Below are 113,378 nucleotides of genomic sequence, written 5' to 3'. Positions count from 1 at the left end.
AAGAAAAGTAAAAAATACCAAAAGCACCGCGACTGATCACAATCAAGTCCACGATGCTTCAAAAAGCGGGTGACGGGCTTCTAGATAAAGTCTGACAAAAAATAAATAACTCATAATCACTTACAGTGCCTTTTTTATAAGCTACTATACTTTTGCGAGCAGATTATTTTTTGCGTAATTCATGCGTAATCCCTATTTTCGATTAAAAAAACACATCTTGAAAATACTTCAAACCACATACTCAAAAATATTTCCAATCGCTACCATTCCATCAAGCTTACCTGTTGTGATCCAATCATCTTCCGCACCCACATTATATCAGAATTCTTAATAAATTGTTCGCTTTACAAATCAGAACATACGTTTGTATAATGTCCGTGAGGTGATCGGTATGATGGAAGATTTTATAAGAAGAAATATTGGAGCTGAATATGCTGGTTTTTATAAAAATTGTAGCAAACAGACAAAAACAAATATTGATATAGAAATGCTAGCCTATCTTACTCATGCAGATTCGGAGCAGCCTGTTTCTCTCAGAGAAGAAACGGTTATCAAAAATGGAAAAATAAAGAAACGATATATCATTGAAGCTGATTTAAAAAGAAATTAAGTTGAGGTGATCCATATGCAAACTAGAAGTGGTATTGTGAGTAGTATCAAGATAATCAAGTATTCTGAGCGTCCCCTCGTCTATTTTAAGCTTGATGATAGCAGCTGCTTGATTGCTGGTCACTCGTTGAATTTTCTTGCTGATGTCGAGGACGGCATGCGAATTGCAGTTGCTGGTGAGTACAATAGTAGGAAACAGTTTGTGGTGAAGAAGTATGCGGTTATTAGCAAGACGAAGATCATGATGGAGTTTGAAATGATGAGAATATAAAAATAAACCCTCCACAACCAACTAAGGCTGTAGAGGGTGTTTTAGTTTTAAGTAAATAAAGATATTGCTAAACTCAAAAGACCGATAACTATTGTACCTATAATATATCGGCGTGTTTCGACAGCATCTTTTCTATCTTCTTTACTTTGTTCATTTAATGCGATTTGCAATTTGTCAGGAATAGTTTCTGATATGGAGTCTATTTTATTATTAACAGATTCGAACTTAGATAAAAGTGTTACTTGATTTAATTCGATTTGATGAGTTAAATCCTTAATCACTTCATTGAATTCTTCTTTAGTTACATAGTTTGACATATCTCCTCCACCTCCGTCATCATTGCTTTTAGAACGTGCCATAGGAAATTCTACATCTATTTTTTCGTTTGTTGGGAATGGATAAATTTTTTCTCGATTACTCATTGGCCTGATCAATCCTTAAATATGTTTTCGCCACATCTAATTGCTCATCTTGCTCATTAGAAATCCATATCTTGAATTCAATTTCATCTGGTTCAAAAATAGTAAAATCAGGCAGAGTAAAATACATGCTGGAAATTCCATATTTTTTCCCATCTACAACTTTTGCATTTTGTTCAGTTTCTTGTATTGGACGCGCAAAATCGAAAGGACCATAGGATTCAGGCGCTAGAAGTTTGCCTTCGCCATCTCTTACAGAAATACCTAACTTATATATTTTCCCAATCACTAAATTAAAGAAAATAGCCTTAGCAACAGGGCCATCAGGAACTTTGCCTTTATCTTTGGGGCGAATCGAACTTTCATATAATGGCAATCCAGAAAATTCTTTAACAGCTCCTCTGGCTAAAGGTGTATCGTTTTTTAGCTCTTGAACTAGAAAAAAAGCTGATATTTTTTCTTTAATCATTGATGATCCCCATTTCTTCTAATATTCAAGAGTATTATAGCATATTTTAAAAGTAAACTATTTAAATTTTTGCGTGATTCTAAAAGTGATTTTAGTTTATTTAATATCGTGATACCAGCGAGTTTCATAGAAATCTTGGAAGCCTCCAGCTGTATTCCCCTTCGGATCATTTGTTGCACGAAGTAGAACGATTACAGAATGGCCCTTGAATTGCGCTAAATCAAATTCTGTTTTAAATCCAACCTGGTCATAAGATAATCCAAATGCTTTTTTAACATCTGGACGGGCAATTGGTTTGACTTCTTTTCTGGCAAGCTCCTTATTTTTTACTCGATCCATAACGATAATAAACTCATGCTTTGAAGCAGTTGTATGCCAACCTTCCACTACTAATTTGTTACCTACTGGACCAAAACGATCCAGATGAGCTTTGTTTTGCGGGAATTTAGGATCTTGCATAATTGGGAAGTGTTGCCCCGCGGTTGTTGGATCAACTGTTTTGTTTGGCTTAACTGGCTGAGGTGCTGGACTAGGCTTATTTGTTTGAGAAGGATTTGCGTACTTATTCCATTGTTCTTTAGTAATATAGAACTTACTACGATCTACGTCAGCAGCACTATACTGCCATCCAATCATACTTTTCCACGGTGAAATATTATAGATAAATTCTGGAGCGTTCCAATCCCGTTGAGTGTTTGTCGGATAACCTGCAAACCATAAAGCACAATCATTCACTAGGTTTAAGCAACGATCAATATCTTGACGATTGCCGTAAAGCACACACCAGACACCCGTTTTTTCATGTACGCGATTGACGAATTGACGTGCCCAATTCGTATTATTGTAAGATGCGTTTTGATATTCTTCCCAGTCTAAAATCAAAATGGCTTCACCAATATATCCTTTAATATTTGCTAGAAAATAATCGGCTTCTGAAATGGGGCTTCCACCTCCGGCGTAATGATATACCCCGAGTAATAATCCATGCTGTTTTGCTAATTGATACTGAGCATCACACTTAGGATTAATATACCCCGTTCCCTGTGTAGCTTTAACAATACAAGCATCGGCCCCAGCAGTGATTGCTTGTTGAACTGTTTGATGTGAAGCCACGTCTACTACGTTTAATACCATACTATTTGCCCTCCTTCTTCGGTTTCGAATAGGCCAATGCCTGATCGCTATCAGATAACCCATGCGTTGTAGGGTCGGCAGTAATTCCCAAGAAAGCCAGTAAAGCAAACAGCGCGTTGATTACAGCTAATGCTTTATCTCCGTATGAAGAGAGATCTAATGTATAGCCAAATGCAGCAGCGACCGCCTGAACTAATAGAATGACTAGTGGAACAACACCCACCCAAAATGCTTTCGATTTGATTCTTAATTTCCAATTGATTTTCATTTTAATTATTCCTTTCTTTGTATAGGGTTTTAATCTGTTGTGTGTGTTCAATCAAACGATCGTTATGAGAATCCAACCGTTCATCGTGTCGTTGTAATTCGTCATGGATACTTGTTCGATCTTCTTTGCTTGCTTGTAAATCACGATTCAATAAATCTAAACTGTGAGTCATTTTGGTCAAGTTCTCACTTATCTTGTTGAAGCTATTCATAATGGGTCGAATAACTGTTAGCACAGCCACGCCGATTACCGTTAGCCATTCAATCCACCTTGTAACTAATTCAATGTTCAACACATGCCTTTCCACCTTCCAATCAAAATAAAAAGCACACTCGAAAGTGTGCTACTCTGCTAATTCTGGTAAATCCATATCCAGTAAGATTTCTCTCACTTGTTCGCGGATCAGACCAGGTACTTGTTCGATCGTTTTCTTACCTTTGATAATCAACGTCGCATAGACTACTGCCATTGTATTCACCTCTTTTCTGAGCAAATAAAAAGCAATCTTAATCCGCAATGTCTGCATCCAAGATCGCTTGTACTTCTTTTCTAATTGTCTTTGGTACTTCCTCAATAGTTTTCAGACCTTTCTGAATCAAATTGACGTAGATATTTGCCATTTATTTAGCCTCCTTGTTTGCAGGAACCAGCATTTCATAAACTTCGGCTATCGCTAGTTGCGTATCCGTCATTTGGATTGCTTGCTCTTCAGCCGCCTTCTTAAGCTCCTCGTTTTCTCTTTGAACTGCTTCTGTTAAGGTTTCAAGCATTTCTATTTGTTCAGAGTAATTTTGAGTGACGACTTCTTCCCATTTATTTTTAGAGAAATTATAGAACTGAGATTGCGGATTTTTCAAATTCTGAAGCGGCACATCTTCCACAAACGGAATAGAAGTTGGAAAATCATCTGCGACCTCGTGTTCCTCGTAACCTACTGGATATAGGACCTTATAAATAGTTTTCATTTCTTTCCTCCTATAATTTATTTTTTGCAAAATACACAGCCGATCCAGCATAATAACTATTCGTATTAAGCCCCCACAGTGCAGTTACTTTACCCGAAGCATCTATAGTCAATGCTTTGTCATAAGTAATATCTACTTGAATTGAACCAGAGGGGATAATATCAGCTTCTAAAACGTCAATGAGGTTCCCACCAGAGGCAATATTTGTACTTCTACACTGGAAATTAAAATTGACTAAAATCCAATCTCCGTATCGTTTAAATCTAACTATTCCAGATTGAATAGAGGAATCTGTTTCGCTAGTATGATCAAATACAATTTCTCCCTTTTGAGAAAGAACATTTCTTCCCCCAACTTGAAGACCATTCGCAAAATTCTTGATCCCCAATACTGTTTCATTTTCAGTCATAGATACGAACTTGTCTTTTGTCCACTTAACGATTGCCTGAAAGACTCGCAGAGGAGTCATGAGTTTCTGGTCACTATCGCCAGTTTCAGCTTCTTCTTCAGTCGCCAAATCTGCGTCGCCGAAAAAAAGCTCATCTGCTTCAGGTTTAGGATAAAAGTTTCCTTTTTCGAATTCAGTTAATGCATCAGTTAAAGCTGTATTAACTTCAGTAAATTTTCTATGAAATTCTTGAACGATGTCATTCTTTTCGTCTCCAAAATCAATGATAGCCTTGTCCAGCTTCTTCTTCATGTCGACAAATTCTTTGTTAATCTCACTGAATCCTTGCCAATAATAATCTTCCAATTCAGGAACATCCTCATCGATAGGGCTTCGTTTAATGTCAAAAGTAAACCGGCCGGCAGTATCAAGTGATCGTGAATCAGGCAACTCAATATAAACCGAACCATCTACACGTCCAACGTAACCCAAAATATTGTCTTCTAAAACAATAGAAACGATTCCTTCTAAAGCATTCTCAATTACCGCATGGTAAATATGACGTCCTTTTCCCTTAGCTGCTGTGTCTGAATTGAACTCTAAAAGGATCGGAACGATTGTGCCTTGAGATAAAGTCTGATTTATATGACCTTTTTTCAACTGAATGATCAGTTTAGCAGTACCTTTGTCATGGGACCAAAAAACCACTCCAGTAGGTATAGGAGTGGTTGCTTCGGCTTGGATCACAATTATTTCTTCACTTGTTTTGAACAATTAGATCACCGACCCCTTTGTTAAAATCAATCCTCTTTCGATCGTTCTAGTATTTGTTGTAGCGATATTTAAATCACTTGGGATTCTTCCAGTGCCGTTCCAAACCACTAACAGTTCGCTATTTGAAGACCCTTTAATACCTGATACATTTACCTCAGCCATCCCTACTGCATACAAGCACATCAGTTGATTGATAAAAGCAGTATCTGACCCAACCGTGGCTTTTGAGCTTCCTCCAACATAAATAGATTTGTGATTGGCAATTGACTTTGTATTCTCTGCAAACTTACATTTTGCCAAACTCATGTATCCGCCTTGTTCTTGATACAGCGAATACCTTGTATTACCTATAGACGGTGCATTTCCTTGATCTATAAATTGGATTCCTCGTAATTGAAGGTACCCAGTGCAATACATAAACGACATTGACCGAACTTTAACTGGACAATCAGTTGTTGATGGATCAAGATTCGTCGTATCTTGGACCGATCTGATATAAATACCGCCCGAATAGATGTTTCTAAAACGAACATCTTCAAGAAACGTGCCATCTTCAACGAGAATAACGACTTGACTCGACGTTAATAGTGGAATCGTGTTCACTGCAGCTTGGAGTGTCTTAAACGGCATCGCTTGCGACCCATCCGCCGTACTGTTATTACCCCTCTCCGTTGAAACATAGATAGTTAGTGTACCACCGTATTCCCCAAGTATTTTATCGAGCTTTTTATCCATCTTTAAGATAATTACATTCTGATTTTCCAATTCTGATCGTATTTCCGCCATGTCTTCATCATGTGTGAACTCCCCAGCGAGTAGTCTTCCCTGAAGTGTATCGAATTGTTGTGCTCGGTTATTTACCCGTGCATCCACTACTTCATTCGGGGACTCACCGCCCGAATGTAGGACTAAATTGTCAATTCTTTTGTCAACGACGTCAATTTTTTGATTTTGGTCACGTGTAATACCGTTCAAAATATCCACATTATCGTTGAATGTTTTTTTCCATTCTGTTGAAATCCGATTTTTAATGAGTTTTAGTAGTTCCACTAAATCACTCCTTTCCTAGCTAAGTTCGCTAGTATTGATGTCATTGTTTTCTTTGTATTCGATAACGTGATCTCAGGCGGTTTATTAGGCAATGCAGGGTAACAAGTTATACCTACCACTCGTATAAGCGAATTAATATTTAAAGGCTCATAGATAAATGGAACTCTATCGCCTTTTTCCAATTCAATAACCCACTTTAGTGAGATTGAGCCAGAAATATCAGGAAAGTCATGTATTTCTTGCTTTAGCCGAGCAGACATATTTCCCGGTATTGTATATCTTTGATCTTCAACCGGATCTTGAACTCTAATACCATATTTCTCAGCCAAAGGACTTGTATAAGTTATTGGACTAAAAATATAGTTATCTTTATCATCCGTTTTACCAAAACCGCGGATTTGAGTCTTTAAAGCAAATGTGTCAATATCAAACTTCACTTCATCAGTATTAAATTTATATCGGATTTGTTTTTCTGTAGTTTGTCCATATTCCTCTCTAGGATAGAACCTAAGGTGTTTATTGTCAGGAATAACTACACATTTGTAATCATCTATAACCTCATTTATAAGATCCAAATAGTTCCCATTTCCGAAGTTTTCTTGCTCAACTTTACTAAATACACCGATCGGATCTATAACCTCCCAGGTAAAACCATTGTTTCCCGATTTGAAAATATGTGATAAAACTTGATTAATTGTCAAATTCCCAGTAAGTGAACCATTATATTGTCTACAATCCTGAATCGTATAGTAAATATGAGTAGCTGTCACATCCTTATATATTTTTGAGCCGGAAGCATAACTGGTCATTTGCTTGATTACAAAGCGTTGTCCATTCCAAATCAAAATGTTTTCGTAACCAATCAAATCAAAACTAACTCCGTTAAAATTTGTTCTTTGTATAGTAAAACTGACTTCCCACGTTTCATTTTCTTGCCAAGATTCATAGAAAGAATCCTTATCATAACCGATAAGGATTTCTTCTTTACTCTCCTCTAAATTTCTAACTAACAAATCAGTCATGATATCACCTACTTGTATAAATAACGAAAATCCCAGAAAGATTTAACGTTAGCTACATTTTGAATTTCAATTTCGTTGATCCCTTCGACTAGGGTGATTAATCCATGATTTGTATCAATGCCTCGACTAACACCATTTAGTTTCGGGTATACACGATCTAAAGTGACTGTTTGGCCTAAGTTAGTAGAGAACTCAGGGAAATAGATGAATCTTTCCCCAGTAGTTCTGTTAAAGATGGTCGCATTTCCTCCAGACTCACCTTGTAAAGTGATTTTTAAATACACTTCTCTAGGATCTACAGGAAAACTCCCAGCGTTAAAGATAGTAAAACGACTAGTTTCATGAGTATATTTATAATCTCCATCCACAAGTCCCTGACTGAATTGCCATTCATTATTCAGACTAAAATCAGATAGCGTTGAGGTAATCGATTCAGCGTACCCTTTAAACACATTAAAAGATACAGTGAAATGAGACATGAAAAACGCTTTTTTTGTAACCGATATACTGTCTAAAGACACCGGATAACGTTTTCCCGGCTCTTTCGAATAGATGAAATAGTATTCAGCTTCTCGAGAAAACAATTCTCTCAACTCAGTTTCTCTTAAAACGAGATCGTCTAAAGTGCTGACCTTTAAATCAAAATCAAGCATGATTGGAAATGAATCAAATGAATGATTAACTAATCTTTGGCCGACAGATCCTTGGAATGATGTAAATTCATTTTTGGGGACTGGCATTCCAATGACAATTGAAGCAACTTTAATATCATGATCATTCGTCAAACAGTAATCACAATCGCTAAATTTTAATAAGACATCTGTTTTTACCATCTAAGCCCTCCTTGCCGTATATAGTTTACGTTTTAAAGTTCCCGCATTTGTTTGATCAACTGAATGTCCAACTTGTTTTCCATCCAAAATACTGTTCACTTTAACTGGTCGTTCGTTAATCTTATTTATTAACTGATTTAAATCAGATTGAGTCACAAAGCGACCGGTTGAGTTGTCGCTTGAAGAATAGTTTTGAGTAGAAGGTGTTGGCTTATACTGCTCTCTAGCCGCTATTGCTTTTTGGATAAGTAAATCAGCGCTGTCCTTAGCAGGGTTGATAATAAATTCCTTAGCATAACTAGGGTCTTCACCGATCCAAGCGAGCGTAGGACTGTTTACTTCGCCTCCTTCGGCGAATCTCCTAGGGCCATTTGGACTCCATCCACCCATTGGATTGAATTCAGAACGCCATCGAGCATTATTGAAAAATGCTAATAGCTGATCATATCCACTAAAGATATTTCCGTGACCTGGCATAGCATATCTTGCGAATGTTTGCGGAATAAATTGAAGCAATCCCTTCGCTGGATTTCCCGATGCGGTATTTACATCCCATACGGCAGAGCTCTGAATTACTTTCTCATTTCCAGTTGATTCATGTTGAATCAGACTAAGAATATTTCTTATATCAGAGGCTGTTACGGATACCTTCATTTGTGCCGCAGCTGTACTGATAGCTTGATCCCACTTACCTTGAAAACTTTTGCCTGGTGCTCCGCCACCATCGCTCAGTTGCTTTATTCTTGCAAATCCTAATAAATCAGGTGCAGCATATGGACTATAACCGATACCATTTCCAGGACCATAAGCATTAGGAGAAGAAGCATTAAACATTTCTCCAGGTTTTGTATACATTCCAACATGTCGACTTGCTCCAGGCCCGAAGAAAACCAAGTCGCCAGGACGCGCTTCTTTTTCGTTGATATGGTCTGTCGCTCCCCATTGATCTCCTGTGTAATGTGGGAATTGGATTCCGACTTGTTTTAACGCCCACATAATTAATCCAGAGCAGTCAAATGTGTCTGGGCCTTCAGCTCCCCAAACATATTGTTTACCTTGTTGAGCCAACACGTATTTAATGAATTCGCCCCTGCTACCTGAACCACCTATTTCGCTCTGATACTTATCAAAAAGTTCTTGGACGTATTTGACAACATTGTCTTCAACATAATTCAGTCCGCCTTTAGCTGTTTGAAACTCTGCGTTTCCTTCTCCTCCCAGTGAACCTAAGAATTTTGAAACGCCTAATTTATCTGTTATTGTTTCATACAATTTGTCAGCACCATCGCTAACGAAGTCAGCAGCATTTTCGGCTTTCTCTTTTACCCAGTCAGCAATGTTATTAATGGTCCCCCACACGCCATCCGCATGGGCAGGAAGTCCTTTTGTCATAGATAAGAACTGTTTCGATGCTTCGTGAGGTAAAATAGACGTACCTGCTTGTAAAGGTCTAATTTCGGGACCATTTACACCGACCGCGAAAATTCCCTTAGATGGATGATGCGCCATTTCAAACCCTTCTTCACCAACTAGCGCAATTTCATCTTCCGTTAATCCGCTAGTACCTTTTGCATGGGCTCCAAATTTGAAATTTTTGAGACCTTTGCCCCAATCCTTGTTCAGTCCATTTATCAAACTACCTATACCGTGTGCGATCGCTTCAACAATACTTGACAGATTTCTTTTTAAGCCTTCCCAAGACCCCTGAACAGTTCTTGATTCATTTTGTGATGCACCAATATGTTCTCTAGCTTGCTCTTGAGCGTTTCTTACAACTGAATTTTTTTGCGCATTAATTTCTGAACTAACCCTATTTTTTTGATCACGTGCTTTTGAGGTTACTTTGCTGAATTGGTCATTCGCAGCATCTCTAGTCCCATCACGTTGCCTTCTTGCTTCTTTTACAACTTTCTCATACTGTTCTTGAGAAAGAGTACCCGTCTCGTCTCGTTGACGTTTAGCTGCTTTAACAGTCTCTTTGTACTTTTTGTCAGCCGCATTGATAATATCGTCCCGAGCTTTTCTTGCTGGTTTAACAGAGGCGTCGTATAGTTTGTCCGCTTCTTCTTGAGTGGCTTCTAAATCTTTAGCGTTTAATTTACCTTTTTGTTTACGTAGATGTTTAAGCAAATCTTCTTGTTCTTTAGCTCCGCTTTCAATTGCTTCGACCGCTTTTCCATTCATGGCAAATTGATCAGCGACATACTCCTTAACAAACTGTTTTCTTAGCTTGTTTAGTTCTTTATTTTTTTGCTTTTCACTCTTACTAGAATCGTTTTGAATTTCTTCAACCTTCTTGTAGTACTCGTTGACGGTCGTCTGCATTTTTATGAGCGCATCTTTTTTACTTTTTTTGGAAGCATCATTGTTTTCTTGTTCTTTTTTTAGGAGTTTGTCAGCTTCTTTACGTGTCATAACCCCTTGTTTAACAAGTAAATCTAGATCCTTTTTGGATCTTTTTTGTTTGCTGTCATAGTAATCATCGATGTCTTTGCCCATCTCTTCAAAAAGTTTGTCGGATTCTTTTTTTGCTTTTTGAGCACTCTTAGTATCAATTCCCATCTTAATAAGAAGTTCTTTGTTTAACTTGTTAATTGCAGGGGTAATCTTTTTGCTGATTTTCTTTTCGTCTATTTCGACCTCGATCTCAGCTTTTGTTTTTTCTACTTTAGGCTTCAATGGTTTTCCATTCAGAGACTTTTGAATGCTGTCTCCAAATCCCTCACCAAACTTGCTGCCAGCCCAAGCGCCTGCTGCGGCTCCAAGAGCTGTTCCGATACCGGGCAATATAGCTGTCCCTATTGCTGCACCTGCAGCAGTCCCTCCAACTGATCCAGCAAACCCGCCTACTTTCTGTCCTGTTGATCCTTCTTTAAAAAGTTCAGGGAGACTACCCAAAATACCAATAAATGGAACTAATTTTGATAACCCAGCAGTTAAGTTGGACAATTTAGCTAAACCGCTAAATCGCCCTAATAATCCAGCCGTAACAGCAGTTTCAGCTCCACCTATAGCAGCAGGCGCTACTGTTGTAGCCGTTTGAGCGACCGTTTCCGTCACTCCTGCTTTAGTGGCGTTTCCAAATCCTCCGCTTAAAAAGCTAGTTGCTTTTTCGACTGCAGTAAATTCAAGTAAAGATTTACGAGCTTGATTGATCATCGAAATGAATTCAAAACCTTTTTTTACTGCGAACATAGTCACAAGTGCTTTACCCAGTAATTCAACTTTATCTTTATTGTCAGCTAGATTTTCAATGATTTTATCCACCTGTTTAAGAGGATCTTTGATTTTTTTTGTATTATCATCGATCAAGCCGAACATATCAGCAACGCCGAATAAAATATCTTTTACTTGCTCCCATGCTCCTGAGAGTAACGCTTTTGCTAAATCTTTAACGTTCCCTGTGATATTTCCGATTGTCGACTTGTTTTTGTCCAAGTATGAAAATAGATTGCCGATATATTCAACGGCACTCCCAAAGGTGTCTTTTGCTGTTTTTTTCATGTCAGGCAGATATTTTTCAACAATATCCATTAATTTTTCGCCTATTGGATTTAAAGAACTTGTAACTTCACGAATTGATTTTCTAATTCGTACACCGAATGATTCTTCCATTTCATCACGTGTGTCCTTAGCTGCGCCCCCTACATCACTGAACGTATCGTTAACATCGCCAAGGCTTTCGATGACTTTCATCGCGTTGTCTTCCCCAAGGGCTGACCAAACAGTCGAAGCTAGGGCAAGTTTTTCCTGCTCATTTGTAGTTCCTTTTAAATCGGAAATAACGCTTTTGAATACGTCATTTGAGGTGGCTTGCCCATTTTTAAAAGCATGGAAAATCTCTTGTGTTTTTCCTGAGAATTTGTCTAAATTATCCTCAATACGTCCATCATTTAAGGATATTGAAAACTCTTTAACAAAATCATTCACTTTATCCAGATTGTAAGCACCTGACTTTAACCCGTTATCAAGAATCGCAAACATTTCATCGGCCTTGAATCCTGCCTGAGACCACAACTGGCCATATTCTGCAAGATTATCTCCCAACTCATCCGTTTTATTTAGTCCTGATTGAGCACCTTTAACCATATAGTCAAATGAAGCTTCTGCAGTTAAACCAAAATTTGTCATAAGTGAGTTTATACCACGCAAAGATTCGTTTAAGTCCATACCAAATTGAGATTGTAAGATAGCGGAATATTCAGAGACTTTTTTGAGTTGATCTGCTGGCAAATCACCTAGTTGAGTATTGATAGTTTTTAGTATCTCTTTGCCTTCGTCCATCGTCTCAATCAATCCGCTGTTGAATAAATCGTTTAATGCTGTTTTGTATTTCTTGCTTTGATCTTGTGAAATACCCATTGTGTTCGTAAATTCAACACTTGCATCGTTTAACTCGATTACTCGTCCAAACGTTTCTTTAAAAGCCGATCCAACAGACTCAACACCCTTAGAAAATGCATTGCCTATGAATGTTCCAGCAATGATTTCTTTTAGGCCCACAAATTTAGCGCCAGTTTTTTCAACGGTATCTCCCAGTTCTTTGGTCTCCGCCTTAGCCTGATTAGCATCAGCTTTTAGAGTAGTCTCTTTTTGATTAGGAATAGCTGAAATATCACTTTTGAGTGCCTTTATTTTCAGACTAGCGCCATCATTTTCCGCTTTCAATTCTGTAATCTTGCTTTTGGGAATGTCCTTCAAGAACGCTTTGGTTTCTTTGACGCCCTTTTCAGCTTCTGAGTTATCCGCTTTAATGGTAAACTTTACTGGCTTGTCTAACGATTGATCAATGTCTTTTTTCGTTGACTTAGCAATAGATTCAATCTTTGTTGTTTCGGATTTAAATGATTCATCCATTTTCGAACCGGCATTTATTCCTAGCTTAGCTAAAAGCTCGTCTACTAGAGAAACATCGTTCTTGAATTTAGGTAAATTAGCCAGCATGACATCAATGTTAATCGTTGCATCTGCTCCCATGTATGTACCTCCTTTCCTTATTTATTTGATTGTGCTTGGGCAGCTAACATATCGAACATGCTGCCTAATTGATTATCTAAGTTATCCACAGTTTTTTCGGACTCCAAAGCATAATACTGTTGCAACTCCAAAAGATTTGTCAGTGATTCTCCTTCTAATCCGCTAACTGTTCTAGATCGAATAGATAGAATTCGTTGAAATTGTGTTTTATCACTTAATCCGGCCAGCAGTGATTTGAACGTAATGTAATGCATCTTTCCTCGTTCTTTCAGCAAATCAATTCCGTAATCAGAAAAAAAAGAGGAGTAAATTGCCCCTGCATCTTGCGTATAGGAGTACAATTTTTCAGGTTCAACACCTTCGAATCCAGCATCGCCATTATCTTCGTTTCCGTATGGATTTCTCTGAATATAATTGCTGATATCTTCAACAGCCTTACTCTTTTGCTCGAACGTAAAGTTTTTGGACAGCGTTTCGTCTCCAAAATAAAATAGATCAAAAGCTTTATATATTTTCTCGAAGGATTGTAAACGATCGTCCTCCAATAGTTCGTAAAATTTCAGTACTGTATCAAAAGACAAATCCAAAGGGATTTCGTGATCTTCAATCAAAATGGTTGTTTCAAGATCATCAATTAAATCAAACAATTAAATCACTTCTTTTTGTTGTTTTTATGCCGATTGCTGTAGTGCTTGTCGGCAGCTTTTTTGCGTTCGACCATTACTTTATCCAATTCTGTTCGAAGGAGGCCAATAACGGTATTAACTGCTTTTGTACTTTGCCCATAATGATCGTAAATACGTTGGCCTTCTCCTTGTCCTAAAACAACGTCAAGCGTCGCTAAAGCACCATTCCTCATTGAGATCAATTCTTCTTGAGTAAATGATTTATACTGATCAGCTGTAGTAGTTTCCACACCATCTAACTTCTCAAGTTTGGATGCCATATCTCTCAATTGAACTGTTACATCAATATACGCGTAATCAGAAAGCGCACAATCAATTTCGTCGGAAATTGAAATATCATAATTCTTACCAGCGATTTTCACTGTTTTAGTGAGTGCTAATTTTGCATCTAAGTCGATAATGTTATTAATAGCCATTTATGTTCCTCCTAAATTCAAATAAAAAGGCTAACCGATTGGTTAACCTTCTTCTGTTTTAACTGTAAAAGCCGGGATATCAGTCGGAATTGACTTTGTGCCATTCTCAACTGCTACCGCAACATAATCACCTTTCTTAACTGCTGTTTCAGCAGCCAATCCAGTGATAGTCAATGGACTTGCTCCTGCTGGAACCACATTTGTTCCATCTTTTTTATTAATTTCAAAAGTTCGCGCCATTTTAAGCTTCCTTTCTATGTTAGTTCGATTACTGCCCCATCGGCTGTTGGTGTTATGTTCCCTACAACAGCCGGGCTAACTACTCCCCCGCTTTCACCAATGTAGGTTTGCCGTTGAAAGCTAACGTAAAGCTGAATGTTTGCTTAGCATTCGCAGCTCCACCAAAAGGTACGATAGCCGTCAATGTAACCACAGCTTGAACTTTGTTGCCTTTGGCATCCGTCCATTGAGCTAGTGTACGTAACTCATCCCCAATAGCTAAGAATTTGGCAGCAACAAAATCTTGCGCTTTATCGCCAAACACTCGATGCCCAGCAATTGCAAAGGTAATATTTTTACCTGTTACTGTTGAGTCAGTAAAACCTTCTCCATCGTAATATGGGGAAGCATCCGTTGTATCGGCTGCCGCAGGAGTGATGGTAGTAATACCTGCTGCTAAGAGTGCAAAATCCGCATTAGCAATTTCTGCGAGGTCTGTTTTCCCCGAAACGTCGATCTCTACTTTGTTTTTAAAATTTAGTAAAAATTCTTTTTTTGGTTCCTCGGCAAATTTCTGTAAATCCATTTTCATGTGTAATTCCTCCTAATTTTTAAATTGATGAATTGTGATTTTGATGCCTAGTAAATAAGTTGATATCCCTTGCACGTCCTGTTCGCTAACAAATGGCGTCTCACTTATTTCGATGCCTAAAAAGACAAAACTCCCATCCTCTGAATTCAGAGTTGAGAGCTCGTCTAAATGATTTGATATAAGCCATAATGTTTTGTTGGCTTTTTCTTGATCTTTTGTATTAAATCCTACTTCGTAAAGCATTTCTCGTTCTTTCGTGCCGTCAAAGTATTCTTCGACTGTTCGGCTACCCGGCATTGAATAAACGCAGAGTGTATCCTCTCCATCGAGAAACCCCATTGAGCACGGCATCGGAAGGCCCTGTATAGAATCTATCGAATCGGACAGTCTTTCCCATAAATCCATTACAGGTTTCCTCCTTTGATAAATGCTTTACGCCAAGCATTCATATGATTTGCTTTTGCCCTAAGGTCCCAACGCCGGCTTGTCCCTGGCGTTGTATAATTCTTAATCCTACTGCCGTTAACCATCCCTCTAAATTGAGGCTTAGCGTAAGGAACTGTATATGTGATTCGGTTCTTATTAACAAATGATTTGTCTCTTAAATTACCTTGTCTTTTCGGAGCGTAGAGGTTCATATCTGGATGCATTTGTGCGGTCATATAGTAAAGCGCTGAATTGATGTTCACCACGGATAACTTACGATCTACACTGCCCTTTTCAACCTTCACATGAAGCATTACAACACCTCCAGTTCATAGGAGTAAACTTCATTGCTGAAAGGGTTACGATTATCTACGATCGTTGTGATGGTGTAGCTTTCGCCTTCAAAATCAAGTTCTGACCCAACATGGTTCTTATTGATCACTGGCATTGGATCAGAAACACCACCAAATAGAAAAGCGATAGCATTCGCTACCACTTGCCTATTGTTATTCGTACCACTATATACTGTCTGCGGTTGAAAGATCATGTTTTTAATCGTAATTGGATCGGAAAAAATAGGCTTCTGCCATTTGTCTTTCCCTTGTATTAGACGCAGCACAATGGATTGATTGCAGTACTCCTTTGGCATTAATGGAATCATCTATAATCAACTCCTTTGTAAAGAAGCCCTGTATAAATCAATTCGTTATACGCCTCTGTAGCGACCATCGTTCTACCGACCGTTGCTGCATTAGTATTTCCTGATTCAATACGCATACGACCGACACTAACACTGGCAGGCGAAGCACTTAAAATCTCTGATAATGATGTAACTCCAACGGAATTAAGGTATTCAATTTGAACAGCCATTGCGATTTTGAACTTGTCTACACGGTACTTGAAAGTATCATCTGACAAAGAGTTTTTCATGTAAAAATCACCGGTAACACGATTTAGTTGGCGCTCAGCGTATTGTTCTAATTTGTCGAATACTTTTGCTTCAGCTATCTTGCTAAAGCCTAGGGACGTATACTCGTCGTGAGTAAGGTACATAGAATCAATCCCTTCTAAGAAAGCGTGATTTTAGCCCCATCAGTTGTAGCTTCTACTTTTCCAACTTTCGCTGGGGCTATGCTTTTGGGGTTAAAGATACAGAAACTCCGTCTTTTTGTTTTTCTTTAATAAAGCAATCGTGGTACAGACGGTTTTGGTACAAGTACCCGTCGCCTTGAGAATGTTCGCCTGGAGCAAACAAGAAAACAGTGTTTTCTTTAACGATTGGAATAACTGATTGCTTAGCTACAACCAAGATATTAATGTCTTGCGCGTCAGCTGTAGCAGCATATCCATCTGAAAAATTGTATTTCGTTTTAAAACGAGTATCGTCCCAAACCTCGACTAACAAAACACCATCCAACGAAGTTACTCGGGATTCTAAGGCGGTTTGACCAACGTTTTGATTGGTAATGTTACGAGTGAACTCAGTAGATCGTTCTAGTGCATCCATTACCGTTGTTGATACAAACGCTACTAGGTTTTGCGGGCCGAATTTACGCGCTGGTAAAATAGCAGCTTTAATTGCAGAGTAAGCATTTTTCTCAGTAATTGTTTCTTCCTTAGTCTTGCCTGCGCCTACAGCTAAAGTAGAGAAACGGTAAGCATCAATTTCAGGCTGGACGTGTTCTGTAATAAATACATTCGAGATATTAGCTACTGCCAAATCTTGATTTGTTTCATCAACATCTTGTTTATCGATGTAAAACTCAACGTCACGGTCTTGACCCATTGTGTACACTTTCTTGTCGTTTCCATAGGTACCGCTGTTAAATCCTTTGTTACGCGTGTGATCTTTCAAACCTGATGTTGAAATAGTAGTAAGAGTGAATGATTTACCACCGTTTACTAATTCTACTTGTGGTACACCTAAGATAGTAGTTAACAGCCCTTGGGTGATTTTTTGATCGAAAATTCCATTGTCTTTTGTGATGTAATTAATTGCCATGTTTTATTCCCTCCAATTTAATTTTTGTTTGGCATGATTCCTAATGCTTTAGCAAAAGCATCTTCTTCAACGTTTTGCACAGAACTAGCATTTCCGTTGAAAGTGGCTTTTTTGTTACCGGGCTTGGGAGGCGCAGGCTCATTTGAGTCAAACAAATAGCCGTCGCTTTCTTTAAGCGCGGCCAATTGATCATCTAATCCTTTTAATCCACCCTCTGCTAGTTCCAGTGACTCGCCATCTAGTAAAGCTTTAGCAGCCTTGATATTCTTAGCCCCTGCTTGTGTTAGGGCTAAGTCGATTGCTGATGATTTCTTAATATCTGCAATCTGTTGTTCAGAATCGGTTTTGTTTTGGTCAAGACGCGTTTGTAAATCAGTCACTTGCTGTTCCAAATCTTCGTTCCCTTTAGACTTTGCTTTAAAGTCATCAAGCTCACTTTGATTTTTTTCTAGCTGTTCTTGATACTGAGTCGCTTGCTGTTCCGCGGTAGACACCTTGCTATTCAGTTCGTTTACAGTTACGCCGTGCAAGGCCATTACTGACCCAATCTGTTCGTCTGTTAAACCTAATTCTTTTAATTCTTCTCGTTTCATTTCATTCATCCTTTCGTTGTTTAACGAGGCTACGCCCTCGATGGATTGAACAGTTTAACGCCGTATTCGGGGCAAAATAAAAAGCCCAGCAATTGCTAAGCTTAAAATTATTAACTTTGTATTTGCTCTCTACTGTAATCACGGACCAAGAACTCATTGTCATTAATAAGTTCTCTTAATTGTTTCTGCTTGTCAGAAATCACTTGCTTACACATTTGTACAGTTTCGGGATCTTCCAATTCTAACGCCGCATTCATACGTTTCTTTTGATAGCGAATATCACGCTCAAGCTTACGCTGTTTTTGTTGTATTTCAGCATTTTCTTGAGCTTCGTCAGCGTCATATTGAGGTTGGTTGTTTGTATTGATGTCTGGCCTTCCGGGATAAAGGATATGCTTACAATTAATTCCCTGGGTGCCATCTGGATCGCCATAACCATGATCATAGATAGAAGGCAAATGTTTAAATTCATCCGGTGCTTTGTTCTTCGGCACAACTAATACCCAATCCCCTTGTATCGTTGCACATGCTTTTCTAGCAGATGGATGACTACTCATTAATGCAGTGACACAATCGAAGTCCTCCATTCGTTTCAAACGAAGATCGTTAAACGTTCTATGCGAGGTGGATTGAATCACTGTTCTCGAGTAAGCTTCCATCGACCATTCACGTCCGGCCTTATCAACGAACCCTGATTTGATTCCCATATCAACCATTTTGTAGACATTATCTCTAATGGCTTTCTCGTGCGTTTTAAGACCCGTCATGGATTCTAAGGTAGATTGTTTAAGAATTGCTTGATAGGCTCGCATTACTGCGTTCTCGTTGAAATTCGTGGTGATTAACGTTTGATTGACATTGTTGTTTAAATCTTTGAACGTTTGACGAACCAAAGAGTCTAGAATTTTGTTTACGTCGTCAGATACAGGAACACTTTTATGGACCATTCGTTCTAACTCTCGATCAATTTCATTAACTACTTTTACGCCGTTACCTTTGATTAATTGTTCGATTGCTTCTTGTGTCTCTCCTGTGTAACTAGCCAAAAGATCAATAACATTCTCGTTAAGCACGCCCATTTTAGATAGCTGCTTAGCTTGCCATAGTAGTACGTCTTCTTTTTCAACATTTTCAAAGCGAGATTGTTTTAACGCTTTAATGATTATGGTAAAAATTCGGTCTTCCAGTTCTGAATAAATATTAGTGATTGAATCCGCATCACGCTGCATTTTATCTTGTGTAATCATGATTAATCACCTAAATCAAAAAGTGCATCCTGGCTGCGACGCTCACTTGATCCTGCTTCCGGCAGTTCCTCTTTCAGCGAAGACAACCAGTCTTCCAATTCATCTTCGTTTAGATTGTAGTTGCGAATGAGAAACTGTTTCTTAGGCATTACACCAGCTGTAACAGCTTTTAGGTCATTCTCCAACTGTTTATCGCGATCGACAAATATACCATCCTCAAAACTAACTGTTACTAAATAACTATCATATTCAATAGAGAATAGCGGTTTCTCGCTTTCAAACATTTCTCCGTATCCTGCAAGTTCAAATATAGAATGAATAAGCTCATTGATAACTTTTTCAACCATAGTCAAATAACTTGAACGTGTCTGATAAGTCATGGAATTGTTAGAAACAATCTCAGTGGCCGTTTTAATGCCGTCATCAGCATAGTTCATCGAACCCACTGACAAACCAACCTGCACCTCGAACTCTTTAATCAAATGGCTGATAGCGTCCTTATATTGAACTGTACGAATAGGTGTTGTAATATCTTTGACCCCGATATTCTCAGCACCGTATACACCAGCGAATACGTTTTGGTCCGTGCCGAACATTGGCGGGTGTGCCTCATCCGTTTTGAGGAATTCTGCCGGCACAACAACACGCCGCTGCCCTAACTGAATTTCCCAAGCGAACTGATCATGTGTTGTATTGATCGTATCTAAAATCTCTTTTGAGTTATCCACAATGCCGGCACCTAATGGGCTCTCTAACGATTTATTATTAGCTCCAGGCGTTCTGAAGTATGCAAAAAGCGGTCTCTGCAAGCCTTCTAGTGTGACTGTTTCAGCTAAGTCAGGATATAGAATCGACAGTGGAACTTGCTTTCCAACAACGTTACTGTTGTCAGATTTGTAAAGCTCATTACTGATAACGTACTTTTCGTCTTGCCACTCATGAAATTCGAGGAGCGTGTAGTAGTAATTTGTGTCACCTTCAGTTTGAATTGATTTAGTAGCAATAGCACACTCACTAACTTCGTTTGTATTTGAACGTAACGGGTAAAACTGATCTGCACGAATCCACGAGATTTTAATCTTATCTCCATCAATGTAAGGCCGCATAGCAAATCCTCCTGCAGCGATACCTTTCTCAAGATTCAATTCGAATAAATTATAGAAATTGTTGTCGTATAATGTTTGTTCCAAAAATTCAGATGCTTCTTTAATCTCTTTAGAAACATCCTTTCTATCATTTGGATCGTTCAGCGTAACTTTACATTTTTCATTGAAAATAATACTAGCCAATCGTCTCGCAGCAGTCTTAGTCACGTTCAATGATTTAAATTCTCGTTTTTTATCGTTGCCAAATGAACTTTTATAGTTGATATCCGGAAATAAATTAGCGTAATATTTGAAGTTCTCCGCTATTCGAACGTACTCTCGCGAATCAATCCCGATTTTTGGGTGATCAGTGATCTTCGCTATATCTTTTCCGTTAACGCTCATATTCACACTATCAACTCCTCTCTTGAACATACTTTTGATCGTTTGAATTACTCCCATGATTTCACCTACCATTTCAGACCTAGATCACTGAGATTATCTTTTACAAAGTATTGAAACTGGTCACATGTATGATCATCAATTTTGATAACTTTTGGGTCATCGGACTGCAACGTATCTTCATCCCATCGATAATCTCTGTGCTCTTTAATAAATATTTTGTTGGCTTCTGTATCCAAATAAAAAAACCTACCCTGAGCGAGTAAGTTTTGTACATAATCAATCATGTCAACTTTCTTTGCTTTTGCAACGGGGTGGAAAGCTACCCCAAAGTCTTTGTAATATTGATTTTTTAATGCGCCTTCCGCAGAATCAATCGTGATTTTATAAGCGAACTTATTGTATTCCGCCTGGCACTTTTCAATAAAATCATGTAGATCTTTTGCTAATTCATCGGGTGCCTTTTTGTTTATCTTCCCATCTGGTGAATAGTAATACGTGTCCAATAGAATCACATTGTTCTTTTTAGTGATAGCATAACAGCCGCACGTTGTAGCTGATATTTGGTGCCCACTATCAATGGAAAAACAAATTTGAGTAATATAGTCATCCTCAGGCAACTCATCCAAAGAGTTAAAATGAGTCATATTGTATATGAGAGTACCAAGGCCGATTACTTCGCCTAAATAAAGCCACTTGTAATAGTCCTCGTCATTGTCACGATAAGTTTGAATGAGTTTTAATTGTTGTGATTCGGTAAAACCCAATTCATCATCTAAGTAAGTTGAATGGTCTACTAAATGATCATCCAATTCTTTGCATTTCTCTACCCATTCGTTTACCCAGTCATAAGGATTCTTAGGAGGATTCCATGAATAGTAAACTTTTACTTGATCTACCCATTCAGAACGCTGACGAATAAATGTAGCGTTGGTTTGGTCAAATACTTCACTGCTCTGAAAATTAGCAGCTTCTTCATACCACAATGAGATAATATCGCCGATCGCATTAGATTTAAGCTTCAAAGGATCATCGACGCCATAGAAGTAAAACGCTGATCCGGTCCTCTTATGAATAATAGTTAACGGTGACATTCGGTATCTGAACTCATTTGCAACGCCCAGCATATTTAAAGCCCACTTGATTTGTAAATATACAGCATCACGCAAATATTTATGCTGACTCATCATGCAAACAACATTGACTTTATGCTTTGCTTGCGTATGTTTCTTCATTTCAGTCGCGAGCTTTAAGCTGATTACTGACGACTTAAATGATCCACGTCCGCCTTTCATTAAGATGTACGGGCACTGTGTGTGCCACATCTTATAAAAATGAGGGTTAATCATTCCAGTTAGTTTAATCTGAGGCTTCGTCTTGGCTTGCATCGCCATTTGAATCAACCTCACTTTCGACTAACGGTATGTCGTCAACAATCACCGTCTGTTCTTCTGACGGATCGTAATCATCATCTAACTGTTTCAATTGAGCTTTCGCTAAATCGACTTGAGTATTCATTAATTCAAGTTTCTTACGTCGCTCATCTTGTTCGTCAGCAATTGCTACGAACTGTTTAATAAGATTGGCCAGCGTACTCATTGCACGTGATTGAGCATTCATAAAGTTTGCTTGTTTATCCCAAGCGTATTGAATAGCATATTCTTCTGAACTACCGCTTTCGCTTGAAGACCATTTAGATACTTCTTTCGAAAGATCGCCATCATAAACATACATAATTTTTTGCGCCCTAATGATCGCTGTGTATTGAATCATAATATTGCTCCAAAGGATATCCTCTGGTTTAGAGGTTGCAACCTCATTCATGATCTCTAAGGTTTCTTCCGGCAGCCAATTAGCAAATAGCCCATGTGTAACAGCATTCTTATTGCTTTCTGGTGCTCCTTTATTGTTTGGAATAGTTGCATCCTTGGTTGCAACCTTTTCTTTAGACCAATGTCGAGACTTCCAAGTTTTTACTGTGCTGATTGATACATTGTATTTCTCGGCAATCTCTCGATATTTCAGCCCTTTTTGATAATCCTCAAAAGCTTGCTCGTATTTCTTCACATGTGACACCACCTCGCTAACGCAACATTTGTTTTGTAAAAGAAAAAAGACCGCCTAAGCGATCTTGATTATGTATTGGATAGACAGGGTTACTGATTCTATCCCAGTCATCGTGGAATTAGATTAATTACTAACTCCGACCATCTAACCAAATATGTATTAAGCAACCTACTCCATTATGGAACCCACTGTTTATCCATGCCTGGCAGATAGGAATGCTCGGTTGCTAATTGTGGGCGCTTATGTCCCGGTGTTTCTTGGGCACCTTCGTCCCTATTGACGTGACCGGGATCGAACCGACCTCATTTCCAACTCTAACAGTCAGACGCATCACCATGATGCTACACGTCCACCGGAGGAGCTACCTCCTAGCATATGCTTTCGGGTCAGATGCTTAGCGTTGGCCAGTTTACTAAGTCCTCCCTAAGTCACTGGAGTGGCACCGCCCCACTCATGGTTGCCTAAGCATTAACCTCGCACGCATGCAACACGTCTTCTACTTCCGCCACAGTGACATAAAGACGGCATGCTCAATGTAGAAATCATTATTTCATGCCGCCAATTGTTTGCCTACTCTGTTTCCGCAAAGTGGCAGTGTAGTCAAAAAGAGAATAATCCACCAAGCTAGACGTTTGTATGTTAAGAGGTATAAGGAGAAACTTCATGCCAATAAAGTTAATTTGAGTCGTCTGCTTGATGGATTAATCACATTTATTTCACGCTATCATAGTAACACTTTTAATGTACACTCGTGGCGCCACAAATGCGCCCTATAACCAATCAATTACAACATCCACTCCAAAGATAAATACCGATAACTGCTCAACAGCTTTTTTTATCCACTTCCCTATCGTCCTTCGATCAACAGCATATCTCGATGCAATGTATTCATCAGCAAAACACTTAGGCAGCAGGTACTTCATGTTTAAAATATCATAGGCTCGTTCATCTTCTGCTTTTAGTTCAACTAAAGCCTTATCAACATGTTTCATTAATTTAGCCGTTTTCGCCTTATGTTCTAGTAGACTATCTACATCGAAGCGCCAGTCATTCCACATCGAAGCAAAATCTTCTTCGACTTGTTCCTCTACAATTTTGCAGTGAGTTTTTAGTCTGTAGTAATTCCTCAAGAGTGTCCTTGTATTATGGTATGAATTGGACCTTAGCTCTTTTCGCCTTTGCTTAGTTGCTTCTACTAACCCAGCAACTACTTTCTCAGCAATCATATCTAACTGAGATTCTGGTAGTTCATGTACCTGAATTTCCAAATCGTTTCCTCCCAATCAAATTATTCCCCAAAGTATTTGTTATGCACAAATTAACAGCTTTATCCACAATATATCGTAGGAACGTATTTTCGCATACAATATATAGTGTTATTAGTTATTCAATCACTTTTTTACTAATTCGTCACCGATACTAAATATCCTTGAAAATGCAAGTCCAAATAGAAGAAGAAACGAGAAGAATACACATTCCTTGAAGCTTGTACCTGAAAATCTCAACGCATAATACATTACTAATGCCATGAAATAAGGAATCATTTGTCATCCTCCTTGTATAGTCTTTTGCTTTTTCGCAATATCCCTGGCAATCCGAGGCTCATAAAATTACCGACTTGCCAAAGACCACCATATAATAAGAAAGATCCAAACCAAAACACAGCAGCAATATTCGTTAAAAAATTTAAAACATTGAAAATAATTTTGATAACACTCATTTTTAAACCTCCTTCATTGGCGACGATCCCGGATCTACTCAAAGTCTTGACTGCGAATCAATTCTCGTGCAAATGAACAGTTGACAATCTCATTAATGGACTTTAAGTAATCACCAAGTTCTTTTTCAGCTTTTTCTTTTGCATCAAACATCGTGGCAGCATATACGACTATCGTGCAGCCTAAACCGTGTTTATTTGTGTACCTAACCATAAATTCATCTTTCACTTCGGCACCCCCAACAACTCTGGCTTAACTTCTAAAATAGTCGACTCATGAATTGGTGGATAAGCGAGATTATGATCTGTAATCAAATCATATTTGCGCTCTCCACATTCGCAGTGACCGCACAAAACAACTTTTAACGTATGCTGCTCGATTAGTTCTTTTAGTTTCATTCTATCGCCTCCAACAACTCCGGATTCTCATAGATGTTGCCGATAACATCTATATCAGCATTAACTTCACAGAGATCGTCGCAGATATTTTCCCATTCATAAATGAATTTTCCTTCATCGTAAATTACTTTTCCATTTACTTCTAAGTGGTCATCCCATCCTACATCCCCTTCAAATATCTCCACGCCGTTCTTGTCTTTCAGTCCTGTTGATTGCATGAGTTCGATGTCTTCAAAATCAAATATTTCAGTAAAGCACTTTTTACCTTTTAAATCGTCTCTCTTTACTAAGCATTCCATTCCTAAAAAGTCGGGTTTTGCATCCGCAACTACTCCGTCGGGATGGTTTGATAAAACTCCTGGTTTTACCCAAGCTCTAAACTTCGGTATCATTGTTTTCCTCCGATCGATATTTTCTAACTTTATCTTCGTAAATGGCAATTTCTTCTTTGGTTGCCGGAACCAGCCTATACGTGTCGAATCCAGCTCCAAAATGGCAGTAGATATTTTTATTGGCCCATTGATACCAATCTCCCCATGCAAGCTGCGTTAATTCGTCATCTTCTAAGATATCGTTCCAAATATCATGATTAGAAATTTTTGTGATTTTGGCAAACGCTGGCGGGCTTGCATCGGATATTTTATAAATTTTACCGATTTCGATATCCGGTATCATATGTTTCACTTCCACTTCTTATTTGATGTACAATACATATGAGCTGGTACTCCTTTTTTATTGATCCTCAATGTCCAGCTCACTGACCGCAGCCACCTCATAGGTTGCGGTCTTTTTCTATGCAGTTGGGTCGGTTACCGGATCTATTTAAATAAGCAGATCGATAACTTTATGAGCAAATTCAATTTCTTTTTCAGCCGATAACTCATCACTGCACCAAGACTGAACATAATCATTTAGAATCTCGATGATATTGTCTTCATCGATCAGCTCTTCACGTTTCTCTGCGATTTCTGCTGCGCGAAATATGCCACACCAATAACCAATTTCTTGTGGTTTATCCATTATTAAATCAGGATTGGGACCTGCTTCTTCTCTAATGGCTTTTGCTATACCACTCATTCAGCCACCTCTTTCAAAATTTGAATTGCCTTTTCAATACCTGGTCGTTCATGCCCCGTTGCTCTGAACGCGAGATAGCTTTCGAGTATTCTAATCGCTTTTTTCATTTGAAAGACCCCATTCCGCGAAGGCTGCTAGGACTTGGAACATTTCAATATCAAACAATTCAAAATACTCTTTAGGGTATTGCATTCTTTCCGGATTAGATGCTCTATTGATCAGTAGAAAGATTGTTTGAAATGGATCTTGATATGGACTCTCATTCTGAACTTTAAGCCACTCTAATACACGTTGTTGTTGCTTATTCATAATTACCTCCTTGATATGCTGAGTTAGTTTATCTCTTCATTTAACCTTACCCGCTTCTTTCTCTCCGGCCTCTAGCTTCATAGCTAATCCATGAATAATACCCAAAGCTTTCATAGCGTCCACACGGTCAGCTGCTTTTAAACCGCCTTTGCCATCCTTAATTTTTCGTAATTCGATTGATGCTTCTCTCAATAAATCAATATTTATAGTTTCCATATTCCTTCCTCCATCTTTTTATGCCGTTCAACTTCCGCCTCATACTCTTTATCCGCATAGTGAAATCCCTTTTTTTCTAACGCGTTCCATGCACGAGTTACCATTTGATTTGTCGGCGGATAATGCCAGACATCCTCGTGACGAAAATAAACTTGAATTCGAACATTGTTTTCAGAGGTTTCAGAATGCTCTAATTTTAAGAAAGTCAAATCTTTCCCGTTAATTCGAAATGGTCTTTCAATTTCTGGTAATTCGCTGTTATTCATAAATAAACCTCCCTAATTGGCGTGAATCATTTACCTTTTATCTCCAATAAATCGAAATAGGAAACAAGGTATTGATCACCGTCGGCAAATGTTACCTTAAACAAATGAAGATAACAGTGCCGAGCTTCTCCTATTTCTTGAAAACGATCATGTTGCGGATCAGTCACGATTATTTTCATATGGCACACAAATATTTTCTTGCTTTTTATACACATCTAAATACATTTCGCTCTTATCACCGTTATAAGTGACCTCAAAATAAAGACCGTCACCACTTCGAGATGTAGATATCAACGCTTTATTATTTTGTAACGCTTTGACTAACCACACTACATAGAGCTCTTCCTCTTTCAATGCCGAATACAACGATCCTTTGCAATCATTAAAAGCCCTCACGATTGCGCCTTTTGCCGCTTTAATAAATTCTTTATCTCCCATATTCTTTTCCTACTTTCTGTATTTCTCTCCGTTGTACCCGTCGTTAACGGAACTATACTCGCCCGTATCCGCCATACTCCTTAATATCTCCGTGGGTATCAAAACCACATCTCGTACAATGCCCGGCTTCTTCTATGTCTAGTGGATAGGGACCAGTTCTAAACTCATAGCTTTCAAAATTATGACCTTTCAATTTGCACATCCACCGTTTGATAAACATTGGTATCATTTAAATAGACTCCTTTTTATCTTCGTAAAGAATTAATGCCGAGTATTGGACAGGTTCATCATCCTCATTTTCCGTTTTTAGCGCTGTTGTCGAATACTTAACATCGATAACATTTTTTTTATGAGCTAAAACCCGAACCAATCTTTTGTAAAAACAAGATGAGGATGAACTTGCTATGTGTTCAACTTTCATTCGTCGTCCTCCAATGCAAAACCAACAATCGTTTTAAAATTAAACACTGCATGCCTTTTTACTTGCGACCTAACACCAAAATAATCAAATGAAATCATGTCAGTGTTTATCCATTCATGTTCAAAATTTTCAACTCTTTCAAAATATGAAGTTGAACCATTTTTAAACCAAATTACTAGCGTTTTATTCATTACTTTTCCTCCTTTGTTTCCTCCGTTAGCTGACTTCTTTTAAGAAAACTGTCCAACGTGTTTTACTACGTTTATCACCAAATAAAGGCTTGTGATCGATATAGGATAATACTTCTCTGAAACTAATTTGATCAGTATTCCATTTGAAAACTAGCGTTCCATTAGGTTTTAAAACTCTCATACACTCATTGAATCCATCGTGAATCATTTTTGGCCAGTTGCCGTCAAGCTTGCCGTACTTTTTGGCCAACCATGAATTTTCACCAGCATTGACCATATGCGGCGGATCAAATACGACTAAATCAAACTCATTATCAGAAAAGGGCATTTCTGTAAAATCGGCCAGAACGTCTGGATCAACATTGATTATGTGCCCTGTATCTAACTCCTCGTAATATTGCCTTTTGTCCATATATGTTGTGATTGGATTGTCCTTATCAAACCAAAACATCCGACTACCACAACAGGCATCTAATACTTTTGCCAAACGATCACTCCTTTCCTATGCTAATGCCCCAGTTATCCGCCAATTGTCGCAAACGGGACTTCCCAAAAATAATCATTAAACTTCTCTTGTTCTTTATTTTTTGTCAGCTCACCATTGATGATCTCGATTTCTTGTGTGAATTCCATTCCCATTTCAAAGGTAAAAATCTTTATATCAAGTTCATACTGTTTTGATAGTTCAATGAAATTTTCTGGACTAGCTGCCCATGCTTGCTTAAATCCAAGAATTTCCAATTTATAAATATCTGCTTCGTAATCGTGATAAAACTGAATACACTCTTCTTCAATAAATGCTCTTCGAGTTTTATCAATATAGAATCCGCCTTTACAATGAATATCTGTCTCCCAGTCTTCATCATGTGTGATATCTACTTCTCGATGAGAATAAACAATCTTTGGCAAACCATGTTCATCCACACCGTCATAACCACGTTCTGGATACCCAAGTAGGCCTTCTCTCAGAAATTTGATAATATTTTCTTTCTTGCCTCTTACCTTCAATGTTCCCTCGGCCCAATTCGGCATATCATTCATCCTTCTTTCTCAATTCATCTACTGTGATATCAAGTGCATCTGCTATTTTGCAGACAAGTTCAAATCTCGGGTCTTTTATGTCTCCAGTCATAAGTCGTGACATGTGCGCTGTTGATGTGCCGATATTTTTAGCTAGGCGGTACTCTGTCAATTGTTTTTCGCTTAACCGTTGTTTTATACGTTCTACATCTAACATTGCTCTCAGACCTTTCTATTCACTTTTAAAGTAGCTTACTTAAGTAAGCTATTGCCCCAGTTTTAGGAGCTTTTACTTTTTGCTAAGAACTTTAGCTTTTGAAAAATCAAAGTACAGTCCACCATCATCCAACTTTTCAGGGTATAATCCGTAACTATTCATTTCCAAATCCCATCCGTTTAACTTTTCCAATAAATGAATAAAACGTTGATTGGACCAAATCGGATTTTTGCATTTGGTATTCTCTTTCTTGTAGAATTTAGTAGCTCCTGGAGAGTTCTTAGTGCATGGCATAATTGCTAATAGTTTCTCTTCACTGTTCAAGTAAATTTTCACATGATCGACATAATCCATTCGAGCTGATAACGGTTTATTGAATCTCATGTTATGTTTTGAAACGAGCAAACGTGGTTCCCTTTCAATATTCCCGATTTCAATTAATTGAAACTTTCCATTTAATTTCATGCTTTTAGTCTCCTTGTTTGTCTTATGCGACATATTTCTCGTGTTCTAACTTCAGATCCGATCCGCTAGTATCAATATATTGCAGCGTCGTATCAACATCCGTGTGTCCAAGAAAGCGCCTTACATCGTTTAGGCTCATTCCTCTCTTCAGAGCAAACGTTGCTGCAGTTCTTCGAAACTTATGCGGATGTGCGTGAGCTACATGAGCACGCTTTGCAATCTCTTTGACCATTTTTTGAATGCCATTCGAAGTCATCTGTGTTCCAACTCCATGAAGTCCGCATATGATCGAACCTTCAAAATGTGGTTTAATCATTAAGTAATTATCAATTGCCACTTTAGCGCGAGCGTTGACGAAGACCGTGCGCTCCTTATTGCCTTTTCCAATCACTGTAATGGTCCCTCTTTGTTGGTCGTAATTTTCCATTGCTAGCATGGTTAACTCAGTGACTCGACACCCCGTGCTAAGCAATAGTTCAAATACTGCTTTTTCTTTTGGTTTCCTACAGGCGTTCCGCATTAGTTCCACTTCAATCGGTGTGAAGGCTTTTTTTAGTCGCTTCTCCACCTTAATAGGTTCAACACGTTTTGCTGGGTTCTTGGGGATATATTCTTCCTCGAACAGCCATGTATAGAACCTGCAGATGCACCCGCGTTCACGATTCAAAGTGGCACTTGATAAATGATCCTTCATGTCGCGGTACGCGATATACAACCGAATGTCTTGAGTTGATACGTCCTTGTATTGTTTCTTCACTGATCTTTGGAAGGCGTCGATTGTCCTCATAGCGAGTTCTATCGTTCCATTGGATAAATTGCGCAGTTTCATTGACACAAAATATTGTTTATATGCAGCAATGTCACCCGATTCATCGTATATGACCAGATCAGTATTCTCTTTTTCAACACGTATATGATTTAAATTGATTGTTAGTACAATTTTCAATTTCTTAAGTTGATTAACTTCAAGTTCAGGCTCCATGTTACGAATGACAGAATTTATAAACTGCTCTTTCATTTCCACGTGTATCATCCTTTCAAGGTCATCTCACGTAAATATTAAATTGTTTTTCTACCTCTTCACGAATAATCTCCATTGGTTTCGAAATATTTATAAACCAGTCATTTGCTGCTAAAATCTCGCTGATTATTTGGTCTTTCGGAGTATTGATTTTATAGTCTTTAGGCATAGTAAGAACGAAAACCCTAACTTTCTTATCAATCCAGCGACGCTCCCACATTTTCATAGCGACCCCTCCAGATACCTATACGTTTTTCCAAAACTATCCGTTCCGTTTTGTCTAGCCAAGTTCTTGATATGTGTTTCAGACAGATTTGACCGTTTCGCTATTTCAACACAAGTTCCAGTTAAAACGACCTTATCTCCAAGACTCACTTGAATCATTTTTCTCGGTCTTTTTGATGATTGGTTCCAGATTTTCTTACCTAGCGCATTAGCCTCTTTCTGGATTGTCTCGTCTTTCCAATAATTCGGATGGGCCATCAGGTGTCTAAAACGCTCTTTATCTGTCATTTTCATGAACACTTCAACTCCTTGACGCGATCTCTTCCGCTTTCGGTCATTCGGATAGTTCTGAAAGCTCCTGGTTCAATTTTTAATAGGTTCATAGCTTTCAATTGCCAGAGATAGGCGCTGACAGTTGAAGTGGAAGGGATTCCTGTGTTTTTTGATATTTGCCGAATTGTTGGTGGATAATCATGTTCTTTTATAAAGTTGTCGATATAGAGTAGGACCGTCTCTAAACGTTGGCTATTCATTTTACTCATAAGCGAACCTCTTTTCTCTTGCTTGTTGGCATATTGAAAGGGTAGTGAACAAATCCATATCGGGTCTTTTTTGCTAAGACAATTACTATGCCTAGCTCTCTAGCGATCATCTTGGCTTTCAAGCGGAAATCCTTTGTCTCAACGCCTTTTACATCCACAAGACGAACGATTTCCCCTCGGTGATAAAAGGAGTAATCAGCGACGTACTGCGTCTTTTTAATCGCCCACTCGTTTAGCTTTAAAGTCGGCATAATATCAATGCGATCCTGAAGTTTCAGCTCATAGCCATACTCTTTCGCGTAGGCAACGGCGATAGGATAATAGTCAGCCTCAGCGATTGAATCGAACCAATGACCGTACCGATAAACTTTTTTGTTGCCGTATTTGGTTCGTTTACGAATAGTCATGCGCTCACTCCCTGTTTAAACTGAAGCTCATAGAGCCTATCTATGCCCTTGCCTCTCCAAAACTTGTAGGAATTATCCTTCAAGCTCCAAAACTCGTTTTGGCCTGGATATAAAGCCAAATAGAGCATGATCATAAATTTTTTAAATTGCCAAGTTTCGTCAGCGTTGTTTGGTATTTTTTTCAATGAGTCCAAACAGCCTGCCATAATCTTTTGGTATTTCGCTGGTAGGTAATCAACAATTTTCGTTGCTAATTCAACATCACTAACATCCGTATCAATCATTTGGTGTCACTCCCAAGTCAATTAGTTTTTGTCTTGCTAGCGCAGATGCCTCTGCTTCTGTTTTCGGGTTTGCTATGTGATCTGGCAATTGTTCGACACGTCCTTTAGCTTGCTTTTGAGTCTTCTTGCTGTACTTGCCTACTAAGTGATTTTTGACTTTTTCCGGCGTATCAAGCTTCAACTCTTCCCAATTTTTCAATATCTTGTTGAGATAGTTATAATTGCGAGCATCGTGTTCAAGCATATCGTTGATAGCTAGAATCACAATCTCGTCTTGTCCTCCAAAGTCATTGACCCAGTATTCAATTGATTGTCGAACGAAAGGTGCTTCTGCTGGGTTCACTTGATTCAGCCAGTAAGTCACCGCGCTATTTTTTGAATTTTTAGACTTATTTGATTCAGAAGCATCAGTCAAGTTAGTGTCTAGTTTAGGTATGGTACTAGTAAGATCTTTATGTTCTACCGTTTGTGATACAGGTTGCACAACCTTCTGTGATACTTCTTGTAAACCAGCTGTGTTACTGTTGGTAAACCGTTTGTTATACAAGCAGGTAATTTTGTACTGTGGTTTATCGGAATTCTTCTTCCCTTGTCTGTATTCTATGAGGTTCAATTGAGTCAGACTATTACGAGCTTTAGCTAATCCTGGAATAGAAAGCCCTGTAAGATCGGTGAGCGCCGAATTTTTCAAAGGAAACCAGTCATCTAATTTGTCTTCATCGTTCGCGTAGTCTAATAACTCGCGATACAGATTATTTTGACCAATTGAGATATCGATTTCGTTTTGTTTCAATTTACGGTACTCTCGTCTTTGTTTAAAATAGTCCAAAATGCAACCTCCTTTCTATCTAATAGTCAAGAGGGAGAAAACTCCCTCTATTAAAATGGGTATTCATCGTCTTTCAATGGTGGCTGCTTATCGTTAAATAGAGCAGTTTGATTTTCATTGGTCGGTTTTTCATCAACCTTTTCTGCTTCTTTTCTATCAGTTTCGATTGGCTCAGCTTCATTCAATGCGGTCTCTTCAATCAAGTCGTCATTATCATCAAGTCGAAATACTTTTTCATCGGAAGTCACTGCTGTCTGCATTTCTACCGACAAGATTCCCCATTTAGCAAGAAGGTTACGTAGTACTGTTTTTATGGCCATCGAATCATAGTTATCTTTCCAAGCGCCTGTTAATTTTTCTTTGTCGTAACCTTTAGCATTTTTAATTCGATGAGCTTCGATTTCTTGTTTCGTCCAATAAACTGTTTTTTTAAATCCATTCAATAATTCGAAGAAACCTACATAACCGATGACTTTATCTGAAGCCTTGGCTGAATAATCAAAAATAAACTCTTCTGTGAGGGGATTCCATTCAATCAGTTGACCTTCATACACTTCTAAAGCGTTCAATGCTTTGTACTGACCAGAACGTTGGGCTAGTTGAATATATCCCTTGTATCCTAGTATGAATTGCGCTTCATTATGCGTGACCCAGTCTTTTCCAACTTTTTCTTTTCTATTAAATGGAACGACATATGCATAACCTAAATTCTTATCAATGGGTAAATCCATGGTCGCAGCTTTTAATGCAGAAGCAATAATCGTCATTGGTTCTGCATTTGAAAGATAGTTATCTCCTCCAACTAAAGTCATCAATGATCCCATGAAGGAATCTGACTTCTCATGGAGAATATCCTGAAACTTCTTTTTCATAGTTGGTGTATTCATTAATGCTTTGAACCCTAATGATTGAGCGCTGACTTCTTGCGATTTCTGTTCGCTTAACTGATTTTTTAAAGTATCATTTGTGGCCATTTATTTGATCTCCTTTTCAGCTAGTCGTTTAAAACTAGACGTTTTGTAAATACTAGAATCTTTTACTACTTCTGGATATTTCTCAGCTAACAGCTTTTTATCAAGTGAAGTCCGTTCTTGTGACTTCCACGAAACAATGAATTTAGGGCTTATACCGACCACTGCATCATTTTTTCCAAGTTCCGATTTTATTTGGTTATCGATCTTCTTAATCTGAGTCTGAATTTCCTTTTCTGATTTCTTTAGGTCCCGTTTACTTTCGATCAATTCGTCATATTCGCTAGATAAACTGATTTCTTCGGTTCCCTCTGTTGAATAGTGATTCTTTATAAACTCGGCGGTAGCGTCGCTACCATCGATAGGTGGTTCCATTCCTGTAATAACATTGATTTCCCAAAATTCGACTAGTCGCTCAGTTATTATGTCAATCAATTCTTGATCCCGTTCTACCTTTTTCCAAATGAACTTTTGTCCACCAATTAAGACAGCGACGTACGCAAATTCTCTATTTAAAACGTTCATATAATGTTGTATTTGACAAAGATAGCTCATTGGGATCTCTTCGCCATCCCATTCTTTTGATAAGAAGCTATTCGCTGTTTTACATTCCAATATGGCATTTTCACCGACAACATCTCGATCAATATTGGCTCTCAAAAATGGATGCAACGCGTGCTCAAATACTTGATTACGACGGCGAACTTTTTTTCCAGTTCGTTCGGTAAATTCTTTTGCGACTATTTCTTCTAAAACATTGCCCCAATAGGCTGGTTCGCTATTTGAATCATCCAGTTCCACTTGTCCTGTTTTCTCTAGCCATAGTTGATAAGGTGATTTCCACTTATTTAATCCAAGAATAGTTCCAACATCAGATCCGCCAATACCTTTTCTTCTGTCTTCAAGCCATTCGTTGTGAGTCATTTCGATTGTTGATTTTTTCACCATCATCACCCCACCCTTCTAAATTATCAGGAGAGTCTTTGTCAGTATTTTGTGATACATTTACAAAAATATGACTCTCTGTATCAGCCATTGCGGTATCATAATCAAACATGTTATAATCCTCCTAGATATTAATTCGTTAGTGACTTACTTTTGCTTGCCGGCTAGTAAGTCTCTTTTTTTGTGCGTTGTTCGTACTCTTTTTCGTCATAAACCATTGTTGTTGGGACTAATACGCCTGCTAAAATAATGCAGATAATCATCATCAGGATATTTAATGACTGCATAGCACTAAGTTTTAGCATCAGAAGAAGCCCAGCAACAAAAGCTATTCCTAAGCCACGAATGATTTTTATTTTCCTCATGCTGTCCCCTCCAATTTTTGATAAATTGAATTTTTACTTAATAAATCAACTGCCTCTACATTAAGAGCTGCAGCAAGTTTAACCACTGTTTCCAACTGAACCCTTTCTTTGCCTTGCCAGTCATTTTTGATCCGAGTGATCACTGCCAGTGAAACGCCACTTTTTTTAGATAGTTCATTATTTTTAATGGGTTTTCCGTAACACATACATAAAACTAAATTTCTAGAAAGGCATATCGCTAAATCCTTCATTTCTTTTTCTGAATCAATCATCTAATCACCTCCGAAATAACCTTCTTCAATCCAGCGCGGCATGAACATCTCTGTCAGATCCATCACACTCATTTCAAGCCGTTCACATAGTGCAAATAGATACTGATTATTTACAATGCACGCTTCCGCTTGTTCTCTAGCCAAATCTAGTAGTTTGTCATATGAAGATTCATCAAATTCAACTTTTTTACATAAAATACGTCGCAGGTCTCGATCCTTTTGCTTCTCATCTCGCTCGTCTTCTTCAAGTTCTCTTAGGTCATCCAATTTTGAAATATCTAAGCTGTATGCTCCGTCCATTGACTTTGGTAGTCCTAAATAGTAATAACTAATTGATTGGGCTAAAGTAGAATCATTTGCAATTTGACTTAATAACACGGCATTGTCTGGTGTAACTGGCCCTGCCTTTTCTTTTGTCCAATCTGTTATAGATTGAGCGGTAACATGTATTTCCTTTGCCACTTGTCGTTTTGTAATACCGGTTCTCCCAAGCCATTCATTCAACGGCTTATCCAACTTTCTTGATGTTGTTTTCAAAAAGAACACCCCTTTCTTACTTTCCTAAGTTTTAATCAACTTCGTTTTACTTCATAATCAATTTAAAGCTTCATCCAAACCTATGAAGCTAAAACTGGAACGCTTTCGAACTGCCATTTTGAGTTAATAAAGTCGATAATTTCTTGTGCAGTTTCGTCGTTCGATAAAAATCGTATTAGCATTTCATCAGTGCCACCCGGCTCCATAAAAAACGAGCCTTCTATTCCGGGTTTGACATCGAATTTTCTTTTGAGCGCCGGAACTAGCATTTCAATATATTGATCTAGGAATCCAGACGCTATTGTTGCTTTGATTGTTTGTGGTTTGTCTTTCATTTCGAAGCCTCCTCGGAATTATTACTATTAGTATTATTACTAGTACGCAAAATATCATCAACGGTTACGTCTAAAGCGTCTGCAATACGAAGAAGTGTTTCGATTGATCCTTTTCGCCTGCCGGATTCAATGGAAACTATCATTGAAACTGACATTCCTATTTTTCTTGCAAGCTGCTCTTGAGTTAAATTTGCTTTTTCTCTACAATGTTGCAAATTCATTTCATCACCACCTTATGTACACATTGTAATATTACATTAAGTACAAGTCAACTCTTTTTGTACATATTTTTTTGTTTTTATTTCGTTTACTAATAGTACAAGTTATAATACTAATTGTGGAGGTGTATATATGACCACTGGAGAAAGAATATCTCAACTCAGAAAAGAACATTCAATGACGCAACCGATGCTCGCTGACAAATTATCAGTAAGTCAAAGTACTGTGACTAGCTGGGAAAATGATAGACGAAGTGTAAGTAATGAAGACTTGCTCAAATTATCCTCACTGTTTAATGTTTCAACAGACTATTTATTAGGTAACACTAATAAAAGGCACTATTACGATTTAACAGAAAAAGACGAAAATTCTATTCAAAATCAACTTGAAGAGATGATTGATGACCTGTCTCAAGGCGGGCCACTTGCATTCTCTAAAGATGACTCTGAAATAGATAAAGAAACTAGAGAACTTTTAATAGCTTCTTTAGAGAATTCGTTGCGAATAGCTAAGATAGAAGCTAAGAAGAAATTTACTCCTAAAAAGTATCGTGATAAGTAGGTGGTCTTATGGAATTACCGAGTGTCGATAGTAAAATAAGTGAGCTTGTTTCAAATTACGAGACCAGAGACCCTTTTCAATTAGCCAAATTATTGGGGATTTCTGTAATAGAAGAAGATTTGGGAGAAATTTACGGCTACTATAATCGGGCTAATCGCATAAAGATGATTCATATAAATAGTAGATTAAGCGAGGCAGAACAACGATCCACAGCCGCACATGAGCTTGGGCATGCGGTTCTTCACCCAAGCGAAAATACGCCGATGCTGTCCAAAGTTACTATCGTGTCCGAATTAAAAATTGAAAAAGAAGCAAACTATTTCGCTACAAATTTGATTATTGATAAAGAAAGTTACTTTGATGAAAGTGAATTTCAGGATGTTTGTGTTTACGGATTGTTAGAGAGTCATGGATTACCGGAACATTTTGCTCGATATATTTAACTATTTATTTGGCGACGCTTACTACCTGCCATTAAGTGGGAGTAAAAAATTAATTATTTAGGGGGAAAAAGAATGAAAAACAGAAAGTTTATAGGGGTTCTAGTTCTTTCATTGATATCAATAGGAGTTCTAGGTGGTTGTAGTTCCAACAGTAACGACGCATCTTCCGATAGTGCGAAAGAAGTAAAGAGTGCTGAAAATACTTCTAAAGAAGCTGTTAAAGAGAAAAAGAATTCAAAACTTTTAGTCAATGATAGTGATTTTGGCAAAGTTGCCGATAACGCTTCTGATGGTGAGAATATTGAAATTCAAAGCAAACAAGACTATACTACGAATTTCTCAGATAATTCTTGGTCTGGAGTTAATTTATCAATAGATAAAGTTTCAGTCGTCAAAACTACGGATATTGTTGATTATTCAGATGATACTTATACCGGATTTGTTGCTGTTCATTTTAATGTTGAGACTCCCCAACAGGATGTTTCTATTTATCCGACACAAGCAAAAATAGTAACAGATTACGGCGAACAAGTTGATGATGGCGGTGTATTTAACTTCGATACTTGGGATGGAGACTTGATGAAAGGCACAAAAGAAGATGGATGGGGAATTTATCCATTGTCTAAACTAACGGATGCAAACTCAATTAAGACATTAAGATTAACTATCGATAGTAGTTACGACACAGATAATTACGATGATGATAATGCTTATCATACTTATGACATTTCGCTCCAACTTCAATAGAAAGATTAGCCTTCGGGCTTTTCTTTTAACACCTAAAACGAACGTACGTTTGATTATTCGATATAAAATCAGAAAATATTTATGCATAAACAAATGAACGAACGACTTTTTCAGCTATAAATTGATTAATGAATCTAAAATCAGAAAGGAATGTTTTTTATGTATAGTGCAAAACAAATGAAAGAAAAATTAGATTTACGATTTCCTGAGTCAAAAAAGGATTGGAAGCTTGATTCTAATAAGCTTTATAGCGAGCAAGAATTCCAAATCATGAAATTCGATCATAAAAAGGAAATTTACAGACCCATTAGAAATGGTAAAACAGTAAAAATACCAATATTAGCAACTATTGATCTAGATAACAATAAATTATGGAGTGAGTGATTATGGCTGAACCTAAACGCCTTGAAAATGGTAACTGGCGGCTTCGCTTTCGATACAAAGACCCCATTACCAGTGAATGGAAAGATAAAATGATCACTGATGTAACAAAAAAAGCTGTGAATGCAAAAAAGGTCGATTTTTTAGCTAAGGTTTCAAGTGGAGAAATGGTCAAACAAACTAATCTAATTAATTTTTTTAACGAATATGTAGAGACCTTTAAAAAAGGCAATGTATCAAATCGAACACTTCGCCGCTACGTCCTTACTGGTAAAAATCTTGAACAGTTTTTCGGCACAAAACAGACATTGGCCGGTATAACGAAGTTAAATTATCAGAAATTTTTGAACTGGCTTGGTAGTGAAGGAGGACAAAAAGGCGATCCCTTATCGAAAAATACGGTAAAGAACCGGCACGAAATTTGTAAAGCAGTTTTTCTCGAAGCAATGGATATGAGAATTATTTCCTCTAATCCAGCAAGAAACGCAAAGCTTACGGGTGTAGATCCAATCCACAATAAAGAAATAACGATAAGTTATGAAGATACTAAGAAATTTAGAAGTACCCTTCTCGCTCGTCCTGATACCATTAGTAAATATTTTGTATTGACCCAACTTTACACCGGGTGTCGTTATCAAGAAGTAGCGGCACTATATTGGACTGATCTAGATGAACAGCATGGTTTAATCAACATTGAACGAGCCTATCAATATGATGAAGAAGATCGAGGTCTAGGAGATACTAAGACTCCTGACGGCGTTAGAGGTGTCGATGTTCCCTATTCCCTTTTCATGGAATTAAAGAAACATAAAAAGATTCAAAATGAACGAATTGTTTTAGGCAAAGTAAAAAATCCTAGAAATTTAGTTTTCGTAAATGAAAGAAACACTTGGCCAATCACTAATGATGCTGTAAACGATTATATAGAAGAAACTTGTAAATTAGCCGGCGTCCCTCGCATCACCTCTCATGGTTTTAGACATGCTCGAGCAGACGCTTTAATACTTGCTGAAGCTGATCCGATTTATATCAAATCTCAACTTGGGCATAAGAACATTTCACAGTCATATGAGTATGCTTCAGTTACACAAGAGAACCGCAAAAAAAACAAAGAGAAAGTATTTAATTACATGAAAGACCTCTTATAATTGTCTTTTTACGCTGTTTTGTGGATTTTTTGTGGAATCACTAAAAAAAGAGTGCTATAAATCCCTTGATACCAAAGGTTTAGCACTCTTTCACGAAGCGGGTGACGAGAATCGAACTCGCGACGGAAGCTTGGGAAGCTTCTGTTTTACCACTAAACTACACCCGCAGTACATTAGAGAGTATAACGCTTTTTATGAAATCAAACAACTATTTTTCTCAAACAACTAAATTGACAATTTGACCAAATCTGATTATCTTACAGATAGTAAGTATTTTTTAGGAAAGGATGTTTGCCATGGAAAAATTGAGCATGGTTCAAGAGTCTTTATCTAATGAAGCAAATAATGTCGTGTTCATCTCTTCTGAAACTTGCAGCATCTGTCATGTAGATGAACCGAAAGTAAGAAAGCTTGCCAAAGAGGCATCTATTCCTTTTCATCATTTAGACATTCTGCACGAACCAGAATTGGCAGGCTTTTTTGAAGTTCTGACTGTCCCCGCCGTTTTGGTCTACCACGACGGAAAAGAAATTGCGCGTCAAGCCCGTTTTATTGATTTCACCACTTTAAACGAGTTGTTGCAGCAATTGCCAAAAGATTCGGAAACCACGGATTATCAAACGTTATTCGGTGAGCAGTAAGCGAAACATTTGAGTTTCAACACCTCTATAAGTAGACAGCAAAAAAACTGAGCAAAGGCTCAGTTTTTTTTATTTGTCGTTGTTGTTGTGGTGCAAGAAATAAATCAAGGTCTGCAATTCATTGGTCAGATCCACGCTTTGGATAATAACATCCTCTGGTGCAGTAAGACGAGCGGCTGTAAAGTTTAAGATTCCTTTGATTCCAGCTGCCGCTAATTGATCCACCACTTGTTGCGCTTGTTGTGCTGGTAAAGTCAGAATAGCGATTTCGATTTGTTGCAATTTGATCTGTTCGACCATGCTGTCTAATGGGTACACAGGGATGCCATCAACGATACGTCCTACGATATCTTCTTTAACATCAAAGGCGCAGCTTACACGGATGCTGTTGCTTTGATGGAACTTGAATTTTAACAACGCGCTTCCCAAATTACCGACACCGACTAATGCGACGTTGGTCAACTGGTCGTCATTTAAGATTTTACCGAAGAAATGCATCAAATCTTCGACATCGTATCCATATCCACGTTTCCCTAATTCACCAAAGTAAGAAAAGTCCCGACGAATCGTTGCGCTATCGACCTGGATCGCCTCACTTAGTTCTGTAGATGATACTTTTGTTTTTCCAGCATTATTTAAAATACGCAAATACCGATAATATAACGGCAATCGTTTAACAGTCGCTTTTGGAATTGAATGTTCTTTCACAATAACTCTCCTCTATCAAAAATTTTCGTAAATGTTGACTACTGCACTATAATAGCAAGAATCTTAGTGAAAATGCAACGCACTTGCTCGAAATTTTGTGAAAAAATCACGATTAACTGAAATGACCGCTTCCAATCGCAAGGTCTGCGAAAATATGATAGACTTAATCCATTCGGAAAAATAAATTTAAGGAAGATATCCAATGATTTTATTACAAGCAAATCAAATTGCTCGCTATTTTGGCGCAGACACGCTATTTGAAAATATCCATCTTGAAGTCGCAAGCAAAGCACGGATCGGTCTCGTTGGACGAAACGGTGCGGGCAAATCGACACTACTAAAAATTATTGCCAGTATCGAAGCACCTGATGCGGGGCAAGTCATCAAAAATAAACAAGCCACGCTGGGCTACCTCGCTCAAGATACGGGGTTGGACTCAACAGAAACGATCTGGAACGAAATGCTGAAGGCTTTTGAAAAAGTCCGTCAAATGGAAGCACGAATGCGGGAAGTCGAAATCGCTATCGGTGATACCCCAGAAACTGAGGCTCGCTACGCTTCTTTATTGAAGGAATACGATCAACTGCAGCATGATTTCAATGAACAGAACGGGTACGGCTATGAAAATGAGATTCGAAGCGTCCTTCACGGGTTTAAATTCGATGACAGTTTTTACGATAAAGAAATCAGCACTCTTTCGGGTGGTCAAAAAACGCGTCTTGCTTTGGCTCGTATGCTGTTAGTAAAACCAGACATCTTGATTCTTGATGAACCCACCAACCACTTAGACATCGAAACACTGGCCTGGCTGGAAGATTATTTACAAGGCTATGCGGGTGCTCTCTTAATTGTCTCCCATGACCGTTATTTTTTGGATCGCGTCGTAAATGAGATTTATGAAATTTCTCGCCATAAAATTCGCCATTATAAAGGAAATTACTCTCGTTATTTAGACTTAAAAGCCGCGCAGCTTGCTAGTGACTGGAAGGCGTATGAAAAACAACAGGAAGAAATCGGAAAGCTTGAAGATTTCGTCGCCCGCAATTTAGTCCGCGCTTCAACGACAAAACGCGCCCAAAGCCGCCGCAAAACATTAGAGAAAATGGATCGGCTAGACCGGCCGGATGGCAAGGAAAAATCAGCAAGATTCATGTTCGATATTGATAAAATTTCAGGCAACGTGGTCCTGCAAGTTGAAGAAGCAGCAATCGGCTATGAGGAAACGTTGTCCGAGCCAGTGGATCTAGATATCCGTCGTGAGGATGCCATCGCCCTTGTCGGACCAAACGGGATCGGAAAATCTACGTTATTAAAATCCTTGATCGGACAGCTGCCCTTCATCAAAGGGACTCCCCATTTTGGAACCAATGTGACGATCGGATATTACGATCAAGGGCAGGCGGATCTCCATGGAAATAAAACGATTTTAGCTGAGCTTTGGGATGAACATCCGACGACCCCCGAAAAAGAGATTCGAAGTGTTTTAGGTGGCTTCCTATTCAGTGGTGAGGATGTCGAAAAGACAATTCCGCTACTGAGTGGTGGGGAAAAAGCTCGTGTCGCTTTAGCAAAACTATCAATGAACAGAGAGAACTTTTTGATACTGGATGAACCTACCAACCATTTGGACATCGACAACAAAGAAGTGTTAGAAAACGCGCTGATCGATTATCAGGGCACCCTGCTCTTTGTTTCTCATGACCGTTATTTTATCAATCGCATCGCAAACAAAGTGATTGAATTATCTCCAGAGGGCAGCAAATTATACCTTGGTGATTATGACTATTATTTAGAGAAAAAAAGAGAAGAAGAAGAAATTGCTGAATTGCAAGCGAAAGAAAATGACCCTGTTGAAGTGCCTAAAAAGAAATTTCATCAGGACAAAGAACAGCAAAAGCTGATTCGCAGCTTACGTCGTAAAATCGAGTCGATCGAGGAAAGCCTCTCTTCTTTGGATGAAAAAATTGATGCACTTGAAACACAAATGAGTCATCCGGATATTTTGAATGATCATGTTCAATTATTAGAATTGACGAATGAATTGGAAACGGCTAAAGCATTTCAAGAAGAACAGCTCACAAGCTGGGAAGAACTCAGCTTGGAATTAGAAGAATTTGAATAAGTACAACTTTTGCCCGATGGCACCTCTCTCCTTTTTTGTTTTACTATAGGAGTGGAGGTGTTTTTTATGAAAAGACGATCTCGTCCCTTTTCTATTTTATTAGGCATCGTTTTAGTGTGCGCAAGTTTAGGCGCCCTCTCGTTGAAATTTTTTCCATTTAGCAATAAAGCAAATAGTCAGCAGAGTTTTTCTGCTTCCGCCAATCAATACCTGCAAGAACATGGTCAGGATTTTTCATTGATTTTACAGACAGATCCGCGATGGTCCGGAAAAGCATATGGCAGCGGTTCTGATAGGAATGATTTAGCCACAAACGGCTGTGCGATCACTTCTTTAGCCATGATTCTTTCCTTTCAAGAAAAGCGAACAGTCTATCCAACAGAGATTCTGCAATGGAGCGGTGATCGCTATTATGAAAATGGACAAGGAACTGCATGGTCTATATTTCCTGCTTTTGCTGAACATTACGGTCTGACTGTTCAGAACCTTGGGAAGGATCAAGGAAAGATCCAGCAGTATTTGAATCAGAACCAGCCATTGGTGGTATCAGTCACCCCTGGTGAGTTTACAGAAGTCGGGCACATCATGGTGATCAAAAAGGATGTCCAGAGTGATCAGCTTATCGTTTATGACCCGAATGACAGCCCGGAAAAAAATCACTACATGCAAAAATATTCACTCGATTCCCTTTTGCCGCAACTCGCAAACGTATGGGTATATACAAAATAAAGCTGGTGCTTACGCACCAGCTTTATTTTTGGGGGTTCCTGCTTTCACAGGGGAAAAGAATTACTTTAGGGTTACACTTATCTTACGTCAAAGATTTGAAAAAGCTATGAGCTTTTTGATGCAAAGTAAGAAAAAAATGTGGCGTATTTATGAATGTCCGTCAATTTACCTCTCCTTCTTTTTTTACACGGTGCCTCTAATTCCTCTTCATTAATGAACGCTTATTTCTCTTTCTTAACAAAATAATAAGCGATTTTTTCAGTATGAGAAATTGTTATTAAAAAGTTTGTTTAATATATCACAAAAGCTTTTCTTTTATCCCTCCCGTTATGTTAATTTGTGATAATAAATAATTAATGTAAAAAACACCAAAAAAAGGTTTACAAGCGATTTGAATACGGGTATATTGTGTGTGTAAACATTAAAGTATTTTATACTTAAAAAGGAGTTTTATCTATGTCAAACAACTTAGATTCTCAAGAGTACCTGAATAAAGTCGATGCATGGTGGCGCGCGGCCAACTATATCTCCGTCGCTCAAATGTATTTAAAGGACAACCCCTTATTAAAGCAACCGATAAAAAAAGAAGACGTTAAAACCCACCCGATCGGTCACTGGGGAACTATCGCTGGGCAAAATTTCGTTTATGCACATTTAAACCGTGTGATTAATAAATATGATTTGAATATGTTTTACATTGAAGGGCCTGGACATGGCGGACAAGTGATGGTCTCAAACTCTTATATCGATGGCAGCTACACAGAAATATATCCTGAAATCACTGAAGACGCTGAAGGGATGAAAAAACTATTCAAAATGTTCTCCTTCCCTGGCGGTATTGCTTCTCACGCAGCACCAGAAACACCAGGTTCCATTCACGAAGGCGGCGAATTAGGGTATTCCCTTTCTCATGCGACGGGGGCTATTTTAGACAATCCTGATGTTATCGCAGCAACTGTTGTTGGAGATGGCGAAGCGGAAACTGGCCCTCTATCTAGCGGCTGGTTCTCAAATGTCTTTATCAATCCGGTCAATGACGGAGCGGTATTACCGATCCTTTACTTGAATGGCGGAAAAATCTCGAATCCAACGATCCTTTCACGTAAAAGTGATGAAGATTTGGCAAAATATTTTGAAGGCCTGGGCTGGAAACCTTACTTTGTAGAAGGTACAGACCCTGAAAAAGTGCATCCGATCATGGCAAACGTACTTGATGAAGTCATTGAAGAAATCAAATCGATCCAATCTGAAGCGCGTAAAGGAACTGCGGAAGATGCTGAAATGCCTCATTGGCCAGTGATCATCTTTAGAACCCCTAAAGGCTGGACTGGTCCAGAAACTTGGAACGGGGAACAATTGGCCGGCACTTTCCGTGCGCACCAAGTACCGATCCCTGTAAATTCTGAAGATATGGAACATGCGGATAAGTTGGTGGATTGGTTAAAATCGTACCGTCCAGAAGAATTATTCGACGAAAACGGAAAAATTGTGGCTGACATCCGAGCGCTCTCTCCTAAAGGCGACAAGCGTATGGCAACAAATCCAATCACGAATGGCGGAATCGATCCTAAACCAATGGTGATGCCTGATTGGAAACAACACGCGATCGATACGACTGTTCCAGGTGCAGTGACTGCACAAGATATGATCGTCTTCGGCGAACAAGCACGGGATATGATTACAGAAAACCCAACAAACTTCCGCATTTTTGGTCCTGATGAAACAAAATCGAACCGCTTGAACAAAGTTTTCGATGTTACGAATCGCCAATGGTTAGAACCAAAAAACAGTACGGATGAATGGCAATCCTCAGTGGGTCGTGTAATCGATGGCCAGTTATCGGAACATCAAGCAGAAGGTTTCTTGGAAGGCTATGTACTGACTGGTCGTCACGGTTTCTTCGCCAGCTACGAATCTTTCTTGCGTGTCGTAGATTCTATGTTGACACAGCACTTCAAATGGATGCGTAAAGCCAGCGCACATTCTTGGCGTAAAGAATACCCAGCATTGAACTTGATCGCGACTTCGACGGTCTTCCAACAAGACCATAACGGCTACACCCATCAAGATCCTGGTGTATTGACTCATTTAGCTGAGAAAAAACCGGAATTTATTCGTGAATATTTGCCCGCTGATGCCAACAGCTTAATGGCGGTAATGGACAAAGCGATGCAAGACAAGCAAGTGATCAATTTGATCGTCTCAAGCAAACATCCACGTCCGCAATTTTATTCTGCGGATGAAGCCGAAGAGTTGGTGGAAAAAGGACTCAAAGTCATTGATTGGGCAAGTACTGACAACGGGGCAGAACCTGATTTAGTCATCGCCGCAGCTGGTACAGAACCTAACTTAGAATCATTAGCTGCTGTCTCTATTTTGAACAAACAATTTCCTGAATTAAAAATTCGCTTTGTCAACGTTGTAGACATCTTGAAATTGCGTCATCCGGATATTGATCCGCGTGGTCTGACAGACGATGAATTTGATGCGATCTTTACAACCGACAAACCAATCATTTTTGCTTTCCACGGTTATGAAGGTATGGTACGTGACATCTTCTTTGACCGTCACAATCACAATATCCATATCCATGGCTACCGTGAAAATGGGGATATTACAACACCATTTGACATGCGCGTCTTCAGTGAAATGGATCGCTTCCACTTAGCACAAGATGGTGCTAATGCCGTTTACGGTGAACAGGCTGCGAACTTCTCACAACAAATGGACGACACGCTGCAAAAACACCATGACTTTATTCGTTCAGAAGGAAAAGACTTAGTTGAAGTAGAAGATTGGAAATGGGCACCTCTAAAATAAAAAAAATAAAGCATCAGGAGCCGATCATTTGATCACTCCTGATGCTTTTTACATTTGTTCTACTAATGATTGTAGGATTCGGTCCATTTTCTCTCCATTGTCTTCCATGATGACCTTTTCCGAAAGAATGAAGGAGCCGCCTACACCGATCACGTGAGGATTATCCAAATACGAAACAAAGTTGTCTTTAGTGATTCCGCCAGTCGGCAAGAATTTCATATCGTAGAAAGGGCCGCTTAATGCATTGATAGCATCCAGTCCCCCGTAAATATCCGCCGGGAAGAATTTCACAACTGTAAGGCCATAATCTGCCGCAATTTGAATGTCCCGCGGTGTTGCTGTTCCTGGAAAAACTGGGATTTCTTGCTCTAAACAAAATTCGATCACTTCAGGTACCACCGCTGGAGACACCACGAACTTCGCACCATTTTCAACAGCGATTTTTGCTTCTTTCAACGTACGGACAGTTCCTGCCCCTACCGTTAATTTTCCTGATTCTGACAGTTTCTTGATGGCTTCTGCCGCACGGTCGCTGCGAAACGTCACTTCGATCAGCGGAACTCCGTTTTTCAACAAAATCTCTTCCACCTTATCTAAATAATCAAGATTCGTTGCGGTATAGAGCGGCAACAGCTTTGTTTGTACTAACTGTTCATACACTTCATGCTTCATCGTTACTGACATGTTTTCCTCGCTTTCTATCCAACTGCTAGCTTTTACTTTTTACGATCGCCTCGTGCAGTCCTTGCATATACGTGATCCCCATTGCTCGGTCATATAGTCCGTATCCTGGACGTGCGACTTCACCAAAGAGCGTCCGTCCGTGATCCGGGCGAATCACGCCATCAAAACCAACTTCAATTAGCGCTTCCATGATCGCGTACATATCCAATGACCCTTCCGCAGATGGATGGGCGGTTTCTTTGAACTTCCGGTAACCAAGAAATTCCACGTTGCGGAAATGAACAAAGTTGATTCGATCCCCGATTTCGTGAACGATCTTCACCATGTCGTTTTCAGGATCTGCACCTAGGGCACCCGTACACAACGTAATGCCATTGTAAGGAGAATCCACCATGCTGATGATTCGTTTTAAATCAGCTAAATTTTTCGTAATACGTGGGAACCCGAAAATTTCCCATGGCGGATCATCCGGATGAATCCCCATTCTCACGTCTGCCTCTTCACAGACAGGAATGATTTTTTCAAGAAAATACTTCAAATTCTCGAATAGATCCTCTTCCGTCACGCCATCATACATCTCAACTAATGAATTAAATTTGTTCAAACGTTCTTCTTCCCAACCGGAAAGCTGGAAGCCTTTTGATTGGCTGCTGATCAGCTTGTACATATCTCCCGGCTCCATATTGTCTACAACCTCTTGATCATAGAGCAAAGCCAAGCTGCCATCTTCATTTTCATAATTAAGGGTTGTTTTTGCCCAGCCGAAAATCGGTTTGAAGCTGTAGCAAATCAAATCCACCCCACACTCAGAAAGGTTTCGGATCGTTTGAATGTAGTTATCAATGTAATGGTCCCGTTCATCGGTGCCGGCCTTGATCGCATCATGGATCGCGACACTTTCAATGCCTAGCAACGCCAATTCTTCTTTTTCAATTGATTCTTTCAGTTCCTGAATTTCTGCAACTTCCCATACATCTCCGGGCATCTTATTCAACAATGTGCCAACGACACCATTGATACCGGAAATCTGCCTTACATGATTTAAAGGAATGGAGTCACCTTTCTCTCCATACCATCTAAAGCCCCATTTCATAAGTTTTAGTCCCCTATCCTAATTAAAAGTCGTCTTCTTCGTCTGTTTCTTCCACTGATGAGATATGCCAAATAGCCAAGCTGTCTGCCCCTTGTGCCATCACTGCTGGCGCAGCTTCTTCTATAGGTGTACTTAGAATTTGATGATTGATCGTTTCAAGCAGCATCGGTAAATTAACACCGCCGATGACATAAACGTTCGCTTGAAGCGCAGCCTCTAATTCGTTGGTGATCAAGACTGACTGATTGTACGGGCTGGCGCTTACTAAGTCCGTTAAGACAACGACTCCTTCGCCGTTATCAACTTCCTTTATAGCAGCCTCGATTTTTCCGCCTAATTCCTGAACATCGTCCCCGGGATTCAAATTCACGGTCGCGATGTTGTTCATAGTTCCAATGATCACTTCCGCAGCATCTTTTAAGCCATCACTTAAGGTGCCATGTGTGGCGATTACGATTCCTAGCATAATTTCCTCCATTTCTCTCACTGAAACAAACTTGTTACAGCAGCAATATTTTTCATATTCAGCTTTTTCTCTTTTAAATCTGCGGCCTCTAAGTAAAAAGCTGCCTTGTCTTCATCTCTTCGTGCACTGAAAAGATAACTTACTTTTTGATTTGCCGCCTGATAATCAATGTCTTCTATTGCTTTTTTGCTACTGGGTGTCTCACCGATCAAATGTAACGGGGCTGAAGCCCCTACGCTGTCTAAGTAATAAATCTGACACTGACGGCTGACCTGCTTTTGTAATTCGTCTAATCCTTTGCTGCCGTAGCTGCCTTCATCTAAAAAGGCATAGGCGACTTTTTCTTGTCGCTCATCGGCGATCATCTTCAACATCGCTAAAATCGACGAGGTGTTGCGAACCAATGTTTTCCGCTTAGACAATCCTTTCGTGACTTTTCCTAAGAGAACAAAATAGGCGCCGTAAGCAGCCACTATCATCAGTGTGCCGAGTGAATTCAATTGAAAGGAATGAGGCGACAGGCCCATGTAGACCAGCGTGCCTATGATCCCTAAAAGAATTGCCAAAATCGTGCTCACTAAAATGTAGGTCGTCGTCTTTTTCGCTTGGTCCTTACGATCAAACAACTGGTAGGAGCCAAAGCTCTCAGGAGGAGTATCATAGAATGTACAGATCACACGTTCTGCTTTTTCGACATCGCCGACATAGACGTTCCGAGATGCGTATTTCTTTTGCTGATCGTACTCGATCACTCGAATATCTTCGCGCATCTTTGCGATATCCGTAACTAAAGCGCTAAGAAATCTTTTTTTGCTTTTCTCTGTTCGACGTAACCGATAAACATATTGGTATCGAAATAGCCAATCGTTGAAGATCTCTGTTTGCTCCATGTTTACTCTCTCCTGTCTTTCATTTTCTCTATAATCCCAATTGTTTTAAGACATCCTTCAAGCTTGATTTAGGTGCAGAGGGTGTCGCTTGGAAATAGATATCTTCCACACCATAATTTTCATTCATGTCCTTTAAGCGTTCTGCGTCCTCTTTGTTTAAGTACACTGATTTTGTGACCAACAAATCCTTCTCAGGATCTTTTTGAGCGATCCCGCCAATGTTCAACTCTTTCATCGGTACACCATGCTTTACCAGATCATAAATGACACTGACTGTCTTGGTGATCAAAATACAGTTGTATTCTTTAAAAGTAAATTCATCCCAATAAAACTTCGCTTTTTCCGGTGTGATCACAATCGTTTTCTGACCTGTCCGACTGCCGGCATTCTTGTAAAGATCCCGCATAAATTTGTCTTTCGCTACCACTTCATCTACAACAAAAATTGAATTGACCCCACTTTTTTGTGATAAAGTCATCATTACTTGTCCATGGATCAATCGTTCGTCTACTCGAGCTAAATTCACTACGCCCATTTCATACACATCCTTTTTCTATTTATAAGATTCCGATTCCAGCTAAAATGATCAAGATCAAGGTCAGCCAAAGCAATGCTTGTGTTACTTTCAGACCCTTCTTCGTATAGAACCAGTACACCCCCATCACGACAACTAAAGGCAAGATGCCCGGAACGATCTGATCAAGAATCTCTTGAATAACGAATTTCCGTCCAGAGATGGCAAATTTCAATGTGGACTCGACTTTTACGTAGTTCCCGGCAAGAATCCCCATCATGAACAGCCCTAGTACCGAAAGTGCTTCGATCGCTGTTTGGACACCTGTACTTTGCATCAAGCCTGTCGCATTACGCCCCATAGTGAAGGACTGTCTAGCAAAGAATACGCCCAGTGCGGCTTGGTAAAGTGCGAAGCAAATAAATGGGAACAACGCACCTAGCGCACTTCCTTGTTGTGCCCAAGGAACGGCGATGGCGATGAAGATGTATTGGACCGTACCTGAATCGATCGCATCCCCGATTCCGGCTAACGCCCCCATCAACCCTGCCTTCGTGTTGTACATCAAATCATCTTGCATCAAAATTTCTTTATTCTCATATTCCTCTTGTGCCCGTTGCTGCTCCATCGAAGACATCAAGCCAGTGATGACCCCACCACCCCAGCTTAGCTGCGTATTAAAGAAGAGTAATTGGCGTTTGTACGCTGCTTTTAATGCATCATCGTCTTTATACAACTTTTTTAAGATCGGCATCATGGCATACAGCAGTGACGGCGCCAAATAACGTTCGAATGAATGCGGGATCTCATTGGCAAAATGCCATCTCAAGTAAGCTTTTGTAACGTCTTTACTGGTGATTTCTTCTGGTGCTAAACTTTTATTTGTAGATACTTCAGTCATCGTCTTTTCCTCCTAATTAGAATCCATCATCATAGTCGTCGTCATCGTCAAAGGTCGCAGAGGAACTTTGTCCACCAGCATCCGCTGCTGGCGCGATTCCCTTGCCTTTTTGCGATTGAACGAAGATCAACGCGATCAGAATACCGAAGATTGCGTAAGTAACCATCGTGATCTCAAGTGACTTGAACACTACACTCATGAAGTAAGCAAGGAAGAAAAAGACCATATAATCTTTCCGACCAATAACATAAACGGTTGTGGCGATCCCTATTGCAGCTAATCCGCCCCCAACTACTTCAAGAATATGAATGACAACTGTTCCTTCCAATGCATTGATGACATCAGCAATGATCGGTGCTCCTAAGTAAAGAGCAATAAATACTAGTGGTACGAAAAGCAAGAATGACGCAATCGTCGGATAAAGGATGATCGACCGCTTCATTGCTTTGGCGTTCAAATCTTCCACTGCTTTATCCGTGTATTTCCCTAAGAATGTGTTGATAAAGAAACGGAATTGGTACAAATAACTTCCTAATAATCCAACCGGTACGGCCACTGCGATCGCAGCTTCCGGTTTCAAGTTTCCCAACAAAGCGACGGGAACTGCAATTGCCGCAGCAATCGAAGGTTCCGCTGGCATGGAGCCTCCTGGCGAGAACACACCCATATAAATCATTTGCAAAGCAGCCGTAACGATCATCGCCTGAGCGACATTTCCCATGATGATACCGACAACCAGTCCAGTCATCAACGGGGAGAAACGCAGCGTGAGTGTCGCGCCCCCTCCTAGCCATCTTGACATTACCGCAGCGACCCACAAAGCAATCAACAGACTCTGCATTACACTTAAAGTATCCATATGATCCTCCTTCTTTTAACTCTTATTGATATAATTTTCTAATTCTATGATTGATTCCTTCAATAATTCACTAGTCATTGGTATTGGCACTAAGTGAACTTTTTCCTTTGAATCTACAAAGGCAACGATCTTATCGATTACTTCGTCTGCTGGAAAAAGCCCCATTTGTGTTAGCGACATCGGCAACTGCAATTCCTGATAAAAAGGGATCAGTTCATCGATTTGGTCCCATTTTTTCTCGACTGCCAATTGATAAAATATTCCGTAGGCTACTTTCTCTCCGTGCAGGAAATCATGACTTTCTGGAATAAATTTACTCATGCCGTCATGCATAGCATGAGCAATCGCATTTCTCGCATACTTGTCACCTAAACCGCCAACTAACCCCGCGACACCAAAAACGATTTCTGATAAATGAATGAATTCTTCGGTTGCCTCTCCCGCCTCCATGTCCTTGATGGCTTTGGACGAATCCTTCATGATCGCTGTTTTACAAAGTTTTGCCGTGTATCCAGCAACCTGCAAAAAGGGCTCATTTAGAAGATGCTCCTGCTCCAAAATTGCTTCTGATTCGTACCATTTGGCGATCGTATCTGCCAATCCAGCAATGAAATATTTCGTAGGCGCAGTTACTACTAGCTCGGGATCTGTGATAAAGAACGATGCCTGTCGCAAAAAGTGTTCGCTTTTCCCTTCTGATTCTCCATTTTCCTTGTACATGACAGAAAGCGGCGTCCAAGGGGCACAGTTACTAGCAAGTGTTGGGATCACCCCAAAGTTCACATTTAGGGTATGTGCTGCATAGCCAACCAAATCCGTCAGCTTTCCGCCTCCCACGCCAATAATGAAATCGATTTGCGCTTCTTTGACTACGTTGCTGATTCGTTCGGCTCCGTAATAGCTGCATTCACCTGTGTACCGCAAAAAACGGAAGTGATACGCGGAGTCATTAAGGAAGCGCAAGAAATGTTTCGCCTTCTCAAAAGAGATCCCCCCATGGACGATCAATACATTTTTTGCAGAAAATTCCGTTAGCAATTCTGGTACGAAGTCAATCGCTCCAACGTGGTAACGATAAAATTGCGGACCGACCTTGACCTTTAAATCCGTTAACATCCATACCCTCCTTTTTAACTCGCTCCTATTCTTTTTCCCTGAACAGAACGTTCAGGAATTTTCCCTGCGACAACATCTTCGACATCTCGAAGGCATTTCGCACCCATTTCTTGTAAACACTCCATCGTATAGGCTGAGGTATGTGGTGTCATGACGACATTACTAAAAGCGAGATAAGGATGATCCTTGCGGCCCGGCTCTTCTTCTAGCACATCGGTAGCGACCCCAGCGATTTTCCCGGATCGTAAAGCGCTGACAATTGCTTCTTCATCTAATAACGCGCCGCGTGCGCTGTTTGAGAGGTAAACATTGTCTTTCATCTGAGCGATCTCTTTTGTAGAGATCATGTGGTAATTGTCCTCATTCAAGCTGGCGCAAAGACAGATGATATCGGATTCCTTCAGCAAGTGCGGCAAATCCACTTTCTTCGCTCCATAGCTTTCGATGTGTAAAGCAGACTTGTACGGATCATATGCTAAAACATTGCAACGGAAGCCATTTCGAAGGGTTTCGACGACACAGCTCCCAGTATTGCCGACACCAATGACACCCACTGTTTTATTAAACAAGGTACGACCCACGAAACTCGCACGATCCTCCCAGCTATCATTTTTAACACTCGAATCTGCTTCCACGGTCTTTCTCAACAATGCTAATAAATTGGTGATATTGTTCTCCGCCACTGCATCTCTTTCGACCAAAGCGGGAATGATCGAGACGAGGGTGTCATGCTCTCTTGCTGCTTCAATGTCAATATTGTTATACCCAATGCCATGCCTTGTAATTAAAATAAGTTCATCTTTGTGATCAAAAAATTCTTTCGTAAAAAATGGTGTGACACTCGCAATAATGATATTGTAGCCCTGCAACAACTCCGCTAATTCACGTCCGCCGATTTCTCCATCTACTGTAAATGCTTCGACTTGACCGATTTTTTCAAGACGTTCTAATTGATCATGAAAAATCTTTCCGAAACTGCTTGAATTAACGATCGCTATTTTGTATTTTCCCATTTTTAAAATCCCTTCTAGTTTTGCTTGACCTTGTTACGCCTGACAAACGAACCACATCTTCTTTCTTTTTTGTCGGTTGATCGCTCCTTTCGTCATTTCCGCGATGGACATTCAGTTGAACTTTTTCGGGAATCGGTTTCTGATAACGCATTCAACTTTATACTTTTATTATACAAAAAAATATTTTTTTGTAAACAATAAAAATAAAAAATATTTTTGTTGATTTTTTTCGTCATTCTTAGTATCTTATGAGTAAACAATTATTAGATGAAGGAGGGATATTCATGTCTAGCCCTATTCACTTACAGATCAAGTCTATGTACAAAGACTTTAGTCCTAAAGAGCAAGCGATCGCTGACTATATAGTAGAAAATCCTATTAAAGTCAGCCACAGTTCGATCAGTGATCTTGCTGCCGAGCTAGGTATTGCAGACTCAACATTCTTTCAATTCACAAAAACATTGGGATTTAATGGTTTTAAGGATTTTAAATTGGCTTTATTAAAGCAGGAAAATGATCTGACTGCAGTCACGATTCATGAAAATGTTCAAGAGGATGATTCCGAGTTGGTGATGGCACAAAAAGTGTTTGACTCGAATATGAAGACCTTAACGGATACAAGAAAGCTGCTGAAGGAAGAGGAGTTGCAAAGAGCGGTTTCGATGATCTCTGATTCAAGAAGACTCTATTTCTTCGGCGTTGGCGGATCAGAAATCGTCGCGACAGATGCGTACCATAAATTTCTGCGTTCCCCTATTCCTGTCGGTCATAGTACGGATTACCACATTCAACTGATGGAAGCTTCTTTACTTACAGAGGAAGATTGTGCACTGTTTATTTCTCATTCAGGAAAATCGAAAGAAACAATCCACATTGCGGAGGCCGCTAAGAAAAATGGTGCCAAAGTGATCGTTGTAACGAGCCAAGTGAATTCGCCGCTGGCAAAATTGGGCGATGTCGTATTCATTTCGATCTCTGAAGAAATCGAATTTCGTTCCGAAGCTCTGGCTTCACGTATTGCGCAGCTAAGTATTATTGATTCACTCTATGTCATACTGATGTTCTACTATCGTGAGAACGCGCAAGATACGATCTCAAAAGTTAGAAAAGTCATCTTAAGCATCAAAGAAAACAAGGGCGATTGATCCAAACGCTCTATGCCTCCCTTCTGTCAGCTAGTTGCTGCACAGGAGGGAGGTTCTTTTTATACAATAACTTGCTATACTATTAGTTTACCTGCTTTTTCTCTGTATATTCCTTTATAGAGCGCCTTTTTATTTATCGACTGTAAAAAAAAAGAACCTTAAGCTTTTTGCTTAACGTTCAATGAATATCTTCTATTTAAGATGAAATCCGTACCTCAACGCATCCTCGGGATCAATGAAGTAGGTCGCCTGACTCGTGATATAGGCACTTCCGGTAATTTTCGGAACCACAGCCCGATAACTGCCGACCGGCTTCTCTTCTAGAAGTTCCCCGACGAAACGACTCCCTATGATACTCTCATTGATAAATGACTCATGCAGTGAAAGCTTCCCTCGAGCGTACATCGCAGCCATCATGGTACTGGTTCCCGCTCCGCAAGGTGAACGATCCACTTGATAATCGCCAAACACGACGACATTGCGATTCTTTAGTTCATCAGTATCGATCGTTTCATAAAATTCGCAAGTAACGACTTCCGTGATGTCGAGATTCGGATGCTGGATGTCGATGTCTCGATTAATCTTCTCCAGCAGTTTGATTCCAATTGCCGTCAACTCAGCCAAATCAGACGAACTCACCTGCAATCCTAATTGACTGGCTTCCACCAAAGCCATAAAATTTCCGCCAAAAACAAGATCGTATTGAAACAAATGATCGTCAATCTCAATCGTTTGCTTTTCTTTATACAAGAAAGATGGGACATTGATAATACTTACTTCTTTTGCCTTTCCTTCTTCAACCGCTACCTTGGCTTCGATCAGACCCGCAGGTGCTTCGAGAGTAATCGCTGTATACGGCTCCGACACTTCAACGAGGCCCGCCTCCACCAAGGCTGTCGCCGCTCCCATTGACCCGTGCCCGCACATCGGCATATAGCCCGTCCCCTCCATAAAAATCACTCCAAAATCCACTTTTAGATCGATCGGTTTTGTCAACAATGCACCGAACATGTCCTTATGCCCTCGAGGCTCATCCATCAATGCGCTGCGGTAATGGTCATGATTTTTCGCCACATCCTGCATTTTCTCCAACATTGTATCGCCTTTGGGCTCAGGAAATCCATCCAGAATGATTCGAGTAGGTTCCCCTTGCGTATGCGTGTCGATTGCTGTGATCTTTCGTTCAAAGTGCGCCTCGTTGATTTTCGGCTGTTTCTTTTTACTCATTTCCCTTTCGCCTCCGTATCCGAATCCTTCGTAACGTTTTTATACTTCTATTATAGAAGATACGCGATCCGTTGTGATCGGGGAATTATAAAAAGAGCTGGACTATCTCCAGTCCAGCTCTTAAAACACTTCTTTAGTTATACAACTCGTGCATTTCTGACGCTTGACGTTTCAACCGAATCCATTTATCGATTTCAGTAATCACTAAAATCATCAATCCGGCCAACAGCGTAATGCCCCACTCGACCACACTCATAGAGGCGGTATGGAAGACGTGCTGCATAAACGGTACATAGGTAAGAATCACTTGCAGCAGGAGCATGACCCCGATAATCAAGAAGGCCGGCTTATTGCTGAAGAATTCTTTTGATAAAGCAAATTTAGAGGTACGAATATTGAATAGGTAGAAAATTTTGCTGATGACAATGATATTGACCATCATCGTGCTGGCCGTGACTTGATCGACGCCTTGGGCCAACAGCCAGTCATGGGCGATGATACTGATGAGCGCCATCAAAATCGAAACGTAGCCCATTTGAAAAATATCGTGTTTGTCCATTAAACGGCTCCCCGTTTTTTGCGGCGGACGTTCCATGATTTGGTCTTCTGCCGGCTCAAAAATAAAGGCGAATTGGATCGTGATGGCTGAGACCATGTTGATCCATAAAAGCTGTGTCGCCTGAAGCGGCATTTCCTGCTGCATTAGGATCGTGAAGGCAATGATCAGGCCTTCTGCAAAGGACGTGGGCAATAAGAATAAGATACTCTTCTTGATATTGTCATAGATCCGGCGCCCTTCATGGATCGCCAAGGACATCGTCGCAAAATGATCATTGGTCAGAATCATGTCCGCGGAATCTTTCGCTACGTCCGTCCCTTGAATTCCCATCGCTACACCGATATCTGCTCGCTTCAAGGCGGGGGCATCATTGACCCCATCCCCAGTCATTGCGGTCACTTTGTCTTTTGCCTGCAAAGCTTCGATGATCTCCAGCTTATTTTTCGGTGTCGTTCGTGCGAATACTTGGTGGGAAACGGCGGTTTCTTCTTTCTCATGCTGAGAGAGTTGATCCCACTCTTGACCAGTGATGACTCGTATCCTTGGTGCCAATCCGAGCTTCTCACCAATCGTCTTGGCAGTCAGCGGATGGTCTCCGGTGATCATTTTGACCTCTACTCCGGCTTTACGCATGTCCTTTAATGATTCAATCACTTCTTCACGGGGCGGATCAATGATCCCGGCCAAACCAAGTAATGTGATTCCTTCATACAAAAGCTCATGACTGATTTCGTCTAATTCAGGCGAAACTTCTTTATACCCAACTGCGACCACCCGTTTTCCAGTCTCTGAAAGGTCGCGCACGATCTTAGACCACGAATCGTCCTGCAGTTGCGCCATTGGAAAAAGCTTATCGGGCGATCCTTTGATGAAAATCAGTTGTTTGCCCTTCGCATCTTTGACTAATTTCGCAATGTAGCGATATTCTGAATCAAAAGGCAGCATATCGACTTCCTGATAGCTGGATTCCTGTTCTTCACCAAAATACTTATGGTACAACGTTAGGAAGGACCCGTCTGTCGGTTCTCCATTGATTGTCCAACGATCTCTTTCTTTGTTCAGCAACGTGTCGTTGGCTTCATACCCTGCCTCTAGGAACAATTCAAGTGTCTCATCCTTCTGAACTTCACGACCTTCTTCCGTGATCCTTCCCTTTGGTTCATAGCCATTCCCGCTCACCTGATAGTGATGACCCGCCAGAAAAACATCTTTAACAGTCATTTCGTTTTTCGTCAATGTCCCTGTTTTATCAGTGGCGATAACGTCCACGGAACCTAGCGTCTCAACCGCAGGCAATGTCTTAACGATCGTATGCTTGTTTTTCGCCATGTCGCTGACACCCATCGCCAATATCACGGAAGTCGTAGCCGGCAACCCTTCTGGGATCGAACCTACGATCATTGTAACGATTGCCAATGATAAGACCGATAATGAATACGTCTCTAGTAACAGACCAAAAATGAACAGCAACACCGCCGCACCGATCACGACATAAGAAACACCTTTTCCAAGTCCGTCGATCTGCTGCATCAATGGAGATTTACGCGTCTTCACCTGACCAACTTCCATCGAGATCTGACCAATTTGTGTATTTTCGGCGGTTGCCGTGACTACGCCCAATCCGCTTCCGTTCGTTACGGAAGTGGAGGCAAACGCTCGATTGAGTTGTTCGGCTAGCGGAACGTCTTCAGTCGGCAGATCCTCTGCTGTTTTCTCGATCGAATCGGCTTCACCGGTCAGTGAGGCTTCTTGAATCCGCAAATTGTCGCTATCAACGATTCGTAAATCTGCAGGCACCCGGTCTCCTGCTTCTAAGAAAACGACGTCTCCAACGACCAGCTCCTCCGTCGGGATATCCATTCGTTGCCCTTCACGATAGACCGTTGCTTCTGCAGCAAGCATTTCCTTGATTTTTTCTAACGCGTCCGAGGCATTTGCTTCTTGATAATACCCAATCAACGCATTGATCACGATAACAAATCCAATGATTACAGCATCAGAAGAATGCCCCATCAAGACCGTTAATAACGCTGCTACGATCAGGATATAAATGATCATATTATGGAACTGGCGGACAAACAGCCGCCACTTTGGTGTTTTCTTCGTTTCCAGCTTGTTCGGTCCATCTGCCAGCAACCGCTTCTCTGCTTCACTGACTGTCAGTCCTTGTTCAAAATCCTCATTCAAATAATCTTTTTTTAATTTGTGAATACTCTGGTGATAGTCTTCCTTCATTCGTTCTCTTCTCCTTATTATTGAATACGACAAAAAAGCACCTTGATTTATACAACGCACTGAAATAAGCCTGCCTATTCTTTTTGAAAATAAGGAATTTTTTGTTTTAACAACGACGTCTGTTCGGCGTCAGGGTCCATGTACCGCTCACCTCCACTTGTTTTAGTAAGTTAAATCTAACAAAAGTAAAAATTTTCGTCAAATTTATTGAATGAATTTAATAAAAAGGCAAAATATAAATAGATAAAGAAAGGCGATCCTTCTCGTTCAAAGGATCGCCTTTCCTACACTAGATCGTTGCTAAGTAATCAGAAAATTTATCGAGACCCGCAATCAGCTGTTCTGTCTTACAGCCATAGCCGATTCGAACACACCCTTCAAACTCGAAGCATTCTCCCGGCGTAAACAACAAGCCATGGTTATTAATCAAATCAAGACAGAGCTCTCTGCTTGATCGATCAAAGTCATAATACAGCAGTGTTACCGTTCCAGCCTGAGGTTTGACATAAGAAATATGCGGTTCCTTCGATACCCACTCGTCCAAAATTTTCAAGTTGTCTCGAATGATCTTTTGATTACGAGCCAACACTTTCTCTTTGTTTGCTAAAGCGATCGCCGCCAATTCCTCATCAATAAGTCCGCAGCTGATCGTGTTGTGGTCCCGATGAAGGATGCATTGCTCTAGTGCTTCTTTGTCCTTCGTCGCGATCCAGCCTAAACGCAGACCGGCCAGCGACCAGACCTTAGACATGCTGCTGACGCTGATTCCTTTTTCGTACATGTCCGCGATCGAGGGACTTTCAATATCTGCCTGTGTCAACCCACGGTACGTTTCATCAGAGAGGATGTACGCACCTGCTTCTCTAGCAATCGCGATGATTTCTTCCAGCATCTCTCGATCCATCAACGAACCGGAGGGATTGTTTGGATTGTTGAGAATGATCAGCTTAGTTTTTTTGCTGACCATCTCCTTTAATTCTGCGATGTCTGGCAGAAAATGATTTTCAGGTGTCAGCATGTGCTGCTTCACAGTCGCTCTAAACGATGCAGGGATCGAGTATAGCTGCTGATAAGTTGGCAATACGGCGACTACTTCGTCCTCAGGTTCAACCAGTGAATACAGCACCAAATGATTCGCGCCGATCGCCCCATGAGTGGTCGTGAGCTCTTCTTCTTTGATTGTTTCATAAAGAGAGGCGATTCCCTTTTTAAACACCGGATTGCCGAAAATATGCCCATAAGTCAAACGCTTTTGCGTAAGTTCACTCAACGCTTTTTCCTTGTCCAACCCAGCGATCTCAAATAACTCGTCCATACTGATCGAATCAACACAGGTCTCCCCTGTATTGTAAATAGCTTTCTCTTCATGCTCATTCATCCATAATTCCACTTTAAACGGCTCTATTTTCATTTTTTGCTCCTCTCCTTGATGAAAATACTGTTATCAAACTTTCATCGTCCTTTTATTATAGAGGATAGGCTTCCATCTAGCCAACAGGATTTTACTTATACGTCACAAAAAAAGCAGCTCTCGGCTGCTTAGTCTGAAGAAAGCGTCAATCCATCCAAAACTTCAAAAAAATCAATGCAGCTGCTTTCGACTAGCTGTTCGATCTCCGGCGTAGGATCAACAAAATTTTTAATATGAACACAGGACAATCCGGCATGAACAGCCGCTAATATACCATTAGGCGAATCCTCATAAACGATGATCTGCTCTAAAGGCTGCTTAGCAAGCTCGATCGCCTTGAGATAGATTTCCGAATCAGGTTTTCCCATGTTCACCTGATCGCCATAGACACCAAACGCAAAGTAGGATGCCAACCCCATGTTCTCAAGAATATTCTCGGCTTCCTTTTGATAACTGGAGGTGACGATTCCGCAAGTGATCGCCTGTTCCGATAAATACTCTAAGTACTCACGACAGCCCTTCGTCATCGGAAAAACAGCGTCTTTTTGTGCCTGTTTGCGTCTACACATAAATTCTTTATACAAGTCGTCAAACATCGGAATCTCGCCAAAGTGCTGTTGAAACTTCTCTTTTAACACCGATGTCGGCGACCCGACCACCTGCTGATAAAAATCCTTCCCAAGCTGATAGCCCTCCCGAGCCATCAATTCTTGCCAAATAGAAAAATAATAGCGCTCCGAATCAATCAACGTCCCATCCAAATCAAACAATACGATTTTCATTTTGCCCTCCTACCCAAAGAGCACCGAGCCGAAGCTCGATGCTGGTTTTTATTCAAGATTTGCATGACGGTAATCCATATCCGTCTGATCTTGTTTTAACTCCTTTTTCAAATCAACGATCATGGAATCGTAGACCAGCCAAGAGAGCTGTTCAAAGGATGAACCATTGGGCTGAATCGATGGCGCCTTTTCAGTCGCTTTGTCTCCCGTTGAGATGCCTGGAATTTGAATCAGCGCATCCGCCATTGTACCGATCGGATTTTTCGGATGAATCGTGATCGTCGCTAATTGGGCTTGCTCACTTTTTGCCTTTTCCGCCATATTTACCAAGGCTGAGGTCCGACCTGAGCCTGATCCGATAATAATCAGATCACCATTACGGAGCGAAGGTGTCGTTGGTTCGCCTACAAAGTATACAGTAAAGCCTAGATGCATCAAGCGGTTAGAAAATGCCCGGGCGGCAAAACCAGAGCGTCCGGCACCCGCGATAAAAATTCTTTTTGCTTGTAAGATCAATGCTTGAACCTGCTCCAATTGGGCTTGATCAATCTGCTGTGCATCTTCTGTCAATTCGGTTAAGATAGCCGATAAGTTTTTTGATGGTGTCATCAGCTATCACCCTACGCTTTCGCCAGCATCGCTTCTTTGATCAAGCGTGCTTCTTCTACAGGATCCGGCGCGTGAGTAATACTGCTGCCAACGATGATGATATCAGGATTCAGTGCAACATAATTATCGATCGTCTTGCTGCTGATGCCACCTGCTACGGCAATCTTAGTTTTCTTCGCGCAAGAAGTCATGACCTTCAAATCATCTAGCGGCGTCCGTCCGCAGGCTTGTTGATCCGCCCCTGTATGAACCGCCAAAACGTCCACACCCAGCTCTTCCATCTCAGCGACCTTTTCTGCAAGATTCGCGACACAGATCATATCAACCACGACTTGTTTTTCAAAATCATTTCCTGCCTTGACACATTGCTTGATCGTCGCCACATCGGTCACACCCAAAACCGTCACATACTCAGCTCCAGCTTCGAAGCCTAATTGCGATTCGTAATAGCCACCGTCCATAATCTTTTCATCAGATAAAATTTCTTTATTGGGAAATTTTTCTTTAAAGCGGCGCACAGCCTCCATCCCAGAATCGATCACAAACGGCGTGCCGATCTCAATAATATCGACGTGTTCCTGAACCTTTTCTGCAAAAATCAGTGCTTCCTCTAATTTTAACTCATCCAAAGCTAGTTGTAATTTCATTTTTTTGTCCACCCTATCCTTTAATAGTTTTTCAACCCTACTGCTTGTGCCTCAGCTTCCATTAATTCCGTGATTTCCTCATCTAAATCAACGACTGTCAATGACATGCCGCCCATATCCAGCGATGTGACAAAATTACCGACATAGACTTTTTCGACGCTGTGACCTTTTTCCTTCAATGTTTCCAGAGCTTGTCCACACACCACATATTGTTCCATCAGCATGGTCGAGCCCAAACCTGAGATCATCACGGCTAATTTCCTATTTCCATCAAAAGCGAAATCAGTTAAAATTGCTTCTGTCATTTCAATGGCGATTTCATTGGCACTGCCTAGTGATTTCTTTTCAATTCCCGTCTCACCATGATGACCGATCCCAAACTCCAGCGTACCCGGATCAATCAAGAAATTCGACTTCCCTACAGCTGGAATCGTGCAAGGTGTGACCCCAACACAAATGCTTCTCGTTCGATCAACCACTTTCTGTGCCACCGCGATGACTTCATCCAATGTTCCACCGGCCGCTGCTTTGGCTCCGCCGACCTTCCACATGAAATAGCCGCCGGCGATTCCGTGACGTTTTTCACGAGTTTCTTTAGGCGAAGAGGCAATATCGTCTGTTGCGACCACATACTTCACTTCAATGTCCTCATCTTCGGCCATTTGGATCGCCATTTTGACGTTCATAGTATCTCCAGCATAGTTGCCGAAGAGACACGCGACACCCTGGCCATTATCAGCCTCGGTCATGGCATCAAAAAATGCTTGGGCAGGCGGCGAGGCAAAAACTTCACCAATCGCTACCGCATCCAGCATGCCCTCACCCACATAACCGAGAAAAGCTGGTTCGTGTCCGCTGCCGCCGCCGGTAATGACGCCGACTTTTTCCTTCTTATCTTTGAGGACGACTACCCGATCATTCAATGGTGAGATCATAATTTCAGGGTGTGTCGCAGCAAAGCCCTTCAGCATATCTTCAACAATAAAATCTGGATCATTCACAAAAATTTGCATCGCTTCTATTCCTCCAACAATTCTTTTATCGTGGTTACCAGCGCTTCAATAATCAAATAACAGGACGTTGCTCCAGCATCCTGATGCCCGATCGAACGATCACCAATCCGACTGGCTCGTCCGATTTTTGCGGGTATCATCTTAGTTGATTCCAGCCCTGCTTTGGCGGCACTTAGCGAGCTCGTCAAACAGTTTTCAAAGGAACCATCTTCAGCAAAAACTTGTTCATATGCCTCGACTGTTGGCACCAGCACATCCATCAGGCTTTTATCACCGACTTTCGCATCAGTTAAATCAGAAAGATTTTGATAGGCTTTCGTCAGCATATTTAATACTACTTCCTTGTTGATTGTTTCGTTCTTTCTGGATGCTACACTAAGTCCCCTGAAGAAGCTTCCGTATAACGGGCCCATTGAACCCCCGATCTTATTCACGAGTACCTGACTGATCACTTTCAACCCGTCACTCATGGTGTAATCAGCACGTTCATCCAACTCTTGTCTAACGAAGGTGAAGCCTTTGTTCATGTTGATGCCGTGATCGCCATCACCGCCGTGACTATCGACTTCGCTTAAATACTCTTTATTGGCTTGGATCGTTGTAATAACCGCGTCTACAATTTGACTTCCTGCTTGATTGGAAAATTCCATCTTCATGTCGGCTTATCCTTTCATTTCCAGAAATTTCTGATAATTTTCTTTAATCACCTGATGCATTCGAGTATCTAACGATATATTAGTGAAATGAGTGATTGCATCATCGATCCCATGCTCATGAACATACGCCAAGAGTTCCACGGATTGTTCATCCTCTGGATTGTCAAAGAGAAAAGCGGCCGCGATCCCTTCCAATAAGCGTTTATTTTCTAGACCCAATTCTTCACATTGGACACATGGCCCTACTAAGCGTTCTTCTGGCTGTAACTTGCGAATTGGTGAGCGGGAAACACGTGTGATCATATCTTTGATACCAGGTGTCTGATAACGATCCATAATGAAATCAATGTAATCAATCATATCCTGCTTTGTAAAGCCGTATCTTTCCATCAATAAATGTGCTGATTCCCACATCGTCTCACGAATCATCTGCACCAAGTCTTCATTATGAAAAACATCTTGTATGATTGAATAGCCATGAACAAAGCCAATAAATCCCGCCCATGCGTGACCGCAATTGACAACGTAAAGCTTACGTTCGATATACTTTTTCAAGTTAGTCGTATAGACGGCTTCCTTGATCGGCTTGTCTACTGGATAGACGAGTTTTGATTCTTCGATCACTAACTCATGGTCACGACCGATGTCTATGGTCTTTTTCCCGTCATGTTCAGATGCAAGGACCATCCGATCCACTGCGGTGTTAGGAAATGCCGCAATAGCATCCAGCCAATGATCTGCCGCCGGTTCTAGAGCAAGGATCGCTTTACGTAAAATCTCGCTGTTAAACATCGCATTTTCACAGGCTAAGATGTTTACTCGCTTTCCTCCAATATCGGCGCGTTTTTTCAACCCTTGTAAAAGAACTGGTGCAATCTTTGGTAAATTTTCCGCCCAGACTGCTGTCGTAATCAAGTCCGTGGTACTGATTTTTTCAATGATTTCTGCTTGATCTTCGATCGATGACAGTGCGTGTACATGGGTCAGTTGTTTCTTTTTGTAATCCTCATTGATTAAATAGAGATCAAAAGTGGCGGTTTCATTGATTTGCTTAACTAACTCACTATCTATATCAACAATTGTAGTTTCGTAATCGGAATCATGTAACAGGTCAGCGATAAAGCCGATACCGATACTTCCTCCGCCAAAGTGCAATGCTTGTTTCATTTAAACGACGACCTCCTCAAAAATCTTTAGAATCTCTGCTTTCGATGTTGCATGACGAAGAATCTCGACATTTTCCATCTCAGAGCAAATAGTCGCGATTTGACCCAAGATCTCGAGATGTTCGTTGTTTTTCCCCGCAATTCCGAATACTAAGTACGCAGTATTGCCATCAAAATCTATCCCTTCTGGTACTTGCAATAATGAAATACCCGAAGAATGAATCTTCTCAACTGATTTCACAATACCGTGAGGGATAGCGATGTGGTTGCCAATGTACGTCGATACTTCTTCCTCTCTCGCCAGCATATCTTGAATATAGCTTTCTGCCACATAGCCATTTTCAACTAAAATAGTTCCGGCTGCTAAAATGGCTTCAATTTTATTTTCGTAGTGCTGATTCAATTGGATATTCTCATCTTTAAAAATTTTCATTTTCCCATCTCGCAATCTATACAATTTCATTCATTTTTACTAAATATGTTTTCAAATCATCAGATGATCCGATCTTAGTGAGATCATAGACATGGTCAAAAAAGATTTCTTTGACTTGACGATAAAATTTATGGCTAATTCCCGAAAGACTTTCGGCAGTGTCTACTACGACTAAATAGTAGTTTCCTAATTGTTTTGATGCCTCAGATATTACCTGAATCCGATCTGCCGAAAATGTTGCATTTTTACGAATAATAAAGAGCACCGTTTGCTCCTGCTGCGCAGTTGTCTGGATACTATTCGTCAGCTTGGCCTCATCAACTTCTAAAAATTCAGCTAAACGTTTGAATACATCACGCTTTTTTTTGATTTTTGTCGTAAAAATCACTTCTTCTCTGAACTGGCAATACCTCATCAACTCTAATACTTTTTGTGCGTAAAATAATCTTTTCATCAGATGCTGCTCAAAATCTGCTACATTCATCTGCTTTTGCCGTTGAATCGTTTTCAAATCAGAGTACTTGTGGTTGTTGATCTTCGTCTGTACTAAAGCCAATTCTTGTTCATTCAGCAAGGGAGATACTTTCAAATAATCTTCCGATGCTAGTGGTAATGGGATCGTTGACAAGACTAATTCGTACTCATGGATATCTTTATTATGCAGATCAGTGAGTGAAATAATGTCCTTGACGTACACTTCCGGCACTTCGTATTCCAAACGGCTAGTTAGCATCTTTGACGATCCCATACCACTAGAACAAACGATTAGCACGCGAAAGGCCTTATTCGATAACTTGTCGATCATCATCACAAAATAAAGCACAAGAAAACACAGTTCATCTTCTGGAAAAAATTCTTTTCCAAACACCTCTTCCGCCGCATGACTCACGATCTCAAAAATAAAGAGATAGTTTTTCTTGATTTCATCCTTCATGGGATTTCTAACAAATAGACCGCTGTTGATACGCGTAACTGCTTTTCTTAAATGAGCGGATAGATCCCGGACTTGCCGTTCATTTCCGTGAAGTTTTACACCTAACTGTGCTTCGACATTGTTCACCATGTCCTTCACAGATATCGCGATATCATTGTCAAAATGCGGTAAGTCAAGTTCATTTGTATGATCTCGTTGAAAATACAAATGGATAATCCATTTTAAGTAATCTAAAAATGATTCTGGATGCGTTTTTTCAGCCAAAATGCTCTTTTGATTTTCAATCATCCGATGATAAAGCCGGTTACCCGTCTGATTTAGTTCGATTGCGATCGTATCAATCGAATTATTGGGCAACGTAGTCAAATGACAGATACTCAGCCACAGTGATAATAAAACAACTAATTCTTGCAGATCATTATCGTCAATATCCGCGTTTAGTTGACCTAGCTGCTCATAAACAAAATGGAGCGGATCACTGATTTTTTGAAAACAAATCTTCTTATAAAATGAATCCTTCGACTTTTTTAGTAAAAACCATGCAATAAATTCCGAAGAAGTCACGTGCTTCGTCAAGATATCTAAGGTCAAGATATGGCGATTGATCATGTCCGCCTCAAGTTTAATGCCTTCACCTTTTTTAGAAATGACGCGAATGCCCTTTTCAGGCAGACTATCCGTTAAAAAAGCAACATCCTTCTTAATCGTCGAAAGAGAGACCTGTAATTCTGCAGCAATCGCCTGCATCTTAATGAAGTCCTCTTCCAACAATAGAATCAGCGTGACCAAATCGACCCGTTCCGTTACGGTCAAAATTTGATGGATATTCTGTTTTTGAAAAGCTTGTTTTAGCGCCGCAAGATTTTCGGATTTCCCTTGGATCTCAAAGCCTTGTGAAGGAATCGTCACGAGCTCCAGTTGGAATGTTTTCAAGGTTGCCTTGATATTTTTCAATTCTCTGTAAACAGTCCGTTCGTTGATGTTTAGCTGATCACTGATATCTTGCACCGTATGCTTGCTTCTACTATTTAACAAGATCGTTAAGATAGAGCTTTCTCTGGTAGATAAATACATCTAACTTCCTCCCCATCTATTAATTAGTAGAATTCATCATACTACACTACAATGAAAGCGGATATATTTTATTCACCATTATTTTCTCTGATAAATTTTATGAAGCGGTCATACTCACTGTTATCCAAGAAATTCTTGATTGTTAAAATCGGTACCTGCTTATCACTTGTCAGACCCTTTACTCTTTCCAATAAAATTTCATTCGTAATGATCAAATCAGCATTCTCGGGAATGTTATCAACGGAAACATTTTTGACCGTGACCTCCAGCATATTTTTACGTGCTTTAGTACTGAGCATGGAAGCGCCCATCGCACTGGAACCCATTCCGGCGTCACAGGCAATGATGACATTCTTGATCAATTTACCTTTTGGCACTGCATTCCCCGCTACGATTGGTTCTGGAATGGCTGTTTCAAAGGCTTCTGTAGTCGTAACGCCCACGCCTTCCACAGCTAACTCCTCTGCTTCGACTTCAGCAGCAAGATCCTTTTTCAGACTCAGTTTTAAGAAAAAGGCACCAACTACAAAAGAAACCAACACCGCTGAAGCGTACATTGCAATGTTCACGATAAAATTCCCTCGAGGTGTCATCATCAATAGAGCTAAGAAACTTCCAGGAGAAACGGCACCAACCGTTCCACCGCCAAATATTTGGCCAATCGCTAAAGCTACCATATTGCCTGCGATCGGTGCTAAGATTGTAACTGGTTTAATCATGGCATAAGGAAAGGCTACTTCCCCGATTCCGCCTAAAAACTGGATCAACATTGATGCTGGCGCGGATTTTTTCGCCATGCCGGTACCAAACATTGAAAAGGCGATCAACAATCCAACCCAAGCACCACCATTTGCTTCTACTAAGAATAAGAGCGATTTCCCCGTTTCTAATACTTGCTGCGTACCCAATGGAATCATGATTCCGTGGTTAACAGCATTATTTAGGAATAAAACTTGTGCTGGTTGGACGAAAATACTGGTTAGAGGAATCAAGTTCCGAGCCATTAACCAATCGACTCCACCAGAGATGAAGGACAAAATCACCGCAAAAATTGGTTCTACTGCGACAAATCCAATCAATGCGATCGCAAAACCGAGAAAACCTAAGGAGAAGTTGTCCACCAGCATTTCCAAACCAGGTTTGACTTTTCCCTTAAACAATTCGTCGATTTTCTTCATTAAGATCGCGCCAATCGGTCCCATGATCATCCCGCCGATCAACATCGTGATATCTGCTCCGACCACGACCCCCATGGTTGCCAAAGCGCCAATGGCCCCGCCTCGTTTTCCATAGACATTGTATCCGCCAGTGTAACCAATTAAAACAGGTAATAAATAATTCAAAATCGGCGGAACCAGTTCATTTAAATGCTCGTTCGGCGTCCATCCAGTCGGGATGAAGAATGCTGCCATTAACCCCCAAGCAATAAATACACCAATGTTCGGCATAACCATCGAACTTAAAAATCCACCCATCCGCTGAATCTTCGCTCGCCAGCTGTTCGCATTTGCAGGTTGCTGAAACTCCATTTTTTTTCCTCCTTTTTCGCTATAAAGTACATGTGCCAATTTTATTAAACACTTTTTAGATTTATACATCCTTTTAAAAGTTGTACCAACATCCTTTTTAAAAAATTATTTTCGAAAGCGCCTTCTGACATTAATTATAGGTGGCGTTATTCAGAAAAGCTATCGGATGAAAGGACACCTTTGTCAGGTTGTCTCTGTCAAAAATACTCTTGTAGGACTTTTTAAAATTATTTAGACTTTGGATACTAACAATTATTGGAGGGATTTGTATGTCTGTAAAAAGAAACACACGGGAAATTATTGAAGAGTTATTATCTTTCGTAAACTACGAAAATGACGAGGAACTTGACCAATTAGTAGAGGCCATCCTAAATGCCAATAACATTTTTCTTTCCGGTGCCGGCCGATCGGGTGTCGCCATCACTGGATTTACGAATCGCTTACTTCATTTAGGCTTGGCGGTTAGCCTTGTGGGTGAGATCAGCTGTCCGAGAACAGCAAAAGGCGATTTATTGATTATCGGTTCCGGATCTGGTACTACGCCAAGCTTGGTTGCCCTTGCTAAAAAAGCGAAAAGAAACAACGTGACCCTTGCTCTGATGACGATGGATAAAGAGTCTGAAATCGCTCAGCTGGCCGATGTTGTAGTCGTGCTCCCTGGCGTATCGCCGAAATTGAAAGAAAACAATTTAACTTCAATTCAGCCGATGGGCTCTGCGTTTGAACAAATCAGTTTTCTTACTTATGATGGAATCATCTTGGAGTTGATGGCTAGGATGGGAGAAACTGGTGAGAGTATGATGGAAAGACATACAGATTTGGAATAACAGTGTCACGACAAAGAGTGCGCAATCAAAAACTGATTACGCACTCTTAAAATTACTTATCATAAAAAGCCTTATTTGAGCACATTTTTCTTTTATTCCTACTCTGAAAACATCAACGAAACTTTCTCTATTGAATCAATTCTCCTTCACTTTTACATTCTTCTGCATCCGCCCTTCAAAGATCCCTTTGATGATCACCCCATCGAATCAAGAAATCCCAGATCCCATACCTCCTTTTCCGCAGATTTATCCGTTTTACTCCATCACAAATAAGCCTTCCTTAAGAACTGAAAAATTATCTTTTCCGGTTCTGCTGGAATTGTTTCAACAGGTTCCTGATTTTTTTATTGGATTTCCCCTCTTTTCTTTGCGGCATGGTCCCGTCTTCTGCTAGTCCATTTTCCAAATGAGTGACAGTTGATGCCGGTGCTATTTTATTAGGAGGCGTTGTCTGAAGTGGGGCGGATGGTCGAGAAGGAGCCACTTGTTTTTGTGCATCCTTTTCCTGCTCTTTCGAATTTGCGGAAGTCGGATCATCAGGCGCTAAATAAACATCCGTTGACTGCGTGGCTTCTGGAATCGTGGCTTTCGCTCTTTTCGCGGTTTTTTCCTCGTTTACTTTATTTGGAGCGACAGCTTGAGGGGATTCGTTTTGTGATTTTTGGCTGTTTTTTTCAAGTGAGGAGCTGTTTCCAGCCTTTGGACGGGTGTTCTTCTGCGTTGAGGTAGACGTTGTTTTCTTTTTGGCTGCGATTTTCTTACCCTTTTTCGGCGAAGTTTTTTTCTCAACGAGGATCTCAATTTCACTTTTCACTCGTTTTGAATCCACTAAAGACACAAATTGACGGACTCCATCCTTTTGAAAAATCGATAATGTCGTCAAAATTTTCAAAATCGGTTCGAATTCTTTTTTATCCTTCGAGGGATCGACATCTCTCAGTACCCATTTAACTGCTTTCCCATTCGCATCTTCAAAGATCGTTTTAAGCACCACTTCCCGTTCATCTGGTTGCTCTTTCGTGAGCGTCGGCTGATTCACCAGATTGCTATGACGACGGGCTGTCTTGAAATTTTTATAATAATTATTTTTGCTTTTATAAAGTCGAGTAATGATGGCATTACGCTCTTCTTCAACAAAATAGCTTTCAAAAAAGGCATAATATTCTTGCATTGTTTGATTCGGCTCAGCGGAAAGAAACAGTTCTCTGACTAGCGAATAGGCAATTTGAGAAAAATCCGCAACAACTAGCGCATTTCTCACTAAAATCGCAACCAGACATTCGATAATATATCCGCTGTCTTGCTCGCTCGTGTAATATTCTGAAATTCTTTTTTCTAAAGAGTCTTTCTTCATTCCAAAAATCTGGCGTCTGTTCAACTGTTTCTTTTCCATCCCCATACTCCCCTTTGTTTTTGCTTGCGCTTTCATAAAATAGATTATACACCATTAAATAACTTTTTTCTTACCCAATTTTTTTCTTTTTTATAAAAAGTTTTGCAACATAAAAAGGATTCGTGGTTGTGATTTCTCGAAAATAATAACGTCAAACTTTTTTTGAATTTCGTTCTATTTCTCGTCAAACAAAAAAAGTTCGAAAGATACGGCTGTCTCTTTCGAACTAAAAAAATAGAAATTTCACGTATCGGTACCTAAATTTAAGACACAGGAGCCACCCGAACAACTAATTTTAAAAGAAAATCATTGAATGTATGCCCCGAGAGGCCATTTAGGATCATGTCGACGTAAACATTTCCTTGAATTTTTAGATCCTGTTTCTCCAGATACTCGAACATCATTTTGAGGATCGTATCGTGGGAGACGACTCCGGTATAGTAGCACACCAAGTAATCTCCTGCGGGTCGGCTCTCAGCAGCTTCGGGAACGCGAATATAATATTGGATCTCGATGGATTCAAAGGGATCGTTCTTTAATTTATCGCTTTCAATTTTGAACATGATCCCCGAAGGATAAATAAACGGATAGCCGGCTGAAAAGCCCTCTTGATAGACTTCACTCAACGAGATCGATGCGCGGAATTCAGGGATTTTATAGATTTTCGAACTAAAAAAAAGTGGGGTCATCTCTAAAGGGACCACTGAGAATTTTAACTGTTCTGCTTGTTCGTATTCCTTTAATGACGCCAATTGGCGCGTGACCATACCAGACATTTGTTCATAATGCTTTTGCTTTTGAAGGATCAATTCTTGCTGACGCTTAAGCAACGTGGCCGCTTGTTCCGGGGTACTATTTTGCAGGTGATCTTTGATTTCTGACAAGGGCATTTTGATTTCTCGAAATAGATTGATCATATTGACCGTGTAAAGTTGCGGATAATCATAGTAGCGATAGCCTTTTTCTCCGACATGCTTTGGTGGCAAAAGCCCGATCTGATCGTAATAAATCAAGGTCTTTCGTTTAATACCCGATAGCTTGGAAAATTCACTGATAGTTAAGTAATTCGTTGAGCGCATCACGGTCCCTCCTTTTTTTGTGCACATTTCTTGACTGTCTATTCACTAGACAGTTTATCATAGAGACAACTTCAATTGACCCTATGGTTTTGAAAAAAAGACCATTTCCCTGTAACGAAGATATGGAGGTTCATTACAATGAAAAATGCTCAATTATCCACACAGCGTTCTAACGCATCTGATCGTCAGTTCATCCGACAATTAGCGGACTTAGCAAAAAGAAACTACGCACTCACAGACAACTTTTATTTAGCCAACAATCTGTCTTACTTTCTATTTAATGCGGCTGAATCGATTCCTATGCCGCACATTTTTCCTATTTCAACCATTGAGATTATGGAGAATTTATTTAAATCAGAGGTCGCCTTTGCAAAAAAAGCCGTCGAAGAAATAGAAGACTATTTGCAGCAGCCTCTGAAAACGACCGATTCCTTCGTTCTGACCGAAGCGGTCATAGCCGCAAATTATCAACTGAACATCAACGAACATGAACAGGAAAAATTTCTCCAATTGATCCATAGCTTACTTACACAAATTATTTTCCATGTTCAAATACCAAGAGCTGACCTGTTTTTGAAAGCCCCGCGATTGATGCGGCACCTTAAGTTTTTGGCGCTACATATACTAAAAGAGAAGCAGGAAGCCGAAGCATCTGACAATGACCTATATTTTTACGTAAGTGAACGCTATACCCATGAATTTCACGCTGCGAATCAGATCCGTGTCTTTGTCACTGAAACGTATGATTTCGATTTATCGAATGACGAAATCAGCTACCTCATTTTGCATTTTCGCGTGTTGAGAAAATTAGAAGCCTACTAAAATAGAACGAAAGAAGCCGTCCTCCAAAGCTGGAATAACTCTTAGCTTTGGAGGACGGCTTCTTTTTCTGTTGATTACAGCGTTCCGTCGATTAATAAATAAAGCATCGTTGCTAAAACGAGGATGATTCTGATGTGGATTTTGATCTTTAACATGAAGAAAATCACTAGTAATCCTAAACAACAGGCAACGATTAGCAGCCTTTTTCTCATACATAAACGCCGATATAGCCACCGGCGATATGGCGATAATATTGGATTCGCTGCTTTCCACGATAGGTTTTGGGCGGAACATTTGTAAACCATTGTTTTATGGTTACTGCCCGGGTCCCGATATCTCCTGTTTGATTATCAAAACCCCCGTACTCGTTTTCAGCCCCCAGCGCGGTTACTGGCGTTGTTGCCAATACCATTACTAAAACGCCTGCTGCCATTTTTTTCTTCATGGTCAATCACCCTCCTCATTCATTTGATTCGAATGCCGTTTATCGTTCATCACCATTATCCCTTCTAGTAACCTGCTAGAGACATACAGCATTGAACAGACATTCCAATTACTGCTCATTATAAAGGTTAATCACTGGTTTGTTCGAAAATCATCCTAAACGCTCATTATTTCGTCTTGAGCGTTGCTTCCAGCTTTTTACTCAGACGAATAGACAACAAACATTTCTCGCCATTGGTCATCGTGACTTCTCTTTTTTTCTTATCGATCAGCTGGATATTTTTAAAATTGATCACGTATGATTTATGGATTTTGATCAGTGAAGGGGATAATTCAGCGGTGTCATTGATTTTTCCATAAAACTCCAGCGTACTGTTGGCTAGATGCAGGATCAGCTTGTGGGGTGTCGGCGCCGTTTCAAAAAACATCACCTGCTGCAAATCAAACACTCGAATTTGACTACCGATCTTCAATTGAATAAAGTCATCCGCTTTTTGAGACTCCTCCAAAAAATGTCGCTGCGCTTGGTCTAAGGCTGCCTTAATTCGTTCTCTGACGTTCGCGATGTCTCCCTCTTTTAAAATATAATCCATCGCTTCGACTTTGTATTTGAATGTCAGCGACAACAATTCATCATGGGTGGTAATAAACACAATTTTTCCACGTAAATCTTTTTCTCTGATTTTTGCGCCTAATTCAATACCGTTCATCTCACATTTTAAGTCGACATCTAAAAAGTAAATGCCTCGACTATCCGGGTGCTGCTCCAAATAATCCAAAATCTCTTCAGGATCACCCGTGCTTACTTTGATCGCCATGTCTAGTTCTTCGATCAGCAGATACTTTCTAATAAAAGACGTGACTTGTTTTCGTTGAACCTCATTGTCTTCGCAAATAAAAACCCCTAACACCGCTCTTCCTCCTCACCAATCACAACCACCTTCTGAGTAAAGCGTTGCTCAGAAATGATCGTTTCCAGCAAAATATTCGGCTCCATGGCTGTTAATTCATCAAGATTAGAAAGACCCAGTCCTCTTCCCTCGCCCTTGGTCGAAAAGCCTTTTTGTTTCAATACGTGCATCGGTTCTAGCTGCTGACGGGCCGTATTCTCTATCACAAAAATCGTATCTCCTTTGACCGAGAAGATACCGATCACTATTTTCCCGCCTTCAATCCTTTCTACCTCTTCGACTGCGTTGTCTAATAGGATGCCTAGTATGCGGATCAGCACGACCGAATCCACCTTCTGATTGAGCCTGATGCCGTCATCCGCTTCTATTTGTACATCGATTTTTTTATCCTGAGCCGCAAGCAATTTCATGGTCAAAATACTTTTTATGTCCAAAGAATCGATCTTGTTCAATTCATCCGCATGGAGAATGTCGTTGCCTGTAAACCTTTTTGTCTTTATGACACTGGAATTAAAAAATGTTTTCAGCCCATCAAACTCTTCTTTTTCAATATAGTATTCGATCGCAGTCAACAGATTGACGTAATCGTGACGAAACTCGCGAATTCCCTGATACTGATTTTTTAAGTCCTCTATGTAGCGCTGGTGAATCACATACTCCACCTGTCTTTTCTCCGCCTCGATCTTTAACTCTTGATTACTTGAGATGGATTGAATGATCACGCCCCCGAGAAACGCGAAAATAAGATAAAAGACAGCTACAAATAATTTTAAGAACACCGTAGAGGCATAGAGCGAGATCGTCCCGTAGGAAAAATAAACAACCAATGCTGTCGTTAATAAATACGCGGACAAATTAATTTTTCTCTTTTTTCTGATGAACGTTACTATATGCTTTTTATAAAACGAACTGCTAAGAATCAAAAGAGCATAATAGAGTACAAAAAAGAGCAAAAAGAACAAACCATTTTGTTTTTCCAATACAATAAGCAACAAGGGTTCGGTAATTCTGCTGACTAGTATTTCTATCAGACACGCACTGGATACGATCAACAGTGAAAAGACAACATTTCTCTCCTCCGAATTTTTCAATGACAGAATCAGGAAAAAGAGAACCATCACCACCGTGTCTAGGTAAGTGAAGGTATAGCCAATAACTACTCCAAATAGGACGATCAAGGGAACAAGCAAATAATTGATCCGTTTTTTATTTTTGATCTCATCCAAAATAAAATAACTGATTCCGAAATTTAATACATGTGAAAAAGTGAAAAACGTAATAATCATTGCCTGCATGTGATCGCCCTTCCTTTTTTCAGTTAAATTCAGTATACCAAATGAGAAAGGGCTGAAAAAAGAAAATTCTAGTAATTTTCGAGCAAAATCTCCGGTACATAAGTAGCACACAGGAAGCTTTACGAACGTTTTACCCACAAAAAAATCAAAGCATCAGAAATCCATCCATGATCTCCGTGCTTTGATTTTTTTCTTTATTTACGATACATCTTAAATTCCAAATACAGATCATTATAGATCCCTAAATACTTCGGACCTAGATCTTTATAAACCTCCAAATGACTGATGGTCGCATCGTCGGGGTAAAATTGCTTATCCCCAGAAATGCTTTTTGGCAGCATCGCCAGCGCCTTTTTATTTGGTGTGGAATAGCCGATGTACTCCGCATTTTGTTTCGCTGCTTCTGGCTTCAGCATGAAGTTGATAAAGTCGTAGGCCCCTTCTTGGTTTTTAGACGTTTTGGGAATCACGATATTATCGAACCAAAGATTCGAGCCCTCCGGCGGAATCACATAGTGCAGGTGCTCGTTCTCAGACATCATGTCTGCCGCTTCCCCTGAAAAAGTCACCGCGACGGCACTTTCTTCATTTGCCATATACATCTTAATTTCATCCGCCACGATTGCTTTCACATTTGGGGTCAATCCGCTCAATTTTTTGATTGCCTGATTCAATTGCGTTATGTCCTTGCTGTTGATTGAATGGCCCAAGCTTGTTAATGACAAGCCCATCACTTCCCGGGCACCATCGATCAGCATGATATTATTTTTTAATTCCGGACGCCACAAATCATCCCAATGCTTGATTTTATCGCTAGAAACAAATTTATCGTTGTACACGATCCCCAAGGTTCCCCAGAAATAAGGAATCGAGTACTTATTATCTTTGTCAAAATCCAAATCTAAGAAACGTGGATCGATATTTTCCAACCCATGAATCTTGGAATGATCCAAAGGCAGCAATAATTTTTCTTTTTTCATTTTTTGGATCATGTATTCGCTAGGAATCGCGATATCATAGGCTGTACCGCCCTGCTTGATTTTTGCTTCCATAGCTTCGTTGGAGTCAAAAGTCTCATAATTGACCTTATAGCCGTACTCTTTTTCAAATTGCTTGATCAAATCAGGGTCGATATAATCTCCCCAGTTATAGATATTCAGCACTTTAGAGCTCGCGTTGGAGGAGTGGTTCAAACGCACCACCATGAAAGTCAGTAAGAGAATAATGGCGATCACGCCGATAAAAAGAGAGTGTAGTTTCCTCATTTCAGCACTGCCACCTCCTCGAATTCACGCTTGCGTTTCCGTGCTTTCTTCGAAGTATCGCGACTAATAAAGTAGTAGCCCACGACTAACAAGAGAGAGAAAATGAACACAAGCGTAGACAAGGCATTGATTTCCAAACTGATCCCTTGTCGTGCCCGCGAATAGATCTCTACAGACAAGGTAGTGAACCCGTTCCCCGTTACAAAGAAGGTCACTGCAAAATCATCCAGCGAATACGTGAACGCCATGAAATAGCCTGCGATGATTCCAGGCGTCAGGAAGGGCAAAATAATGTTGGACAAGACCTGCCTATTATTTGCCCCTAAGTCACGCGCCGCATCGATCATAGAATCATTCATTTCCTTTAATTTAGGTAAAACCATCAGAACAACGATGGGAATACTAAAGGCCACATGGGAGAGCAGCACACTGAAAAATCCCAGTTGAAAGTTCTTTAATACACTCCCCAGCATTGTAAATAAAATCAAGAAACTGGCCCCTATGATGACATCCGGCGACACCATCAAAATATTGTTGAGGCCTAGCAGCACATTCCGTGAATTTCGTTTGCGTGTATAATAAATCCCCATTGCTCCGAACGTCCCGATAACTGTCGCAAGTAAGGCGGACAGAAAGGCTAACACGAATGTTTGTACAACGATACCGATCAGCCGACGGTCCGAAAAGAGATTCTCGTAATGCTCCCACGTGAACCCCGTAAAGGTACTCATGTTCCCACCTTGATTAAACGAATAAAAGATCAAGTAAAAAATCGGGATATATAATAGAACAAATACAAAGATCAAATAGACATTGGCCCAAGAGAACGTTCTTCTTCTCATTTCACTCGACCCCCCTTCCGTTTTTCACCTGTCAGCATCATCACGATAAACATCGCGACGATCAAAATGACACCGATCGTCGAGCCCATCCCCCAATTTTGCGTCACAAGGAAATGTTCTTCGATTGCCGTACCCAATGTGATGACTCGATTTCCGCCGATCAGTCGTGTCAACATGAACAATGAAAGCGACGGAATGAAGACAGCCTGCACACCGCTTTTCACGCCATTCAACGAAAGCGGGAAAATCACGCGGCGAAACGTGTCAACATTGTTCGCGCCCAAGTCTCTGCTGGCACTGATCAGAGAAGGATTGATTTCTTCCAGCGCATTAAAAATCGGCATGATCATAAACGGCAACTCGATATAGGCCGCTACAAACATGAAACTAAAATCCGTGAACAGCAGCTGTTTTTGTCCAATGCCAATAAAACTTAGAAAGTCATTGACCGACCCATTGGCACTGAAAATCCCAATGAAGGCGTACGCTTTTAACAATAAATTGATCCAAGTAGGTAACACCACCAACAGTAACAACAACTGACGGTGCTTCAGCTTTGCCAAAAAGTAAGCCGTTGGATAGCTGATCAAAAGCGTCATCGCAGTGATCAAAAAGGCGAACATCACCGAATTGACCGTCATCATCAAATACGTTTTTGAGGTCAGATACGTGTGATAGTTACTCAACGTAAAATTGCCGTTCATATCAAAAAACGATTGATAAACGATCAAAATCACAGGGGCGATCACAAAGAACACTAGCCAGAAGAAATAAGGGATCGAGTAAAAACGACGTATATTTTTCATTCTTTTTGCCTCCTAATCCTCATAACTGTCTAAGCGTGCTTCAAAGTCTTCTTCACTTTCATTGAAGCGCATGACGTGAATATCCTCTGGTTCAAAGGACAGACCAACTTGACTACCCTTTTTCGCTTTCTTAGTCGAATGGACCATCCACTCATTGCCGTCTGCATCGATGCAGTTCATCTCATAGTGAACGCCGCGGAACAATTGTGTATCCACGGTAACAACCAATTTTCCTTTTTCTGGCGTCGTCAGGGTCAGATCCTCTGGGCGCAAGACTACTTCCACCGGTTCATTTGGCCGCATCCCGCCATCGACACACTCGAACTCTTTCCCGACGAATTTCACTAAATTGTCTTCTACCATCTCGCCGGCAACGATATTGCTCTCTCCGACAAAGTCCGCAACAAAATGATTGATCGGCTCGTCATAAATATCAACTGGTGTGCCGCTTTGTACGATCTTCCCTTTGTTCATGACAAAGATCTCGTCACTCATCGCCAACGCTTCCTCTTGGTCGTGAGTCACAAAGATAAAGGTAATCCCTAAACGTTTTTGCAGCGCACGCAATTCATATTGCATGTCTGTGCGCAATTTCAAATCCAATGCAGATAAAGGTTCATCTAATAACAAAATCTTCGGTTCATTGACGATTGCCCGAGCAATTGCGACCCGTTGGCGCTGACCGCCAGACATCTCGGTGATTTCCCGATTTTCATAGCCAGGCAATTGAACCAATTGCAGCGCCTCAAGCACTTTCTTCTCGATTTCTTTTTTCGACATTTTCTTGATTTTTAATCCAAATGCGACATTGTCAAACACATTCATGTGGGGAAATAGCGCGTAATCTTGAAAGACAGTGTTTACCTGACGTTTGTTCGCTGGGATGTCATTCATTCGTTTTCCTTCAAAAAGAATATCGCCTTCACTTACGTCAGTGAAACCGGCGATAATTCTCAAAATCGTTGTTTTTCCACACCCTGATGGACCCAATAAAGTATAAAAACGCCCTTCCTCGATATCAAAGTCGATTTTTTTCAATACAGGCTCATCATCGTCGTATCGTTTAATGACCTCTTTAAATGAAATAATTGTGTTTGCCATGACTTCACGTCCTTCTTCTATAAATAAGATTCTGTTGCGACGATCAGAACTTTACTGATTCCTGTCGCTTGATTTTGCAGGCGGTGGGGCTTGCTGGCTTCGTAATAAATACTTTCGCCCTTTTCCGCTTCATATAAGGTTTCGCCAAATTGCAGGGCTACTTTTCCTTCTAATACATAAATAAATGTTTCTGACAATGAAGGCGTGAACTGTTTGTACTGACCTTTTTTTTCTAACGTCAGTAAAATCGGCTCCATCTCTTTCTCGTTGGATTCCGGGATCAACCATTTAATATGGTACCCGTGTTCAGCATCACTGTAAAAAGTTGTGTCTTCGTCTTTGTAGACAATTTTTTGATCCCCTGTTTTTTGTTTGAAAAATTCAGCGGGTGTCACCCCTAAAACTTCTAAAATATCAAAAAAAGTCTCCATGGAAGGAGAACTCAAGTCGCGCTCTAATTGAGAGATGTAGCCTTTGGAAAGATCGGTTCGCTCCCCTAGTTCTTCTTGAGTCAAATTTTTTTGAATCCTTAAATTACGCAGCTTCTCACCAATTTCCATCGTCTCACTCCTTTTTTCGTTCCACTTTTTTCGCAAGTTTGCTAATAGTAAACTTCATGTTTAATAGCACCATTCAAGTATACGAACTTTTTAGTAAAAATCAAGCGTTTCGACCCATTTTCTTAGGAGAGTTTTATAGAAATAAAAGAGAAAAGAAATTTGCTTTTTCTTCTATTTCCGCTAAGATAATAGTAATGAAAAAATGGATTTTATCATGATAAAATAATTCCTTAGGAGGACGCGCCATGACCGAGTATCACCGTTTACGTGTGGTCAAAGATGAGACCGTTCACACAAAAATTGAAACTTTTTCAAAACCCGAGGTGGATCAAGGAGACGTATTGATCGCTGTCAGTTATTCCGGCATAAATTACAAAGACGCTTTAGCAACAAAAATGAACACAGGTGTTTTGAGCGGCTATCCTATGACGCCCGGTATCGATCTTGCAGGAAAGGTCATTGAAACAGCCGATACTAGTCTTGAGATTGGTGATACCGTCATCGTTACCGGCTATGGTTTAGGGGTCAAACAAGACGGCGGTTTGAGTGAGTTAGCGGTCGTCCCTGCTGCTTGGTGCGTTAAGCTACCCAAAGAATTGACTGAAAAGCAGTCCATGACCTTTGGGACTGCCGGGTTTACGGCAGCATTGTCAGTCGATGCCCTGCTTGCTCATGGATTAAACTCAGACAGCTCTGTACTGGTCACTGGTGCAACAGGCGGTGTAGGCGGTTTTGCGCTACACTTTTTGAAGCAAATCGGCTGTAAAGAAATCGTGGCATTGAGCCGTAAAAAGGATCAAGCAGACTACTTAACCCAATTAGGTGCGACTTCGGTGCTGTCACCAGAGGACTTGTTTCCTGAAAAAAGTCGCCCATTGAATAAGCAGCGTTTCGATTTTGCTATAGATACTGTTGGCGGCGACACTCTTGCTCAGATTCTTCCATTCATCCACTATGGCGGCAGCGTGGCTCTTTGCGGAAATGCTGGCGGCATCAAGTTGAATACGACTGTCTTGCCTTTTATCCTGCGTGGTGTTAATTTATTAGGCATCGACTCCGTAGAAGCATCAATGGCGCAACGTCAAAAGCTTTGGAGCAAAATGGCAACAGAGTGGTCACTGCCGAAACATTTCCAAGTCCAACAAATTGAATTGTTACAGGTGCAGGAAACAGCGGATGACCTTTTGGACGGCAACCACGTGGGCCGCACAATCGTTGCATTAGGAGGAAAACAGTAGTGAGAGTCTTAATAACATCAGGTGGTACGTCAGAAAAAATCGATGATGTCCGCGCAATCACGAATCACTCCAGCGGTAAGCTTGGCAAAGCCCTAGCAGAAAGTTTTGCAGAAAAAGGGGCAACGATCGATCTGATCACTACCCGCCATGCAGTTAAGCCTGAGGGTGCGTCGTTCCACATCCACATCATCGAATCAACCGTGGATCTAGAAAAAAAGATAACGGAACTAATGACAGAGCATACGTACGCTGCCGTCATTCACAGTATGGCCGTCAGTGATTTCACACCTGAAAGTTCCGTGACATTAGAGGATTTAGAAACGGTAATTGCAGACAATCCGACAAATTTGCCAAAATCATTGTCCGATATCGCCAATCAGCGAACAGAGAAAAAAATCTCCTCAGATACCGAGCATTTGGTGATTGTTTTAAAGAAAAATCCAAAAATCATTTCACTGATCAAAACATTGCAGCCTGAAACAATTTTAGTTGGGTTTAAGCTCTTGGTGGATGTTCCGATGATCGAGTTGTTGAATGTTGCTAAAGAAAGCCTCAAAAAGAACCACGCTGATTTTATTTTAGCTAACGATCTCGCGGAGATTCGCGGCGAAAAACACCATGGCTACTTGATCGACGCCCATCAAAAAGTGAAGGAAGCACAGACGAAATCAGAAATTGCGGAATTGATCACTCAAGAAGTCCTGAAACTGGAGGAAGCAAAATGAAAACTATCTTACTAGGGGTCAGCGGCAGCATCTCCGCCTATAAGGCAGCAGATATTACGAATGAATTGACTAAAATGGGTTATCAATTAGATGTTCTTATGACTGAGAGCAGCACAAAATTCATCACACCCTTAACGATTCAATCCTTGTCTCATCGCCGCGTCCATACAGACGTGATGGAAGAGCCGGATGCCGCATTGATCAACCATATCGCTTTGGCAAAAGAAGCCGATCTCTTCTTGGTCGCGCCTGCTTCTGCTAACACGATCGGTAAACTAGCCAATGGGATCGCAGATGATCTATTATCTACCGTTGCTTTGGCACTTTTACCCGATACACCCAAGATTCTCGCGCCAGCAATGAATACGTATATGTATCAAAATCCGATCGTCCAACGAAACATCGCAACATTGAAAGATGTAGGGTATCATGAAATAGAACCACGGGAAGCGCTGCTTGCTTGCGGAGATTATGGCCGCGGGGCATTAGCAAATGTTTCTGATATCGTGCACCTGGTAAATTCAAAACTAAAGGAGTAACACATGAAAGAGCGAAATGTTAAAGATTTTACGTTGACTGCGATGTTTTTAGCCATCATGATCATTTTGGCGGTCACCCCACTTGGTTTTATCCCGATTGGTCCTATCAATGCGACTACGATGCATATTCCAGTGATCATCGCTTCGATCGTATTGGGCCCGCGTATCGGTGCAGGACTCGGTGCCATATTTGGTGTAATCAGTCTGGCTCGAGCGACTGTCGTAATTACGCCGATGTCCTTTGTTTTCTCACCCTTTATCGCCAACCCTTTGACAAATCATGGTGATTGGCGTGCCGTCATCGTTGCGATCGTCCCTCGAATTTTGATCGGTGTTGTTCCTTACTTTGTTTATAAAGGACTGCACCGCTTATTGAAAGAAAAAGTCCGTCCAGTCAGCTTATTCATCGCCGGACTGGCTGGATCAATGACGAATACGATCTTAGTCATGAATTTGATCTTCTTTTTCTTTAAAAACAGCTACGCAGATGTGCTGCAAGTGACCGCCAATGCTGTTTACGGCGTGATCCTTGGTATCATTTTTGGCAGCGGCTTGGTTGAAGCTATCGTTGCTGGAGTTGCCACCATGGGCGTTTGTGCCGTCTTGCTACGCTTAATGAAGAAATAAAAAAATGCTTGAAAGAATCTCTCAATGAGTTCTTTCAAGCATTTTTTATTTTGGCTCTTCCCCAAGAATCCGAACTTCCGTCTCTAATGTCACATCGAATTTTTCTTTGATCGTTTTTTGAATATGGACGATCAACTCAATATAATCCGTTGCTGTAGCATTGTCGATATTGACGATGAAGCCAGCGTGCTTTTCAGAGATTTGCGCACCGCCCCAGATCAATCCCTGCAAACCAGCATCTTGGATCAGCTTTCCTGTAAAATGTCCCACCGGACGTTTAAAGACACTGCCGCATGAAGGGTATTCCAATGGCTGTTTCAGCTCACGCAATTCTGTTAATTCAGCCATTCGTTTTTCAATCTGTGTATGATCGCCAGATGCCAATCTAAAATTAGCGCTTAGCACGATCGCTGGCTGCTCTTGGATCGCTGAATGCCGATAAGCAAAGTTCATTTGGTCCTTGTACCACGTTTCAAAGGTTCCGTCCGCGAGTAAAACATCTACAGATTCAAAGACATCTTGCAATTGACCATCGTAGGCACCTGCATTCATGAAGACTGCTCCCCCGATGCTACCTGGGATACCACAAGCAAATTCAAAGCCTGTCAAAGAATGATCCAAAGCAACATAGGTCGTATCAATCAGCTTGGCACCTGCTTGAGCAGTGATCGTATCCTCTTCTACACGGATCGAGGTCATCTCTGTCAACATGATGACGACACCTCGAATCCCGCCGTCTTTGACGATCAAGTTGCTGGCATTGCCCAAGACGATCCAAGGAATGTCCTGTTCGCGGCAATAATCCACTAAAGATTTGACTTCTTCTTTGTCTTTCGGAAATGCTAGAGCGTCCACTGGTCCGCCAGTTTTTGTAAACGTATAATTCATTAAAGGTTCATCCAAAAGAATTTTCAAATTAGGTAGTGTGTTCGTTATGTCTATTGTTTTCACTTTGATAAGCCTTTCTCGTTCGATACGGGTAAATTTTTCAAACATCCTTGCTATTTTAGCACGCAAGAAAAAAACTTACCACCCCTTATAATTGATGGCGGATGTGTTGACGAAGCATTTGATCACACAGCTCATGACTTAATAAAATATTTTCTTGACGCAAATCAATCGTTTGTCCCTTCAAGCTGCCGATAAAGGCCTCGACTAATTGTTCAAACCCGCGTTTTTCCAATGTCGTTGTCCAGTCACCAAAACGTTGACTTTCTTCTGCTTGACCACGCTTGATCGTCAGCTCCGTCAATTGATCGAGGATCATTGTTTGTTCCGACGAACTAACGTGGTAGCGTTCCATTTTGCCGCCGCTCATCAGATCCATGGATAACAGACACTCTGTTGTTGCAGTGGACAGTTGCAGCTGTGCATAGGTCATCTGACCCTGTTCTTCCCGAATCTTCGAATGGACACTCATGATCTCATCATCCAGTAAATAAACCGCTGTATCCACCAAATGAATGAACAAATCATAAATTCCATACTGGGCATTCATGCCATGAGCAGGCTCATTCTTTTCTAGATGGATCACCCGTTTTTGTGGCAATTGCTTCAGTTGATCTACCATTGGCGCAAACCGACGATTGAATCCCACCATAAACAATAGCTGCTTCTCCTTGGCTAATTCCTGAAGCTGTTTCACTTCTTGCAGCTCTTCGCTGACAGGCTTGTCCATAAATACGGCAACCCCAGCTTCTAAACATTTTTTAGCGATTTCAAAATGCACCTTTGTTGCGACGTGGATGAAACAAGCATCGATCGTTTTTCCTAGTAACTCATCAATTGTCGCTACTGTTTCAGTAAACCCATATTTCTCTGAAATGTTGCGGCGAACCTCTTCATTCCGTGTCGCAAAAATAAACTCCGTATCCTGACGCATTTTCGCATAGGTAGGCAAGTAGGCTTTTTTTGCGATCCCGCCGATCCCGATTACTCCGATTTTCATAGGTATTCCCTCTTTTCAATCTATTTTTTAAGAACTGTCAACTGACAAATACGCTCAACTGCTTTGCTTTCTTACTCTTTTTCGATACAATTAATTCGATGATCACTTTATAATGTATGGAGGAATGAACCGTGAAATTAATTTCTTGGAACGTCAATGGATTACGTGCCGTAATGAAAAAAAACTTTATGGACGTTTTTAATGAACTCGATGCCGATTTTTTCTGTCTGCAAGAAACCAAATTACAGGAAGGTCAAATCGAGATGGACCTGCCAGGCTACTATGAATACTGGAACTATGCGGAAAAGAAAGGCTACTCCGGTACAGCAATCTTTACGAAGCATGAACCAATGACTGTGACGTATGGCCTCGGCATGGAAGAACACGATCAAGAAGGCCGATTAATTACCTTAGAATACCCTGAATACTATGTCGTTACTTGCTATACGCCCAATTCCCAAAATGAATTAAAGCGTCTAGACTACCGCATGACATGGGAAGAAGCTTTCCTACAGTATCTAAACGGCTTAAAAGCGAAAAAACCGGTTATTTTCTGTGGCGATTTAAATGTGGCTCACGAAAACATCGATTTAAAAAATTGGAAAACCAATCAAAAAAATGCTGGTTTTACACCGCAAGAACGCGAAAAATTCAGTATCTTATTAGAGAATGGCTACATCGATACGTTCCGCTACTTCTACCCGGATCAAGAAGGCATTTATTCATGGTGGAGTTACCGCTTCAATGCCCGTAAAAACAATGCCGGATGGCGCATCGATTATTTTGTTGTCTCTGAGGACTTAAAAGACAAGCTGGAAGAGGCAAAAATTCATACCGAAATTTTCGGCAGCGATCATTGCCCGGTCGAACTCGATATTACTCTTTAAGAAAGAGTGAAAATTTGACCCCAAGACTTTCGCCGCTGAAAAAAATAGGTTAAAACAATGGCGAAGAGGTGAACCTGTTGAATTTTATCGCAATGGACTTTGAAACAGCCAATTACCAAACCCACAGCGCGTGTTCCCTTGCGCTGGTAATGGTGAAAAACAGCCAGATTGTTGGCGAATATTATTCCTTGATCAAACCAGAGACTGAGTTTTACTGGAAGAACATCCAAATCCACGGTATCCATCCTGAAGATGTGGAAAATGCGCCGAAATTTCCTGAAGTATGGCAAGAGATCCAGCATTACTACAAGGAAAATCGCTTGATCGTCGCTCATAATGCTGGTTTTGATACGAAAGTTTTAGCTGGCTGTCTAGAATATTATCAGTTAGAGCAGCCGTCCTATCTTTCACTTTGCACCGTGCGATCCAGCCGCCGCTTGTTTCCTGAAATGGCAAACCATCGATTGAACACGGTCTGCGAAGAACTGAACATCCCATTAGAACATCACCACGATGCCTTAGAGGATAGTCGTGCGTGTGCCAAAATCCTTCTTTATCAAGAAGATCACTTTGGCGTTGATCCTCTAAAAAAATTAGTCTTGCCGATGTAGTCGGTGATTCCATTCGATAATTCCTTTAAAGCGAAGCACGCTGCTTCGCTTTTTTTTAATGAATCAATTTACTCATTAATAGAACCTCTAAAAATTCCCCTTGTGCATCCCGAGCGCCACGCGCCATCGTGGCTTCCGTTTCAAAACCAAACTTTTGATACAAATGGATCGCTCGTTCATTTCTTTTTTGAACGGTCAATTCCAATCGTCGAAGTGGCGAGGCATTCTCACTCCAATAAATGACTTCATCTAATAAAGCAGATCCAAGTCCAATTCCCCAGAACTCTTTCAAAACACTGATACCCATTTCTCCAATATGAGCGACTGTGTACTCTGGTCCTGCTTTGACCGATGCCATCCCAACAATTCGATCATCTGCAAGAGCTAATAAGAGGACGTTATTTTCACTCTCGTAAAGATTCGCCAATTGCAGCTCCAATAGCTCTTCATCTAAACCTAAACCAGCCTCATCCATGATCAAAAAATCGGTTTCCTTCGCGATTTGACGACTCACCTTTAATAAGTCCGCCGCATCCTCCGGAATCGCTTCTCTCAAAGTTATTTCGACTTCACTCATTTTGTTTCCCACGCTTTCAAGATGCGTTCTTTGAATCGCTCTGATCGCTCACCATTCGCCAGCAACTCGCCCCTTCTCAGATTCTCATCTTGATCGTCCTTAGATAAGAGCAGCTCCAGATAATCTTCTGGCATATAATCGCCCAATTGCTGCCCCCATTCAATCACAGAAAGACCATCGCCTTCAAAATAATCATCCAATCCTAAATCATCCGCACCTGACTCGATACGGTACACGTCCATATGATACAGCGGCAACCGTCCCTGTTGATACTCACGAATAATCGTATAGGTAGGACTTTTGATCATTTGGTCAATCCCTAACCCCAAAGCGATGCCTTTAGTCAGTGTTGTTTTTCCTGCACCAAGATCTCCAGTCAATACCAGATTATTGCTTGGATTCGCTGCCACTCCAATGATTTTTCCTAATTCTTCTGTTGCTGTTGTATCTGCTAACGTTATCATGCCGATTCCCCTCTTTTCTACTACCAATTTAGTATAACGATTTCGCCTAAGAGAGAAAAGAAAAAGATTTTCTATACCAAATTTAGAAAAAATTCCGTCTTCGATACATACAAAATGGGCATGATCTATTTTGATCATGCCCTAAGTAGTTCTCTCATTTCTTTAAAATTATAACGAAAGTTCTTCTCCCGCAGCTACTACTTTTTCTGCTACGGAATACGTTTGTGTATCCTCAGGAAAAAGGACCATGATGGTTTTCCCTTTTCCTTGCTGTTGCAAATACGCCAGATCAATCTCAGCAAGCTTCGTTTGCGGCGTCACCTTCTCTGCTTCATGAACAAAAATATTAAAGCCTTCACCATTCAACTCCACCGTATCGATTCCGATGTGGATCAAGAGCTCTTTTCCGTCTTTTCTCTTAAGACCGATCGCATGCTTTGTAGGAAAGATACTGGTTACTACACCTTCTATCGGAGAATACAGCTCGCCCGCTTCAGGTTCTATTGCAAATCCCGGTCCCATCATTCCTTCAGAAAAAACAGGATCATTTACTTCTGATAAAGGTGTCAAGCGACCAGCAATTGGGCTGAAAATTTTAGGAATTTTCTTTTTAAAAAATGAAATCATACGTGTACTCCTCTCATGCGAATCGCGATCATCAAAATGACTAAACTGATCAGACTAACAAAGCCAAAAATGGAATAAAAAAGTAGTTTTGTCCTTTGCGAAGGATTCTCTTCTCCAGAAAACAACTGTTTATTATAAAAATAGCACAATCCCGCACCAATAATATTCCCTGTTAGAATTTGCTGAACCATACTAAAGGTCAAAAACTGCTTTTCTAAATTCCCACTATTGGCCTTCTCATGACCAATGAAATAAAGACAGGCCGCCTGAAAAAGCGTCACAAAAGAAACTAGAAAAGCCAGTGCCAGTCCGGGGATTTGTGTAATAAGCTCTTGGATACTTAGTTGCTGATGAAAACTTATTAAGAATAAATAGAAGTAAAAGAGACTTGGGACCAAAATCCAATAGCCTAACAATACATTCCTCTTTATTCTAAATGATTTAAGCGCTATCATTTTTTTTCACTCCTTCTTCAACTGTCTTTGCTTACTTGTAAATGTCTTTTCTTTATAAGCGACCGGCTAATTGTCTGTGGCAACTGTCTCGCCCTTATCAAGGGTATAGACACTATAGGATCGGCTTAAATAGTCCATCAAACAGTTTAATCCAATCAGCGATTGTGCCTGCGTGTGTCTTCTACCTACCACAAAATAATCACAATAATAATTCAAATGGAACGTGCTGTGTCTTGCAAAATAATTGTCTCCTATTGCAGTAACGCTCAGCACAGGGATTTTTCGAACTTCAAAGGCCGTCAGATTTTCTTTGATCTCATCCGTCTCACCACTGAGAGAGGCCACAATGACACAATCGTTTTTAGTGATGATCGGCATGACCATATCCAGTTCTGTTTTATTCGGTAAAACCAATACTCGTTTGTCGACATGCAGCATCATCTTATAAAATTCATCGATCGCATTTTTTTGTGAAAAACCCGTCGCGTAACAGTAGATGATCTGACTTTTATCGAACATCTCATTGATGGGTTCTAGATTCACAGAGTGCATATATTCCAATGTCTTTTTGATGTCGTCAAATTGTTTTTCAAAAATATCTTTTTCGTTCGTCTCTGTTTGCTCATTGGCTTCCGAATGACGCAAGAAATACTTCAATTCTGAATATCCAGAGAATCCGAGCTTCTTTGTTGTTCGTAAGACCGATGATTTTGATGCATGGACCATCGTTGCCAATTCCATGATGCCTGACGATTGGACCTGCTCAGGATTTGCAAGAATGAATTGTAAAATATCTTTATCCAATTCACTAAGTTCTTCTAAATGCTGATGGATCAATTGTTCTAATGTCATAAAATTCCCCCTCCTACACTATTATACGTGAAGGAGGAGAAAAGTAGCTTTATTTCACACAAACTATTTCAGTTCTGGCCAGAAATCTTTATTGGCTTCAATCAGATCATCCAATAATTCTTTTGCGATCCGCGCATTTGGAACGATTCGTGATAGAGACAATGCTTGGTACAGCTTTTGGTAAGATTTTTCTTCCCACGCCTCTACGACCAATTTTTCTACCGCGACCTGCTGCTCCATCAATCCTTTTTGGAAACGCGGAATCTTTCCTTGGGTAAGCGGCTCTGGACCGTTGCTTCCAACAACACAAGGGACTTCAACCATGGCTGTCTCATCAAAGTTAACGATGGCCCCTTCATTTGGTACGATCAATAGCATTCTTTCGTGTGTGTTGTAGGCAATTGCTCGAGCCAAATCCACAATGTAGCTTGCGTGCTCATCCACCTCTAAAGACGTTTCTTCAGCGGTGCCTGCCTCCGCAATGCGATCACATTCGCTGAATACGTGCTGCTCTCTGCCGGCCATCACTTCATTTGCTCGTGTAAATTCTGGATTGGCGTGGGCTACTTCATCTTGCGGATAGAAATAATATTTCAAATACGTATTTGGTAATGTATCCGGGTCTAACGCATACACGTCTTTCGCTTTCGCAAAAGTATGCATCCAGCTTGCATCGGTGTGTTGAGATTCTTCGATTTCTTCTGGTAACGAATACCCATGATCCTTCACATGTGCTTTGATCTGAGGCATTAAATCATTGCCTTCTTTATCACGAATATCTGTCCACCAGCCAAAATGGTTCAAGCCGTAATAGCGAACGACCATCTCTTTACGTGAAGATAAACCGATTGAATGCGCCATTCGCTCTTCGATACCCACAGGCATATCGCAGATGTTGATGATTTTGGATGTAGGTCTTAATTTTCTCGTCGCCTCAGCTACGATTGCTGCCGGATTTGAATAGTTCAACATCCAAGCATCTGGTGAATACTGTTCCATGTAATCGACTAATTCCAATACGCCGCCAATTGAACGCATCCCATAAGCAATTCCGCCAGGCCCGCAAGTTTCTTGACCCACGACACCGTATTTCAATGGAATCTTTTCATCTTTTTCTCGCATCGCATACAGACCAACACGGATATGTGCCATCACGAAATCCACATCAGTAAATGCCGCCTCGGGATCTGTCGTAGCGACAAAGTTGATTTCTGGTGCGCGTTCCTTTAGCAAAATCTCGCAGGCACTTGCGACGTGATTTTGGCGTTCTTCCAAATTGTCGTAAAACTTGATTTGTCGAATGGGAAATTTATCCAGATTATCCAACAACATCAATACGATCCCTGGTGTAAAAGTACTTCCTCCGCCTGCAATAACAATTGAAAATTTTTTCATTTTTAAATACGCTCCTTTATTAATTTTCTGCATCCATCAGTGTTTCAAATTGTTCTCTAACTTGTGGCACATCTAGGCCGACGATCACCTGAAAGGCATTGCCGTTACGAACGACGCCATGAGCGCCACCCGAACGAAAAACATCATCCGCTTGGACGAGCTTTTGATCCTTCACAGTGATCCGCAAGCGCGTCGCACAGTTGTTGACCTTGGCGATATTCTCTGCTCCGCCAAATCCATCTAAATAAACCGCCGCCTGCTCTGTATATTGATTCGCACCTTCTAATACAGGTACGCTGCCACCTTGTTTTTCTTTGTAATCTTTTTTCGAATACAACTTAACGTCTTGTGTCTTTTCTTCACGCCCTGGGGTCGCGAGGTTAAAACGTAGAATCAAAAAGCGGAAAACGAAAAAGTAAATCAGGACAAACGCAAGACCGATAATTAACTGAGTGAAAATCATCCCTTTATGATTCTGGAACAAAGGAATCCAGACTTTAGCTAATAAGTCGATGAAGCCTCCACCCATGTCTCCCACAACACCAAATCCATACATCGTCGCAGCCATTGTCGCTGCTAAAAGAGAATGAACCGCGAATAATGGGGGTGAAACAAATAGGAAAGTAAATTCCAAAGGTTCTGTAATTCCTGCCAAGACGGCTGTTAGTGTTGCTGGTATCAAAATGGCCAATACTTTTTGCTTGTTTTCAGGTTTTGCGGTAAAATAAAACGCTGCGGCGATTCCTGGCGAAGCAAATATTTTAGAATTGCCGTGCAAGGCGAAACCGCCCTCTGGGAATAATTGCTTTAATGGTGTCGTTGTTTGCGCAAATTCCTGCAAATGACCCATCCAATATTTGGTGATCCCCTCTTCCACAACAGCCGGACCATACACAAAAGGTGTATAAATAAAATGATGCAGCCCCGTAGGAATGAGTATTCGTTCTAAAAATGTATAGAGCCAAACACCAAAGATTCCGGCACTAGCTAGAAAGCCTTGTAATGAACCAATCCCTTGCTGGACTTTCGGCCAGATCAAACAAATGAGAAAGGCAATCGGCAGCATCGCGAAGAATCCTAAAATAACGATAAAGGATGAGCCTTGAAAGATTCCTAGAAAATCGGGTAATTTCGTGTCAAAGTAACGGTTGTGTAAAAAGACAACAATAGCTGATATGAATATCGCCCCAATAATTCCGGTATCCAAGGTTTTAATTCCGCCGATCAGCTTCAACCCGCTTTCTCCTCCTGGGTCTGCTGCAAAGTTCACACCGAAAAAGTCGCCGAAATACTCAAGCATAGATGAAATGAAATAGTTACATGTGGTATAAACAACAAATGCTTCCATCGCTGCACGCGCATTTGCTTTTTTAGCTAACCCGATAGATAGTCCAATAACGAACAGCAATTCCATCTGATTAAAGACCGTCCAAGCACCATTTTCAACGATGCTCCAGATTGCATACCATGTGGTTCCCTCAGCAGCAATACTGCCGACAAGCATCGGGTTTTTGAAAATGATACAAAGAGCAACCATGATTCCCGAAAATGAAAATAAGAGCACCGGGGTGAACATCGCCCCTCCAAAGCGCTGAATCTTTTCCATCATGACAAAAACACATCTCCTTCCAATAATTATTTTTCCTGTTTACAAATTTGACTATACAGGCATAATAAAACGTTTACAATACGATCGATCCTTTTGGGGAATTAGGTTCCGCCCTTGTCACCAGGTGTCTTCGCTTGGGAAATTTCCCATCCGAAAATAGTTGCCTGCACAAAAAAAGCAAGAACTCGCCGTTACATGCGAATTCTTGCTTTTAGCCTTCATAAAGCACTCTTTAGTTCATTAAAGATTGCGCTGCTGTGATGATTGAAAGTTTGTAAACATCTTCTTCGTTACAGCCACGTGATAAATCGGACACTGGTTTGTTCAATCCTTGTAAGACAGGACCAATTGCTTCAAACCCGCCGAAACGCTGAGCGATCTTATAACCGATATTTCCTGATTGTAATTCTGGGAATACGAAAACAGTTGCTTGTCCAGCTACTTGTGATTCTGGCGCTTTCAATTGTGCCACACCTGGAATATACGCTGCATCAAACTGTAATTCGCCGTCAATTAGAAATTCTGGCGCTAATTCTTGAGCAATTGTTGTGGCTTCCGCTACTTTTTCAACCTCAGGAGATTTAGCAGATCCTTTTGTTGAGAAACTCATCATTGCTACTTTCGGTTCAATATCAAATAATTCAGCAGTCTTAGCTGATTCTACAGCGATTTCTGCTAATTCTTGCGCAGTTGGATTCACATTGATTGCACAGTCGGAGAACAAATATTTCTCTTGGTCACGACCACGAACCATCAAGAAGGCTCCGCTTGTACGGCTGACACCTGGTTTTGTTTTAATGATTTGCAAGGCGGGACGAACAGTATCTCCTGTAGAATGGATCGCTCCAGAGACCATACCATCTGTAATCCCCATGTATGTCAGCATCGTGCCAAAGTAATTTTCATCTTTAAGAATCTTTTCAGCATCTTCTTTGCTAACTTTGCCTTTACGACGCTCAACAAAAGATTCTACCATTTCATCCCAGCGATCGAAGTGATCAGGATCAATGATCGTGAAGTTGCTTAAAGCGATTCCACGTGCGCCCGCAGCTTTTTCAATTTCAGCTAGGTTGCCAATCAATACAGGTTCGATTAATTCTTCTGCTTTTAAACGAGAGGCAGCACCTAAGATACGTGCATCTGTTGCTTCTGGGAATGCCACTTTAATGTTGCGACGAATAATTTTAAATTTAAGACTGTCAAATAGTTCCACGAGTTAAAAACCTCCAGATTATTTTTTTCTTATTAATAATACAACAATTCACATGAAAAGAAAAGGACAGAATAAAACATCTGTATCACTAATTAAAATCTAGTAAATATGAATTAAGAGCCTTTTCACAAACTGTCCCTATAACAGAAACCGTTGTCATACTACACTGTTTCAGGCAACTGCCAATCAATCGGCTGTTCGCCCCACCCCTCCAAAAACTGATTCGCTTTTGAAAATGGCTTTGAACCAAAGAATCCGCGATGTGCAGACAAAGGAGAAGGGTGAACCGATTTTACGATCGCGTGCTTTGTCGTGTCGATCATTTTGATTTTTTCCTGTGCAGGCTTTCCCCATAAAATAAATACGATAGGCTTTTCCCGCTCATTTAATCGTTCGATAATGGCATCTGTTAACTGTTCCCACCCTTTTCCTCGATGTGAATACGCTTGACCTTCACGAACGGTTAATACTGTATTAAGCATCAGCACTCCCTGCTCAGCCCAACGAACTAGATTCCCATGTTGAACAGGAGGAATCCCTAAATCACTTTGCAATTCTTGATAAATATTACGCAGAGAGGGCGGGATCTTCACACCTGGTTGGACGGAAAAAGACAAGCCGTGAGCCTGATCTGCGCCGTGATAGGGATCTTGTCCTAAGATCACCACTTTCACTTGATCATAGGGGGTTAATTCCAAAGCCTCGAAAATATGATACATATCAGGATGTATCCTCTGAGTAGAATATTCATCCTTCAAAAATTCTCGTAATTCTAAATAATACGGCGCTTGGAATTGATCTGCTAATACATGCTGCCAATCATTATGAATAATTTCTTTCATTCTATACACTCCTATTTATTATTCCTATTTCTACGAAAAAAAGAAAGGCATCAGTCCATTTTTACGACTGATTTATCTCCGTCAAATTTCTTCTTTATTCAATGAATTCTTTTTAAAGAATGCAGTCGACATGGTTATCCACTCAAGGATTATGGTACACTATCGTTGTATGATAGGAAAGCTAGGTGAATAATTTTGATAAAACTCATTGCCTCTGATATGGACGGTACACTGTTGAACGATCAAATGCAAGTCCCAACAGCGAATATCGAAGCCATTCAGAAAGCTCAAGCTCAAGGAATCGAATTTATTACAGCAACTGGACGCGGAATGAGCCATGCGAAAATCTCTTTAGATGAAGCAAACATTCACGTACCGATGATTTTACTAAATGGTGCTCATGTCGTAAATGCCAAAAGAGAAACGATCTTTACTATTCCCATCGGCAAGAAAAAGACATTTGAAGTAATGGATATGCTTGAAGACGCCGGCTTGTATTATGAGATTTTCACGGCTGAACATGTATATTCTTCAAATCAACCGATGCGAATCGAATTTTTCTCCGAACATATTTTAGGGAAAGTGCCTGGAATGTCAAAAAAAATGGCGATTGCAGCTTCTTCACGCCATCTATCCTTGACTCCGATCACGTTTGTAAAAGACATTCGTCAAACCTTGATCGATAAAAAAGAAGAAGTACTAAAAATCATCGCTTTTGACAAAGATGGCCCAGAGCAGTTAAAAGAAGTGACTGGTAAACTTGAAAAGATGGGTGATCTTGCTATCGCTGCTTCTGAATTAACGAATATTGAGATTAATCATGTCAATGCTCAAAAAGGCATCGCTTTGAAACAATTTGCTGAAGAGCGTGGTTTTACCTCTGACCAAGTGATGGCCCTCGGTGACAACTTTAACGATGTGAGTATGTTGACTTATGCAGGAACAAGTTTTGCGATGGGCAATGCCGCACCGGCAATTAAGAAAATCGCCAACAATGTGACTGATACGAATGAAGAAAATGGTGTAGCGAAAGCAATCGATCGAATCCTTTCTGAATAGTAAAAATTAGAAGGTGTGAAGCAACATGACCGAATTTTTTATTCAAGAAAAACAATTGAGTTCTATGACACGAACGATCGTCAAAGATAACAAAGGTGTGCCTCTGTATTTGATGGTAGGACATTGGGGACGTAAAGGAAATGTCCTTTCTCTCTATGCGATGGACGGTCAAATCGTAGCCTATATCAAACAAGCCAGCGTCATTTTTGGTCGTAAGTTTGAAATTTATTATGAGCAGACACGTGTGGGCGTCCTTCACAAAATTTTCCATTGGCCTGGAGACTTTTATTACATACAGCAGCTTCACTGGGCTGTTTATGGTGATATTTATAACCATAAATATAAGATCAATCACTTCAACCAGCCAATTATGAGAATGGACAAGGCCACACTTCTAACTGGTGATTATTATGCATTAGATGTCATTGACCCCGCAGATGCGCCTATTTGTATTTGCGTTGCTGCGATCATGGATTATTGGCTGTATAATAGGAACAAACATAAAGAACCAGAAACAGCATTAGAAGTAACTTTTTCGCAAAATTAATGAGCTGTGTCCAATGGACACAGCTCATTTTTTATCCGCGATCGAACGCTTTTACTTTCCGTTGCATATGATCATATCGATGACCGCTGATCATCACTTCACCCACGTCTTTAAATCCATCTCGAAGATACAAACGTTTGGCATTGGGGTTTGATTGATCAACATTCAGTCCGATAATCTTCTCCCCTTCATGTGTCGCTAATCGATCCACTGCTGTAAGTAGTTTTGAACCGATTCCTTGCCCGCGGAATTTTTCATCGACAGCAATAGAATCTAAGTACCATTCATTCGGAAACGCTTCAGGATCAATAAACATTTGAATGTCCTCAGTGATCCCCTGCGAACGTAAATAGTCTTTTAGCGGAAGGTCAATGATCGGCTCTTTGCGTGCAGGATATCCAAATACTGCACCGGCGATCTCGCCATCGATTTCTTCTACCAGTCCTCGCGCGTATCCAAAGCGATAGGTAGGATCTTCAAAGCAAGCAGCAATGACTTCCAACGCCTTTTCTTCTCCAAATTCTTCTAAAAAATCTAGCTCCATATCCTTTAAAATAACTAGGATTAATTTAGCAACTGCTGTTCCATCTTCTTTTTTAGCAAATCGAATCATTTTAAAACCTCTCTTTTAATAACGTTTAACTCACAATATCAGTGTACCATGAGTGTAGATTTTTCGAAAGTATGATACTTTGTGTTACGTTAGAACTCTGCTATGATATCTTGGAATGATAGATTAGGAGGCACAGCATGAAACTTTTTTTGAAAATTCTCTTAGGGATTTTTTTAGCAATCGTTCTTGTTCTTGGCGGATATTTGATTTATCTCTTTGCCAGCTACGATCGTTTGCCAGATGATATCACTTTAAAACCCAAAAATCACCAAAATCAGACGCTAGAAAAAAATAAGACCTACCGGGCAATGAGCCATAATATTGGTTATGGCGCGTATCCGCCTAGCTATAGCTTCTTCATGGATGGCGGCGCCTATTCCCGTGCTTACGACAAAAAGACGGTTGAAGAAAATATGCGAGGCATCGTCACTACAACAGAAGATATCGCACCCAATTTTGCCTTTTACCAAGAGGTCGACCAAGAAGGGGACCGTTCCCAGCATGTAGATGAGGTGGCCTTTCTGACGGATCGATTACCGACATATAATAGTCTTTACGGTCAAAACTATGATTCCTCTTACCTGTTCTATCCTTTCACTGATCCAATCGGTCAAGCAAAGTCAGGTTTAGTAACTTTGAGTCAGGGTGAAATTACAAGCAGCAAGCGTTACTCATTACCGATTGAAAAAAATTTCAACAAATTTTTCGATTTAGATCGTGCATTCACCGTTAGCCGCATTCCAGTCAACGGAGGACAGGAATTTATTGCTATCAATACGCACCTCTCCGCGTTTTCAAAAGACCGCTCCATCCAAGCAGCTCAATTAAAGAAAATTTTTGATGTGATGGAAAAGGAGTATAAAAAAGGAAACTATGTGCTGGTTGCTGGTGACTACAATCATGATGTTTTAGGAAACAGTCCTGACGTGTTCGGTACCAGCAAAAAACGGGAAACATGGACACACCCATTTCCTAAAGATCAGCTGCCAGCAGGTTTTCATCTTCCTACCGGTACACTGGCCGAAGAGAAAATACCTTCTGCCAGAGCGTTAAATGCGCCTTATAAAAAAGGACAAACCTACACGACCTTGATTGACGGTTTTCTCGTTTCTGATAATATCAACGTCAAAGAGGTGCATGTGAAGGATATGCACTTCAAGTATTCTGATCACAACCCGGTCTATCTGGATTTTAGTTTCAACTAGAAAAAGAGGCCAAAACTTAAAAAAGTTTTTGCCTTTTTTCGTAATCTTAATTCGAAATTGTTTTTCTTCGCGTCACTTTGTTAAGATGGAGAAAAGACAAAAGAGAAAAAGGACGGTTATCTATGCGGCACTTTATTTTTGGCATACGCACCATTACGCTCCTTCAAGCAAATAAGCTGCTAAAGATGAAACATTGTTTGAAGGAGCTATAAACGATGTTTCATCCTTTTATTTAAGAGCAAATCTTTTGCTCTTTATTTGAAGTGACGAAATTTTTCGAAACGTTGGAGGAACGTAAAATGAATACAATTAAATCTGTCAATAAGCAGGCGCTCCCTGCTTTAATGACTATATGGGAATCGTCCGTGCATGCGACCCACTCTTTTTTGAGCGTAGAAGAAATCGATGCCTTAAAGCCTGAAGTGAGAAATGCATTATTGGAAATCGAACACCTTTATGGCTATTACGCCCCGAATCTCATCGGGTTTATTGGAATTGAAAACAAAAAAGTAGACATGCTGTTTGTCGATGCTTCCTACAGAGGACAAGGAATAGGAAAAAAATTGCTTCAATATGCGCTGGACACCTTTCATGTGGGTTCTGTGGATGTGAATGAGGAAAACAGACAAGGGTTAGGCTTTTACACACATATGGGATTTCAAGTAGACAGTCGATCAGCACTGGATGGTCAAGGGAACCCCTATCCAATACTGCATTTGAAAAATGATCTTGAGGAGGATGGACATGAGAATTGAAGAAATAAAAATGGATAAAAAAAGATTTCTTGAATTACTTTTACTAGCGGATGAACAAGAAAATATGATCGATCGTTACCTTGAAGACGGAAGAATGTTTGTTCTATACGATGAGGAGCCAAAGTGTGAGGCTGTCGTGATCGAACGAAGCAAGACTGAATGCGAACTAAAGAACCTTGCTACCGATCCAACTCATCAAGGAAAAGGCTACGGCAAGGCAATGATCCAATTTCTATTCCATGAATTTCTGGGGCGCTATGAAACGATGTATGTAGGAACCGGCGACGTGCCAGCAACGGTCGATTTCTATAAAAAATGCGGGTTTCGTGAATCCCATCGTTTAGAAAACTTTTTTACTGATAATTACGATGAGCCCATTATCGACCACGGCGTGCACCTAGTGGATATGGTCTATCTACGTGCGGATAGTCGTGACAGATCATCTAAATAAACAAATTAGAAGCGCCTCCGAGAGAATTCGGTGGCGCTTCTGCTTCTTTTATAGCAGCTCTTGATAGCGTTGAATGTATATTTTCTTTACAAAGGTAACCAGCAATAAATAAGCAAAAATCGTAACAATTAACCAAAGCCAATATTGATTGGGTAAAATGCCTAAGCCCAAATTTTGGCCAAACGCTGTAAATGGCAAAAGCGTTCCTACTACGATTCCCAAAGTCGTGATCGCAGTCATGATGAAGGACCCTCTGCTTTGGATAAATGGAATATAAGGTGTTCGCAACGCATGCAAGACTAGCGTTTGAGACCAAAGGGATTCAACAAACCAGCCTGCGTGGAAAATAGCGACAAAGGCGACCTGCTGTTCAGGAGACAAGGAATGATAGCTTCCTCCAACTACAGCTGGGCAAATCACGAAGTACATCAGTAAGTAAGTCGTGATATCAAAAACAGAACTGGTAGGTCCTAACCAAATCATGAACTTTCCAATACTCGATGCTGTCCATTTTTTCGGTTTCTCTAAATATTCCTTGTCCATTCTATCCCATGGAATAGATATACAGGAAATATCATAAATGAGATTCAAAAACAAAATTTGCAGAGGCAGCATTGGTAAGAATGGCAGAAACGAGCTCGCAACCAATACTGAAAACATATTCCCGAAATTGGAACTGGCTGTAGCCTTAATGTATTTCATGATGTTCCCGAATGTTTCTCTTCCTGAAAGAATCCCTTTCTCTAAAATCATCAAATCTTTCTCAAGTAAGATCACATCCGCAGATTCTTTGGCGATGTCCACCGCTGTATCGACCGATATTCCCACATCCGCTGCTTTCATCGCAGGTGCGTCATTGATCCCATCTCCAAGAAAGCCGACCGTATGGCCATTTTTTCGTAGCAAACTCGTGATTCGTTGTTTTTGCTGCGGATTCAATTTAACGAAAACATGGTAGTCTTCGGCGATTTCAGATAATTCATCGTCGCTTAAATGAATCAGGTCTTCCCCGTGAATGATGGTTTCTGCACCTAAACCAACTTGCTTACATACTGATTGCGTGACTAACGCATTGTCGCCTGTCAAAACTTTCACGTCCACGCCGTTTTCTTTTAATGCGTGAAGTGCTTGCTTAGTGGTCTCTTTTGGCGGATCTAAAAAAGCTAAATATCCGATCAGCACCATCTCAGATTCATCAGAAGTAGAGAATTCCCCTACGACACTCGGATTGGTTTTTTGAGCCACACCGATGACCCGCAACCCGTCTTCATTTAGTTCATTGACCTTGTTTAAGACTTGTTGTTTTATTTCAGCAGTTAGTGTAGCAACACTTCCCTTAAAATCAACGAAAGAAGAAATCTCGAGCATCTCTTCGATGGCTCCTTTAGTGATCATTTGCGTCTTTCCATCTTGGTCTTCTACTACGACACTCATTCTACGCCGCTGAAAATCAAAAGGAATCTCATCTACCTTTTTATAGCGAATCTTACTCGTATCAAGTTCTTGTTCAGTAGACTCAATAATGGCAACATCGATCAAATTTTTTAAGCCTGTTTGATAATAGCTGTTTAGATAAGCGTGCTTCAGAACCCGGTTGTCTTCTTCTCCGTCACAATCCAAATGGTATTCCAGAATGATCTTGTCCTGGGTCAATGTTCCTGTTTTATCTGTGCATAGTACATCGATCGCACCAAAGTTTTGAATGGCATTCAAATTCTTAATGATGGTTCCATTTTTAGCCATGCCGGTAGCACCCTTGACTAAGTTCGTCGTAACGATCATCGGCAGCATTTCTGGTGTCAAGCCGACTGCTACGGATAGACCGAACAAGAATGCTTCCATCCAGTCGCCTTTGGTGAATCCGTTGATCACGATAACTGTCGGAGCCATTAATGCCATGAATTTGATAAAAAGAAATGATGTCTTCCGAATACCTAACTCAAAACTGGTTTGAATCGGCGTGGCTGCTAACGATTCAGCCACATCTCCGAACAATGTCCTCGCTCCTGTTGCTATCACGATTCCTTCTGCACTTCCGCTGATTACGTTGCTTCCCATAAACACAAGATTGTCGTAGCCAGTTTCCGCATTTTGTTTTGTTTCTATTTTGCCGGCACATTTCTCGACAGGATAACTTTCACCGGTCAGTGCGGATTGAGAAATAAATAAGTCCTTTGAAGAAACCAATCGGATATCCGCTGGGATCATGTCCCCTGCTGAAAGTTTTACCAAGTCTCCGCAAACAATTTCTTCCATCGGAATTTCCTTATAGTGTTTGTTTCTGCGAACAGTCGCAGTGACCTTTACTAATGACTTTAATTTTTCAGCAGCCTTATTCGAACGAACTGATTGGATCAAGGTCATCGTTCCGCTGATGAGCACCATCACTAATATAATTCCGCTGCCGAAAAAATCCTTTTCTCCTGGTTCCGGCAGGATGCCTTCTGTAATAAAGGAAATAAGTCCTAACGCAATCAATACTAACGTAAACGGCGTAATATATGCTTTCAATACTTCTACGATCAAAGGCGTAGATTTCTTATGTGGAATTCTGTTTTCACCGAATGCCTCTCTTGATTCTTCGATCTGATCTTCTAATAATCCTAGTGACGAGGTCTCAAATGTCTCAAATAAACTTTGTGGTGTTTTCTTTGCAAATAGACTGTAATTTGTCTTATTTGGCTTGATTTTTTGTTGTTTCATACTCTTCTCCTTATTCCCGAAAAAAATTCGCCATAATCCTATTCCGATAAACAGATATAACCCAATATCTTTTAACGTATTCATGATTATCCCTCCAATAGTCGGGTTTACAGAGAAAATGGGTGTTAAAAACAAATAGACAATAGCGCCTTTTTGTCTCCAGTTTTCTGCCATAAACCCCTATTTATTGAACTACTGTCATCCATTTGTTTTCATCTCCCTTTTCATAAATTGTTCTAGTGGTGATTGAAGATCTTTTTTATACACACGCATTCTTAGCAGACCTTCTTGATATTCTTGTGATAGTCCTTGATAGCCTAATTTTTCATAAAATCCCCAAGCCTGTTCTCTACCTGTGAGAAAGACAAAACGAAAACCGACTCGTTTTGCGACTTGTTCCGCGTAAGTAAGCAAATTCTTGCCTAGACCTTCTCCTTGGTAACGAGAATCTACTGCAACTTGCTTCACCTGCACACATTTTTCAGAAATGGGATGAAGCAGTAAGGTTCCGATTACTTGTTCCTGTCGCTTGATTATCAAATGCAGATCCTTTCGTTCCTCTTTGGGTGCAGTCAGCAAACGCTTCTTTCCAGCGCTGGCCATCAATTCCTTGTTCCTCAGTTCTAATGCTTCACGATACAATGCACTGTTCCAACTAGTTAATGTGAATACTGTTTTACCATTTTCATTTCCCCCTTTTTATTCTTTTGAAAATAGCTATGATCGTTACGCAAAAAAAGACTTTCCGCTCAAAAAACTCAGCGAAAAGCCTTACCAAAATTCATCCTAAATAGACAAAATCTTATAGTCGATCTAATCGTTGAGTTTTGGCACTATACAACGTAAAGACAAACATCTTAGCTACCTTAAGAAAAGCCTTGTATTCGACAGTTCCTGTTCTACCCATTGGCGTCTCTCGACATTTTTGGGCAGTAGCCTATGTTTGTATAGGAGCCTCACCTAACAAATCATATTTTATTTTCGAACACAATATAACAAGTTATTTATTATCTGTCAAACCTTTTTATGATAAAAGTGACGAATCATTCAATGGATTTAAACTTCTCCCCTTTATCAATCGCCTATATATCAGTATTTTAATACGAAAATAAAATCCATAAATTTATTTTGCAAATGTCGTTAAAAACTATTTTCTCCAATAAAATAACTATCGTTTTAAAAAGAAAAAGCAGTGTCTTTAAGACACTGCTTTCCTCATAAAAATAGTTATTGATTATCCTAGCCGAAGCTGTGCGATAATTTCTTCTGCTGCAGCTAAGTTCATTCGTTCTGCTTTTCTTAATTGACTAGAAACTTGAGGAATCTCCTTCGCTGTCGCTCCTGCTGTGATTGCCAGCGAACGGCTTTGCATCGCCATGTGCCCTTTTTGAATCCCTTCGGTCACTAACGCGCGGATCGCAGCCAGATTCTGAGCCAATCCAACAGCTACGATGACTTCTCCTAATTCACTAGCAGATGAAACGCCCAAAAGATTTAAGCTGATTTGTGCTTTTGGCAGCACCTTGGTCGCTCCTCCCACAATCCCTATTTTCATGGGTAAAACAAGCTTGCCAACTAATTTATCGTCTTGCACCGTCCAATCCGTCAAGCCCTCGTACTGTCCGTTGCGGGCAGCATATGCGTGGCACGCCGCTGCCACTGCTCGCGTGTCATTTCCCGTGGCTAAGACGACGGCATCGATGCCGTTCATAATTCCTTTATTGTGCGTCACCGCGCGGTAAGGATCAAGCTTACTGAATGCACTGGCCGCAGCGATCTTATCAGCGACTTCTTCTCCAATTTGTTGCAGAGGGATTTCGCAAGTTGCTTCAATCAACGCGCTCGTCGCATAGTTGCTCAGTATACTAAATAAAACCTCTGCTGCAGGAACAAGTTGTCGTACTTCTTCCGCTACAGCTTCCAACATTGTATTCAGAATATTGGCACCCATCGCATCCTTTGTATCAACCACTAGATCGATTGAAAGGTAGCCTTCTTCAAAGATACGATAATCAATCGTGCGCAATCCGCCGCCACGTTGATAAATAGACGGTGAACTAGTTTTAGCCGCCGCAAAAAGCCGTTGTTCATTATCCCGAAACACTTGCACGAACGCCTCTGCTTCAGAAACATTTCTCAAGACGACCTGTCCAGTCATCTCTTGATTGCATACCCGTGTCTGAATCCCTCCGGCCTTCGCAAGGATTTTCCCAGCATTACTAGCCGCTGCAATCACAGAAGGCTCTTCAGTCATCATGGGGATACTGATCTCTTTTCCGTTAATGACAAAATGTTGTGCAACACCTAGAGGGATCGTTCCCTCCCCAATTTGGTTTTCGATGAGGTTGTTGGCAACTTGTTCTGGCAATACCATTTCTGTCGCTAACTGTGCTGCTTCTTTAGCCGATAACTTTTTTTCCTTCACCAACTTTGCTAAACGCTCAGCTTGGGTCAGTTGATAGAATTTTTTTTTTGCAGTTTCTTGATCTTCTGCTTTTGTGATCATCAGGGCCAAACCAAGTCCGCCACCGATGCACAAGCTTGCGATTCCCCGTTGCTTATCCTCTTGGAAAAGTTCAGAGATCAGCGTTGTCACGATTCTCGTGCCGCTTGCACCGATTGGATGCCCCAACGCAATCGCGCCGCCGTAGGTATTGATTTTTTCATCTGGGAGATCCAATTCTTTTTGCACAGCAACAGAGGCTGCCGCAAATGCTTCGTTGATTTGGAAGACATCCACATCATTGATCGTCTGATGGACTTTATTTAATAATTTATTAATAGCTGATACAGGGGCTACACCCATGATGCTTGGATCGATCCCAACTTCGCTATACCCATTAATAACAGCGACATAAGCTAAGTCGTGCTCGATAGCATAAGATTTTGCTGCTAACACTACTGCGGATGCACCATCATTCAACGTGGAAGCATTCGCTGCTGTGACAACACCGTCTTCTTTAAAGGCAGGTTTCAAAGAGCTTATTTTTTCAAGCGTGGAATCAAAACGGATGCCTTCATCATCTTTGATACTACTTCCGTCTGGAAGGACCACAGGAACAATCTCCGAATCGAACTTCCCATTTTTACTTGCTTTGGCTGCTTTCATCTGTGATTCGTATGCATATTGATCTTGCATCTCTCGAGTAACCTGATACTCGACAGCCACTTTTTCTGCGGTTAGTCCCATATGTTTGCCGCTAAACGCATCTGTCAATCCGTCATAAATCATGCTTGATTTTGGTTCTTGCCACTCTTGCGCGACGTAATCAAATCGCGTGGTCTTTGGTGCTTGAGACATATTTTCTGTTCCGCCAGCGACGACTACCTGCGCCTCGCCTAGAAGAATTTGCTGCATTCCGAAAATAATTGCTTTCATTCCTGAGCCGCAAACTTCATTGATGGTCGTTGCTGGTACTTCATAAGGGATACCCGCTTTGATGGCTGACTGACGCGCAACATTCTGACCGTTTTCTGCCTGTAGGACATTTCCCATAAATACTTGTTCCACCTGATCTGGTGCGAGCTCCGCACGTGTGATCGCTTCTTTTACAGCGATTGCACCGAGCTCGACGGCTGAAACAGTTGCCAGTTTGCCTTTATATCTGCCAATTGGTGTTCGTACAGCGCTTAAAATAACTACTTCTTCCAAGAGTGCACCTCCAATGTTTTCATTAAAAATCAGATGTAAGTATAGCATAGATAGTTTTATAATTTCTTAAGATTCAAACTTGACTAATTATGACCTTTCTGTGATATATTTACTTTTGGAAGAAAAGAATGTCCGTTTCCCTATGATTTCTTTGTAGTGGAAAGGCATGGGTGGTTTTCTTTATGTGAAAAATCACCAATAAGAACTAGGAGGAGCAATATGAATATAGGGATTGATAAAATCAGTTTTCACGTACCAAATTATTATCTTGATATGACGGATTTAGCAAATGCGCGTGATACTGATCCCAACAAATTTCACATTGGTCTTGGACAAGATCAGATGGCAATTATTCCTGAGACACAAGACATTGTCACTTTAGGAGCAAGTGCTGCTGCAAAAATTCTTACAGATGAGGACAAAAAAGACATCGACATGGTAATCGTCGGGACAGAATCCAGTACCGATTTTTCAAAATCTGCCGCAGTAATTATTCATGCCCTGTTAGATATTCAGCCTTTTGCTCGTTCATTTGAAATAAAACACGCTTGTTACGGCGGAACTGCCGCTTTACAGCAAGCACATGACTATGTAAGCTTGCATCCAGAGCGCAAAGTTTTAGTGATTGCAGCAGATATTGCAAAATATGGACTGGCTACCGGCGGCGAGCCCACTCAAGGTTGCGGAGCCGTTGCGATGTTGATTACAAAAGAGCCTCGCTTATTAGCCTTTAATAATGATAGTGTCTTCTACTCTGAAGATGTTTACGATTTTTGGCGTCCTGCCGGGCATGACTATCCTTTAGTTGACGGTCATATGTCCAACCAAATCTATATAGATTCATTCACCCGCATCTGGGAGCAAAACAAAAAAGTCAACCAAACGACAAGTGAAGACTACGCAGCTTTGACTTTCCATTTACCTTATACAAAAATGGGTCGCAAAGCCTTACGAGCTATTTTTCCAGAAATGTCCGAATCTGAACAACAGCGTTTAGAGGCTCGTTATGATGAAGCCGTGTTGTATAGTCGCCAAGTCGGTAATCTTTACACGGGGTCCCTATATCTTGGGTTGATCTCCCTATTAGATAATGGCAGCTTAGCAGCCGGTGATCGAGTGGGACTATTCAGCTACGGATCAGGTGCAGTCAGCGAGTTCTTCTCGATGACAGTGATGGATGGGTACAAGCAACACTTATCTATCAACGAAAACCAAGCACTTTTAAGTGAACGCAGCCAATTAACTATGGAAGCTTATGAAGAAATGTTCAATGAAAAACTCCCTGTAGATGGCGGCACTTACACCTTCTCAGATTCAACTCCGTTTGCCATCAATAAAATCAGCGGAGACATTCGCTACTATAACAAGTAGCAAATTCAATTAATGTTCCCTTAAGCGTCGAAAAAGCCAGCTGATTAGCTGGCTTTTTTAGGCAAAAAAATAATCTAGCAGGTCAAATGGCTAAGTGTTTTTTCTTCATTCCAAAACTTCTGGAATATTTACACCCTTTACTAGGTCTTAAGCGTCTTTATGGTCGAATGTCGCTCAAGCCTAACCACTAAGTAGAGAAATGGTTCCACTGTCTACATTCCTCTTCCCTGCTAGATTAAAATAACTTGGTAAGGAGATTTCAAATCCCTACTTCCTTTCTGCCATTACGGCATTCACTTTGAAATGAACACTGCTTCCGTTCATCTCTGTTGTATTTTTTACAACTTAGGGACCTATCCCTTACATCTATAGTTATACCATATTACGCCACTTTTTGCAAGCGTTTACATATCATCCTGGGATATTTTTCATGCTATAATCTAAACGTCGGAAATATAAGAAAGTTCGTTTTCTTAACGAAGATTGGGCGTTGCTCATTTGGAATTTCGACAGTCTTTAGGCAGCCCTACCGCTTGCTTTGGCATTCTAAAAATAGTTATGATTACTGTAGGAGGAATCAATCCATGAAAATTTTATATATCTCAATTTCAGGAAACACCCGTGCTTTTGTTCAACATTTGAAGACGTATAGTGACGAACAGCATCAACAAAATAATGAGAATCCTTTGATTACTTCAAAAGAAATTTCTGAAAATAGTCCCTTTGAAAAAGAAGATGACTCATTTTTCGCATTTGTTCCGACCTATTTAGAGGGCGGTAACGGTGTCGATAGTGGCGATACAGAAATATTGACCGATGTTCTGCGTGACTATTTAGACTACGAAGATAACTATAAAAAATGTCTTGGCGTTGTTGGCAGTGGGAACAAAAATTTTAATTATCAATATTGTTTGACTGCTAAACAATACAGCGAGGCATTCGGGTTTCCCTTTTTAGCAGATTATGAATTAAGAGGAACCTCGGCTGATTGCGAACGAATCTACCACATTTTAAAAGAACACGAATCAAATTAATGGTACCTTCATTATTCTATTGACATTTTCTCATGTTAGGCGCATTCTTTTTTAAATAGAAAGTTTTATAGGAAAGGCGTGTTGCACATGAAAAAAGTCGCAATTATTGGTATGGGGCATGTCGGAAGTACGACTGCTTATACGTTAATTTCAAAAAATATAGTGGATGAATTGGTTCTGTTCGATTCTCGAGCGGATATCCTCCAAGCGGAATTAAATGATCTGATGGACGGACAAATGGAGCAAAATCATCAGGTTCGATTGATCGAGCCTGCCTTGTCAGAATTGGCAGATACAGATGTGATCCTTTTTTCTGCAGGAGACATCTCGATCTTTGAGGGAAACCCCGATCGGTTCGCGGAATTAAATTTGACCAAAACGATCGTTGAGGAATGGGCGCCCAAGATTAAGGCATCTGGATTTAACGGCATCTTACTGAATATCACAAATCCTTGCGATGTAATCACTCAATACTTGCAAGAATTGACTGGTTTCCCACGTGAGCGTGTCTTTGGCACCGGTACCTCCTTAGACACTGGGCGTATGAAACATGCGGTCAGCAAAAAGTTAGACGTTCATCCTTCAGCTATTGATGGCTACGTGATTGGGGAGCACGGCGAAAGCCAATTCGTCGCTTGGTCAAGTGTACGGATCGGCGGTATCCCCATCATCGATACGTTGACTCCGGAAAAACTTGCTGCTTTGGATGATGCCGCTCGCGATGGTGGTTGGGTGACCTTCCGCGGGAAAGGATATACCTCTTACGGGATCGCTATTCAATCAGCACGAATTGTCGAAGCCATTTTAAATAACAATCATCTCGTTGTCCCAGTGAGTCATTACCATCTGGATGAAGACTGTTATGTGGGTTCTCCCGCAAAGGTGTCTTTAAAAGGGATCACTGAAAGTTTCCCATTGATTCTTTCCGAGACAGAGCAAGAAAAATGGAGGCACACGATTCAAACGATCCACGCTATGCATGACTCAATTTAGATACAAAAAAAGACAGGAGCAAAATGTCCTGTCTTTTTTCTACGCGCTTTTACTGACTACTGCCGCGTTTTTCCAATCAAAACTGATAAGCTTTGCATTTGGAGTACGGTAATCAAATACTTTGTCGTTTTCTAATGGTTCAAAATAGTTTTTGATGGCTCGAATCACAGAATTGTGACAAACCAACAAATAAACATTTTCTTGATCTTGCTCCAGTTCCTCTAGTAAAGGAACGATTCGCGCATAGACATCCATCAAAGACTCGCCATTCGGATACCGTAATGCAAATTGTGTGCGGGTCTTTAAATAACCTTCTTGTTCATCACTTGTGCCATCATAATCTCCGTAATCTAATTCAATCAATCGGTTGTCAACATTCAGAGATAACTGATTTTTTTCTCCGACGATTCGAGCAGTTTCATAGGCACGTTCTAATGGCGAATGGATGATTCGAGTGATTGGTTTATCCAGTTGTGCGACCTCTTCTGCTAACTTTGCCGCTTGCCGATACCCAACTCCTGAGAGCGCAATGTCACTTCTCCCTGAAATAATTCCTTGTTTATTCCATTCTGTTTCTCCATGTCTCGCTACGTAAAGCAAATAGAACAATCCTTTCTATCCCAAAATTGAAAATCAATGAATCATAGTTTTCAATTTAATTCTTGTAATATCTACTGGTGATTACCAGTACCGTTATCACTTTATCACTTGAATGAAAGGACGTCTACTTTTTACAGAAATTTTCTATTGTTTTTCCACGCCGTATGCTCTAGGAATGATCAAATGATCAATGAGCGGAACAAAACAATTCATTATCAATAAAATGAACGTCATCCCCTCAGGCATCGAACTGAATTGACGCCAAGCAACTAAAAGCAACCCGCAACAAATACCATAAATTATTTCACCTTTTGGTGTCGTTGGAGAGGTGCTGTAATCCGTAGCCATGAAAAAGGCACCTAACATTGTTGCACCGCCAAATACGTTCGCAAAAACGATCGTAGGATCACCCTTTCCAAAAAAGAAAGAAACAACGACTATCGTCCCAATCATGCAAAGGGGGATGTGCCAAGTAATCACTTTTTTATATAGCAAAAATATGCCGCCTAAAAGCAATAGAATCGCTGTTGTTTCAGCATTTTTCCCAGCAATTAAGCCTGTTAAACTGTCTAGTATTTGCCCGGAGCTTAAACTTTCACCTGCTTTTGCCTCCATTAATGGCGTCGCTGAAGACACGACATCCAATCCGCCAGTTGAGAAAAAAGGACGCGGCTGAACATTTGCAGACATCTCTGTTACAAAGATCAAGCGTAACACCGCTCGTCCAGTCAAAGCCGGATTTAACAAATTTCGGCCAATCCCGCCGAACACTTCTTTCGCAATGACGATCCCAATAACACCGCCCAACGCTGGATACCACAAAGGAACACTAGCGGGCAAGCTCATAGCCAGCAACACCCCAGTAACGACTGCCGAATAATCTTTAGGCAATGTATGTCTACGCAGCTTGAACCATAAAAATTCAGCAAGTAAACACGTCCCTACGGCGATCACATAGAGCAATAGCGAACGGATACCAAAGAAAACAATGGATGCAAAAATGCTAGGCATCAATGCAAGTACGACCAGTTGCATAATACGATCTGTTTTTTCCCGATACAATAAATGAGGGGAAGCCTCCATCATCGGATGACGGGAGCTGCGCAACGCCTCAAACGAACGTTTCTGATCCATTCCTATCCCTGCCTTTCCTTAACCGCTTGTTGACCGGCGATAATGTGCTCCGCTAAATGACGGCGTGCAGGGCAAATGTAGGTGCAGCAACCGCAATTGATACAACTATCCACATAAAGCTTCTCCAGCCGCTCCCAGTTTTCCTTCAAATAGCTCTTCTCAAGTTGGTGTGGTAAAAGACCGATGGGACAAACATCTACACAACGCGCGCACATAATACATGGACTAGGCGTGCTATCTTGATCGTGTGCTTCATTAATAATAATCAACCCATTGGCTGATTTGGTTAATGAAGCCGCCATCGTATCCACTGTTTTCCCCATCATAAAACCGCCAGTTATGATTTTCGATGGCTTTCCGTCAAATCCCCCACAAAAATCGATCATTTCTTCAATGGAGGTCCCAATCGGAAAGTAAACATTTTTTTGTTGTTTAACATCTCCAACGACCGAGCAAATCCGATGACTCAACGGAATTCCAGGATCAATCGCTTCATACACTGCAGCAGTAGTAGCGACATTAATGATCAAATAGCCTAGATCCCTCGTTGATCCGTCCGCAGGCTCTTCCATTCCGGTAATTGTTTTGAAAAGCATTTCGGTACTTCCCTGAGGGTATACCGATGGCACCTCAATCACCGAAAGTTTCGGAACGTCTTTGCACAGATCCTTCATAACCTCGATGGCTTCTTGTTTATCATCTTCAATTGCGATTATGCCCTCTTCGGCTGCTACAGCCTTTAATACCAACTCACACCCCTTTAGCAGCTTCTCGCCTTGTGTTGCCATCAACGCCGCATCTGCCATCAGTAGCGGTTCACATTCAGCACCGTTAAAAATGCACGTATGGATATCTTCTTTAGGGTTTAGTTTTACATGACTAGGAAAAGTCGCTCCACCTAAACCAACTACACCAGCAGTTTCCACTCGCTCGACGATCATTTCTGGGGTCAATTCATCAATGGTTTCGTGGTGTACCTCCCTTGGTCGCTCAAGAAAATCATTTTCTATGACCACGCAGGTCATCTCATCTCCTTGTCCTTGATCAATCTCTTTCACTCCCACGACTTTGCCAGAGATACTTGCATGGATATTCGCTCCCAAACCTTCACCCATTTTTGCAATTATTTGTCCAAGGAAGACGCGCTCTCCCGCGGATACAATAACCTCTGAAGCGTCCCCGATATGCTGTTGGACTGGGATATACACTCGTTTGGGGTAAATACTTTCTACTTTCTTATACTCGTCAATTCCTCTTAACTGTAAAGCTGGATCTTGATGTAAATCAATTCCACCTTTAAATGCTCGCTTAGCCATCTCGTTCCTCCAATATACTTCATAATTTTAGTATAACATGAACAATTTGTGACTAAAAATAATATCCTTATTTTCAAATTCCATTACTGTTAATAAAAAAAGTTATAACAAGCTTTTGAAGATTCAAATCTAT

At 40.6% G+C, this 113,378-nt stretch carries 140 protein-coding genes, 1 tRNA gene and 1 riboswitch; of the genes, 28 read left to right on the top strand and 113 right to left on the bottom strand.

All coding sequences use genetic code 11. The features are described 5' to 3' along the window. Positions 1-391 precede the first annotated feature (391 nt). The gene (locus I592_RS05595) at positions 392-610 is read left to right on the top strand and encodes a hypothetical protein (RefSeq protein WP_010781189.1); all 219 of its coding nucleotides are present in this window, start codon (positions 392-394) and stop codon (positions 608-610) included. Positions 611-625: 15 nt separating this feature from the next. Beyond that, the gene (locus tag I592_RS05590; RefSeq protein ID WP_010781190.1) at positions 626-880 is read left to right on the top strand and encodes a hypothetical protein; all 255 of its coding nucleotides are present in this window, start codon (positions 626-628) and stop codon (positions 878-880) included. Between the two features lie 47 nt (positions 881-927). On the opposite strand, the gene I592_RS05585 is transcribed toward I592_RS05590, so the two are convergent. From I592_RS05585 to I592_RS05310, 60 genes are all read right to left on the bottom strand, one after another. Beyond that, a complete protein-coding gene (locus I592_RS05585; protein ID WP_010781191.1) occupies positions 928-1,302 on the bottom strand; it encodes a hypothetical protein in 375 nt (124 codons plus the stop codon). Beyond that, positions 1,295-1,768 (bottom strand): hypothetical protein, encoded by a 474-nt coding sequence (locus I592_RS05580; protein ID WP_010781192.1) that lies wholly within the window; start codon positions 1,766-1,768, stop codon positions 1,295-1,297. The genes I592_RS05585 and I592_RS05580 overlap by 8 nt, the downstream gene beginning before the upstream one ends. Before the next feature lie 96 nt (positions 1,769-1,864). Beyond that, positions 1,865-2,902 (bottom strand): GH25 family lysozyme, encoded by a 1,038-nt coding sequence (locus I592_RS20685; protein WP_016250189.1) that lies wholly within the window; start codon positions 2,900-2,902, stop codon positions 1,865-1,867. Position 2,903: 1 nt separating this feature from the next. Beyond that, complete coding sequence (locus I592_RS05570) at positions 2,904-3,170, bottom strand: phage holin (RefSeq protein ID WP_016250188.1); 267 nt, start codon at positions 3,168-3,170, stop codon at positions 2,904-2,906. Position 3,171: 1 nt separating this feature from the next. Next, positions 3,172-3,456, bottom strand: coding sequence for a hypothetical protein (locus I592_RS05565; RefSeq protein ID WP_425268433.1), 285 nt, complete (start codon positions 3,454-3,456; stop codon positions 3,172-3,174). Positions 3,457-3,513: 57 nt separating this feature from the next. Beyond that, positions 3,514-3,639, bottom strand: a complete 126-nt coding sequence (locus I592_RS22145) for a CD1375 family protein (protein ID WP_010740102.1) — start codon at positions 3,637-3,639, stop codon at positions 3,514-3,516. A gap of 37 nt (positions 3,640-3,676) precedes the next feature. After that, positions 3,677-3,790, bottom strand: coding sequence for a CD1375 family protein (locus I592_RS22140; RefSeq protein WP_010739627.1), 114 nt, complete (start codon positions 3,788-3,790; stop codon positions 3,677-3,679). After that, entirely contained in the window at positions 3,791-4,135 is a 345-nt protein-coding gene (locus I592_RS05560; RefSeq protein ID WP_016250186.1) for a hypothetical protein, read from the bottom strand. 10 nt (positions 4,136-4,145) lie between these two features. Next, the gene (locus I592_RS05555; protein ID WP_244265157.1) at positions 4,146-5,270 is read right to left on the bottom strand and encodes a BppU family phage baseplate upper protein; all 1,125 of its coding nucleotides are present in this window, start codon (positions 5,268-5,270) and stop codon (positions 4,146-4,148) included. A gap of 27 nt (positions 5,271-5,297) precedes the next feature. Further along, positions 5,298-6,347, bottom strand: a complete 1,050-nt coding sequence (locus I592_RS05550; RefSeq protein ID WP_010781195.1) for a hypothetical protein — start codon at positions 6,345-6,347, stop codon at positions 5,298-5,300. Beyond that, the gene (locus tag I592_RS05545) at positions 6,347-7,369 is read right to left on the bottom strand and encodes a phage tail protein (protein ID WP_010781196.1); all 1,023 of its coding nucleotides are present in this window, start codon (positions 7,367-7,369) and stop codon (positions 6,347-6,349) included. Before I592_RS05545 ends, I592_RS05550 begins: the two co-directional genes overlap by 1 nt. 8 nt (positions 7,370-7,377) lie before the next feature. Further along, complete coding sequence (locus I592_RS05540) at positions 7,378-8,202, bottom strand: phage tail family protein (RefSeq protein ID WP_010781197.1); 825 nt, start codon at positions 8,200-8,202, stop codon at positions 7,378-7,380. Then, positions 8,203-13,179: an NlpC/P60 family protein gene (locus I592_RS05535; protein WP_010781198.1), complete on the bottom strand. Its 4,977-nt coding sequence runs from the start codon at positions 13,177-13,179 to the stop codon at positions 8,203-8,205. Positions 13,180-13,196: 17 nt separating this feature from the next. Further along, positions 13,197-13,826, bottom strand: coding sequence for a Gp15 family bacteriophage protein (locus tag I592_RS05530; RefSeq protein WP_010781199.1), 630 nt, complete (start codon positions 13,824-13,826; stop codon positions 13,197-13,199). A gap of 5 nt (positions 13,827-13,831) precedes the next feature. Further along, entirely contained in the window at positions 13,832-14,281 is a 450-nt protein-coding gene (locus I592_RS05525; RefSeq protein ID WP_010781200.1) for a hypothetical protein, read from the bottom strand. Positions 14,282-14,323: 42 nt separating this feature from the next. Further along, entirely contained in the window at positions 14,324-14,521 is a 198-nt protein-coding gene (locus I592_RS05520; protein WP_010781201.1) for a hypothetical protein, read from the bottom strand. A 79-nt stretch (positions 14,522-14,600) separates the two neighbouring features. Then, a complete protein-coding gene (locus I592_RS05515) occupies positions 14,601-15,092 on the bottom strand; it encodes a phage tail tube protein (protein WP_010781202.1) in 492 nt (163 codons plus the stop codon). Between the two features lie 12 nt (positions 15,093-15,104). Beyond that, positions 15,105-15,497: a phage tail terminator protein gene (locus tag I592_RS05510; RefSeq protein WP_010781203.1), complete on the bottom strand. Its 393-nt coding sequence runs from the start codon at positions 15,495-15,497 to the stop codon at positions 15,105-15,107. Beyond that, positions 15,497-15,832, bottom strand: coding sequence for a minor capsid protein (locus I592_RS05505; protein ID WP_010781204.1), 336 nt, complete (start codon positions 15,830-15,832; stop codon positions 15,497-15,499). Before I592_RS05505 ends, I592_RS05510 begins: the two co-directional genes overlap by 1 nt. Continuing rightward, positions 15,832-16,179: a putative minor capsid protein gene (locus I592_RS05500; protein ID WP_010781205.1), complete on the bottom strand. Its 348-nt coding sequence runs from the start codon at positions 16,177-16,179 to the stop codon at positions 15,832-15,834. Before I592_RS05500 ends, I592_RS05505 begins: the two co-directional genes overlap by 1 nt. Then, positions 16,176-16,571 carry a head-tail connector protein gene (locus tag I592_RS05495; RefSeq protein WP_010781206.1) on the bottom strand — a complete coding sequence of 132 codons (396 nt, stop codon included), beginning with the start codon at positions 16,569-16,571 and terminating at the stop codon, positions 16,176-16,178. The genes I592_RS05500 and I592_RS05495 overlap by 4 nt, the downstream gene beginning before the upstream one ends. A 76-nt stretch (positions 16,572-16,647) precedes the next feature. After that, a complete protein-coding gene (locus tag I592_RS05490; RefSeq protein WP_010781207.1) occupies positions 16,648-17,520 on the bottom strand; it encodes a hypothetical protein in 873 nt (290 codons plus the stop codon). Positions 17,521-17,537: 17 nt separating this feature from the next. Beyond that, complete coding sequence (locus I592_RS05485) at positions 17,538-18,113, bottom strand: phage scaffolding protein (protein WP_010781208.1); 576 nt, start codon at positions 18,111-18,113, stop codon at positions 17,538-17,540. Between the two features lie 110 nt (positions 18,114-18,223). Further along, positions 18,224-19,360 (bottom strand): phage minor capsid protein, encoded by a 1,137-nt coding sequence (locus I592_RS05480; protein WP_010781209.1) that lies wholly within the window; start codon positions 19,358-19,360, stop codon positions 18,224-18,226. A 2-nt stretch (positions 19,361-19,362) separates the two neighbouring features. Then, positions 19,363-20,922, bottom strand: coding sequence for a phage portal protein (locus tag I592_RS05475; RefSeq protein ID WP_010781210.1), 1,560 nt, complete (start codon positions 20,920-20,922; stop codon positions 19,363-19,365). Next, positions 20,916-22,241, bottom strand: a complete 1,326-nt coding sequence (locus I592_RS05470; protein WP_010781211.1) for a PBSX family phage terminase large subunit — start codon at positions 22,239-22,241, stop codon at positions 20,916-20,918. Before I592_RS05470 ends, I592_RS05475 begins: the two co-directional genes overlap by 7 nt. Then, a complete protein-coding gene (gene terS, locus I592_RS05465; RefSeq protein WP_010781212.1) occupies positions 22,207-22,914 on the bottom strand; it encodes a phage terminase small subunit in 708 nt (235 codons plus the stop codon). Before terS ends, I592_RS05470 begins: the two co-directional genes overlap by 35 nt. Positions 22,915-23,684: 770 nt before the next feature. Next, entirely contained in the window at positions 23,685-24,182 is a 498-nt protein-coding gene (locus I592_RS05460) for a hypothetical protein (protein ID WP_010781213.1), read from the bottom strand. Positions 24,183-24,454: 272 nt separating this feature from the next. Continuing rightward, on the bottom strand, positions 24,455-24,634 hold the full coding sequence (locus I592_RS05455) for a hypothetical protein (protein ID WP_010781215.1): 180 nt from the start codon (positions 24,632-24,634) through the stop codon (positions 24,455-24,457). Positions 24,635-24,668: 34 nt separating this feature from the next. Continuing rightward, complete coding sequence (locus I592_RS05450; RefSeq protein ID WP_010781216.1) at positions 24,669-24,860, bottom strand: hypothetical protein; 192 nt, start codon at positions 24,858-24,860, stop codon at positions 24,669-24,671. Continuing rightward, on the bottom strand, positions 24,857-25,030 hold the full coding sequence (locus tag I592_RS21605) for a hypothetical protein (RefSeq protein WP_010781217.1): 174 nt from the start codon (positions 25,028-25,030) through the stop codon (positions 24,857-24,859). The genes I592_RS05450 and I592_RS21605 overlap by 4 nt, the downstream gene beginning before the upstream one ends. Then, positions 25,027-25,422: a YopX family protein gene (locus I592_RS05440; protein ID WP_010781218.1), complete on the bottom strand. Its 396-nt coding sequence runs from the start codon at positions 25,420-25,422 to the stop codon at positions 25,027-25,029. Before I592_RS05440 ends, I592_RS21605 begins: the two co-directional genes overlap by 4 nt. Continuing rightward, a complete protein-coding gene (locus I592_RS05435; RefSeq protein WP_010781219.1) occupies positions 25,406-25,705 on the bottom strand; it encodes a hypothetical protein in 300 nt (99 codons plus the stop codon). The genes I592_RS05440 and I592_RS05435 overlap by 17 nt, the downstream gene beginning before the upstream one ends. Before the next feature lie 147 nt (positions 25,706-25,852). After that, complete coding sequence (locus I592_RS05430; RefSeq protein WP_010781220.1) at positions 25,853-26,107, bottom strand: hypothetical protein; 255 nt, start codon at positions 26,105-26,107, stop codon at positions 25,853-25,855. A 90-nt stretch (positions 26,108-26,197) separates the two neighbouring features. Then, complete coding sequence (locus tag I592_RS05425) at positions 26,198-26,416, bottom strand: hypothetical protein (protein WP_010781221.1); 219 nt, start codon at positions 26,414-26,416, stop codon at positions 26,198-26,200. 36 nt (positions 26,417-26,452) lie between these two features. Beyond that, the gene (locus tag I592_RS05420; protein ID WP_010781222.1) at positions 26,453-26,632 is read right to left on the bottom strand and encodes a hypothetical protein; all 180 of its coding nucleotides are present in this window, start codon (positions 26,630-26,632) and stop codon (positions 26,453-26,455) included. After that, positions 26,620-26,898 carry a hypothetical protein gene (locus tag I592_RS05415; protein ID WP_010781223.1) on the bottom strand — a complete coding sequence of 93 codons (279 nt, stop codon included), beginning with the start codon at positions 26,896-26,898 and terminating at the stop codon, positions 26,620-26,622. The genes I592_RS05420 and I592_RS05415 overlap by 13 nt, the downstream gene beginning before the upstream one ends. 159 nt (positions 26,899-27,057) lie before the next feature. After that, the gene (locus I592_RS05410; RefSeq protein WP_010781224.1) at positions 27,058-27,336 is read right to left on the bottom strand and encodes a DUF6275 family protein; all 279 of its coding nucleotides are present in this window, start codon (positions 27,334-27,336) and stop codon (positions 27,058-27,060) included. 52 nt (positions 27,337-27,388) lie between these two features. Continuing rightward, positions 27,389-27,565 carry a hypothetical protein gene (locus I592_RS21600; RefSeq protein ID WP_010781225.1) on the bottom strand — a complete coding sequence of 59 codons (177 nt, stop codon included), beginning with the start codon at positions 27,563-27,565 and terminating at the stop codon, positions 27,389-27,391. Beyond that, positions 27,566-27,757 (bottom strand): hypothetical protein, encoded by a 192-nt coding sequence (locus I592_RS05405; protein ID WP_010781226.1) that lies wholly within the window; start codon positions 27,755-27,757, stop codon positions 27,566-27,568. After that, positions 27,754-27,948 carry a hypothetical protein gene (locus I592_RS05400; RefSeq protein ID WP_010781227.1) on the bottom strand — a complete coding sequence of 65 codons (195 nt, stop codon included), beginning with the start codon at positions 27,946-27,948 and terminating at the stop codon, positions 27,754-27,756. Before I592_RS05400 ends, I592_RS05405 begins: the two co-directional genes overlap by 4 nt. Positions 27,949-27,973: 25 nt before the next feature. Further along, on the bottom strand, positions 27,974-28,435 hold the full coding sequence (locus I592_RS05395; protein WP_010781228.1) for a class I SAM-dependent methyltransferase: 462 nt from the start codon (positions 28,433-28,435) through the stop codon (positions 27,974-27,976). Between the two features lie 32 nt (positions 28,436-28,467). Then, the gene (locus I592_RS05390; protein WP_010781229.1) at positions 28,468-28,980 is read right to left on the bottom strand and encodes a hypothetical protein; all 513 of its coding nucleotides are present in this window, start codon (positions 28,978-28,980) and stop codon (positions 28,468-28,470) included. Between the two features lies 1 nt (position 28,981). Then, a complete protein-coding gene (locus tag I592_RS05385) occupies positions 28,982-29,185 on the bottom strand; it encodes a helix-turn-helix domain-containing protein (protein WP_010781230.1) in 204 nt (67 codons plus the stop codon). Positions 29,186-29,257: 72 nt separating this feature from the next. After that, entirely contained in the window at positions 29,258-29,650 is a 393-nt protein-coding gene (locus I592_RS05380) for a hypothetical protein (RefSeq protein WP_010781231.1), read from the bottom strand. A 22-nt stretch (positions 29,651-29,672) separates the two neighbouring features. Further along, positions 29,673-30,674 (bottom strand): tyrosine-type recombinase/integrase, encoded by a 1,002-nt coding sequence (locus tag I592_RS05375; protein ID WP_010781232.1) that lies wholly within the window; start codon positions 30,672-30,674, stop codon positions 29,673-29,675. Positions 30,675-30,693: 19 nt separating this feature from the next. Further along, positions 30,694-30,897, bottom strand: a complete 204-nt coding sequence (locus I592_RS05370; RefSeq protein WP_010781233.1) for a hypothetical protein — start codon at positions 30,895-30,897, stop codon at positions 30,694-30,696. Further along, the gene (locus tag I592_RS05365) at positions 30,894-31,190 is read right to left on the bottom strand and encodes a hypothetical protein (protein WP_010781234.1); all 297 of its coding nucleotides are present in this window, start codon (positions 31,188-31,190) and stop codon (positions 30,894-30,896) included. Before I592_RS05365 ends, I592_RS05370 begins: the two co-directional genes overlap by 4 nt. Next, complete coding sequence (locus tag I592_RS05360) at positions 31,187-31,438, bottom strand: LexA family protein (protein ID WP_010781235.1); 252 nt, start codon at positions 31,436-31,438, stop codon at positions 31,187-31,189. The genes I592_RS05365 and I592_RS05360 overlap by 4 nt, the downstream gene beginning before the upstream one ends. Further along, a complete protein-coding gene (locus I592_RS05355) occupies positions 31,435-31,845 on the bottom strand; it encodes a DUF1064 domain-containing protein (protein WP_010781236.1) in 411 nt (136 codons plus the stop codon). Before I592_RS05355 ends, I592_RS05360 begins: the two co-directional genes overlap by 4 nt. After that, complete coding sequence (locus I592_RS05350; protein ID WP_010781237.1) at positions 31,842-32,129, bottom strand: hypothetical protein; 288 nt, start codon at positions 32,127-32,129, stop codon at positions 31,842-31,844. The genes I592_RS05355 and I592_RS05350 overlap by 4 nt, the downstream gene beginning before the upstream one ends. Continuing rightward, positions 32,122-32,958 carry a DnaD domain-containing protein gene (locus tag I592_RS05345; RefSeq protein WP_010781238.1) on the bottom strand — a complete coding sequence of 279 codons (837 nt, stop codon included), beginning with the start codon at positions 32,956-32,958 and terminating at the stop codon, positions 32,122-32,124. Before I592_RS05345 ends, I592_RS05350 begins: the two co-directional genes overlap by 8 nt. A gap of 50 nt (positions 32,959-33,008) precedes the next feature. Then, entirely contained in the window at positions 33,009-33,932 is a 924-nt protein-coding gene (locus I592_RS05340; RefSeq protein ID WP_010781239.1) for a recombinase RecT, read from the bottom strand. Then, positions 33,933-34,880, bottom strand: coding sequence for a YqaJ viral recombinase family nuclease (locus I592_RS05335; RefSeq protein ID WP_010781240.1), 948 nt, complete (start codon positions 34,878-34,880; stop codon positions 33,933-33,935). Then, positions 34,831-34,986: a hypothetical protein gene (locus I592_RS21595; protein WP_010781241.1), complete on the bottom strand. Its 156-nt coding sequence runs from the start codon at positions 34,984-34,986 to the stop codon at positions 34,831-34,833. The genes I592_RS05335 and I592_RS21595 overlap by 50 nt, the downstream gene beginning before the upstream one ends. 52 nt (positions 34,987-35,038) lie before the next feature. Continuing rightward, positions 35,039-35,239: a hypothetical protein gene (locus I592_RS05330; RefSeq protein ID WP_010781242.1), complete on the bottom strand. Its 201-nt coding sequence runs from the start codon at positions 35,237-35,239 to the stop codon at positions 35,039-35,041. Then, positions 35,236-35,511 (bottom strand): helix-turn-helix domain-containing protein, encoded by a 276-nt coding sequence (locus I592_RS05325; RefSeq protein WP_010781243.1) that lies wholly within the window; start codon positions 35,509-35,511, stop codon positions 35,236-35,238. The genes I592_RS05330 and I592_RS05325 overlap by 4 nt, the downstream gene beginning before the upstream one ends. Continuing rightward, a complete protein-coding gene (locus I592_RS05320; protein WP_010781244.1) occupies positions 35,512-36,048 on the bottom strand; it encodes a helix-turn-helix domain-containing protein in 537 nt (178 codons plus the stop codon). An 80-nt stretch (positions 36,049-36,128) separates the two neighbouring features. Next, the gene (locus I592_RS05315; RefSeq protein ID WP_010781245.1) at positions 36,129-36,383 is read right to left on the bottom strand and encodes a hypothetical protein; all 255 of its coding nucleotides are present in this window, start codon (positions 36,381-36,383) and stop codon (positions 36,129-36,131) included. Beyond that, the gene (locus I592_RS05310) at positions 36,380-36,604 is read right to left on the bottom strand and encodes a helix-turn-helix domain-containing protein (RefSeq protein WP_010781246.1); all 225 of its coding nucleotides are present in this window, start codon (positions 36,602-36,604) and stop codon (positions 36,380-36,382) included. Before I592_RS05310 ends, I592_RS05315 begins: the two co-directional genes overlap by 4 nt. A gap of 130 nt (positions 36,605-36,734) precedes the next feature. Here I592_RS05310 and I592_RS05305 point away from each other — a divergent pair, with 130 nt between their 5' ends. From I592_RS05305 to I592_RS05285, 5 genes are all read left to right on the top strand, one after another. Then, positions 36,735-37,163 carry a helix-turn-helix domain-containing protein gene (locus I592_RS05305; protein ID WP_010781247.1) on the top strand — a complete coding sequence of 143 codons (429 nt, stop codon included), beginning with the start codon at positions 36,735-36,737 and terminating at the stop codon, positions 37,161-37,163. 8 nt (positions 37,164-37,171) lie between these two features. Then, positions 37,172-37,606, top strand: a complete 435-nt coding sequence (locus tag I592_RS05300; RefSeq protein ID WP_010781248.1) for an ImmA/IrrE family metallo-endopeptidase — start codon at positions 37,172-37,174, stop codon at positions 37,604-37,606. A 72-nt stretch (positions 37,607-37,678) separates the two neighbouring features. Then, entirely contained in the window at positions 37,679-38,353 is a 675-nt protein-coding gene (locus I592_RS05295; RefSeq protein ID WP_010781249.1) for a hypothetical protein, read from the top strand. Positions 38,354-38,512: 159 nt separating this feature from the next. Beyond that, positions 38,513-38,737, top strand: a complete 225-nt coding sequence (locus tag I592_RS05290) for a hypothetical protein (protein WP_010781250.1) — start codon at positions 38,513-38,515, stop codon at positions 38,735-38,737. Positions 38,738-38,739: 2 nt separating this feature from the next. Next, complete coding sequence (locus I592_RS05285) at positions 38,740-39,882, top strand: tyrosine-type recombinase/integrase (RefSeq protein ID WP_010781251.1); 1,143 nt, start codon at positions 38,740-38,742, stop codon at positions 39,880-39,882. Positions 39,883-39,978: 96 nt separating this feature from the next. Here I592_RS05285 and I592_RS05280 read toward each other — a convergent pair. Next, positions 39,979-40,049, bottom strand: a tRNA-Gly gene (locus I592_RS05280). Positions 40,050-40,178: 129 nt separating this feature from the next. On the opposite strand from I592_RS05280, the gene I592_RS05275 reads away from it, so the two are divergent. Then, entirely contained in the window at positions 40,179-40,523 is a 345-nt protein-coding gene (locus I592_RS05275; RefSeq protein ID WP_010781252.1) for a thioredoxin family protein, read from the top strand. Between the two features lie 69 nt (positions 40,524-40,592). Here I592_RS05275 and I592_RS05270 read toward each other — a convergent pair whose 3' ends face one another. Then, positions 40,593-41,231: a redox-sensing transcriptional repressor Rex gene (locus tag I592_RS05270; protein ID WP_010781253.1), complete on the bottom strand. Its 639-nt coding sequence runs from the start codon at positions 41,229-41,231 to the stop codon at positions 40,593-40,595. A 202-nt stretch (positions 41,232-41,433) separates the two neighbouring features. On the opposite strand from I592_RS05270, the gene I592_RS05265 reads away from it, so the two are divergent. From I592_RS05265 to I592_RS05255, 3 genes are all read left to right on the top strand, one after another. Further along, on the top strand, positions 41,434-43,353 hold the full coding sequence (locus tag I592_RS05265; protein ID WP_010781254.1) for an ABC-F family ATP-binding cassette domain-containing protein: 1,920 nt from the start codon (positions 41,434-41,436) through the stop codon (positions 43,351-43,353). Between the two features lie 66 nt (positions 43,354-43,419). After that, positions 43,420-44,082, top strand: a complete 663-nt coding sequence (locus I592_RS05260; RefSeq protein ID WP_010781255.1) for a C39 family peptidase — start codon at positions 43,420-43,422, stop codon at positions 44,080-44,082. Between the two features lie 456 nt (positions 44,083-44,538). Then, a complete protein-coding gene (locus I592_RS05255; protein ID WP_010781256.1) occupies positions 44,539-46,902 on the top strand; it encodes a phosphoketolase family protein in 2,364 nt (787 codons plus the stop codon). 48 nt (positions 46,903-46,950) lie between these two features. On the opposite strand, the gene I592_RS05250 is transcribed toward I592_RS05255, so the two are convergent. The 10 genes from I592_RS05250 to I592_RS21590 are packed head-to-tail and all read right to left on the bottom strand — an operon-like array spanning position 46,951 to position 54,589. Beyond that, on the bottom strand, positions 46,951-47,586 hold the full coding sequence (locus tag I592_RS05250) for a bifunctional 4-hydroxy-2-oxoglutarate aldolase/2-dehydro-3-deoxy-phosphogluconate aldolase (protein WP_010781257.1): 636 nt from the start codon (positions 47,584-47,586) through the stop codon (positions 46,951-46,953). A 25-nt stretch (positions 47,587-47,611) separates the two neighbouring features. Further along, positions 47,612-48,679 carry a mannonate dehydratase gene (uxuA, locus tag I592_RS05245; RefSeq protein ID WP_010781258.1) on the bottom strand — a complete coding sequence of 356 codons (1,068 nt, stop codon included), beginning with the start codon at positions 48,677-48,679 and terminating at the stop codon, positions 47,612-47,614. Positions 48,680-48,701: 22 nt separating this feature from the next. Next, positions 48,702-49,145, bottom strand: coding sequence for a PTS sugar transporter subunit IIA (locus I592_RS05240; RefSeq protein WP_010781259.1), 444 nt, complete (start codon positions 49,143-49,145; stop codon positions 48,702-48,704). A gap of 17 nt (positions 49,146-49,162) precedes the next feature. Further along, positions 49,163-50,035: a hypothetical protein gene (locus I592_RS05235; protein ID WP_010781260.1), complete on the bottom strand. Its 873-nt coding sequence runs from the start codon at positions 50,033-50,035 to the stop codon at positions 49,163-49,165. 28 nt (positions 50,036-50,063) lie between these two features. After that, positions 50,064-50,570 carry a PTS sugar transporter subunit IIB gene (locus tag I592_RS05230; RefSeq protein ID WP_010781261.1) on the bottom strand — a complete coding sequence of 169 codons (507 nt, stop codon included), beginning with the start codon at positions 50,568-50,570 and terminating at the stop codon, positions 50,064-50,066. A 22-nt stretch (positions 50,571-50,592) separates the two neighbouring features. Further along, entirely contained in the window at positions 50,593-51,450 is an 858-nt protein-coding gene (locus I592_RS05225) for a PTS system mannose/fructose/sorbose family transporter subunit IID (RefSeq protein WP_010781262.1), read from the bottom strand. A gap of 16 nt (positions 51,451-51,466) precedes the next feature. Beyond that, a complete protein-coding gene (locus I592_RS05220) occupies positions 51,467-52,309 on the bottom strand; it encodes a PTS mannose/fructose/sorbose/N-acetylgalactosamine transporter subunit IIC (protein WP_010781263.1) in 843 nt (280 codons plus the stop codon). A gap of 15 nt (positions 52,310-52,324) precedes the next feature. Next, on the bottom strand, positions 52,325-53,425 hold the full coding sequence (locus tag I592_RS05215) for an iron-containing alcohol dehydrogenase family protein (protein WP_010781264.1): 1,101 nt from the start codon (positions 53,423-53,425) through the stop codon (positions 52,325-52,327). A gap of 14 nt (positions 53,426-53,439) precedes the next feature. Beyond that, a complete protein-coding gene (locus tag I592_RS05210) occupies positions 53,440-54,438 on the bottom strand; it encodes a D-isomer specific 2-hydroxyacid dehydrogenase family protein (protein WP_010781265.1) in 999 nt (332 codons plus the stop codon). Then, positions 54,410-54,589 (bottom strand): hypothetical protein, encoded by a 180-nt coding sequence (locus I592_RS21590; RefSeq protein ID WP_155857549.1) that lies wholly within the window; start codon positions 54,587-54,589, stop codon positions 54,410-54,412. The genes I592_RS05210 and I592_RS21590 overlap by 29 nt, the downstream gene beginning before the upstream one ends. Positions 54,590-54,722: 133 nt before the next feature. Between I592_RS21590 and I592_RS05205 the strand changes: the two genes are divergently transcribed. Further along, positions 54,723-55,583 carry a MurR/RpiR family transcriptional regulator gene (locus tag I592_RS05205; protein ID WP_010781266.1) on the top strand — a complete coding sequence of 287 codons (861 nt, stop codon included), beginning with the start codon at positions 54,723-54,725 and terminating at the stop codon, positions 55,581-55,583. 192 nt (positions 55,584-55,775) lie between these two features. Here I592_RS05205 and I592_RS05200 read toward each other — a convergent pair whose 3' ends face one another. The 12 genes from I592_RS05200 to I592_RS05145 all read right to left on the bottom strand — a co-directional run bounded on the left by I592_RS05200 (position 55,776) and on the right by I592_RS05145 (position 69,858). Next, positions 55,776-56,810: a proline racemase family protein gene (locus tag I592_RS05200; RefSeq protein WP_010781267.1), complete on the bottom strand. Its 1,035-nt coding sequence runs from the start codon at positions 56,808-56,810 to the stop codon at positions 55,776-55,778. Positions 56,811-56,943: 133 nt separating this feature from the next. Beyond that, positions 56,944-59,604, bottom strand: a complete 2,661-nt coding sequence (locus tag I592_RS05195) for an HAD-IC family P-type ATPase (protein WP_010781268.1) — start codon at positions 59,602-59,604, stop codon at positions 56,944-56,946. 289 nt (positions 59,605-59,893) lie between these two features. Further along, a complete protein-coding gene (locus tag I592_RS05190; protein ID WP_010781269.1) occupies positions 59,894-61,015 on the bottom strand; it encodes an aminotransferase in 1,122 nt (373 codons plus the stop codon). A 128-nt stretch (positions 61,016-61,143) separates the two neighbouring features. Further along, a complete protein-coding gene (locus I592_RS05185) occupies positions 61,144-61,797 on the bottom strand; it encodes an HAD family hydrolase (RefSeq protein ID WP_010781270.1) in 654 nt (217 codons plus the stop codon). 48 nt (positions 61,798-61,845) lie between these two features. Beyond that, positions 61,846-62,406: a 6-phospho-3-hexuloisomerase gene (gene hxlB / locus I592_RS05180; protein WP_010781271.1), complete on the bottom strand. Its 561-nt coding sequence runs from the start codon at positions 62,404-62,406 to the stop codon at positions 61,846-61,848. Positions 62,407-62,417: 11 nt separating this feature from the next. Beyond that, positions 62,418-63,053: a 3-hexulose-6-phosphate synthase gene (gene hxlA / locus I592_RS05175; RefSeq protein WP_010781272.1), complete on the bottom strand. Its 636-nt coding sequence runs from the start codon at positions 63,051-63,053 to the stop codon at positions 62,418-62,420. Positions 63,054-63,073: 20 nt separating this feature from the next. After that, complete coding sequence (locus I592_RS05170) at positions 63,074-64,066, bottom strand: dihydroxyacetone kinase subunit DhaK (RefSeq protein WP_010781273.1); 993 nt, start codon at positions 64,064-64,066, stop codon at positions 63,074-63,076. Positions 64,067-64,071: 5 nt separating this feature from the next. After that, positions 64,072-64,722, bottom strand: a complete 651-nt coding sequence (gene dhaL, locus I592_RS05165) for a dihydroxyacetone kinase subunit DhaL (RefSeq protein WP_010781274.1) — start codon at positions 64,720-64,722, stop codon at positions 64,072-64,074. Positions 64,723-64,728: 6 nt separating this feature from the next. Next, positions 64,729-65,889 carry a mannitol dehydrogenase family protein gene (locus I592_RS05160; RefSeq protein ID WP_010781275.1) on the bottom strand — a complete coding sequence of 387 codons (1,161 nt, stop codon included), beginning with the start codon at positions 65,887-65,889 and terminating at the stop codon, positions 64,729-64,731. Then, positions 65,890-66,321, bottom strand: coding sequence for a PTS mannitol transporter subunit IIA (locus I592_RS05155; protein ID WP_010781276.1), 432 nt, complete (start codon positions 66,319-66,321; stop codon positions 65,890-65,892). Positions 66,322-66,337: 16 nt separating this feature from the next. Then, complete coding sequence (locus I592_RS05150; RefSeq protein WP_010781277.1) at positions 66,338-68,329, bottom strand: BglG family transcription antiterminator; 1,992 nt, start codon at positions 68,327-68,329, stop codon at positions 66,338-66,340. Between the two features lie 68 nt (positions 68,330-68,397). After that, positions 68,398-69,858, bottom strand: coding sequence for a PTS transporter subunit EIIC (locus I592_RS05145; protein ID WP_010781278.1), 1,461 nt, complete (start codon positions 69,856-69,858; stop codon positions 68,398-68,400). A 269-nt stretch (positions 69,859-70,127) separates the two neighbouring features. On the opposite strand from I592_RS05145, the gene hxlB (I592_RS05140) reads away from it, so the two are divergent. Beyond that, positions 70,128-70,685 carry a 6-phospho-3-hexuloisomerase gene (gene hxlB / locus I592_RS05140; RefSeq protein WP_010781279.1) on the top strand — a complete coding sequence of 186 codons (558 nt, stop codon included), beginning with the start codon at positions 70,128-70,130 and terminating at the stop codon, positions 70,683-70,685. A gap of 295 nt (positions 70,686-70,980) precedes the next feature. On the opposite strand, the gene I592_RS05135 is transcribed toward hxlB (I592_RS05140), so the two are convergent. Continuing rightward, on the bottom strand, positions 70,981-72,114 hold the full coding sequence (locus I592_RS05135) for a hypothetical protein (RefSeq protein WP_167540786.1): 1,134 nt from the start codon (positions 72,112-72,114) through the stop codon (positions 70,981-70,983). A 227-nt stretch (positions 72,115-72,341) separates the two neighbouring features. After that, a complete protein-coding gene (locus I592_RS05130; protein ID WP_010781281.1) occupies positions 72,342-73,157 on the bottom strand; it encodes a MerR family transcriptional regulator in 816 nt (271 codons plus the stop codon). 138 nt (positions 73,158-73,295) lie between these two features. Here I592_RS05130 and I592_RS05125 point away from each other — a divergent pair, with 138 nt between their 5' ends. Further along, on the top strand, positions 73,296-73,979 hold the full coding sequence (locus I592_RS05125; protein ID WP_010781282.1) for a PRD domain-containing protein: 684 nt from the start codon (positions 73,296-73,298) through the stop codon (positions 73,977-73,979). 74 nt (positions 73,980-74,053) lie between these two features. On the opposite strand, the gene I592_RS21585 is transcribed toward I592_RS05125, so the two are convergent. The 9 genes from I592_RS21585 to I592_RS05085 form a co-directional block, all read right to left on the bottom strand. Further along, entirely contained in the window at positions 74,054-74,191 is a 138-nt protein-coding gene (locus I592_RS21585; RefSeq protein ID WP_010781283.1) for a hypothetical protein, read from the bottom strand. Beyond that, a complete protein-coding gene (locus I592_RS05120) occupies positions 74,188-74,424 on the bottom strand; it encodes a hypothetical protein (protein WP_010781284.1) in 237 nt (78 codons plus the stop codon). Before I592_RS05120 ends, I592_RS21585 begins: the two co-directional genes overlap by 4 nt. Positions 74,425-74,590: 166 nt before the next feature. Then, positions 74,591-75,334 (bottom strand): LytR/AlgR family response regulator transcription factor, encoded by a 744-nt coding sequence (locus I592_RS05115; protein ID WP_010781285.1) that lies wholly within the window; start codon positions 75,332-75,334, stop codon positions 74,591-74,593. Beyond that, entirely contained in the window at positions 75,328-76,629 is a 1,302-nt protein-coding gene (locus tag I592_RS05110) for a GHKL domain-containing protein (protein WP_010781286.1), read from the bottom strand. The genes I592_RS05115 and I592_RS05110 overlap by 7 nt, the downstream gene beginning before the upstream one ends. 194 nt (positions 76,630-76,823) lie before the next feature. Further along, entirely contained in the window at positions 76,824-77,894 is a 1,071-nt protein-coding gene (locus I592_RS05105) for an ABC transporter substrate-binding protein (protein ID WP_010781287.1), read from the bottom strand. Next, entirely contained in the window at positions 77,891-78,736 is an 846-nt protein-coding gene (locus I592_RS05100) for an ABC transporter permease (RefSeq protein WP_010781288.1), read from the bottom strand. Before I592_RS05100 ends, I592_RS05105 begins: the two co-directional genes overlap by 4 nt. Then, a complete protein-coding gene (locus I592_RS05095) occupies positions 78,733-79,542 on the bottom strand; it encodes an ABC transporter permease (protein WP_010781289.1) in 810 nt (269 codons plus the stop codon). The genes I592_RS05100 and I592_RS05095 overlap by 4 nt, the downstream gene beginning before the upstream one ends. Positions 79,543-79,554: 12 nt before the next feature. Further along, the gene (locus I592_RS05090; RefSeq protein WP_010781290.1) at positions 79,555-80,643 is read right to left on the bottom strand and encodes an ABC transporter ATP-binding protein; all 1,089 of its coding nucleotides are present in this window, start codon (positions 80,641-80,643) and stop codon (positions 79,555-79,557) included. Between the two features lie 17 nt (positions 80,644-80,660). After that, the gene (locus I592_RS05085) at positions 80,661-81,203 is read right to left on the bottom strand and encodes a helix-turn-helix domain-containing protein (protein ID WP_010781291.1); all 543 of its coding nucleotides are present in this window, start codon (positions 81,201-81,203) and stop codon (positions 80,661-80,663) included. Between the two features lie 245 nt (positions 81,204-81,448). On the opposite strand from I592_RS05085, the gene I592_RS05080 reads away from it, so the two are divergent. From I592_RS05080 to I592_RS05065, 4 genes are read left to right on the top strand one after another with little or no spacing between them, the layout of a single operon-like run. Beyond that, the gene (locus I592_RS05080; protein WP_010781292.1) at positions 81,449-82,441 is read left to right on the top strand and encodes a YhdH/YhfP family quinone oxidoreductase; all 993 of its coding nucleotides are present in this window, start codon (positions 81,449-81,451) and stop codon (positions 82,439-82,441) included. Then, positions 82,441-83,166 carry a phosphopantothenate--cysteine ligase gene (locus tag I592_RS05075; RefSeq protein ID WP_010781293.1) on the top strand — a complete coding sequence of 242 codons (726 nt, stop codon included), beginning with the start codon at positions 82,441-82,443 and terminating at the stop codon, positions 83,164-83,166. Before I592_RS05080 ends, I592_RS05075 begins: the two co-directional genes overlap by 1 nt. After that, positions 83,163-83,705, top strand: coding sequence for a phosphopantothenoylcysteine decarboxylase (gene coaC, locus I592_RS05070; protein ID WP_010781294.1), 543 nt, complete (start codon positions 83,163-83,165; stop codon positions 83,703-83,705). Before I592_RS05075 ends, coaC begins: the two co-directional genes overlap by 4 nt. A 3-nt stretch (positions 83,706-83,708) precedes the next feature. Beyond that, complete coding sequence (locus tag I592_RS05065; protein ID WP_010781295.1) at positions 83,709-84,332, top strand: ECF transporter S component; 624 nt, start codon at positions 83,709-83,711, stop codon at positions 84,330-84,332. A gap of 45 nt (positions 84,333-84,377) precedes the next feature. Here I592_RS05065 and murB read toward each other — a convergent pair whose 3' ends face one another. Then, a complete protein-coding gene (murB, locus tag I592_RS05060; protein WP_044926444.1) occupies positions 84,378-85,283 on the bottom strand; it encodes a UDP-N-acetylmuramate dehydrogenase in 906 nt (301 codons plus the stop codon). 85 nt (positions 85,284-85,368) lie between these two features. After that, on the bottom strand, positions 85,369-86,280 hold the full coding sequence (locus I592_RS05055) for a Gfo/Idh/MocA family protein (RefSeq protein ID WP_010781297.1): 912 nt from the start codon (positions 86,278-86,280) through the stop codon (positions 85,369-85,371). A 131-nt stretch (positions 86,281-86,411) separates the two neighbouring features. Between I592_RS05055 and I592_RS05050 the strand changes: the two genes are divergently transcribed. Continuing rightward, on the top strand, positions 86,412-87,167 hold the full coding sequence (locus tag I592_RS05050; protein ID WP_010781298.1) for an exodeoxyribonuclease III: 756 nt from the start codon (positions 86,412-86,414) through the stop codon (positions 87,165-87,167). Between the two features lie 77 nt (positions 87,168-87,244). Then, on the top strand, positions 87,245-87,778 hold the full coding sequence (locus I592_RS05045) for a 3'-5' exonuclease (RefSeq protein ID WP_010781299.1): 534 nt from the start codon (positions 87,245-87,247) through the stop codon (positions 87,776-87,778). 55 nt (positions 87,779-87,833) lie between these two features. On the opposite strand, the gene I592_RS05040 is transcribed toward I592_RS05045, so the two are convergent. From I592_RS05040 to I592_RS05000, 9 genes are all read right to left on the bottom strand, one after another. After that, positions 87,834-88,355, bottom strand: a complete 522-nt coding sequence (locus I592_RS05040) for a GNAT family N-acetyltransferase (RefSeq protein WP_010781300.1) — start codon at positions 88,353-88,355, stop codon at positions 87,834-87,836. Continuing rightward, positions 88,352-88,819 (bottom strand): tRNA (adenosine(37)-N6)-threonylcarbamoyltransferase complex ATPase subunit type 1 TsaE, encoded by a 468-nt coding sequence (gene tsaE / locus I592_RS05035; RefSeq protein ID WP_010781301.1) that lies wholly within the window; start codon positions 88,817-88,819, stop codon positions 88,352-88,354. Before tsaE ends, I592_RS05040 begins: the two co-directional genes overlap by 4 nt. 168 nt (positions 88,820-88,987) lie before the next feature. Further along, on the bottom strand, positions 88,988-89,446 hold the full coding sequence (locus tag I592_RS05030; RefSeq protein ID WP_010781302.1) for a PTS sugar transporter subunit IIA: 459 nt from the start codon (positions 89,444-89,446) through the stop codon (positions 88,988-88,990). Beyond that, positions 89,443-89,901, bottom strand: coding sequence for a hypothetical protein (locus I592_RS05025; RefSeq protein WP_010781303.1), 459 nt, complete (start codon positions 89,899-89,901; stop codon positions 89,443-89,445). The genes I592_RS05030 and I592_RS05025 overlap by 4 nt, the downstream gene beginning before the upstream one ends. Positions 89,902-89,967: 66 nt before the next feature. Next, positions 89,968-90,753 (bottom strand): MurR/RpiR family transcriptional regulator, encoded by a 786-nt coding sequence (locus I592_RS05020; protein ID WP_010781304.1) that lies wholly within the window; start codon positions 90,751-90,753, stop codon positions 89,968-89,970. Positions 90,754-90,816: 63 nt separating this feature from the next. Further along, on the bottom strand, positions 90,817-92,148 hold the full coding sequence (locus I592_RS05015; RefSeq protein ID WP_010781305.1) for a 6-phospho-alpha-glucosidase: 1,332 nt from the start codon (positions 92,146-92,148) through the stop codon (positions 90,817-90,819). A gap of 19 nt (positions 92,149-92,167) precedes the next feature. Further along, positions 92,168-93,757, bottom strand: coding sequence for an alpha-glucoside-specific PTS transporter subunit IIBC (locus I592_RS05010; protein WP_010781306.1), 1,590 nt, complete (start codon positions 93,755-93,757; stop codon positions 92,168-92,170). Between the two features lie 232 nt (positions 93,758-93,989). Then, positions 93,990-94,970, bottom strand: a complete 981-nt coding sequence (pta, locus tag I592_RS05005) for a phosphate acetyltransferase (protein ID WP_010781307.1) — start codon at positions 94,968-94,970, stop codon at positions 93,990-93,992. 161 nt (positions 94,971-95,131) lie between these two features. After that, positions 95,132-95,812 carry a uracil-DNA glycosylase gene (locus I592_RS05000; RefSeq protein WP_010781308.1) on the bottom strand — a complete coding sequence of 227 codons (681 nt, stop codon included), beginning with the start codon at positions 95,810-95,812 and terminating at the stop codon, positions 95,132-95,134. Positions 95,813-96,007: 195 nt separating this feature from the next. Here I592_RS05000 and I592_RS04995 point away from each other — a divergent pair, with 195 nt between their 5' ends. After that, on the top strand, positions 96,008-96,871 hold the full coding sequence (locus I592_RS04995; RefSeq protein ID WP_010781309.1) for a Cof-type HAD-IIB family hydrolase: 864 nt from the start codon (positions 96,008-96,010) through the stop codon (positions 96,869-96,871). Positions 96,872-96,896: 25 nt separating this feature from the next. Then, positions 96,897-97,418 carry an LURP-one-related/scramblase family protein gene (locus I592_RS04990; RefSeq protein ID WP_010781310.1) on the top strand — a complete coding sequence of 174 codons (522 nt, stop codon included), beginning with the start codon at positions 96,897-96,899 and terminating at the stop codon, positions 97,416-97,418. Between the two features lie 31 nt (positions 97,419-97,449). Here the strand turns inward: I592_RS04990 and I592_RS04985 are convergent, their stop codons facing one another. Next, positions 97,450-98,031 carry a GNAT family N-acetyltransferase gene (locus I592_RS04985; protein WP_010781311.1) on the bottom strand — a complete coding sequence of 194 codons (582 nt, stop codon included), beginning with the start codon at positions 98,029-98,031 and terminating at the stop codon, positions 97,450-97,452. A gap of 137 nt (positions 98,032-98,168) precedes the next feature. Between I592_RS04985 and I592_RS04980 the strand changes: the two genes are divergently transcribed. The 3 genes from I592_RS04980 (at position 98,169) to I592_RS04970 (ending at position 100,442) form a co-directional block, all read left to right on the top strand. Continuing rightward, entirely contained in the window at positions 98,169-99,236 is a 1,068-nt protein-coding gene (locus tag I592_RS04980; RefSeq protein ID WP_010781312.1) for an endonuclease/exonuclease/phosphatase family protein, read from the top strand. 299 nt (positions 99,237-99,535) lie between these two features. After that, the gene (locus I592_RS04975; RefSeq protein WP_010781313.1) at positions 99,536-99,991 is read left to right on the top strand and encodes a GNAT family N-acetyltransferase; all 456 of its coding nucleotides are present in this window, start codon (positions 99,536-99,538) and stop codon (positions 99,989-99,991) included. Further along, positions 99,981-100,442 (top strand): GNAT family N-acetyltransferase, encoded by a 462-nt coding sequence (locus tag I592_RS04970; RefSeq protein ID WP_010781314.1) that lies wholly within the window; start codon positions 99,981-99,983, stop codon positions 100,440-100,442. Before I592_RS04975 ends, I592_RS04970 begins: the two co-directional genes overlap by 11 nt. Before the next feature lie 48 nt (positions 100,443-100,490). Here the strand turns inward: I592_RS04970 and mgtA are convergent, their stop codons facing one another. From mgtA to I592_RS20915, 3 genes are all read right to left on the bottom strand, one after another. Then, on the bottom strand, positions 100,491-103,145 hold the full coding sequence (gene mgtA / locus I592_RS04965; protein WP_044926442.1) for a magnesium-translocating P-type ATPase: 2,655 nt from the start codon (positions 103,143-103,145) through the stop codon (positions 100,491-100,493). 198 nt (positions 103,146-103,343) lie between these two features. Then, positions 103,344-103,787, bottom strand: a complete 444-nt coding sequence (locus I592_RS04960) for a GNAT family N-acetyltransferase (RefSeq protein ID WP_010781316.1) — start codon at positions 103,785-103,787, stop codon at positions 103,344-103,346. A gap of 163 nt (positions 103,788-103,950) precedes the next feature. Next, positions 103,951-104,120, bottom strand: a riboswitch (M-box (ykoK) riboswitch). A 259-nt stretch (positions 104,121-104,379) separates the two neighbouring features. Further along, complete coding sequence (locus I592_RS20915; protein ID WP_010781317.1) at positions 104,380-106,797, bottom strand: hydroxymethylglutaryl-CoA reductase, degradative; 2,418 nt, start codon at positions 106,795-106,797, stop codon at positions 104,380-104,382. Between the two features lie 219 nt (positions 106,798-107,016). On the opposite strand from I592_RS20915, the gene I592_RS04950 reads away from it, so the two are divergent. The 3 genes from I592_RS04950 to I592_RS04940 all read left to right on the top strand — a co-directional run bounded on the left by I592_RS04950 (position 107,017) and on the right by I592_RS04940 (position 110,195). Beyond that, on the top strand, positions 107,017-108,168 hold the full coding sequence (locus I592_RS04950; protein ID WP_010781318.1) for a hydroxymethylglutaryl-CoA synthase: 1,152 nt from the start codon (positions 107,017-107,019) through the stop codon (positions 108,166-108,168). Positions 108,169-108,752: 584 nt separating this feature from the next. Then, on the top strand, positions 108,753-109,202 hold the full coding sequence (gene nrdI, locus I592_RS04945) for a class Ib ribonucleoside-diphosphate reductase assembly flavoprotein NrdI (RefSeq protein ID WP_010781319.1): 450 nt from the start codon (positions 108,753-108,755) through the stop codon (positions 109,200-109,202). An 87-nt stretch (positions 109,203-109,289) separates the two neighbouring features. Further along, positions 109,290-110,195 carry a lactate/malate family dehydrogenase gene (locus tag I592_RS04940; protein WP_010781320.1) on the top strand — a complete coding sequence of 302 codons (906 nt, stop codon included), beginning with the start codon at positions 109,290-109,292 and terminating at the stop codon, positions 110,193-110,195. Between the two features lie 39 nt (positions 110,196-110,234). Here the strand turns inward: I592_RS04940 and I592_RS04935 are convergent, their stop codons facing one another. From I592_RS04935 to rsxC, 3 genes are all read right to left on the bottom strand, one after another. Next, positions 110,235-110,795 carry a histidine phosphatase family protein gene (locus I592_RS04935; protein ID WP_010781321.1) on the bottom strand — a complete coding sequence of 187 codons (561 nt, stop codon included), beginning with the start codon at positions 110,793-110,795 and terminating at the stop codon, positions 110,235-110,237. A 144-nt stretch (positions 110,796-110,939) separates the two neighbouring features. Then, positions 110,940-111,929: an RnfABCDGE type electron transport complex subunit D gene (locus I592_RS04930; RefSeq protein WP_010781322.1), complete on the bottom strand. Its 990-nt coding sequence runs from the start codon at positions 111,927-111,929 to the stop codon at positions 110,940-110,942. Between the two features lie 2 nt (positions 111,930-111,931). Then, the gene (gene rsxC / locus I592_RS04925; protein ID WP_010781323.1) at positions 111,932-113,245 is read right to left on the bottom strand and encodes an electron transport complex subunit RsxC; all 1,314 of its coding nucleotides are present in this window, start codon (positions 113,243-113,245) and stop codon (positions 111,932-111,934) included. Positions 113,246-113,378 lie beyond the last annotated feature (133 nt).

The sequence above is a fragment of the Enterococcus gilvus ATCC BAA-350 genome (genome assembly GCF_000407545.1).
Taxonomy (GTDB): domain Bacteria; phylum Bacillota; class Bacilli; order Lactobacillales; family Enterococcaceae; genus Enterococcus_A; species Enterococcus_A gilvus.
This window is presented reverse-complemented; position numbering and strand designations above follow the sequence as displayed.

Coding starts and splice junctions, on each gene's coding strand:
- I592_RS05105 (WP_010781287.1), bottom strand. CDS start 77,894: ATGAGGAAACTACACTCTCTTTTTATCGGCGTGATCGCCATTATTCTC.
- I592_RS05120 (WP_010781284.1), bottom strand. CDS start 74,424: ATGAAGAAAAAAATGGCAGCAGGCGTTTTAGTAATGGTATTGGCAACA.
- I592_RS05265 (WP_010781254.1), top strand. CDS start 41,434: ATGATTTTATTACAAGCAAATCAAATTGCTCGCTATTTTGGCGCAGAC.
- I592_RS05135 (WP_167540786.1), bottom strand. CDS start 72,114: ATGAAAGCGCAAGCAAAAACAAAGGGGAGTATGGGGATGGAAAAGAAA.
- I592_RS05360 (WP_010781235.1), bottom strand. CDS start 31,438: ATGAGTAAAATGAATAGCCAACGTTTAGAGACGGTCCTACTCTATATC.
- I592_RS05000 (WP_010781308.1), bottom strand. CDS start 95,812: ATGAAAGAAATTATTCATAATGATTGGCAGCATGTATTAGCAGATCAA.
- I592_RS05405 (WP_010781226.1), bottom strand. CDS start 27,757: ATGAAAGTTGAACACATAGCAAGTTCATCCTCATCTTGTTTTTACAAA.
- I592_RS05520 (WP_010781201.1), bottom strand. CDS start 14,521: ATGGCGCGAACTTTTGAAATTAATAAAAAAGATGGAACAAATGTGGTT.
- I592_RS05100 (WP_010781288.1), bottom strand. CDS start 78,736: ATGAGAAGAAGAACGTTCTCTTGGGCCAATGTCTATTTGATCTTTGTA.
- I592_RS05030 (WP_010781302.1), bottom strand. CDS start 89,446: ATGATTTCATTTTTTAAAAAGAAAATTCCTAAAATTTTCAGCCCAATT.
- I592_RS05455 (WP_010781215.1), bottom strand. CDS start 24,634: ATGAGTGTTATCAAAATTATTTTCAATGTTTTAAATTTTTTAACGAAT.
- I592_RS05240 (WP_010781259.1), bottom strand. CDS start 49,145: ATGCTAGGAATCGTAATCGCCACACATGGCACCTTAAGTGATGGCTTA.
- I592_RS05205 (WP_010781266.1), top strand. CDS start 54,723: ATGTCTAGCCCTATTCACTTACAGATCAAGTCTATGTACAAAGACTTT.
- I592_RS04980 (WP_010781312.1), top strand. CDS start 98,169: ATGAAACTTTTTTTGAAAATTCTCTTAGGGATTTTTTTAGCAATCGTT.
- I592_RS05085 (WP_010781291.1), bottom strand. CDS start 81,203: ATGGAAATTGGTGAGAAGCTGCGTAATTTAAGGATTCAAAAAAATTTG.
- I592_RS05525 (WP_010781200.1), bottom strand. CDS start 14,281: ATGGCTATTAATAACATTATCGACTTAGATGCAAAATTAGCACTCACT.
- I592_RS05055 (WP_010781297.1), bottom strand. CDS start 86,280: ATGAAAATCGGAGTAATCGGGATCGGCGGGATCGCAAAAAAAGCCTAC.
- I592_RS05285 (WP_010781251.1), top strand. CDS start 38,740: ATGGCTGAACCTAAACGCCTTGAAAATGGTAACTGGCGGCTTCGCTTT.
- I592_RS05385 (WP_010781230.1), bottom strand. CDS start 29,185: ATGTTAGATGTAGAACGTATAAAACAACGGTTAAGCGAAAAACAATTG.
- I592_RS05315 (WP_010781245.1), bottom strand. CDS start 36,383: ATGAAAGACAAACCACAAACAATCAAAGCAACAATAGCGTCTGGATTC.
- I592_RS05295 (WP_010781249.1), top strand. CDS start 37,679: ATGAAAAACAGAAAGTTTATAGGGGTTCTAGTTCTTTCATTGATATCA.
- I592_RS05015 (WP_010781305.1), bottom strand. CDS start 92,148: ATGAAAAAATTTTCAATTGTTATTGCAGGCGGAGGAAGTACTTTTACA.
- I592_RS05125 (WP_010781282.1), top strand. CDS start 73,296: ATGAAAAATGCTCAATTATCCACACAGCGTTCTAACGCATCTGATCGT.
- I592_RS05500 (WP_010781205.1), bottom strand. CDS start 16,179: ATGATTCCATTAATGCCAAAGGAGTACTGCAATCAATCCATTGTGCTG.
- I592_RS20685 (WP_016250189.1), bottom strand. CDS start 2,902: ATGGTATTAAACGTAGTAGACGTGGCTTCACATCAAACAGTTCAACAA.
- I592_RS05010 (WP_010781306.1), bottom strand. CDS start 93,757: ATGATGGAAAAGATTCAGCGCTTTGGAGGGGCGATGTTCACCCCGGTG.
- I592_RS05350 (WP_010781237.1), bottom strand. CDS start 32,129: ATGATTGATACGGATGTTAGTGATGTTGAATTAGCAACGAAAATTGTT.
- I592_RS05155 (WP_010781276.1), bottom strand. CDS start 66,321: ATGAAAATTTTTAAAGATGAGAATATCCAATTGAATCAGCACTACGAA.
- hxlB (WP_010781279.1), top strand. CDS start 70,128: ATGTCTGTAAAAAGAAACACACGGGAAATTATTGAAGAGTTATTATCT.
- I592_RS04950 (WP_010781318.1), top strand. CDS start 107,017: ATGAATATAGGGATTGATAAAATCAGTTTTCACGTACCAAATTATTAT.
- I592_RS04985 (WP_010781311.1), bottom strand. CDS start 98,031: ATGATTCGATTTGCTAAAAAAGAAGATGGAACAGCAGTTGCTAAATTA.
- I592_RS05545 (WP_010781196.1), bottom strand. CDS start 7,369: ATGACTGATTTGTTAGTTAGAAATTTAGAGGAGAGTAAAGAAGAAATC.
- coaC (WP_010781294.1), top strand. CDS start 83,163: ATGAAAACTATCTTACTAGGGGTCAGCGGCAGCATCTCCGCCTATAAG.
- I592_RS05440 (WP_010781218.1), bottom strand. CDS start 25,422: ATGATACCGAAGTTTAGAGCTTGGGTAAAACCAGGAGTTTTATCAAAC.
- I592_RS05200 (WP_010781267.1), bottom strand. CDS start 56,810: ATGAGTAAAAAGAAACAGCCGAAAATCAACGAGGCGCACTTTGAACGA.
- I592_RS04975 (WP_010781313.1), top strand. CDS start 99,536: ATGAATACAATTAAATCTGTCAATAAGCAGGCGCTCCCTGCTTTAATG.
- I592_RS05090 (WP_010781290.1), bottom strand. CDS start 80,643: ATGGCAAACACAATTATTTCATTTAAAGAGGTCATTAAACGATACGAC.
- I592_RS05595 (WP_010781189.1), top strand. CDS start 392: ATGATGGAAGATTTTATAAGAAGAAATATTGGAGCTGAATATGCTGGT.
- I592_RS05490 (WP_010781207.1), bottom strand. CDS start 17,520: ATGGCAATTAATTACATCACAAAAGACAATGGAATTTTCGATCAAAAA.
- I592_RS05080 (WP_010781292.1), top strand. CDS start 81,449: ATGACCGAGTATCACCGTTTACGTGTGGTCAAAGATGAGACCGTTCAC.
- I592_RS05505 (WP_010781204.1), bottom strand. CDS start 15,832: ATGCTTCATGTGAAGGTTGAAAAGGGCAGTGTAGATCGTAAGTTATCC.
- I592_RS04990 (WP_010781310.1), top strand. CDS start 96,897: ATGACCGAATTTTTTATTCAAGAAAAACAATTGAGTTCTATGACACGA.
- I592_RS05145 (WP_010781278.1), bottom strand. CDS start 69,858: ATGGAGTTTCAGCAACCTGCAAATGCGAACAGCTGGCGAGCGAAGATT.
- tsaE (WP_010781301.1), bottom strand. CDS start 88,819: ATGATAACGTTAGCAGATACAACAGCAACAGAAGAATTAGGAAAAATC.
- I592_RS05225 (WP_010781262.1), bottom strand. CDS start 51,450: ATGACTGAAGTATCTACAAATAAAAGTTTAGCACCAGAAGAAATCACC.
- I592_RS05430 (WP_010781220.1), bottom strand. CDS start 26,107: ATGAGTGGTATAGCAAAAGCCATTAGAGAAGAAGCAGGTCCCAATCCT.
- I592_RS21600 (WP_010781225.1), bottom strand. CDS start 27,565: ATGATACCAATGTTTATCAAACGGTGGATGTGCAAATTGAAAGGTCAT.
- I592_RS22145 (WP_010740102.1), bottom strand. CDS start 3,639: ATGGCAGTAGTCTATGCGACGTTGATTATCAAAGGTAAGAAAACGATC.
- I592_RS05185 (WP_010781270.1), bottom strand. CDS start 61,797: ATGAAAATCGTATTGTTTGATTTGGATGGGACGTTGATTGATTCGGAG.
- I592_RS05335 (WP_010781240.1), bottom strand. CDS start 34,880: ATGATGGTGAAAAAATCAACAATCGAAATGACTCACAACGAATGGCTT.
- I592_RS05095 (WP_010781289.1), bottom strand. CDS start 79,542: ATGAAAAATATACGTCGTTTTTACTCGATCCCTTATTTCTTCTGGCTA.
- I592_RS05325 (WP_010781243.1), bottom strand. CDS start 35,511: ATGATTGATTCAGAAAAAGAAATGAAGGATTTAGCGATATGCCTTTCT.
- mgtA (WP_044926442.1), bottom strand. CDS start 103,145: ATGAAACAACAAAAAATCAAGCCAAATAAGACAAATTACAGTCTATTT.
- I592_RS05560 (WP_016250186.1), bottom strand. CDS start 4,135: ATGAAAACTATTTATAAGGTCCTATATCCAGTAGGTTACGAGGAACAC.
- I592_RS05540 (WP_010781197.1), bottom strand. CDS start 8,202: ATGGTAAAAACAGATGTCTTATTAAAATTTAGCGATTGTGATTACTGT.
- I592_RS21605 (WP_010781217.1), bottom strand. CDS start 25,030: ATGAAACTAAAAGAACTAATCGAGCAGCATACGTTAAAAGTTGTTTTG.
- I592_RS05515 (WP_010781202.1), bottom strand. CDS start 15,092: ATGAAAATGGATTTACAGAAATTTGCCGAGGAACCAAAAAAAGAATTT.
- I592_RS05425 (WP_010781221.1), bottom strand. CDS start 26,416: ATGAATAAGCAACAACAACGTGTATTAGAGTGGCTTAAAGTTCAGAAT.
- I592_RS05170 (WP_010781273.1), bottom strand. CDS start 64,066: ATGCAAATTTTTGTGAATGATCCAGATTTTATTGTTGAAGATATGCTG.
- I592_RS05260 (WP_010781255.1), top strand. CDS start 43,420: ATGAAAAGACGATCTCGTCCCTTTTCTATTTTATTAGGCATCGTTTTA.
- I592_RS05255 (WP_010781256.1), top strand. CDS start 44,539: ATGTCAAACAACTTAGATTCTCAAGAGTACCTGAATAAAGTCGATGCA.
- I592_RS21590 (WP_155857549.1), bottom strand. CDS start 54,589: ATGCGTTATCAGAAACCGATTCCCGAAAAAGTTCAACTGAATGTCCAT.
- rsxC (WP_010781323.1), bottom strand. CDS start 113,245: ATGGCTAAGCGAGCATTTAAAGGTGGAATTGATTTACATCAAGATCCA.
- I592_RS05420 (WP_010781222.1), bottom strand. CDS start 26,632: ATGGAAACTATAAATATTGATTTATTGAGAGAAGCATCAATCGAATTA.
- I592_RS05355 (WP_010781236.1), bottom strand. CDS start 31,845: ATGACTATTCGTAAACGAACCAAATACGGCAACAAAAAAGTTTATCGG.
- I592_RS05415 (WP_010781223.1), bottom strand. CDS start 26,898: ATGAATAACAGCGAATTACCAGAAATTGAAAGACCATTTCGAATTAAC.
- I592_RS05585 (WP_010781191.1), bottom strand. CDS start 1,302: ATGAGTAATCGAGAAAAAATTTATCCATTCCCAACAAACGAAAAAATA.
- I592_RS05470 (WP_010781211.1), bottom strand. CDS start 22,241: ATGGCGATGCAAGCCAAGACGAAGCCTCAGATTAAACTAACTGGAATG.
- I592_RS05230 (WP_010781261.1), bottom strand. CDS start 50,570: ATGGGCGTAGTGAATTTAGCTCGAGTAGACGAACGATTGATCCATGGA.
- I592_RS05250 (WP_010781257.1), bottom strand. CDS start 47,586: ATGTCAGTAACGATGAAGCATGAAGTGTATGAACAGTTAGTACAAACA.
- I592_RS05370 (WP_010781233.1), bottom strand. CDS start 30,897: ATGAAAATGTGGGAGCGTCGCTGGATTGATAAGAAAGTTAGGGTTTTC.
- I592_RS05400 (WP_010781227.1), bottom strand. CDS start 27,948: ATGAATAAAACGCTAGTAATTTGGTTTAAAAATGGTTCAACTTCATAT.
- nrdI (WP_010781319.1), top strand. CDS start 108,753: ATGAAAATTTTATATATCTCAATTTCAGGAAACACCCGTGCTTTTGTT.
- I592_RS05235 (WP_010781260.1), bottom strand. CDS start 50,035: ATGGAGCAAACAGAGATCTTCAACGATTGGCTATTTCGATACCAATAT.
- hxlB (WP_010781271.1), bottom strand. CDS start 62,406: ATGACACCATCAAAAAACTTATCGGCTATCTTAACCGAATTGACAGAA.
- I592_RS05580 (WP_010781192.1), bottom strand. CDS start 1,768: ATGATTAAAGAAAAAATATCAGCTTTTTTTCTAGTTCAAGAGCTAAAA.
- I592_RS05190 (WP_010781269.1), bottom strand. CDS start 61,015: ATGAAAATAGAGCCGTTTAAAGTGGAATTATGGATGAATGAGCATGAA.
- I592_RS05495 (WP_010781206.1), bottom strand. CDS start 16,571: ATGTACCTTACTCACGACGAGTATACGTCCCTAGGCTTTAGCAAGATA.
- I592_RS05475 (WP_010781210.1), bottom strand. CDS start 20,922: ATGGTAGGTGAAATCATGGGAGTAATTCAAACGATCAAAAGTATGTTC.
- I592_RS05215 (WP_010781264.1), bottom strand. CDS start 53,425: ATGTTAACGGATTTAAAGGTCAAGGTCGGTCCGCAATTTTATCGTTAC.
- I592_RS22140 (WP_010739627.1), bottom strand. CDS start 3,790: ATGGCAAATATCTACGTCAATTTGATTCAGAAAGGTCTGAAAACTATT.
- hxlA (WP_010781272.1), bottom strand. CDS start 63,053: ATGAAATTACAACTAGCTTTGGATGAGTTAAAATTAGAGGAAGCACTG.
- I592_RS05220 (WP_010781263.1), bottom strand. CDS start 52,309: ATGGATACTTTAAGTGTAATGCAGAGTCTGTTGATTGCTTTGTGGGTC.
- I592_RS05390 (WP_010781229.1), bottom strand. CDS start 28,980: ATGCCGAATTGGGCCGAGGGAACATTGAAGGTAAGAGGCAAGAAAGAA.
- I592_RS05160 (WP_010781275.1), bottom strand. CDS start 65,889: ATGAAACAAGCATTGCACTTTGGCGGAGGAAGTATCGGTATCGGCTTT.
- I592_RS04930 (WP_010781322.1), bottom strand. CDS start 111,929: ATGGATCAGAAACGTTCGTTTGAGGCGTTGCGCAGCTCCCGTCATCCG.
- I592_RS21595 (WP_010781241.1), bottom strand. CDS start 34,986: ATGTTTGATTATGATACCGCAATGGCTGATACAGAGAGTCATATTTTT.
- I592_RS05210 (WP_010781265.1), bottom strand. CDS start 54,438: ATGGGAAAATACAAAATAGCGATCGTTAATTCAAGCAGTTTCGGAAAG.
- uxuA (WP_010781258.1), bottom strand. CDS start 48,679: ATGAAATGGGGCTTTAGATGGTATGGAGAGAAAGGTGACTCCATTCCT.
- I592_RS05150 (WP_010781277.1), bottom strand. CDS start 68,329: ATGTATTTATCTACCAGAGAAAGCTCTATCTTAACGATCTTGTTAAAT.
- I592_RS05365 (WP_010781234.1), bottom strand. CDS start 31,190: ATGAAAATGACAGATAAAGAGCGTTTTAGACACCTGATGGCCCATCCG.
- I592_RS05025 (WP_010781303.1), bottom strand. CDS start 89,901: ATGATAGCGCTTAAATCATTTAGAATAAAGAGGAATGTATTGTTAGGC.
- I592_RS05330 (WP_010781242.1), bottom strand. CDS start 35,239: ATGAGGAAAATAAAAATCATTCGTGGCTTAGGAATAGCTTTTGTTGCT.
- I592_RS04940 (WP_010781320.1), top strand. CDS start 109,290: ATGAAAAAAGTCGCAATTATTGGTATGGGGCATGTCGGAAGTACGACT.
- dhaL (WP_010781274.1), bottom strand. CDS start 64,722: ATGAAGATGGAATTTTCCAATCAAGCAGGAAGTCAAATTGTAGACGCG.
- I592_RS05110 (WP_010781286.1), bottom strand. CDS start 76,629: ATGCAGGCAATGATTATTACGTTTTTCACTTTTTCACATGTATTAAAT.
- I592_RS05275 (WP_010781252.1), top strand. CDS start 40,179: ATGGAAAAATTGAGCATGGTTCAAGAGTCTTTATCTAATGAAGCAAAT.
- I592_RS05380 (WP_010781231.1), bottom strand. CDS start 29,650: ATGAAATTAAATGGAAAGTTTCAATTAATTGAAATCGGGAATATTGAA.
- I592_RS05480 (WP_010781209.1), bottom strand. CDS start 19,360: ATGATTACACAAGATAAAATGCAGCGTGATGCGGATTCAATCACTAAT.
- I592_RS05310 (WP_010781246.1), bottom strand. CDS start 36,604: ATGAATTTGCAACATTGTAGAGAAAAAGCAAATTTAACTCAAGAGCAG.
- I592_RS05535 (WP_010781198.1), bottom strand. CDS start 13,179: ATGGGAGCAGATGCAACGATTAACATTGATGTCATGCTGGCTAATTTA.
- I592_RS05435 (WP_010781219.1), bottom strand. CDS start 25,705: ATGATACCGGATATCGAAATCGGTAAAATTTATAAAATATCCGATGCA.
- I592_RS05410 (WP_010781224.1), bottom strand. CDS start 27,336: ATGGGAGATAAAGAATTTATTAAAGCGGCAAAAGGCGCAATCGTGAGG.
- I592_RS05570 (WP_016250188.1), bottom strand. CDS start 3,170: ATGAAAATCAATTGGAAATTAAGAATCAAATCGAAAGCATTTTGGGTG.
- I592_RS05590 (WP_010781190.1), top strand. CDS start 626: ATGCAAACTAGAAGTGGTATTGTGAGTAGTATCAAGATAATCAAGTAT.
- I592_RS05340 (WP_010781239.1), bottom strand. CDS start 33,932: ATGGCCACAAATGATACTTTAAAAAATCAGTTAAGCGAACAGAAATCG.
- I592_RS05300 (WP_010781248.1), top strand. CDS start 37,172: ATGGAATTACCGAGTGTCGATAGTAAAATAAGTGAGCTTGTTTCAAAT.
- I592_RS05130 (WP_010781281.1), bottom strand. CDS start 73,157: ATGCGCTCAACGAATTACTTAACTATCAGTGAATTTTCCAAGCTATCG.
- I592_RS05305 (WP_010781247.1), top strand. CDS start 36,735: ATGACCACTGGAGAAAGAATATCTCAACTCAGAAAAGAACATTCAATG.
- I592_RS05290 (WP_010781250.1), top strand. CDS start 38,513: ATGTATAGTGCAAAACAAATGAAAGAAAAATTAGATTTACGATTTCCT.
- I592_RS05020 (WP_010781304.1), bottom strand. CDS start 90,753: ATGACATTAGAACAATTGATCCATCAGCATTTAGAAGAACTTAGTGAA.
- I592_RS05195 (WP_010781268.1), bottom strand. CDS start 59,604: ATGAAGGAAGACTATCACCAGAGTATTCACAAATTAAAAAAAGATTAT.
- I592_RS21585 (WP_010781283.1), bottom strand. CDS start 74,191: ATGAGAAAAAGGCTGCTAATCGTTGCCTGTTGTTTAGGATTACTAGTG.
- I592_RS05510 (WP_010781203.1), bottom strand. CDS start 15,497: ATGGATTTATGGGAAAGACTGTCCGATTCGATAGATTCTATACAGGGC.
- I592_RS05065 (WP_010781295.1), top strand. CDS start 83,709: ATGAAAGAGCGAAATGTTAAAGATTTTACGTTGACTGCGATGTTTTTA.
- I592_RS05485 (WP_010781208.1), bottom strand. CDS start 18,113: ATGAAACGAGAAGAATTAAAAGAATTAGGTTTAACAGACGAACAGATT.
- I592_RS04970 (WP_010781314.1), top strand. CDS start 99,981: ATGAGAATTGAAGAAATAAAAATGGATAAAAAAAGATTTCTTGAATTA.
- I592_RS05040 (WP_010781300.1), bottom strand. CDS start 88,355: ATGAGTGAAGTCGAAATAACTTTGAGAGAAGCGATTCCGGAGGATGCG.